Source organism: Arthrobacter sp. P4_H3 (assembly GCF_056400885.1).
Map to the genome: position 1 here is coordinate 1 of NZ_JBFUKK010000003.1, position 113,607 is coordinate 113,607.

The following is a 113,607-nucleotide window of genomic DNA, read 5'->3' on the forward strand; positions in this document are numbered from 1 at the left end:
TGGACAATGAAGCGGACCATCTGCTGGCCTGGTCCGAGGGAGGCGGCACCGGCATCACCAACCTGGGCCAGCCATGCCGGAGGCACCACAGACTCAAACACACCACGGCGTGGAGGCCGGTTGACGCCACCCGGGACCAGCCACCCGGCTGGATCTCACCCGCAGGACGCTCCTATCCCAGCGAACAACAGGATTGGGAACCACCGCACTGGCCGGACCACGCCGGCCACGCGGGTGAAGACCCGGAACGGGAACCGCCCGACTGGCCGGACGTACTTCCCCCGGACATACTTGCCGGTGCCACCGGCCCGGGAGCGACCGGGCCACCATTACCGGTGGATCCCTTGCCTGACTGGGCACTATCCATCGCGGCGTAGGATCCACTCTTGCCTCTGCTGCCCCGGTCACCCGTGCTGAGTAGTCACCGACCTGGGGGCCACCGTTGTGAACGCGCGCTGCTGTCTGCAGCCGTCGCCTGCCGGTGCCGGCGGATCCGCCATGCGACCAGGACGCCGACTGCCACCGCGGCAACCACGACGGCGGCAGCGCTTCCGGCAGTGCGTGCCGCCTCGTCGTACAGGTTGCCGGCCAGGTATCCGAGGGTCACGAAGAGGCTCCCCCACAGCACGCCGCCCGTGATGTTCCACAGCGCAAAGCGGCGGTAAGGCATGCCGCTCAGCCCGGCCAGTGCCGGCATCACAGCCCGGAAGAAGGCGGTGAACCGGCCCAGGAAGACGGCCAGGCCGCCGCGGCGCTTGAGGAACTCCTGGGCTTTCTTCAGCTGCGGGCGCTTCCGGTCGAAAATCTTCAGGGATATCAGCCGGGGGCCCAGGTGCTTGCCGATTTCGTACCCCACGGTGTCGCCCAGGACCGCGGCGGACACCACGACGGCGATCATTGTCGCGAGCGGGATGCCGCCCTTTCCGGCAATGACTCCGCCCACCACGGCTGCCGTTTCGCCCGGGATGACGAAGCCTATGAAGAGTGCGTCCTCGGCGAAGACCAGGGCGAACACAACGCACGTCACCAGCAGCGGGCTGGCGTTGAGGAGTCCGTCGAAGAATGCCTGCATCAGGAACAGTGTGGCAGGTCACGCCGGTAGGCGTCAGCTTTCCGGGAAGGTGCCTGTGGCGGCAACTGCGGGGTCTCCTATGCTGGGGCCATGGGACCCTCACTGCAGCCGGGCACTAAGCCGATTCTTACCCTCACGGTGAATCCGGCATTGGACATCAGCACCTCCACCGAACGGGTCAGCAGCGGCCATAAGCTGCGGTGCGGGGCGAGCCGGCTCGACCCCGGCGGCGGGGGCGTCAACGTGGCGAGGGTCATCCAGCGGCTCGGCGGCCAGACGCTGGCGGTATATACCGCAGGCGGGCCTACCGGGGAAGCCTACCGCCGGCTCATTGAAGCCGAGCGACTCCCGTCCCTGGCGGTTCCGATCCAGGGGAGCACGCGCGAGGATTTCACCGTGGATGAGACGTCCACCGGGAAGCAGTTCCGGTTCGTGCTCCAGGGCCCGGAGCTCAGTGAACCGGAGTGGAAGGCCTGCCTGGACCGCGTTGCCGGGTCCATGCCCGTAGGCGGCTACGTGGTGGCCAGCGGCAGCCTTCCGCCGGGAGTTCCGGAGGACTTCTACGCGAGGATCGCCCGCCTGGCGCGCCGGGCCGGTGCGCGCTGCGTGGTTGACGCCTCCGGGCCGGCTCTGGCCGAAGCGCTGGCCGAGGGCGTGTTCCTGGTCAAACCGAGCCTCCGCGAGCTGCGGCTGCTTGTCGGGGCTGCCCTCGAAGGGGAACAGAGCCAGGTGGACGCCGCTTCTGCCCTCGTGGCTGGCGGCGCCGCGGACCACGTCGCCCTCACCCTCGGCGAGTCCGGAGCCCTGCTCGCTTCGAAGTCCGGGCACATCCGCCTGAAGGTGCCGGATGTGCCCGTGGTTAGCACCGTAGGGGCCGGCGACAGTTTCCTGGGCGCTTTTGTGCTCCGGCTCGCGCAGGGCCGCCCGCTTGATGCTGCTTTCCGTGCCGCCGTGGCCGCAGGAAGTGCCACAGTCATGACGCCCGCCACCGAACTCTGCCACCGAGCCGATGTGGAACGGCTGGAGGCCGGGCTGTCGTGAGCCGTCAGCCCGCCTCGAGAAGGGACTTGAGTTTCGCAAGGTCTTTCCCGCCGGGCGGGGTTGCCGGATTTCAATTTCTGTCAGTACGTCAACCATTCCTGCTGATTCCTTTCAAGCCGCTTCGGCTCGGGTTACGGGACGCAGCCGGGATCAGCGGCCCGTGCACCAGGCTGGCACGCAAAAGGGCGGCGGCAACCTGATCGGCTTGGGTTCTAGCGGTCGCCGCCGCCCTTAGTCGGTTACGCCGCCGGTACCGCTTCCCTGACCTTCAGGGGCTCAATGTCGCCCATGACAAACAGGTAGTTGGCGGCGCCCAGGAGCGACACTGCACCGATGACCGCGAGCGGGGCCACAAAGGATCCCGTCTGGTCCACCAGCACACCGATCAGGATCGGAGTGAAGATTCCTGCGAGGTTGGAGGCGAAGTTCTGCAGCCCGCCAATGGATCCCACGTGCTTGGAGCTCGGGGCAACATCCGCGGGCAGGGACCAGATGCCGGTCGCGGCGACGGTGAGGCTTGAGTAGGCGACGGACAGGAGCGCCAGCGCCATCCATGCCTCCGGCGCGAGGGCGGCAAACATAATGACGGAACCGCCGATCAAGCCGCCGGCAATAGTGGCTTTGCGCACCTTGGTCACGGCGACGCCGCGCCGAACAGCACGGTCGGCCAGGTAGCCGCCCAGCCAGCCGCACAGCACCGCGCAGATGCCGGGGATGGCACCGAAGAAGCCCAGCTTGAGCAGGTCGAAGCCGCGTTCCTTGACGAGGTAGCTCGGGAAGAACGTGATGAAGAAGTAGATGGCGCTGTTCAGGCAGAAGAAACCGAACATCATGCTGAGGATCGTGCGGTACTTGAAGAGTGAGCGCCAGGGCAGCTTCGCGGCATTTGCGTCGTCGCTCCCCGCGCCGCGGGCACCGCCTTCCTCGATGTAGGCCACCTCGGCGGCGTTCGCCCCGGGGTGCTCCTGGGGGCTGCGGTAAACCTTCCACCAGACGGCGGCCCAGATGAGGCCGGCGACGCCGATAATAATGAACACTGCGTGCCATGACGTCAGCGCCACGATCAGGGTCACAATGGGAAGCGCGATCACGGCCCCCACGCGGGAACCCGAATCCCAGATGCTGGTGGCGAAGGCCCGTTCCCGGACGGGGAACCAGGTGGCCACCACCTTGGCCGCGGTGCTGGGAGCAGGGCTTTCGCCGACGCCCAGGAGGAACCGTGCCGCGAACAGGGACCAGAAGTTCGTCGCGGCCGCGGTCACCATGGTGAATACGGACCACCAGACCGCGGCCAGCGAAAATGATCTGCGCGGGCCGACTTTGTCCACGTACCAGCCGGCCGCCAACTGGCAGAAGTCGTAGGCCCAGAAGAATGCGGCGAAGATAAGTCCTTGCTGCGTGGCCGAGAGCTCGAAGTCCTTGCCCATGAAGGGCAGGGCAACGCTAAGGCTGGAGCGGTCAAGGTAGTTGATGCTCAACCCGACAAAGGCGAGCCAGATAATGGCCCAGCGCTTTCGGGTCATGGTGCGGGGATTTTTGGATGACGTACTGGCAACTTTACTTCCGAGCGCAGTCATGTGGTCTCCTTCGACGTAAACATGGCTTCGGGCGCCTCTGGCACCGGGGAAGACACCGAAGATATCGATGCCAAATCATATAGGAATCTGGTTAATCATATAGCTAATGTGATCGAGATCAAGCCCTCCCCGAAAAAACCTCCGCAGCGGCGCCCGCCGGGGCGGCGGAAGGTCCGGTGGAATATGATTCCCCCAACGGCTCCAACCCGAGCCGCGCATCCAACCAGCACTAAGAGGTCAGCGCGTGCCCCCACGTCAGTCTTCCGATATCTCCCGAGGCAAAGCCGCGGTTAGTGACGTGTATTCGTCGATGCGCGCCTCCATCCTCGAAGGCGAAATCGCACCCGGCACCCGGATCAACATCGACGCAGTCTCGCGGAACCTCGGCGTTTCGCAGACGCCGGTGCGCGAGGTGCTGCAGCGGCTGGAGGGCGACAACCTCGTGGTCTACAACCCCGGCAAGGGCTACAGCACCACACCCCTGCTGGATCTGGCCGAACTGCGCTCACTCTTTGAATTCCGACTGCTGGTGGAGCCCTGGGCGGCACGCTCTGCGGCCGTTGACCGCTTAGCCAACCCCTCGGCCGCTCTCGAGAAGGAAATTGCGGCGTTCCGCGGCGCCATGAAGTCCGACGGCGACCTGCGGCAGGATCTGGTGGCCCACGACACCCGGTTCCACGACACGATCCTCGCCGCCGCCGGCAACACAGTGGTCCGCCACGCGTTTGCGCAGACCCACTGCCACCTGCACACCTTCCGCCTCTACCCGGCCGACGTCGACGGCGCCATTACCGTCGCGGAGCATTCGGCGGTCCGCGAGGCCATCAAGGCCTGCCAGCCGGAACGGGCCGAAGCGGCCATGGCGGAGCACATCCGCAACTCGTTTGCCCGCTTCGCCCAAGCCTTCGAAGGCCACGCCGACCTCGCACCGCTGCAGGACAGCGGCCCGCCCAGGCGGCACATCATGGAGTGAACGCAAGCCCCGGTCCGACGGCCGGGGCTCTTTTTTGCCCCCGGCACTTGATCTGGATCACAGTTCCTATATGATTATTGAAATTCATATAGGAAATCATGCCCACCCTCCAGATCAATCCGAGAGAAGAGATCCATGCCTTCCATCATTTCCATCAACACCCAGGACGTCCGCTTTCCGACGTCACTGGAACTCGATGGGTCCGACGCGGTCAATGTTGACCCCGACTACTCCGCCGCCTACGTCGTCGTCCGCACCGATGCGGGCGAAGAAGGCCACGGCTTTGTGTTCAGCTGCGGCCGGGGCAACGAGATCCTGACTGCGGCCATCGAATCCTATGCAGCGCTCCTGCTGGGCAGGGATATCGACGAACTGATTTACGACCTGGGCAACGCTTCCAAGCGCCTCATCCACGACTCGCAGCTCCGCTGGCTCGGCCCGGAAAAGGGCGTCACCCAGATGGCGGCCGGCGCCCTGGTCAGCGCGCTCTGGGACATCCGCGCCCGCCGCGAACGCAAGCCGCTGTGGCTGCTCCTGAGCGAAATGTCTCCCGAAGAGGTCGTGGACGTCGTCGACTTCACGCACATCCGCGACGCCCTGAACCCGCAGCAGGCACTGGACATCCTCCGCGCGGGCCAGGACGGCAAGGCGGCACGCATAGCAAGCCTCAGGGCGGATGGCTACCCCGCCTACACCACCTCGCCCGGATGGCTGGGCTACAGCGACGAGAAACTGGTCCGACTCAGCAAGGAAGCGGCCGCAGACGGCTTCTCCATGATCAAGCTCAAGGTAGGCGGCGATATCGCTGACGACCGCCGCCGCATGGCCCTCGCCCGGCAGGCAGTGGGAGATCTTCCCATCGCCATCGACGCCAATCAGCGCTGGGAGGTCTCCGGGGCGATCGAATGGGTCAACCAGCTGGCCGAGTTCAATCCCTACTGGATCGAAGAGCCCACGAGCACCGACGACATCCTGGGGCATGCGGACATCCGGAAGGGTGTCGCTCCGGTCCGCGTCGCCACCGGCGAAGCAGTGGCCAGCCGCATCGTGTTCAAGCAGCTGCTCCAGGCAGGAGCCATCGACGTCCTGCAGCTCGATTCCACCAGGGTGGGCGGCGTCAACGAGAACATCGCCAACCTGCTGCTCGCCGCCAAGTTCGGCGTCCCGGTCTGCCCGCATGCCGGCGGTGTGGGCCTCTGCGAGCTGGTCCAGCACTTCTCCTTCTTCGATTACGCCGCCATCACCGGTAGCCAGGACGGCCGCATGATCGAATACGTTGACCACCTCCACGAGCACTTCGTGGAACCGGTCCGGATCATCAACGGACGCTATGCCGCGCCCGAACGACCGGGCACAGGGGCCGAAATGCTCAGCGCCTCCCGGACCCGCTGGGAATTCCCTTCCGGCGCAGGGTGGCTTGAAGTGGGCAACCGTGCCGCCGTCACCGGCGCCAGCCTTGCACCCGCGGGAGCCGGCCGATGAACACCACTGCCGTCGAACTGAACGCATCCGTCGAGGCCGCCCACGCAGCCTTCGAAAAGGCCCGCCTGGCAGGTCCCGCCACCCGCGCAGCCTGGCTCGAAGCGGTGGCCTCCTGCTTGGAAGGCGACGCCGCGGCGCTCGTCGGGATCGCGGTCGGAGAAACGCACCTCGCTGAAGCGCGACTCCAGGGCGAGCTGAAGCGCACCGTCTTCCAGCTCCGCCTCTTCTCTGACGAAATTCGACGGGGTGAGCATTTCGACGCGACGATCGACCATGAGGATGCCGCCTGGGGCATGGGGCCGCGGCCGGACCTGCGCCGCTACAACGTCCCGCTCGGCGTGGTGGGAGTCTTCGGGGCGTCCAATTTCCCCTTCGCCTTCAGTGTGATGGGCGGGGATTCCGCGTCGGCCCTGGCGGCCGGCTGCGCCGTCGTCCACAAGGCGCACGACGGCCACCGCGAACTTGCGGTCCGCACAGCGGAAACGGTGACCGCCGCGCTCGAAGCCGCCGGGGCGCCGTCGGGCCTCTTCTCCCTGGTCACCGGCCGCGAGGCCGCGGAAGCCCTCGTCGACCACCCGCTGGTGAAGGCCATCGGGTTCACGGGCTCGACGGCGGGCGGCCGGGCATTGTTCGACCGTGCGGCCGCGCGGCCGGAGCCGATCCCCTTCTTCGGGGAGCTCGGCGGCATCAACGCCGTTTTTGTCACCGGCAGCGCCTGGTCCGCGCGCCGCGAGGAAATCCTGGGCGGCTACGCCGGCTCCTTCACCCTGGGCATGGGGCAGTTCTGCACCAAGCCAGGCGTGCTGTTCGTCCCTGCCGGGCAAACTGACGAGGTCCGGGACAGCCTCCGGAAAGCCCTCGCAGGTTTCTCTCCCGCGCAACTGCTCAGTGAACGGCTGCACGAAGGGTTCCGGCACGCCGTTGCCGGGCTGCGGGACACGGCCGGCGTCCAGGTGCTGCTCGACGGCGATTTCGCCGAGGCGCCGGCGCCCACCGTCCTGTTGACGACCTCCGAAGCGGTCCGCCGGAACCCCGGGATCCTCCGCCAGGAGATGTTCGGCCCGGCCAGCCTGGTGGTGCAGTACGGCGACGAATCCGAACTCGCTGCCCTTGCCGGGCTCCTGGAAGGCCAGCTGACCACCACCCTGCAGGCCGAACCGGAGGACGACGTGGCTGAGCTTGCCGGCAGGCTCACGGACATCAGCGGACGGCTGCTCTGGAACGGCTGGCCCACCGGCGTCACCGTCAGTTACGCCCAGCACCACGGCGGGCCGTACCCGGCCACGACGTCGGGCACCACGTCCGTGGGGACAGCCGCCATCCGGCGGTTCCTCCGGCCGGTGGCATTCCAGTCCTTTCCGGAGCAGCGGCTGCCGGAGCCGCTGCAGGATGCGAACCCGTGGAACGTCCCGCAAAGGGTCGACGGCGCCTGGCAGCGGCCGTCCGCACGGCCGGACGGCCAGCCGTGAGCGCGCTGCCGGCTTCGCTCGCGGCCGTCCTTCCTGAGGACGCCGAGGATGCACTCCTCATCGGCCGTCTCTGGGACGTGGAAACGTCCGGTCCCCGGGTGGTGGCCGTGCGGGGCGCGGACGTGTTCGACCTGCAGCATCTCGCCGGGACGGTATCGGAGCTGCTGGAACGCCCGGAGCCGGCGGCTGAGGTCCGTGCAGCCATGACTGAGGCGCGCTGGAAGACGGCGGACGTCGTCGGCGCATCCCTGACACAGGACACGGCCCGTCCGCACCTGCTGGCGCCCATTGACCTCCAGGTCATCAAGGCCTGCGGGGTGACATTCGTGGACAGCATGATCGAGCGCGTCATCGAGGAGCGCTGCGGCGGGGATGCAGGCCGGGCCACCGAGATGCGTGACCTTGTGGGCAAGGCACTGGGCGGCAGCATCGGCGAGGTACGGCCGGGTTCCCCCGAGGCCGCTGAGGCCAAGCGGGTGCTGATCGCCGAAGGGCTGTGGTCGCAGTACCTGGAGGTGGGCATCGGCCCCGACCCCGAGGTCTTCACCAAGGCGCCCGTGCTGTCCTCCGTCGGCTTGGGTGCCAGCGTCGGAATTCCGTCATTTTCCTCCTGGAACAACCCGGAGCCGGAGCTGGTGCTCATCGCCACGTCCACGGGGAGGGTTGTTGGCGCCACGCTCGGCAACGACGTCAACCTCCGCGACGTTGAAGGCCGCAGCGCCCTGCTCCTGGGTAAAGCAAAAGACAACAACGCCTCCAGTGCGCTGGGGCCGCTGATCCGATTGTTCGACAACTCGTTCACACTCGAGACGCTGCGGCAGGAAGAGATCCTGCTCCGGGTGGAGGGCGCGGACGGTTACCAGCTGGAGGGCCGGAACACCGTGGCCCGGATCAGCCGTCCGTTCGAGGAACTGGTGGCGGCGACCTTCGGCAAGCACCATCAGTACCCTGACGGGTTCGCGCTCTTCACGGGCACACTGTTCGCGCCCACGCGGGACCGTGACGAACCCGGGCAGGGATTCACCCACAAGATGGGGGACGTGGTCACCATCCGCAGCCGCCATCTGGGGGCCCTGGTCAACACGGTGGGCGCCGCGGAGGAACTGCCGGAATGGCGCTTCGGACTGCGTCAGCTGTTCGGTTACCTTGCAGCGCAGGAGCACTCTCCTTCAGCTGCGGCAGCGGCGAGCGTCAGCTGAACAGACCTTCTCCAATGAAGCCGCCGGGCCTGGTGCCCGGCGGCACCGCGGCCAGGGCGGAGCCGGTGTGCTTGAGGTACTCCACAGCCAGGGTGTCCTGCTTGGCCATCGCCATCTGCATGGGCACGTAATGCGTGCGCGGGTCCTTGACGAAGGCTATGAAGAAAAGCCCGGCATCGAGGTGGCCCAGCCCGTCGGAACCGTCCGTGTAGTTGTACCCCCGCCGCAGCATCCTGACGCCGCCGTTCTGGTCGGCATGGGCCAGCCGGACATGCGAATCGATGCCCATCAGGGGTTCGCCGTCCTTGCCTTTGAGGTTGAAGTCCGGGGCGGTGAATTCCTGGCCGCCGGACAGCGGAGCGCCCTCGGCCTTCGTCCGCCCGATCAGGCCTTCCTGCTCGCCCAGTGACGTCCGGTCCCAGATCTCGATGTGCATCCGGATGCGGCGCGCCACCAGGTAGCTTCCGCCCTGCATCCAGGCTTCGCCCTTGCGGGTGCCGGCCCCCGCCCAGACATGGCTGTCCAGCAGGCCGGCGTCCTCGACTTTGAGGTTGTTGGTGCCGTCCTTGAAGCCGAAAAGGTTGCGGGGCGTCTGCTGAGCCCGGGACGTGGAGGACGTGCGCCCGAAGCCCAACTGCGACCAGCGGACACGGACCTTCCCGAACCCCAGCCGGGCCAGGTTGCGGATGGCGTGCACGGCAACCTGGGGATCGTCGGCACATGCCTGCACGATGATGTCACCGCCGCTGCGCCCCGCCTGAAGGTCATCGCCCGGGAAATGCGGCAGGTCTATCAGGGCGTCCGGACGCCGGCCCTCGAGCCCGAACCGTATCTTCCCGTCCTTTTCGAACAGGCTGGCGCCGAATCCGAAGGTGACGGTGAGTTTGCCGGCGCTGAGGCCCATCGCTTCCCCGGTATCCTGCGGCGGGGCGTCATAGGACCCGCCGGCTGCCCCGGTTTCACCGGTTTCCCGGCCCTGGGACATAGCCTCCGCGGCGGCCGTCCAGTCCTTGAGGAGCCGGATCAGGGCGTCGCGGTCCTCGGTGATGACATCGAAGGCGGCAATGTGCAGGCGGTCCTGTGCCGGCGTCGTAATTCCGGCCTGGCGGTCCCCGTAAAACGGGACCATGTCACTGGCTGGCGCCTCGGCGGGGGTCGACGCGAAAACGGCGTCGCGCCCCAGCAGTCCGGCGGCGAGGCCGGCCAGCGCGCCGGCGCCTCCGACGCCGGCGAAGGAGAGCATGCGGCGGCGGGACACACCGCGCTCCTCACCCGCAGTGGCTGTTGCCCTGCCGGGAGCGGCCCCGTCAGTGTCGGTTGCGGCGGCAGCAGACTGGGACGTATCCCGCTGGCCTCCGCCCTGGCCGCGGCCCTGCCCACCGCCGAAAGGGCAGCCGCTCACAGCACTACAGCCGCGGTGAGGTTGGACAGCGGCTCACCGAGCGAATCGACCAGGGCGGCCAGGCGCTGGACCTGCTCAGGAGTCAGTTCGTCGTAGTAGGCAAAGCCCTCACCCCGTGCATGGGTCTTCAGTTCAGCCTGGAGTTCCGCGAATTTCGCATCCAGGGTCTTGGCGAGCTCCGGATCCTTCTTCTCCAGCACGGGCTTGAGGTTTTGGAAGGCGATCCGGGCGCCGTCCACGTTGGCCTGGAAGTCCCACAGGTCGGTGTGGGACCAGATTTCCTCTTCACCGGTGACCTTGCCGGTGGCCACCTCGTCCAGCAGCTCCTTGGCGCCGTTGCCCAGCTTGTCGGCAGTGAGCTCCACCGTCCGCGTGCGCTTGGCCAGCTCCTCGGTGTCGGCCACCAGCTGGGCCGACAGCTTTTCACGCTCCGCGGCGCTCAGCGCCTGGAACCCGGCCGGCGGGTACAGGTCCTTCTCGGCACGGTGCCAGCCGGTCCACTCCTCGCCCTCGGCCAGATCCGCTTCGCGGGCGTCCAGCTTGGGGTCGAGGTCGCCGAAGGACTCGGCTACCGGTTCGATCCGCTCCCAATGCATGCGGGTTGCGGCGTAGTGCTCCTTGGCCTTGGCCGCATCGCCGGCCGCATAGGCCGCCGCGAATTCTTTGGTGCCGGCCAGCAGCTGTTCCGTCTGGTCCTTGACATAGGCGACGTACTGCGCGGTGCCCTGGTCGCTGAGTGCCTTCAGGTCGCTGTCCACGGCGGCCTGGCTGCCCGAGGCGGTCACCTCGAAGGCCGCCCGGATGCCGTCGCCTTCCATGCCCGGCTTGCAGGCGGTGGTGTACTTCCCGGCCGGGACGGTGAGCACCAGGTTCCGGGTCAGGCCGGGTCCGATGTTTTCCACTTCGCCCAGGATCCGCAGGCCGTCCTCCGCCAGCAGGTAGAACTCGGTGACCTGATCGCCGTCGTTCTTGACGGTGAAGGTGAGGTTGCCGCTCGCTGCGGTGGCGGTGGACACCTTGCAGGCATCGCTGGTGCTGGTGACCTGGATGGGTCCGGCCGCCCCCGCCGCCGGCGAAGGTGCGGCGTTGTCCGTGCACGCTGCCATCGTCAGGGGCAGGGCGACGACGGCGGCCGCTGCGGCCAGGCGGCGTGCAGCTCCAGGCCGGCGGCCCTGCCTCAGGGCTGTTGCTGAGCGGTCACAATCGGGCAGGCTGGGGCTTGGCATGAGGGTGTTCCTTTGGGGATGCGGGAGTGGTGGGTCAGGACGCCGCGAAGGCAGTCCGGACGGATGTTTCGGCCTGCGAGGAGACGCGGGCGCGGCGGTTGGCGCGAAGGTAGAAGAACAGCACGGCAGGGACGTACAGCAGCCAGGCAGCCGCCTCCAGCCAGGTGGTGGCAGGCGAGAAGTTAAGGGTGCCTTTGAGCACCGTCCCGTACCAGGACGACGGCGGGACTGCCGCCGTCACGTCGAAGGCCAGGCTGTGGAGGCCGGGAAGGATACCTGCCTCCTGGAAATCGTGGACAGCGTAGGCGAGCACACCACCTGCGATGACGACGAGGGCGGCGCCGCTCCAGGTGAAGAACACCCCGAGGTTAATCTTCAGGACTCCGCGGTGCAGCAGGAAACCGAGCAGGACGGCAGTCGCCAGGCCCAGGAGGGCGCCGAACAGCGGTGTCGCGGACTGTCCGGTGGCCTGGGCGGCCGCCCACAGGAAGAGCGCAGTTTCAAGCCCTTCCCGGCCAACGGCCAACGCGGCAACAGCGGCCAGCCCCCAGCCGGCGCCACCTGCCGCCCTGTCCACTTGCGAGCGGAGTTCCGTGCCGAGCGTACGGGCGGTGCGGGCCATCCAGAAGACCATCCAAGTCACCAGCGCCACGGCGACGACGGACAGGCTCCCGCCGATGGCTTCCTGCGCCTCGAACGTGAGTCCGCGCGGACCGAAGGTGAGCAACGCGCCGAACCCCGCCGACACGGCGACGGCCGCCCCGACGCCCGCCCAAAGCCTGGGCAACAGGTGCTGCCTCCCGGTTTTGAGGAGGTATGCCATCAGGAGCACAACGACGAGTGTCGCCTCAAGGCCTTCGCGCAGGCCGATCAAATAGTTTGCTGTCATGAACGTGGAGCCTCAAATATCGCAGCCAAGGTTAGGCTGGCCTTATAAGAGGATCACGCACGGGTGCGAATTAAGCAACTCAAACGTGCGCTAATTACCCGTTCATTACGCCCGCTCCGGCTCCCCGGCGCGGCTTTGGGGCCGCACCCGGACCTTACGGTGCCGAGTCCCGGACCTTCAGTTCGAAACCCGCCTCGATGCGGAGTCCCCCGGCGGCCGGCTCCACACCTTCGATCCGATCGATGAGCAGCTTGATGGACCGCTCGGCGATCTCCTCCATCCCGGGAGACACCGTGGTGAGGGACGGCGAGGCGAAACGTGCCTCGTCGATGTCGTCAAAGCCCGCCACTGCGACGTCATCCGGCAGCTTGATACCGCGGACCAGGAGCTCGTGCAAGGCGCCGAGCGCCATCGCGTCATTCAGGCCAAAGACGGCGTCGAACCGGACTCCGCTGTCCAGCAGGCTGCCGACGGCGGCGGCCCCGCCGTCACGGCGCCAGTCGCACTGCACCACAAGGGCCGGGTCAAACTCCACCCCCGCAGCCTCCAACGCCTTCCGGTAGCCGTTCAAGCGCAGGCCGGGGCTGTCCGTCGTGGCGCCCGCCGTCGCGCCCAGGACGGCAATCCGGCGCCGGCCCCCGGCCAGGAGATGGGCAGTGATGGCTTCCGCGGCCTCGGCGTTCTTCATGGTCACCAGGTCGAAGCGCGGATCCGCGATGTGTTCCCCGAGCATCACGATCGGCTTGCTGCCTTGGTGCGCGGCAATGGTCGCGGCATCCAGGGCCAGCGGGGTGAACAGCAGACCGTCCGTGAGCTGGCGGAACGGACCCTGAAGCGCGCTCAGCTCGTGTTCCACGACCCCGCCGGACTGTTCCACCAGGACGCGGTAGCCCCGGCTGGCCGCAACGGTCATCAGCCTGGACGCGAGCTCCCCGTAGTAGGGAATGGAGAGGTCGGACAGCACCAGGCCCAGCATCCGCGTTTTGCCTGAACGCAGGCTCCGGGCCGTCAGGTTGGCCTCGTACCCCAGCTCGGCGATGGCGTCGAGCACCTTCTGCTTGGTGGCTGGCCGAATGAATTCGTAGTCGTTGAGCACATTGGATACCGTCTTCAACGAGACGCCGGCGGCGCGCGCAACGTCGTTCATGGTCACAGCCACAGGTGATTCCCTTCCCCGTCAACACTTTCAGCTACATCGTTGCAGACCCGCCCTGGTTTTGCCCTTTCCGCACCATATACAACGTTATATAATTGGCGCGCCGCAGCATCCGAACCGACCCTGCGCCAACACGTCACAAAGGAAACCGCCATGCCATCCGCCGCCTCTCCCCTGTTCCGCTGCCCGGTGTTCGACGGCGCCGCCGACCCCACGGTCATCCACCGCCGCGGCACGGGCGAGTGGTGGATGTTCTACACGGCCCGCCGCGCCACGCTCACCACCGATGGCGTGGACTGGATCACCGGCACCAGGATCGGGATCGCGGTGTCCTCGGACGCAGGAGCCAGCTGGCAGTACCGCGGCGTGGTGGAGGGCCTCGACCCGGAGGACTCCCCCGGCCTGAACACCCATTGGGCCCCGGAGGTGGTGTGGCATAACGGCAGGTACCACATGTTCCTCACCTGGGGCGCCGGCGCTCCGCGAACCTGGGCTGAGCAGACCCGGCGGCGGCTGGTGCATTTCACCGGCCCCGACCTGGAGCAGTGGGAGTTCAGCGGACGGGTGGAGGTCGGCTCCGAGAACGTCATTGACGCCGCCTTCGCCGTGGTGGCAGACGGCCGTCCGCGCCTCTGGTTCAAGGATGAGGTGGACGGCTCCACCACCTGGTCGGCGGTCTGGGAACAGCCGGCGGCCCGGAAGGAACCGTCCGACGGCGGCAGCGGCAGCACCGCCGTCGGACGCCCCGGGCGCCGGAAAACGGACCGCCGCTGGCGCGCCGAGGGGCAGGTGATCGGGTTGCCTGCCCATGAGGGTCCCAACGTGTTCCGGCTGGGTGGCTGGTACTGGATGGTGGTGGACGAGTGGCGCGGCCAGGCCGTGCACCGCTCGGCGGACGGCCTCGCCTGGACCCGGCAGGCAGCCGACGACGGCCTCATCCTGCACGCGCCGGGCACCGGGGCGGACGACGCCACGTACGGCAGGCACGCCGATGTGGTCACCCAGGGCGATCACGCCTACATTTTCTACTTTACGCATCCCGAGTGGCAGGACACCGAGATGGCCAACGGCCTGGCGGATCCGGCCCGGGCGGTCCGGGAGCAGCGCACCAGCATCCAGGCGGCGCGGCTCCACGTGGAAGGGGACGTCCTGGTCTGCACACGCGACCTGGACGCCCCCGTTCACCTGGATCCGGCGCGCCTCTGATTTTGGAGACTCGCCTAGCTCCGGCGCCCGGTTTCCCTGCGGCCTAGTGTCCGGCTCCGTCGACCGAGAGGCGGATCATGCTCCAGGACACCGCGGGCAGCTCGGCGGTGAGCCGTCCGCCGTCGACCTTGACACTGACGTTCTCGCCGGGCAGCACCGAGGTGGAGTCATCCGCCGTCGCCTGCCAGTAGGGGTCCTTGTTTGCATAGGTGACCGCCTCAACAACCTTCGCGTTCCCCAGGCCGGCGACGGCGGCGTCCAGCGTGAGGGCGTCCGTGGCCGAACGGTTTACGGCAAACACCACCGCCTCGCCGGCGTCCGCATCGAAAGTGGCGACGGCGGACAGGGCCGCGAAGCCGGCCGTCTTGCCGCCGCTGAGCAGGGGGGATTCGACCGCGAGCTGCAGCACCGTGCCCTTGGCGTGCTGTGACGTCAGGGCGAACGGGTGGAAGGTGGTCTGCTTCCAGGCGCGGCCGCCGGGTTCGGTCATGATGGGGGCAATGACGTTCACCAGCTGTGCCAGGCTGGCGGAGTGCACGCGGTCGGTGTTGCGGAGCAGCGTGATGAGGAGGTCGCCGACCACCACGGCGTCCGCCACGGTGTAGCGGTCCTCGAGGAGCACCGGGGCCACGGGCCAGTCCTTGCCGGTGGGCGTCTTGGATTCGTCCCGGCTCATGTGCCAGACGTTCCATTCGTCGAAGGAGATGTTCACCTGCTTGGCGGACTTCCTGACCGACTTCACGTGGTCGATATGGGCCACGATGTCCTTGATGAAGGCCTCCATCCGGTGGCCGGAGGACAGGTGCTCCTGCAGGTCGCCGAAGTCCTCGAAGTACTGGTGCGCGGAGATCAGGTCCACGAGGTCGTAGGTTTCCGTCAGCACAACCCGCTCCCACTCACCGAAGCTGTCCATGGTGGGGCTGGAACTTCCGCAGGCCACCAGCTCCAGGTCCGGCTCCACCATCCGCATGGCGCGGGCAGTGTCGGCCGCCAGCCGGCCGTACTCCGTGGCGTTCTTGTGGCCGATCTGCCAGAACCCGTCCATCTCGTTGCCCAGGCACCACATCTTGATGCCGTAGCCGTTTTCGGCCCCGTTGGCCCGGCGCTGATCGGAGAAGGCCGTCCCGCCGTCGATGTTGCAGTACTCCAGCAGGTCGAGGGCTTCCTGGGTCCCGCGGGTGCCCAGGTTCACGGCCATCATCGGCTCGACGCCTGCCTTGACGGACCATTTGGCGAACTCGTCCACCCCCACATGGTTGGGGTCGGTGGAGTGCCAGGCCAGGTCCAGGCGCGCCGGACGCTCTTCCACCGGCCCCACGCCATCCTCCCAGCGGTAACCGGAGACAAAGTTCCCGCCCGGGTAGCGGACCGTGGATACGCCCAGTTCGCGGGTGAGTTCCAGGACGTCGGTCCGGAAGCCGTCAGAGTCCGCCTTGGGATGGCCCGGCTCGAAGATGCCGGTGTAGACGCAACGGCCGAGATGCTCCACGAAGGCGCCGAACGTGCGGCGGCGGACCGGCCCGACGGTGAAGGCGGGGTCCAGGGTGATCTTGGCGGTGGCGTATTCGGAAGTGCCCACGTAAACATCCTCGTTTCTAGTTTCTACAACGTTATAGAAGATAATTGTTAGCGTTCATCCGGGATCCGTCAAGGGCGGTCCGGGCATCGTCCGGCTTAAACACACAAACCCGCATCCGGTGCCGGACGCGGGTTTGTGGGCCGGGGCGGCCTCGCCGAGGGCCGCCTGAGTGGGCTGCTACAGCCCGCCGGCCAGCTTGTAGTAGGCGGCGTTCCAGTTCAGTTCCTTCTTGAACTGTTTGATGGTGGTGCCTTCGTCGATGGTCAGCAGTTCGGTCTTCGCAATCTCGGCGAAGTCCTCGAAGACGTCCATGCCGACGGCGGTGGAAAGCACCGTGTGGTGCGCGGCCCCGGCCGTCAGCCATGCGGCGGCGGACGTGGCGAAGTCGGGCTTGGGTGACCACAGCGCGCGGGCCACCGGCAGGTTGGGCAGCGGTTCGTCCAGGTCCACGACGTCGACGGCGTTGGCCACGAGGCGGAAGCGGTCCCGCATGTCGGACAGGGCCACCACGACACCCGGGCCGGCGTCGGTGTCGAACACCATGCGGACGGGGTCTTCCTTGCCGCCGATGCCCAGCGGGTGGATCTCGACGCGCGGCTTCGAAGCGGTCAGCGACGGGCAGACCTCGAGCATGTGCGCCCCCAGGATCTTCTCCTGGCCGGGCGTGAGGTGGTACGTGTAGTCCTCCATCAGGGAGGCACCGCCGGGGAGGCCGGAACCCATCACCTTGGCCGCACGGACCAGGATGGCGGTCTTCCAGTCACCCTCGGCGCCGAAGCCGTAGCCGTCGGCCATCAGCCGCTGGACTGCCATGCCGGGCAGCTGGCGCAGTTCGCCCAGGTCCTCGAACGAGGTGGTGAACGCGGCGGAGCCGTTGGCTTCGAGGAAGCTGCGCAGTCCCAGTTCGATCCGCGCGCTGTAGCGCAGCGATTCGTGCCGCGCTCCCCCGGCCTTCAGCTCCGGCACCACCTCGTAAAGGCGCTCGTACTCCGCCACCAGGGCGTCGACGTCGGACTCCCCGGCGCCGTGTACGGCGTCGGCGAGCTCGTTGACTGACCAGGTGTTGACCGAGACGCCGAAGCGCAGCTCGGCTTCGGTCTTGTCGCCTTCAGTGACGGCCACGTTGCGCATGTTGTCACCGAAGCGGGTCAGCTTGAGCGTGCGGACGGCGGCCCAGCCGGCCGAGGCGCGCTGCCACACGCCCACCTGGCGGGTGACCTCCGGGTTGGACACGTGGCCCACCACGGTCTTGCGGGGAATGCCCAGGCGGGACTGGATGTAGCCGAACTCACGGTCGCCGTGGGCTGCCTGGTTCAGGTTCATGAAGTCGAAGTCGATGTCCGCCCAGGGCAGCTCAACGTTGGCCTGGGTGTGCAGGTGCAGGAGCGGCTTGCGCAGCAGGTCCAGGCCTTGGATCCACATCTTGGCCGGGCTGAACGTGTGCATCCAGGCCGTCACGCCGATCACCGAATCGTCGGAGTTGGCTTCCAGCGCGGTCCGGCGGATGGCCTCCGCGTCGGTGAGGACGGGCTTCCAGACCACCTTGACCGGGACATCGGAGGACGCGTTCAGCGCGGCGGCAATCTCCTGCGACTGCGCTGCGACCTGCTTGAGGACGTCCTCGCCGTACAGGTGCTGGCTGCCTGTGAGGAACCAGACCTCGTACTGGCTGAGCGAAGTTCTGTTGGCGGACGTGTTGTTGGCGCTGCTCATGGGGTTCTCCTGAAAAGGCGGGTGGGCTGCGGCGCTACTGGCCGTAGACGTTCTGGTAGCGGGCGTAGAGGGAATCGATGCTGCCCTGGTCGATGGGCAGCGGTTCGCCCAGCTGGCGGGAAATATGGACGGTGCGTGCCACTTCCTCGCACATCACGGCAGCCTTCACGGCGGAGCGGGCGTCCTTGCCGATGGTGAACGGTCCGTGGTTCTGCATCAGGACCGCCGGTGAGGTGGAATTCCGGAGGGTTTCGACGATTCCCTGGCCGATCGAGTCGTCACCGATGAGTGCGAACGGGCCCACCGGGATGCTCCCGCCGAACTCGTCGCTCATCATGGTCAGCACGCACGGGATCGCCTCGCCGCGGGCAGCCCACGCCGTGGCGTAGGTGGAGTGTGTGTGCACGACGCCGCCCACTTCCGGCATATGCCGGTAGACGTATGCATGTGCCGCAGTGTCCGACGACGGCGAGAATGGAGGGTTGCCCCACTCGCCCTCCGCGGGGGTGCCGTAGAGGTCGGTGACCACCATGCTCTCGGGCGTGAGGTCCGCGTAGGAGACACCAGAGGGCTTGATGACCATCAGGTCATGGCCGGGAACACGCGCGGAGACGTTGCCGGCCGTCCACACCACCAGTTCGTAGCGGGTGAGTTCGGCGTGCAGGTCGCAGACCTCGCGACGGACCTGCGCGATGGTTTCCAGCAGGTTGCTCATGCGGACGCTTCCTCTGCGGCGGATGCGGCGTTCTGCTGCGGGGCGCCGGCGGCGGCGGCCCCGGCGGGGGCGGCAAATGACGTCCTGGCCGCGCGCTGGATCGCCTTGAGGCGGTGCATCACATTGTTGGTGCCGCGGCCGAAATAGTCGTGCAGCGTGCGGTACTCCTGGAAGAGTTTTTCGTAGGCGGCAACATTTTCCGGAATGGGAATATAGATGCTGCCGGGCTCCGATCCCATGGCAGCGGCGGCGGCCCGGATATCCGGGTAATGACCTGCGGCCACAGCGGCGTGGATGGCAGACCCCAGCGCGGGCCCCTGGGTGGAGCCGATGGTGGAGAGCGGCAGGCCGGTGACGTCGGCGTAGATCTGCATGAGCAGCTTGTTCTTCAGCAGGCCGCCGGCCACGATGAATTCCCGGACCGGCACTCCCGAGTCGCGGAAGGCGTCCACGATGGTGCGTGTGCCGAAGGCCGTTGCTTCGAGCAAGGCCCGGTAGGTGTCTTCGGGCTTGGTCGCCAGGGTCTGGCCCACCACGACGCCGGAGAGTTCGTGGTCCACCAGCACCGAACGGTTGCCGGAGTGCCAGTCCAGGGCAATGAGCCCGTGTTCGCCGATGGCCTGGCGGGAGGCAAGTTCCGTGAGGTACTCATGAATGCCCAGGCCTGCCGCTTCCGCCGCCTGGTGGTACTCGGGCGGGACGCCGTTGTTGGTGAACCAGCCGAAGATGTCCCCCACGCCGCTTTGCCCGGCTTCGTAGCCCCACAGTCCGTCGACGATCCCGCCGTCCACCACGCCGCACATGCCCGGCACTTCACGCAGTTCGGCACCGTTCATCACGTGGCAGGTGGAAGTTCCCATGATGGCCACCAGCTGCCCGGGCTCAACGGCCTTCGCAGCGGGCGCCGTGACGTGGGCGTCCACGTTGCCCACCGCGACGGCGATGCCTTCCGGCAGTCCGGTCCAGGCAGCGGCTTCGGCCGTCAGGTAGCCGGCTGCATCGCCGAGCCGGCCGATGGTGTGGGCCAGCTTGGCGCCGACAAAATCCTTGAAGTCCGGGTTCAGGGCGGACAGGAATTCCTCGGACGGGTAGCGGCCGTCCTGGTAGATGCCCTTGTACCCGGCGGTGCAGGCGTTGCGGACGTAGTTGCCGCAGAGCTGCCAGACGATCCAGTCGGCCGCCTCCACCCAGTGGTCCATGGCGGCGTAGGCTTCCGGGTCCTCCTCCAGGAGCTGCAGGCCCTTGGCGAACTCCCATTCGGAGGAGATCAGCCCGCCGTAGCGCGGCAGCCAGTTTTCGCCGAGTTCCGCAGCCAGGGCGTTGATGCGGTCCGCCTGCGGCTGGGCGGCATGGTGGCGCCACAGCTTCACGTAGGCGTGCGGGCGGTTGGCGAAGCCGGGAAGTTCATTCAGCGGTGTGCCGTCGCCCTTGACGGGGACCATGGTGCAGGCCGTGAAGTCCGTGGCAATGCCCACCACGGCAGCGGGGTCGATCCCGGCGTCGGCGATGGCCGCGGGCACTGCCCGGCGGAGCACCTCGCGGTAGTCGTTGGGCACCTGCAGGGCCCACTCGCCGGGCAGGCGGGCGGCCGCTTCATCCGCTGCGTCCACCAGACCGGCCGGAAGCGCGTCGGTGACCACGGCGTGGGGGTACTCAAACACGCCGCTGCCCAGTTCCTTGCCGTCCCGGACGCGGACCACCACGGCCCGCCCGGACAGCGTGCCGTAGTCGACGCCGATCACAAAGCTGTCTGAACCGTCTGCTGTGACGTCCATCAATTCCTCCAATAGTCTCCGCTGCTCTGCGGTTGTCCTAATTGTTAGCGCTAACAAACAACCTGTCAAGACATGGCCAGGACTGCAGGTGGTGCCAACAGCAGGAAGACGCCCGGCCAGGGGGGCCGGAGGAGGGCGTGCTCAGGCGGGCGGGGCGGTGCTCGCGCGCACTACGATGCGGGGGTCAACCACCGTGGTTCCGGCTACGGCGCCGTCTTCGAGCAGCGCCAGCATCATGTCCATGCAGCGGCGCCCGAGCTCTTCGAAATCCTGGCGGACCGTGGTGAGGGGCGGCATGAAGTATCCGGCCTCCGGCTGGTCGTCGAAGCCCACCACCGAGATATCCTGTGGCACCCGCACTCCCGCTTCGCCGAAGGCCCTCAGGACGCCCAGGGCCATCTGGTCGTTGCCTACGAACACCGCCGTGGCAGCGCGTTCGACGGCAAGCTGCTGGCCGATCCCGTAGCCGCTGCCGGCACTCCAGTCGCCTTCGACGAGGAGGTCGTCGTCCAGTCCTGCGTCGGCGAGCGCCTCGCGCCAGCCTTCGGCCCGCTCAGCGGCGTCGATCCAGTCCTGGGGTCCGGAGATGTGGCCGATCCGCTTGTGGCCCTGCTCAATCAGGTGGGTAACGGCAAGCCTGGCTCCCAGTTTCTGGTCCACCATGGCGCCGCTGAACCTGCCCTCTCCGCTGGAGCCGACCACCACCACCGGCACGTCGAGGTTGAGAACTTCCAGGGCCTGCAGGGTTCCCGCATGCGGCACCAGGGCCACGATCCCGTCCACGCCCTGGTCCATGAAATGCCGGGCAGCGTCGGTGATCGAATCCGCGCTGACCTCCCGGAGGGCGGCGATGCTCACGAAGTAGCCGGCGTCGCGTGCTGCCTGCTCCACGCCGAGCAGCGTGTTGGCTGGCCCGTATTGGGACAGCTCGCTGGCCAGGACCCCAATGGTGTGCGAACGCCGGGTCACCAGGCTGCGTGCGGCGGTGTTCCGCCGGTATCCCAGCTCGGCGACGGCAGCCTCGACGCGTTCCCTGGTCGCCTTACTGACGTTGGGGTGGTTATTGATTACGCGGGACACTGTCTGGTGGGAGACGCCGGCGCGTTCCGCCACGTCTTCAAGTCGCGGAAGGCGCCGCTCGCTGCTGTAGGCCATGAAGCTATTGTGCTCGAGCCTGCAGTGCATCCACGAACACGCTCGGAATGTCCTGCGGATTCCTCGCCACATAGCTTGTGCCACCGGTGGCCTCGGAAATCTTCCGCAGGGTCTCTGCGTCCGCGTCCTCGGTAATGCCGATGCTGACAATCACCACGGGCTTTGCCGGGTCCTTTTCCCGCTGCAGAGCCTCCAGCAGCTCCTCGAGGCTCAGGGAATCCGGGTCTTCGTTGGCGCCGTCGGTGAACAGGATCACGCTGTTGACAGCACGGGCATCGTAGTTCGCCTTGACCGTGCGGTAGGCGGCCAGGGTCGAGTCATAGAGCCCGGTGGCGCCGCCGGTCCGCTTGTCCAGGCCGGAGATGTCCGCCACCAGCCGGTCCCGCTGGGTCACGCCGCCCACCACCTGGTCCATTTTCCTGATGGGGTCGAGCTCCACGTAGTCCTGGCTTCCGCCGCCGAGGCCGATGGAAAACGCCCACATTCCCAGTGCAGCGGTGTTGGGAAACAGTTTGCTCCCCGCGATTGCCGCCTGTTGCGTGAGCTGCATGCGGGTCTGTCCACCCGCCTGAATGTTCATGGAACCCGAAACGTCCATGACCACCAGCGACCTGAAGGGAATGGCCTGGAGGGACCAGCCTTTCAGCGTCCGCTGCACGGTTTCCGCGGAAGCGGGCTTGAGGGCGGCAACGCTGCCCACGCCCTTCTGGTCCGGGGTGCGGCTGCCGTCCGGGGACCGAAGGCCGCTGTCGGCGAGCGCCCTCTTTCCGTCCTCGGATGCCATGGCGGAAGCCAGCGCCCGGGCGGCGTCAGCCGCGGCACCGCCGCGGACTTGGCCGGCGGCGGTGAGGGCCACCGGATAGTCCAGCGACACGGACCCGGTGTGCGGCATCGACGCTGAGAGCCCGGCCCCGGGAACCGTCTGCGCGAAGGCCAGCCAGGCCTGCTCGGTGACGATGGCGAATCCCCCGCCGGAAGCCACGGCCTCGAGCTGCTTGGCATCGGTCAGCTTCTCTCCCGTGCGCTGGCTTTCGCTCTGGGCGAGCTGAGCGGTGGCGGCCTGCAGCGTTTTGGCTTCCGCGCGGCCGGCTTCCACTTCGGAGAGGGCCCCCAGCAGCGCCACTTCCCCACTGCCGGTCACCAGCGGATCGCTGAACCTGACGCCGGGAGCCTGGAGCGCGCTGAGCCAGGTGGCGAATCCGGGGACTTCCCCCTGGCGGCCGACGATTACGCCGGGCGTCGAGGCGAGGGACGGCACGGTGATCTCAGGCGCTGCGGCAGCCACAACGCGCTGCACCCGGACCGACGAATCGGCCACCCACAAGTCCGGGGCATCCTTTCCCGCGGTCACCGCGGCAGCGAGCTCAGGCTGCGTCTGCGTTTCGATGGTGTACTTCACACAGGCGTCAGTGGGCACCTTCGCGGCCGCGCTTTGCAGGGCCGGGGCAATGGTGGCGTCGGCGCCGACGCGGACCTCAGCGGGGACGCCACAGCGCGCGGCCGCCAGAGGCGACTGGCTGCCGGTAATCCAGATGACGGCAGCGGCGGCGACGGCGATGGCCACCGTCACGCTGACGATCATCACTATCCGGGGCCAGAAGAACGGTGACTTGCGGGGGTATCGGCCGTGGCGCTGCGGGCCTGCTGCTCGGCGACCTGACATGGGTGCGGTACCTAACTGCTGGGGATCCTGGTGGGCGGTTGGTGTTTGCCGGCCACCACCCCTCGCGTGCGGGAAGCCCCAAGATTGGCTGCAAAACCGTCCCAGTATACGCAAGTGAGTGTCCGGCATCACATCGGAGCGCATTTCCGACCGGAACACGGCAGCCTCAGGCTTTGGCGAGCCTGTCCAGCCATTCCCCGAGGAGAATCGACTCCCCTGCCGTCAGCAGCCCGTCCGCCCCGGCGCCGCTCTCCCCCAAGGTGGCCTTCAGCGCGACGGCATGCCGTGCTGCGACCGAACCGGACACGTCGCCCGCAGCAGACCCCGGCACGGCGTCGGCCGTAATGGCGGCCAGGATGGCTTCCCGGGCTTTTGGGGCAAGTGCCAGGTCGCGGCGGTCCGCCGGCAGCGCGATCAGGCTGAGAGTGATGCCGCAGCCGGCAGCGTGGATCATTCCCACCGCAGTGTCCACATCCACCGTGAGCCTGCCGGCCCGTGCGACGCGTTCCACCAGGCCCTGCAGGATGGCGAGGGCATCAGCCGCGGCCTGCGGGGCGGGCCCCGGGCCCGGTTGCCCGTACATCAGTGCGTACACAGCGGGATGGCGCAGTCCAAAACCGATATGCAGATCCCAACCACGCCGCAGGCCATCGACGGGGTCGGGCTCCGGCGCTGCGGCGGTCTTCGCCGCGAGATATTCGCTGAATCCGAAGCTGGCCACAGCCCCCAGCAACCCCTGCATGTCGCCAAAAATCCGGTAAATAGCGGGCGGCTGGACCCCGGCGGCGGCGCTAACCGACCTGCTCGACAAGGCCTCCCGCCCCCGCGCGTCGAGGATGGCGGCGGCAGCCCGGATGATGCGGTCCCGTGTGCTGGGGCTCTCTGTCATGTATCAACGATAACAAATTCCCGCTAACAGCTTGACCATATCGCCGTTCTCGTGTTTTTGTTATCAGTGAAATGACCATAGGAGGATCCACATGACACGCCAGATCGAAAACCCGCCCGCAAGGGTCGCCGTCGTAACCGGAGGCTCGCGGGGCATTGGCCGGCAAGCTGCCGAACGCCTCGCCCTCGAAGGCTTCAGCGTGGTCATCGGCTACGCCGGCAACCACGGCGAAGCGTCCAAGGCGGTGGCCGACATCACCGCAGGCGGCGGTGCCGCCGTCGCCGTGCAGGCAGACGTGGCGGATGAGTCCGCAGTCAAGGCACTGTTCGACGCCGCCGAGCGCGAGTTCGGCGGGACCGACGTTGTGGTCAATTGCGCCGGCGTCATGTCGCTGGGGCCGGTGGCCGACTTCGACCTGGCTACCCTTGACCGCATGCACCGCACCAACGTCCGCGGCACGTTTGTGGTCAGCCAGCAGGCCTCGAGGCGCGTCCGTGACGGCGGCGCCATCATCAATCTCTCCACGTCGGTCACCAAGCTGGCACTGCCCGGCTATGCGCCGTACGCAGCGTCCAAGGCCGCGGTGGACGCCATCAGCCTGATCCTGGCCAAGGAACTGCGCGGCCGCGACGTCACCGTAAATGCGGTGGCCCCGGGACCGACGGCCACAGCCCTGTTCCTCGACGGCAAGGACGAGGAAACCATCAGCCGGCTCGCCCAGATGAACCCCCTGGAACGGCTGGGGACGCCGGACGATATCGCCGGCCTCATCGCATTCCTCGCGGGGCCGGGCCGCTGGATCAACGGCCAGACCATCTACGCCAACGGCGGCCTCGTTTAGCAGGCGCGAAATTATTGGTTGAAGATTCAAGTAATAAGTCCTAGAATGGAGTTATGACGCAGACACTTGACCGCCCGCCGGTACTCTTCCTGAGCCACGGCGCCCCTCCCCTGGCTGACGACGCCCGCTGGACCGGCGAGCTCAGCGCCTGGTCCGGCACATACGGCAAGCCCAAGGACATCCTGATGGTGTCCGCGCACTGGGAGAACGCGCCGGTGACCCTCAGTGCCACCTCGCGCAACCCCGGCCTGGTCTACGACTTCTGGGGCTTCCCCCAGAAGTACTACGACGTCACGTACAACGCGCCCCAGGCGGTGGAACTCGCCGCCGAAGTGGAAAAGCTCGTTTCCACCCACGGCCACCACGTGGAACGCGACGAGGAGCGCGGCTTGGACCACGGCGCCTACGTTCCGCTCGTGGAGATGTACCCGGGGGCCGACATTCCGGTGCTCCAGATGTCCATGCCCACCCTGGATCCGCAGGGCCTGTTCAACCTGGGCAAAACGCTGGCGCCGCTGCGGGACCGCGGCACGCTGATTGTGGGTTCCGGCTTCACCACGCACAACCTGCGCTGGTTCAACCCTGCCGGCGGACCGGACACTGCCCCGCCCTCCGCTTCGAGCGAATTTGACCACTGGGCCCAGGAAACAATGGAGGCCGGCGATGTCGATTCCATCCTCGACTTCCTGCACAAGGCGCCGGCGGCGCGTGAGGCGCATCCGCGCAGCGAGCACTGGGCGCCGCTTTACGTGGCATTGGGTGCGGCGTACGAATCCGGTGACCTGAATGCGAGGACGGCCATCGACGGCTTCTGGTTCGGCCTGTCCAAGCGCTCGTGGACGCTCACCGGCAAATAGCCCAGCCGCGAAAAACGCAGGGAAAGTGGCACGGAAACCAGTTCGGGGCAACAAAAAACCTCCGGCCTCCTGTTACCAGGAAGCCGGAGGTTTTCCACTCTTCGCTAAAAGAGTGGGCCCTGTGGGGATCGAACCCACGACCCACGGATTAAAAGTCCGATGCTCTACCAACTGAGCTAAAGGCCCCAGCTGACGGCCGTGAATACGGGCGGCAAGCGCACGCAATCGGACTGTCAGCCCAGTCCATTTCTGGACGTTAAATACTGTACCCCACGCCGGGGGCCAGCTTTTACAAAAACGGAGCGTGGCGCCGTCGTGCGTTCATGGTGGTGCAGCAGCTGCCTTCATTACTCCTTAAGCCGGCCGCCGGCAAGCTCGATAACAGAACAGCACAGGAGTAGCGTGGGGGCATGAGCGAGCAAGCAGGATCCAAGGCCTACGGCGGCGCAAACCGGCATCACAAGCCGAAACCTTTTGCGCCCATCGACTTTGAGCCGTTCGCGGGCGGCGCAGACCCTGCACGGGTGTCCGAGGCAGCGCACCTGGCCGCCCAGGCGCTGGTCCGCCACGGCCGCGACAGCGACGATCCCAAGGTCACCAAGCGACTCGTCAAGCTCGCGGACGAACAGGGCCTGGAAGCCATCGCGGAAATGTGGGCCGAAAGCCCCGCACGCTCCCTGCCCGGCGCCCTCTGGCGCCTGTACGCGCTGCGTGCGGCCACTATCCAGGACCCCGAGCGCATCTCGGTCTACTTCAAGGCTGGCAAGGACACGGCGCAGGTATCCAATGTGGTTGCCGGCGCTGCCGAACCGCCGGGGGCGGACGAAATGAAGACGATGGCGGATGCCATCCTCTCCGGTGCGTTCGACGGCGAGTTCGACGTCGCGCTGGAACGTTCGGCTGCTTTTTGCCGGGTGGTGGCCCTGGGCCAGGCCACTTTGGCTGACGGTGCCGACCACAGCAACGAGAACCACGCGAGCAAACTGACGCGCAATTCCCACCTCCTGGTGAAGACTGCCGAAGACCTGGAGCACGCGGCTAACGCATGGCGGCTGGGCGAACTCGACTGACAAGGCTCCGCGGCAGTGGCAGCTTCGCAAGTCCGCCACTGTTACGCACGGAGGGGCCCGGCTGTCAATGTTGACTTGGTTCAGCCAAAGTAGAAAACTGAAACCGGTGCCGAACCGCGAAACCCCCGGGCTTCAACATCTAGCCGCCTAGAGCGGCCTACCGCCGAGAGGCGTATCCGGTTCGGCACCACTTTTATGCCCGGATGCATCTGCCGGTAAAGTAGTGCCCATGTGCGGGTCAACGTCAAGTCACATGGCCCAAAGGCCACATTCCATGCCTTTACCTTCCCAAACCGGAATTCGCAGGTGAAGCTCCGACTTTTCCCGCAGGAGCCTGCAGGGCTGCACCTGCTCTCGCAGATGGCACGCCAGATTGTCGTCGCCACCGGAACGTTGGCTGAAATCCTCGGCGTCCCGGCCACGGAGCACAACCGCCTCGTTGAAGACATGCACGACCACGAGGCCAAGTCCGCTGAGCTGCACTTCGCGCTGCTGACCCACATGCGCACCAGCTTCGTTAATCCCCTCCCCCGCGAGGACTTGTATGCCCTGTCCAGGTACCTCAATGAGGCCATGGAGAAGCTCGACGCCGCTGCGGAGCTGGTGGCCCTGTACAAGCTCGAACGATTCCCCAAGCGTGCCGCGGACCAGTTGGAGATCATCGCCCGGCAGGCGGAACTCACAGTGGACGCCATGCGCCGGCTGAACAACCTGGACGATCTTGAGGACTACTGGATCGAGATCCTGCGGCTAGCCAAACGCGCCGAACGCACGCACCGGGTGTGGGTGGCGGACATGCTCAAGGACATGAAGGGCGCTCAGTATGCCCGGAACCGGGACATTGCCAACCAGTTGGTGGAGGTCACCAAGGACATGCGGCGCATTGCCACCCAGGTAGGCAGCATCATCGTCAAGGAATCCTGACGTGACCCTGTTCTTCTTCGTGGTGGTGGTGCTGTTTGCCGCCGCGTTCGCCTTCCTGAACGGCTTCAGGGACGCGTCAACGTCCGTGGCCCTGGCCGTGCGGACCCGGGCGCTCACACCCACCGTGGCTGTCCTGCTGGCGGCCCTTTTCAACTTCGTGGGCGCGTCGCTCAGTGCGGCCCTGGCGCTGCAGGTCAGCAGAAGCTGGATCTCGCTGCCGGATGGCGAAAACGGCCTGACCATCCTGGTCGCAGGCCTGCTCAGCGCCGTCCTGTGGGGCATCTACACGTGGTGGCGCGGTATTCCGTCCTCGTCCACGCACGCCCTGGTGGGCGGCCTGGCCGGCGCCGGGCTGGCCAGTGTGCTGGTTGGCGGAAACTACGTCGGCGGCGTCAATAACTCCCTGCTGTTCCAGGTGGCGCTGCCGCTGCTGCTGTCCCCCGTGATCGCGTTCGTGGGCGCGTACCTGCTGGTGTGGCCTGCTACCTGGGCTGCACGGTACACGCCGCCCAACGTGGTGAACAGCCGCTCGCGCCGGACCCAGGCCATCGCCGCCGGTGCGGTGGCCTTCGGCCACGGCCTACAGGACGGCCAGCGGACCAGCGCGGTGCTGCTCCTGGCCCTTCTCGCCTCGGGGCTGTCCGACGGCGCCGCCATGCCGGCGTGGGTGGCGCTGCTGACCGCCACGATGATGACCGCCGGAACCCTGGCCGGGGGCTGGCGGATTTCCTACACCATCGGCTACAAGCTCACCCGGATCGATCCGCTCCGCGGCTTCGTGGCGCAGCTGTACAGCTCTGTGATCCTGCTCCTGGGCGCGATCGGGCTGCACTGGCCCGTGTCCACCACGCACACGGTCACGGCGGCCGTGCTGGGCGCCGGCAGCAACCAGGGCTTCCCGGTGACCAACCGCAGGCTGGTGTTAAGGATCCTGGCCTTCTGGCTCTTCACGCCGGTGGTCACGGCGGCAGCGGCCTTCGTGCTGGAACTGTCGCTCTCGCCCCTCTCGGAACTTTAACGCAGCATCGGTTGCTCCGCAGGTGCCGTTTTGAGGTGTCAAAACGGCGGTTACGGAGCAACCGATGGAGGAAGGGCCCTTATCCGAAGCGGCCGGAGACGTAGTCTTCCGTGGCCTTCTGGGTGGGGTTGCTGAAGATGGTGTGGGTGTCTCCCACTTCGATCAGCTTGCCCGGCTTGCCGGTGCCGGCGATGTTGAAGAACGCGGTGCGGTCCGAGACGCGCGCTGCCTGCTGCATGTTGTGGGTGACGATGACCACCGTGTACTGGTCCTTGAGGTCGTTGATGAGGTCCTCAATGGCCAGGGTGGAGATGGGGTCCAGTGCCGAGCAGGGCTCGTCCATCAGGATGACCTGCGGCTCCACGGCGATGGCGCGCGCAATGCACAGGCGCTGCTGCTGGCCGCCGGAGAGTCCGGAGCCCGGCTTGGCGAGGCGGTCCTTCACTTCGTTCCACAGGTTGGCGCCCTGCAGGGAGCGCTCCACGAGGGCGTCGGCCTCGCCCTTGGAGATCTTCTGGTTGTTCAGCTTCACGCCGGCCAGCACGTTGTCCCGGATGGACATGGTGGGGAACGGGTTGGGGCGCTGGAACACCATGCCGATCTGCGAGCGCACGGTTACCGGATCCACCCCGGGGCCGTAGAGGTTGTCCCCGTCCAGCAGCACTTCGCCCTCCACCCGGGCGCCCGGAATCACTTCGTGCATGCGGTTCAGCGTGCGCAGGAAGGTGGACTTTCCGCAACCGGACGGGCCGATGAACGCCGTGACGGACTTGGCCTCGATGTTGATGTTGACGTCCTCAACGGCCAGGAACTTGCCGTAGTAGACGTTCAAATCCTTGACGTCGATGCGCTTTGACATGGTATTCCTTCACTTGCTGGATACGAATTGAATATTACCGGCGGACTAGCGGCCGGTCTTGGGTGCGAACATCCTGGCAATCAGCCTTGCGCCAAGGTTCAGCAGCATGACCAGGATGATCAGCACCAGCGCGGCACCCCAAGCCCGCTGCGAGGACGGATCCGGGTTGGACGGCGAGGTGGGATTCAGGATCTGCGTGTAGATGAACGTGGGCAGCGAGGCCATCCAGCCGCTGAACACATTGCTGTTGATGTTGGTGGCGAAGCCTGCGGTCACCAGGATCGGAGCGGTTTCGCCGATCACGCGGGCAATCGCCAGGGTGACGCCGGACGCGATGCCGGAGATCGCCGTCGGGATCACCACTTTGAGGATGGTCCGCCATTTGCGGACGCCGAGGGCGTACGCCGCCTCGCGCAGTTCGTTGGGGACGATCTTGAGCATTTCCTCGCTGGAGCGCACCACCACCGGGATCATCAGGACGGAAAGCGCGACGGCGGCTACGGCCCCCGTTTTGGTACCCGGCCCCACCACCGCGAAGAAGAACGCGGCGGCGAACAGGCCGGCGACGATCGACGGAATGCCCGTCATGACGTCCACAAAGAACGTGATGGCCCGGGCCAGCGGGCGGTCTTCGCCGTACTCCACCAGGTAGACCGCGGTCAGCAGGCCCACCGGAACGGAGATGACCGTGGCCAGCAGGGTGATCTGGATGGTGCCCAGGAGGGCGTGGTAGATGCCGCCAACAACGGGCGTACCCTCTTCAACACTCTTGTTGTCGAAGGCGCCGGTGACGCCGTTCATGGAGGTGGTGAGGAAGCCCGGATCCAGGAGTCCGGGAAGCCCGTTGACCAGGACGGTCCAGATCACCGAGATCAGCGGCAGCAAGGCCACCAGGAAGGAACCGACTACCAGGCACGTGGCCAGCTTGTCCTTGGCCCTGCGTCCTCCTTCAACGGCGGCGCTCCAGCCCACCAGGCCGGCTGTGAACAGGATGGCCGAGACGATGCCCCAACCGAACGCGTTGAAGCCGATCACGGCCAGGATGGCGGCGCCGACCACCAAGGCAAGGGCCAGTACGACGTACGGCGCGAACTTGGGCAGCTGGCCCTTGGTGAGCGCGGAACGCTTGCGGACCGGGGTGAGGGTGGAGGTCATTTAGTTGGCTCCCGAGAATTCTTTGTGCCGGCTGATGATCCAGCGGGCAATCATGTTGACGCCGAGCGTGATGACGAACAGGACCAGGCCTGCCGCGATCAGCGTGCTCACCTTCAAGCCGCTGGCCTCCGGGAAGTTCAGGGCGATTTCGGCGGCGATGGTCTGGTTGCCGGACTGGATCAGGCTGGCGGTGAGGGCGCCGGAGGACAGCACCAGTGCTACGGCCATGGTTTCCCCGAGTGCCCGGCCCAGGCCCAGCATCACGGCGCTGACGATACCCGGGCGGCCAAACGGAAGAACGGCCATTTTGATCATTTCCCATCGTGTGGCACCCAGGGCCAGGGCGGCTTCCTCGTGCAGCTTGGGGGTCTGCAGGAAGATTTCGCGGCTCAATGAGGTGATGATGGGAAGGACCATCACGGCCAGCACGATACCGGCGGTGAGGATGGTCTTGCCGGTGGCGGACGCGGGGCCCTGGAAGATGGGCAACCAGCCCATGTTGTTGGCCAGCCAGTCGTAGGCCGGGGAGATCTCCCTGGCCAGGAACACGGCGCCCCAGGCGCCGTAGACCACCGATGGGATGGCGGCCAGGAGGTCGATCACGTAGCCCAGGCCGGAGGCGAGGCCGCGCGGGGCGAAGTGCGAGATGAAGAGCGCAACTCCGATGGCTACGGGTGTGGCGACGACCAGGGCAATAACGGCTGCGATCACGGTGCCAATGACGATCGGCCAGATGTAGGCGAAGAAGCCTTCGCCGCCTTGGATCTTGTCCGGCGAAGCCACGAGGGCCGGGATCGCCTGGATTACCAGGAACAGGGCAACACCAAAGAGCACGGCAAGGATCAGGCACCCAGCGGCCAGGGCGGCCCCGGAAAAGACTTTGTCTCCGGCGGGCCCTGTGCCCCGGGACTGTGTCAGGGAGTTGGTGGTCACAAACGATCCTCTGGGTTCGAATAGAACCGACTGCCGTGTCCGGACCGATCCGGTAGCAGCAGCGGTGAAACTGGTTTTACTTCGGACAAACACCTAGGTTCCCTGCCCCGGACGACGGTCTGTGACCGTCCCGTCCGGGACAGGGAACCTGGCTCAGGCTCGTGTTTCCACTATGCCTTGCTGTTTTGCAAATCCCCTAGGACTTGACCTTGATGGTCTCGATGGCCTTGGCAGCCTTCTCCTGGAGGGTCTTGGAGAGCGGGGCCGACTTCGCGGCGTCCGCTGCAGCCTGCTGGCCGGCGTCCGACACAACGTAGGTCTCGAAAGCCTTCACCAGGTCAACGGTTTCCTGGGTGGCGTAGGTGGAGCAGACAACGTGGAAGGACACCAGGACAACCGGGTAGGCACCTTCGATGGTGGTCTTGCGGTCCAGCTTGATGGACAGGTCGTTGGCGGAACGGCCCTCCACCGGCTTGCCGGCGTCGACAGCCTTGGCTGCGGCCTCGGCTGAGATCTTGGTGAAGGTTTCGCCCACCTTGATCTGGGCGATGCCAAGCTTGCCGCTGACGGCCGAGTCATCGGCGTACGTGACGGCGCCCGGGGTGTCGGTGACGGTCTTGACCACTCCGGAGGTGCCCTTGGCGTTCTCGCCCTTCAGGGATGCGGGCCAAACGCCGGCAGCCTTGTCGGTCCAGGCCTCCGGAGCTGCGGCGGCCAGGTAATCGGTGAAGTTGCTGGTGGTGCCGGAGTCATCGGAACGGTTCACCGGGGTGACCTTGAGGTCCGGCAGCTTGACATCGGGGTTCATTGCCGCGATCACGGGGTCGTTCCAGTTGGCGATTTCACCGCGGAAGATCTTCGCCACGGTGGCGGCGTCAAGCTTCAGTTCCTTGACATCCGGAATGTTGAAGGCGATGGCGATCGGGGAGATGTAGACGGGGATGTTGATGGCGCCTTCGGGACCGCACTTATCCTTGGAGCTGGCGAGCTCCTCGTCCTTCAGGTAGGCGTCCGAGCCGGCGAACTGGGCCGAGCCGTCGATGATGGCCTTGCGGCCCGCCCCGGAACCGTCGGGGGAATACTGGACGTTGGCACCCTGGTTGGCGGACGCGAAGTTGGTCTTCCACACATCCATGGCTGCGCCCTGGGCGGACGAGCCAATGCCGGTCAGCGTGCCGGTGACGTTGGCCCCCGTGGCAGACGGGGCGCCGGACTGGGCTGTGCCCGTGGCGTTGTCGGAACCACAGGCGGTGAGCGCGAGAGCGCCGGCTGCGATGACAGCGATAGCCGCGTGGCGGCCGAAGCGGAGTGCCTTCACTAGATGTACCCCTTCCAGGGATTTTCTGATGCGTGCCGGACCGGAGACGTCCGTACATAAGAAGTTGCGTACTTTTTGTACCTCTACTGAAGTTATGGGCCCTAGGTAACGGGATGTGTGGACCAAGATGAACGGACGGTTAACGACGGCGGGACATCGGCTTACATGTGCAGCGTCACCATTGCGCACATCACATCTCCGGCCGTAGTGCAATGGCAGTGAATACACTGGAACGCATGGCCCCCGCGACAGGAATTTCCGCAAGCAGAAGATTCCTGCGAACCAGGATCCGCACCGGTGTGGTCCGGAGCAGGAACTCCCTGATGCCCGCCATCCAGATGACGGTCTGCGCCGTGGGCGCGTACGCGTTCGCCGACAACGTCCTGGGCCATTCAGGACCGCTCTTCGCGGCAACATCATCACTCATCGCCCTTGGTTTTTCCCGGGATCCACGCCTGCGCAGGGTCCTGGAAGTGGGCCTGGGCTGCACCATAGGCATTGCGGTGGGTGACCTGCTGCTGCACTGGCTGGGCGCCGGGATCTGGCAGGCCGCCGTCGTACTTCTGTTCTCCATCCTGCTGGCGCGCTTCCTGGACAGCGGAAACATCTTCACCACGCAGCTGGCGCTGCAGTCGCTGCTCGTGGTGCTCCTCCCGGCCCCGGCCGGCGGTCCGTTTACCCGGAGCCTTGATGCCGTGGTGGGTGGAGTCTTCGCGCTGCTGGTCACCATCCTGGTGCCGAAGGATCCCCGCCGGGAGCCCCGGAAGGATGTGCAGAAGCTGCTGCACGAGCTTGCCGAAGTGCTGCGTGAATGTGCGTCGGCGCTGACGAACAGCGATTCCACCGAGGCCTGGCATGCCCTGGTCCGCGGCCGGAACTGCCAGCCCCTGGTGGACGCGATGCGCCAGTCCCTGCGTGCCTCCGGCGAGGTGGCCACGCTGGCCCCGGCCTACCGGCGCCACCGCGACGAGCTCGACCGGCTGGAGCAATCGCTGGACTACATCGACCTGGCGCTCCGCAACAGCCGGGTTTTCGCGCGCCGCCTGACCAGCGCCATCAACCACGCCGCCCTTTCTGACGAGGCCACGGAGAACATCGCGGAGGTCCTGCAGGAAACCGCGGCCGCCATCGACGAACTGTCCCTGGGCCTGGCCGAAATGCACGAGGGCGCCCGGCGCGCGCACCTCCGGACGTCGCGGCTGGAGCTCGCCGAGATCGCCGGGCGGCTGCATCCGCGGCTGCTGGACGTGCAGCGCCTTGAAGGCGAGACGGTGGTCATGCTGTTCCGCCCGCTGATGGTGGACCTGCTCGAGGCGACCGGAATGGATTCGGAGGAAGCCCGGGACATCCTCCCGCCGCTGTAGCTGCTGCGGCCAGTGGCTGGCGCCCTGTGTCGCTGCCCCCGGATAGTGTGGAGCAATGGCAACCAAGACTTCCCGGGCGTCCAAAGCCCCGGCCTATAAATGCGCCGAATGCGGCTGGACAACCGTCAAGTGGGTGGGCCGCTGCGGTGAGTGCCAGGCCTGGGGCACCGTTGAGGAAACCGGCGCCGCCGTTGCGCGTACGACGGCGGCCACCACCGTCCTGGAGCCAGCCCGCCGGATTGCCGAGGTGGACGCCACCACGGCAGCGTTTTTGCCCACCGGGGTGGACGAGCTTGACCGCGTTTTGGGCGGCGGTCTGGTGCCGGGCGCCGTCATCCTGCTGGCCGGTGAACCCGGCGTGGGCAAGTCCACGCTCCTCCTGGATGTGGCGGCCAAGTTCGCCCGCACTGCCCAGGACGTCCTGTACATCACGGGCGAGGAGTCCGCGGCGCAGGTGAAGCTCCGCGCCGAGCGGATCGACGCCGTCGCGGAATCCCTCTACCTGTCGGCCGAAACGGACCTGGGCCAGGCCCTCGGCCAGGTGGAGAAAATCGAGCCGAGGCTGCTCATTGTTGACTCCGTCCAGACCCTCAGCAGCGCGGATGTGGACGGCAGCGCGGGCGGCGTGTCGCAGGTCCGTGAGGTGGCCGCCTCCATCATTTCCGCGGCGAAACGGCGCAACATGACCACGCTGCTGGTGGGCCACGTGACCAAGGACGGTTCCATTGCCGGTCCGCGCCTGCTGGAGCACCTGGTGGACGTCGTGTGCCAGTTCGAAGGGGAGCGGCACTCCCGGCTTCGGCTGCTGCGTGCGGTCAAGAACCGCTACGGGCCCACCGATGACGTGGGCTGCTTCGACCTGAACGAGGACGGCATCGTCGGGCTGACGGATCCCAGCGGGCTCTTTGTGAGCCGAACCAAGGAACCGGTGTCCGGCACGTGCATCACCGTGACGATGGAAGGGCGCCGGCCACTGCTGGCCGAGGTGCAGTCACTCCTCGCCGAAAGCGCCAATTCACAGCCGCGCCGGGCCACCAGCGGCCTGGACAGTTCACGCGTGTCCATGCTCCTGGCCGTGCTGCAGCAGCGCGCCGGCTGCCTGCTGCACAAGGACGATTCCTACGTGGCAACGGTGGGCGGTGTAAAGCTCAGCGAACCCGCCACCGACCTGGCCGTTGCGCTGGCAGTGGCCTCGGCCAAGGCACGGAAGCCCCTGCCCATCCGGCTGATCGCGTTCGGCGAGGTGGGCCTGGCCGGGGAAGTCCGCCCCGTCCCCGGCATCAACCAGCGCATCCAGGAAGCCCACCGCCTGGGCTTCACGCACGCGGTGGTCCCGGCCAGCCACAACGGCCCGGGCCCCATCCCGGCCGGGTTCTCCGTCCGGGAAGTGGAACACCTGACGGAGGCGCTGAGCCTGCTTATCGGCTAGGGGTGTCAGATGGTGGACCAGCTGACAGTTTTCCCGGCGAAGACGGGTACGCGGCTGGCTCCATGGCCTGTTCCTCGGCAAATGTGGCCCCCGGCAGGGGCGCGGCTATGGTTACAGGCTCCGCCCCTAAGGCAGGCCTCCACAAGCGACTTAGGACCCTAGCGGAGTTCGCGAACCGGGCGCACTGTTGGGGTAGGAAGCGCAGGCGACAAAGGGAGCAGCCATGATGTGGGGTTACGGTCCGGACATGGGCTGGATGTGGCTGTGGGGAGTGCTGATGCTGGCGGGCATAGCCCTGCTGGTACTGGTTGCCGTGCGGTTGTCCTCCGGCGGCCGCGGCGGGTTCCAGGGCAGTGGATTCAACCCTCCCGGCCAGCCGGGACCCGGCGCTCCGTGGCCGGGAGCCGGCGGCCCCGGGCAGGGGCGCAGCAGGGCCCGGCAGATCCTCGACGAACGGTTCGCGAAAGGGGAACTGACTGCCGACGAGTACCGCGAGCAGGTCAGGGTACTCGGCGATGAGCCCTAGTGCCTCAGGCTAGCCCGCAGCCCGCCGGTCAGCAGCCCGGCCCACCGCCCGGTCCCCCGCAGCCTACGGCCCGCCGTCCCCTCAGCCGTCCCATGAGCCGGCGCAGCGCGCTGCTCCTCGGTGGCCTCGGAGCGGCCAGCACGGCAGCCGGCGGAGCAGGGCTGTGGTGGTCGCTGGCTTCCCGGTCATCGTCCCGGACTGCACCGGAGACCGGTGCAGAATTGTTCCAGCCGGCCGAGCTGCGCAGCGCAGGCGGCCGGCTGGAGGTCCGGCTCGAAGCCGGCCCGGGCCAGTTCCAGCTCGCCGGGCGGCAGGCCCGGGCCCTGGGCTACAACGGCGGGATCCCCGGCCCCACCCTCCGCCTGCAGCCGGGCGATGTGCTGAACGTCCGGCTGGCTAACAGCCTGGACCAGCCAACAAACCTGCACGTGCACGGACTGCACGTCTCCCCGGAGGGCGCCGGGGACAACGTGTTCATCGTGGTGAACCCTGGAGCCGTCTTTGACTACCAGTACCGGATCCCGGCGGACCATCCTCCGGGAGTGTACTGGTACCACCCCCACCACCACGGCATGGTTGCAGACCAGATTTTCGCCGGCCTCTTTGGCGCGATCATCGTGGAGGACCCCGAACCCGTCCCGGTCAGCACCGAACGCGTCCTGGTCATTTCCGACACCACGCTGGACGGCGGCGGGGACGTTGTCCGCGTTTCGCAGATGGAACGGATGCTGGGCAGGGAAGGCGAACTCGTCCTGGTCAACGGCCAGAGCAATCCGGAATTCACTGCAAGGCCGGGCCAGCGCGAGCGGTGGCGAATCATCAACGCCTGCGTTGCCCGCTACCTCTCCCTGAGGCTTGACGGCCAGCAGGTTCAGCTGCTGGGGATGGACTCGGGCCGGTTCCGCTCGCCGTCGGCCGTGGAGGAACTGTTCCTGGCACCCGGCAACCGGGCAGATCTGCTGGTCACCACCGCGGCCGGAGCCTCCACCCTGCGTGCCGCGTACTACGACCGGGGCAACATGGCCGGCATGATGGGCCAGGGACCCGACCCCCGGCGTACTAACCAACCGGGCGCGGCGGGCGCGGCGCTGGCGACTTTGCGCGTTGCGGGAAGCACCGGGCCTTCCCCGTCGCCGCTGCCGCCGTTGCAGCTTCCGCTGCCTGGCGTCCCCGAACCGGAAGACCTGAGGACAGCAGCCGTGTCGGTGCGCCGGCAGCTCACGCTCTCCTCAGGCGCAGGCATGGGCATGGGCGGGGGAATGATGGGGTTTACCATCAACGGCAGGGAGTTCAGCGCGGCGCGGACGGACACTACGGTTGCGGCGGGGACCGTGGAGGAGTGGACCCTGACCAACCCGGGCCCAATGGACCACCCGTTCCATCTGCACGTTTGGCCGATGCAGGTCATTGAGGAAGGCGGCCGGGCCGCGGCTCGGCCGGAGTGGCGGGATGTGGTCAATGTTCCTGCACAGGGGCGGGTTAAGGTCCGGGTGGCTTTCAGGGACTTCGTCGGCCGTTCCGTTTACCACTGCCACATCCTGGACCATGAGGACCTCGGAATGATGGGCGTTGTCGAAGTACGGTAGATGCAGTTCCTACATGGTCGGAAGTCCCGGCGGGCTGGCCGCTTACTCGGGGCGGGGCAGTCCCCGCACGAAGGGAGCTTTACCCAAAGCGGTCCGCTCAACGCGTTCAACAATCTGTACGTCCACGTGGGTCGCTACAACACCGGCCGTGGTCAGCGCGCCTGCCACTGCCGCCCGAACTCCTTCGGTGGAGGCTCCGGGAGCGAGGCCGGCGAGGAGCACGCGAAGCCCGGAAGGCTCCTGGATGACCTGCCACCCGGCACTCCCTGCTTCATCGAGTACGTGGTGGAACACGATCGGATGGACGTGCACAATGCCTGCCGTACCTGGCAGCTGCAGAACGTCTTCGATCCGCCCTTCGATGTCTTCCAGAAGGGTGAAGGGGCGCCCGCAGGGGCAACCTCTACCGTCCAGCCTGACGGTGTCGGACATTTCGTAGCGGATCAGCGGTAAAGTCCGCGAAAACAGGACCGTGACGAGGAGCTTTGCCCCGGTTGTCCCCGACGGGACGGCGTTCCCGGCCTGATCCACGGGTTCGATGATCAGCAGGTCCTCGTAGACATGGCGGTTCCGGTAGATGCAGGGGGAGGCGATCCCGGCTGTTTCGGTGGCGGCGTAGACGTCGAAGGGGGCGCTACCCCAGGCCGCCTCCAGTTCGGACGCGGCGTGCGGGCTCAGCACTTCCGAGGCGGACATCACGCCCTGCGGGGAGATGTTCAGGCGTCCGGCGCGCTGCTCTGCCGCGAGAGGATTGAGTGCTGAGGCGTAGCCGACCAGGACCCTTGGCTGAAACCGGTTCAGCGCGGCCACCGTCTCACCCATGGGCGCGGTGACGTCCAGGCGGAGGGTGGGGACGATTCCAGAGCGCAGGGATGCTCCGACGACCGCGGACTGGTGTGTGGGGACGCGGGAGCTGACCAGCGCCATTTTCAGCGGCCGGGTCGGCCCGGCGGAGATACCGGCCCAGTCGTTCGCGCGGGCGTAGGAGGCCAGGACGGTCGCCCATTCCGCGCGGTTCCAGACGAAGATTCCGCGCCGGCCCGTAGTCCCGGAAGTTGCCGCGGCCCACCACCGGCCCTGCCACGGCAGCCCCGGGTCTCCACCGTCCTCCTTCAAGGACCGCAGGTGGTTTTCCAGATCCGCCAGCCTCAGGTCCGGCGTGGTGACGGCCTCGTCGAAGTGGTCCATCAGGTCCGTTTTCGTCACGGGCGGCAGTTGGTTCAGAGGGGCGCCGTGCAGGCCGGCGTGATGGCGCCGGTAGAACTCCGAGGCGGCGTAGGTTGTCCGGCGCAGCTCCCGCAGGGCGTGTTCCCGGTGGGCGGTGATCCGGGCGGCGTCCCAGTGGTCCCTTCTCCGCCACGCGGCCCGCAGGAAGAGCACGCGGGAGATGAGGCGGAGGTCCATGGCGGGGAGCCTAGCGGGTCCCTGCCGGGGCAAGCGGCCGGGAAGCACGCGCCGTGGTGGCCTCGGGCGTTTCCGGCCGCGGCAGGCGGAGTCTCTTGAGCAGGAGGGCGTTGACGGCGACCAGGAAGCTGGAACCGGACATCGACAGGGCCGCGATCTCCGGACTGAGGACGATCCCGGCGAAGGCGAAGACCCCGGCCGCGATGGGCAGCGCTATCGCGTTGTACCCCACGGCCCAGCCCAGGTTCTGGCGCATCTTCCGCAGTGTGCCTTTGCCGATCCGCAGGGCGATCGGCACGTCCAGCGGGTCCGAGCGCATCAGGACGACGTCGGCCGTTTCGATGGCCACGTCGGTGCCGGCGCCGATCGCAATGCCGAGGTCGGCCTGGGCCAGGGCCGGGGCGTCGTTGACGCCGTCTCCGACCATGGCGACCCTTCCTCGTTGCTGCAGTTCGGCGATCTTCGCTGATTTATCTCCGGGGAGCACTTCGGCGATGACGGTGTCGATGCCCAGCTGGGCGGCGATCCTTTGGGCGGTGGCTTCGTTGTCGCCGGTGAGCATGACGACTTCGATTCCGGCCTCGTGCAGGGCTGCGACGGCGGCGGCCGCGGTTTCCCTCGCGGCGTCCGCCAGAGCGATCACCGCGGCCGCCCGGCCGTCCACGGCGACCAGCACGGCCGTCCGTCCGGTGGCTGCAAGTTCGTCGCGCACCGCGGCCAGCGGGCCCAGGTCGATGCCTTCGTCGGCCATGAGTTTGCGGTTGCCGACCAGCACCCGGCGCCCGTCCACGGTAGCGCCGGCCCCGTGGCCGGGAACGTTCAGGAAATCCGAGGCCGCCAGGGCGGGTGCGCCTCGCTCTTGGGCGTGCCGGACGACGGCCGCGGCGAGCGGGTGTTCGGATTCCTGCTCCACGGCGGCGGCCAGAGCCAGGAGTTCGTTTTCGCTTATTCCCTCAACGACGACATCGGTCACTTCCGGTTCGCCCTTAGTCAGGGTGCCCGTTTTGTCCATGACGACGGTGTCGATCCGTGCGGAGACCTCCAGGGCGGTGGCGTTCTTGAACAGGACGCCGCGTTTGGCGCCGAGTCCGGTCCCCACCATGATTGCTGTCGGCGTGGCGAGACCCAGCGCGTCGGGGCAGGTGATCACGACGACGGTGATGGCGAACAGCAGGGCCGCCTGTACGCCGGCGCCGAGGGCGAGCCAGGCGGCGAACGTCACGGTCCCGCCGATCAGAGCGACCAGGACCAGCCAGAACGCGGCCCTGTCGGCCAGCCGCTGGCCCGGTGCCTTGGAGTTTTGGGCTTCCTGGACGAGAGCCACTATCTGGGCCAGGGCGGTGTCCGCGCCGACTTTGGTGGCCCGCACGCGCATAGTGCCGGTGGTGTTGATGGACGCGCCGATTACTTCGGAACCGATGGTCTTGGTCACCGGAAGGCTCTCGCCCGTGACCATGGACTCATCGACCTCCGACTGACCGTCCTCAACCTCCCCGTCAACAGGGATTTTCGAGCCCGGCCGGATCAGCAGCAGGTCCCCGGCCTGCACTTCCGAGGTGGGGATCTCGACCGTGTCGCCGCCGCGGATCACGACCGCGACCGGCGGGGCGAGCTCGAGCAGCGTGCGGATGGCCTCATTCGCCCCGCCCCGTGCGCGCATCTCGAACCAGTGGCCCAGCAGCACGAAGGAGGCAAGGACGGTAGCGGCTTCGTAGAACACCTCACCGCCGCCGGTGAAGGTGACCCAGACACTGTAAAGCCACCCGATGCCCACGGCGATCGCGACCAGGACCATCATGTCCAGGGTGCGGGCCCTGAGCGCCCGGTAGGCGCCGTCGAAGAAGATCCACGCCGAGTAGAAGACGACCGGCAGGGACAGGACCAGGGCAATGACGTCGTCACGGAGCCCGAACGGGGTCGGGGCGGTGAAGCCGAACATGCCGCGGCCCATCGGGGACCAGAGGGTCACGCCGATGGACAGGACCGCGGCCACCAGGAACCGGTTGCGCATGTCTTTGACCATGTCATCCATGGACATTCCGGCGTGGTGCCCGCCGTGGCCCATCATGTCCTGCGGGGTCCGGTGCATCTCACCGTGGGGGCCCGGGCCGTGGCCGGCATGGGCGTCCGCCGGCGGATGAGCATGCCCCGTACGGGGTTCCGCCGTTTCCGGCGCATGACCGGCGTGCATGGCCTTGTGATCGTCCTCCGTCGGATGGACGTGCTCCATACCGGAGGTGCGCACGGTTTCTTCCATCGGGTAGCAGACGTGGTCGGGGACCGATTCGCCCCGGCAGTGGTATCCGCAGTCCCGTACCCACCCGGAGATCTGCTCCACGGAGGTCACCGACGGGTCAAAGCCCACGGTCGCGGTCTGGGCGACCGGGTTCGCGTCGACGGAGGCGACTCCTGGCCGCTGAAGCAGCACATGCTCCACGATCGCCTTGGAGGTTGCCCAATGCAGGCCGCGGACCTCCACGACGGTGCGTTTCAGAGGTGTGGTCACCGCGCCTCCGGCGGCGGGCTTCGGGTCAGCAGTCATGGTGCGTCCTTTCGCAGGGGTGTCCGTAAGGGACAGCGGGGCAATTCACCCGCCGTCGGACCTTCACTGCGTACAGGCTCTCGCCCGTGACGTCGATTTCCGGTTAACCCGAAGGTATACCCCCTGGGGGTATACGTCAAGGTCCCGGATCGGGCTTGTCGGACGGGCCGGAAGGGTCATGTTCCGCGGCCGCGCAACGGGCCGGAAGGTCATGTTCCGCGGCCTCGCCGGAGCACGGCGAGGCGGGCGGTGTACTCGCTCTCGTCGATTTCACCTCGGGCAAACCGTTCGGCGAGCAGATTCTCCGCGACACCTGTGCCCGGTGCGCCGCCGTCATACCGGCGGCCCCCCGCTCCCATGGCGCGGGCGAAGAGGATGACGGCGGTGATGATGGCGCCCCAGAACAGGACAAAGCTCACCCCCATCAGGATGTAGCCCCAGACGCCCATATTGCCGTCCCAATACATCATCGCCGTTTCCTCCCTGCGAAGACATGCACCACTGCCTCTGCGATCACTATCGTCCCGCGCGGCCAGCGGCGTCAGAGTCTTTGGTCCCCCCGCCCCGGCCTGTCCCGCGGCAAGGTCGGCGCAGCACAACCTGAGGGAATGCCAGGATCAGGCTGGCCGGGATCAGGGGCCGAGCTGGCGCAGGTGGCACTGCTGGATCAGTTCGACGGCTTCATCGATGTCGTCGGTGCACCGCAGCAAACGGATGTCATCGGCGGCGATGAAACCCTGGTCCTGGAGCCGCTCCCGGATCCAGGACATGAGCCCGGCCCAGTGCCCGGTTCCGATCAGGACCACGGGGAACTCGTGGATTTTCCCGGTCTGGACGAGTGTCAGGGCTTCGAAGAGTTCATCCAGGGTGCCGAATCCGCCGGGAAGGACGACGAAGGCCGAGGCGTACCGGACGAACATGAGTTTCCGGGCGAAGAAGTACCGGAAGGTCATAGACACATCCAGGTACGGGTTCAGTGGCTGCTCGTGCCGGAGTTCGATGCCCAGACCGACCGAGGTGCCTCCGGATTCCGCTGCGCCGCGGTTGGCCGCTTCCATCAGGCCCGCCCCTCCCCCGGTGATCACCGCGAAACCGGCCTCCGCGAACCGTGACCCCAACGTCCGCGCCACCGCGTAGCGGGGATCCCCGGGCCCGGGGCGTGCCGATCCGAACACAGCGACTGCCTTGCCCGACCGACCGGAGAGCAGGCGGAATCCGGCGTCGATTTCGGTGCTGATCCGTTCCAACCGAGCCGGGTCTTCGGCCGGGTCAGCCAGGGCCGCGAGCAGTTCGTCGTCCGTCATCTTCATGCCGGCGCCGCTTCCGGGTGCATGCGGCAGTTCAGGTTGTGTTCCCCGGCTTCTTCCGCTGTGAGTTGTCCGTCCTCGATGGTGATGACCCGCTTGGCGGCCGTCCGCAGCCGCTGGTCATGGCTGACGATGATGACCGCCCGGTTTTCCCGGCAGGCCGTCCCACACAGCAGCAGGGTCACGTCCTGGCCGGTCTTCGCGTCCAGGTTGGCGGTGGGCTCGTCGGCGAGGATCAGCCGGGGGTTGTTCGCCAAGGACCGGGCGATGGCCACACGTTGCTTTTCCCCGCCGGAGAGGTCCCGGGGCAGGTTCCGCAGCCGGTGTCCGAGCTCAAGTTGTTCCAGCGCCATCCGGGCTTTGGCCCGGGCCTCTTTCCGGGACGCCCCTGCCGCAATGAGGGGCATCATGACGTTTTCCTCCGCGGTCAGTGCCGAGAGCAGATTGAAGGTCTGGAAGACGAAACCGAATTCTTTCAGCCGCAGCCGTGACAGCTGCGCGGATCCAAGAGTTGACGTGTCCTGCCCGGAGATGAGGATCCGCCCCGCAGTGGGGGACATAAGAGTGCCAATCATGGACAGCAGGGTTGTTTTTCCGGACCCGGAAGGGCCCATCACGAGCACAATGTCCCCGTCATCAACGCTGAGGGATACGTGGTCCACTGCGGTCACCGCGGTGTGCCCGGCCCCGAAGGTCTTGGACACGTCTTCGACCGAGACGGCGCTCATGCGCGGAACACTTCCGCCGGGTCGATGCGGGCCAGCCGGCGGACCGGCAGCAGCGAGGACGCCACGGCCATGGCCAGGGTGACGGCGAAAATCCAGGCCGCATCGAACCAGCGAATTTCCGTGATGAACTCCGGGACATAGTTCCCCGCAGCGGCGCTGACGGTCAGGGCCAGGACCGCCCCGACGAGGTACCCGAGCGCGGCTGCGGTGATTGCCTGTTCCACCACGACGGTGTAGAGCTGGCGGTTGCTCACCCCTATGGCCTTCAGAACGCCGTATTCGCGTGCTTTTTCGATGGTTGAGGTGAAGATGGTCAGGCCGATGACGGTCATGCCCACGGCAATTCCGATCAGCAGCAAGACCAGGATGATCGGCAGGAAAGTGTCCCGGACGATGTTCGTGTTGTTTTCCACGAACCTGTCCTTGGTGATGGCATCCACCGCCGGGTCGGCCTCGATCCGGGACGCGACTTCATTTGCGGCGGCGCTGTCCTTGACGGTGACGAGGAAGAAGTTGGTGGCTCCGGGAAGTTGGAGGATTCTTTCGGCGTCTTCCTTGGCGGCGAATGCGAAGGAGAAGCTGAGGATGTATCCGCCCTCGGAATAGCCGGAGACTTTCAGTGTCCTGCCGGCGACAGGGATGGTGTCCCCGATCCGGATGTTTTCGCTGCGTCCGACCACCCGGTCGATAATGATCTCGCCCTTGTCCGGGACAGCCTTGCCTTCGACCACCCGCGCGGGGGCCCCGACATTGTTCTCCGTGTCGTCGGCGATGACGTAGAGGTTGATGTCCTTGCCGTTGTGCGCGAAGGCGACCCGGCGGCCGCTGAACGGTTTGGCGCTGGCAACACCGGGAACACCGGTCAGGAAATCCCGGACGGTCAGGGGCAGCACGGACGGGGTGTGGAACATATCCGTCGCGCCGGTCTGTGTGATCCAGTAGTCGGCCGGAACGGTGCGGATGTATTCGCCGATCTTGTTGCTCCACCCCTGATAGAGGCCCTGGATGCTCATGATCAGCAGCACACTGAACGCGACCCCGCCCACGCTGATCATCAGCCGGGTCTTTTCCTGAACCAGGTTCTTTAGCGCCAGGAACAGCATCGCGCCACCTCAGCCGCCGTCACGGGCCCTCCTGCAGATAATGTCCGGTACCGGCGGGGCGTCGTCCGAACCGCGGGACGAACCCGGGGACCTGTCGGCGGTAGGCGGTATAGGTGTCGCCGAATTCGGCGTCCATCAGGCGTTCCTCTTTCCGGGCCAGGCGCAGGTAGACGATGACCAGGACCGGGAACATCAGCAGGGTCAGCAGCGTGGGCCACTGCAGCAGGAACCCGGCCATGATGGTCAGGAACCCCGCGTATTGGGGATGCCGCACCGTGCCATAGGGTCCGGTGGTCGCCAGGCGGTGGTCCCGCTGGGCCGCGAAGAGGACCTGCCAGGACCGGTAGAGCAGGATGAACCCTGCCGCGATCAGCACGTTGCTGAGAAGGTGCAGCGGGCTCAGGTGCGGGTCACCTTGCCACCCGGTAAGGTCCTGCCACAAATGACCGGAGTTGTGGTTCAGGAGGTCCAGGCCCGGTATGCGGTTCCCCAGCCATCCCGAGAGCAGGTAGATCGTCAGCGGGAAGCCGTACATCTCGGTGAACAGCGCCACGATGAACGCGGAAAACCCTCCCAGCGCCCGCCAGTCCAGTTTCGTCCTCGGCCGGACGAAGCTGAAGGCGAAGATGATAAACACTGCCGAATTGAGGATCACCAGCCACCACAGGTCATAGCCGTAATCAGTGGACATGTCCGGCCTCTCCACCGGGCCGGCCGGCGCCGCCGTGACCCCCGTGGCCGCCGTGCATGAACAGGTGCATGCCCATCATGAGCACCACCCACAGGTACGGCAGGGCGTCCAGGACGTGCAACCAGTGGTTGGAGATCAGGTACACCGCGGCCGCGGTGATGAGGACGGTCAGCAGACCCTGCACCCAGGGCCGGGACGGCCGCCCGGTCGGGAACTGCCGCGGTTCAGGAACACTGCTCATACTGCTGAGTGTCCCGCCCGGCAGTACCCGGAGGTAGAGCCTAACGGCCCGCAGTATGTAAAGGCGGACGAGGCCGCCCGGCGCAGTCATCTGTTGCAGAAGATACCCCTAGGGGGTATTCTTTTGAGTGTTGCCAGTGACGTGGTTTGTCCAGGCCCGGGCCGTTACAGCCGTTCAACCGCAACAGCTCTTTCTTACCCCTTTGGAAGGAAAACTGACATGTGCGGAACACCCGAAACACGAACCCAACTCCCCATGGCCTCCACCTCGCAGCAGGGCTGCAGCTGCTGCGCTCCGGCCGCCGTCAAGTCGGAGGTTCAGGCTGCCGGTGGGCAGTACACATTGGAAGGGCTAACCTGTGGACACTGCGTCAGGACCGTGGAAAGGGCCGTCTCCGGGGTATCGGGGGTCGACTCCGCAACAGTGGATCTGGTCCCGGGCGGCACGTCGCTGCTGAGCGTCACCGGCACCGCGGACCTGGACGCGCTGGCCGAAGCTGTGCGCTCCTCCGGCTACGTCCTGGCCGGCGCGAAGTAGGCCTTCACCTGCACAGGCCGCTGGCCCCGGGTGAGCAGCGGGTTCACCCGGGTGGTCAGTGGCCTCCGGTGTGGTCGCCGGTGTGGTCCACGGTGGGCGCCGGGCCAGGGGTCACGTCCCCTCCGGTACCGCTGATGGCCGGGCCGATGACATACGCGGACAGGGAGAACATAGCGGCAAAGACCAGCAACCCCAGCGCCGGTGCGACCCAGCTGTCGAACCTCCGGTAGAGGCGGACCAGCATGGGAATGGACGCCAGGAGCCCCAGCGCCCCGAACAGCGCCGTGCCGCCGGATCCTGCCACCAGTGCGGTCCCGGCGAGCAGCCCGATGTGATGCAGGATGTGCGGCAGGAGCCCCATGACAAGGCCTACAGCACCGACCACCGCGTGCCACAATGCGTGGAGCCGGCGCCGAAAGGTCTGCCTTGGAACCGCCCTTCTACGGGGACCGGCCGGCGGGTCCACGTGAGAGGCGTGGGAGGCGTGGTCACCGGTCACGGTCGCCGCTTTGGCCGCAGGGTTCGCCACGGCGGGGCGACGGCCGCCTCATTCCTCGCCCCCGGCCGAGCAGCAACCCGGTGAATCCGCCAAGACCCCGGGAAACCCACAACCAGCAAATCCGCATTCCCGGGCCACCCGCAGGAGCACGGCGGCCGCGGAACCGTCCACGCCGACCACGCTCCTGAATCGTCCATCGCCGCCCATGAGCGCCGCCTTCCGGCGGATCCCTTCACAGGTATTGCCCTCAGTGTGTTCCCGCATGGTTTTGACCGCAAGGGCCCGGAGATCCCGGCGTCTTCAGCTGCACCGGCGGAGGCTGAAACAGAATCCGGCGCAGGATCGTTGTACCGGTACGTGCCCTGCCACCAGGCCGGTAGTCTTTGAACAGAAAGCCCCCAAACGGGAGGGAGGAGGACCATCATGACCGCACCGGCTCACGCCCGAGCAATCTCCTTCCTTCGCCGTGCGGGCCTGCTCGCCACCGTTCTGGCCCTTATCGCCGGTATTTTCGGCATGCACGTCATGACGGCCACCCATGCCATGCACTCCCCGGCCACGGCGGCTGCAGCCGTCAGCGTCCATCATGAATCATCCCGTGCCGGCCACACCGGAGAACATGATCCGGGACCGTCCGCTGCCTCGGACATGCCCGGGGCGCTGGATGAGGCAGGTACCCGGACCGCGCAGTGCTCCGGGTCGGGAAACTGCGCCAGCATGCAGCCCATGACAGCGGCCTGCACCCCGTCGGCAAAGACCGGTTCCCTGGCCGCCCCGCTGCCAGGGGCCGGAATCATCGCCCGGAACGTCACCAGTGGAACCCTCGCCACGATCAGCGCGCGGTGGTCCTATCTCCCCGGCAGTCCTTCACCGGGCGAGCTCTGCATCAGCAGAACGTAAAACAGGGCCTCAGCGCTGTGACCTGACCTGCGCCCGTCCCTGCCCGGCTCTGCTCTGCTCTGCGTCGGGCGCATCACCGATGCACCGACTCCCCTGGCGCTTCCGCGCCCCCGCTAATGTGCTTGAAGGACTTGAATACCAATGATGAACAAGAAATTTCTGACCCTTTCCGCCACCGCCCTCGCCGGGGCACTTGCCCTGGCCGGATGCGCAACCGGCTCCTCCGGGTCCTCCGCCACTTCCAGCTCCGCTTCCTCGGGCAGCTCCACGCCGGGCATGGACCACGGCTCCGGGATGATGTCCAGCAGCGCACCGGCTGCCTCGGCGGAACACAACGCGGCCGACACCGTCTTCGCCCAGGGAATGATTCCGCACCACGAACAGGCTGTGGAAATGAGCGAGATGATGCTTGGGAAGAAGGACATCCCGGCATCAGTGACTGACCTGGCCACCAGGATCAAGGCGGCCCAGGCGCCGGAGATCGAAACGATGACCGGCTGGCTCAAGAGCTGGAACGAATCCGCGGCCATGGGTGCAGGCCACACCATGGACGGCATGATGGGCGAGGACGACCTGAAACAGCTTGAAGCGGCCCAGGGCACCGATGCGGCCAAGCTCTTCCTGAAGCAGATGATTGCCCACCACGAAGGCGCCGTGATGATGGCCAAGACCGAAGCTTCCCAGGGAACGAACGCCGACGCCATCGCGCTCAGCAAAAACATCGTGACCGCACAGGAAGCTGAAATCAAGGAAATGCAGGACCTGCTGGCCACCCTCTGAACCGTGTCCTCCGGCGCCGGCCCGCCTCACGGGCCGGCGCCATCCCCGCCACCCCCCATCTGGAGCCCCATGCCCAATCCCTCGCGTTCCCGGGTCCGCGCCACAACTGTCCTGGCAGCAGGCGCCGGCCTCATTTTCGCCCTGTCAGCGTGTAGCCCGTCCTCAGTCACCGCGGGGCCCGCCCCCGCAGGCAGCACCGGCAGCCCCATGCCTGATGCCCACATTCACGGCCTGAGCGTCAGCAGCCAAACCGGCCAGGTGCTCCTGGCCACCCACGACGGCCTGTTCGACATGACGAAACAGACCGCCACCAAAATCGGTGCCACCCAAGACCTGATGGGCTTCACCGCCGGCACCGACCATGACGTCCTCTACGCCTCCGGACATCCCGGGGAAGGCTCCGACCTTCCCAACCCGCTCGGGCTGATCAGATCCACCGACGTCGGGAAGACCTGGGAACAGCTCTCCCGTCAGGGTGAATCCGACTTCCACGCGCTCACCGGTACAAAATCCGGAATCGTCGGCTTTGACGGCACGCTGCGCACCAGCCCGGACGGGAAAACCTGGAATACCGTGGCCGCGGATTTCGTCCCCGCCGTGCTCGCCGGAAGCCCGACCAGCGATACCGTCCTGGCCACCACCCCGGAGGGGATCCGACGCTCCACCGACGGTGGTCAAACCTGGAAGACGGTGCAGACCGCACCCGTGATTCAGTTCGCCGCCTTTGCCAGCTCCACGGAGGCCGCCGGAGTCGAACCCGACGGGACAGTCCACTACTCCGCAGACGCCGGCGCGACCTGGACCCGGAAGGGGCGAATCGAAGGCGCAGTCCAGGCCGTGGCCGCGGTCAAGGGCGCACACCCCTCGATCTGGGCCGCCACCGCTGACGGGCTCGTCGTCTCCACCGACGGCGGGATGACTTTCCAGCCCGCCGACGCCTCCTAAGGAGGAAACACATCCAGAACACTCCACCGTTGACTTCCACGAACCTTTTCTTGATTATGGGTTGTCGGGGCCCGGGCCTTCTTCTGCCCTGTCAGCGCGATGAGCCAAGGAGGCACCGATGCCGGAAGCCAGGAACCGAAGTTCGTCCTTCGGGCAATACTTCGCCCGCGTGGGTCCGCGTATGGACGCCCGCGGGGCAGCAGCCCACCGCCGGCGCCTTGTGGAGGCGGCGCACGGCATCGTGGTCGAAATCGGTGCAGGCTATGGTGCCACCTTTCCCCATTACCCGGCTCAGGTGACCAGCGTGCTGGCGCTGGAACCGGACCCGACGCTCCGGGCCTTGGCGCTGGCCGAAGCAGCCAAAGCGCCCGTTCCCATCACGGTTCAGGACGGCGTGGCTGAATCGCTGCCGGTGGCGGACGAGTCGGTGGACGTGGTGGTCTCCAGCCTCGTCCTGTGCAGCGTGGCGGACCAGTCCGCCGTCCTGGCGGAGGCGCTGCGGGTCCTCCGGCCCGGCGGTTTGCTGCTGTTTTATGAACATGTCCGCTCGAAACACCGCTTGCTTGCCGCTCTGGAGGATCTGTTCACACCGCTGTGGAGCCGGCTGGCCGGCGGATGCCACCCGAACCGCGACACCGCTGCCGGGATCTCAGGGGCGGGACTCGCACTGCAGAACGTGGACCGCTTCGGATTCTCCGCCCTCCCCGGCAATCCCAGGGTGGCCCACATTCTGGGCACAGCAACAAAGCCCGCGGAATAGCCCTCCGGGTTCCGGGCATGGCAAAGGGCGCCTGCCGCACTGGCAGGCGCCCCAAGGTGCTTGAGCAGTTAGGCCTTCTTGGGCGGCAAGGCCAGCTTGAAGACCTTGGCCCACGTGGAGCCGACCTGCTTCCAGATCGGGCCTGTGGTGTACGGCAGGCCGTAACGCTTGCAGATCTCCTGCACCTTCGGAGCCACCTCCGCATACCGGTTGGACGGAATGTCCGGGAAAAGGTGGTGCTCGATCTGGTGCGACAGGTTACCGGTCATGAGGTGCATGAACTTGGAGCCAGAGATGTTGGCGGAACCGATCATCTGCCGGACGTACCAGTCACCACGGGTCTCCCCCTCCACCATTTCCTCGGTGAAGGTGTCAGTCCCGTCGGGGAAGTGGCCGCAGAAGATCACCGCGTGGGCCCAGACGTTGCGGACAGCGTTCGCGGTCAGGGTGCCGTAGAGCGCCTGCTTGCCGGAGCCGGTCAGCATTGCCACGGCCGGGGTTGCGGCGTAGTCCTTGGTGAACTGCTTGAGCGCCTTGACCCCGAGGGCCTTGAGGTCCTTGACGAGGGCTTCCTTGGACTTGTTGCCGTCCTTGAAGTCCTGCAGCTCGAGGTCGTAGATCGCAATGCCCCACTCGAAGACCGGGGCCAGGATGGCGTTATAGAGCGGGTTGCCCAGGTTGAACGGCTTCCACTCCTGGCTGGGGTCCATGCGCAGGAGGTTGTATCCGACGTCGTTGTCCTTGCCCACCACGTTGGTCCAGCGGTGGTGCAGGTCGTTGTGGGTGTGCTGCCAGGCACGGGCCGGCGTGACGAAGTCCCATTCCCAGGTGGTGGAGTGGATGTCCGGGTCCCGCATCCAGTCCCACTGCCCGTGCAGCACGTTGTGCCCGATCTCCATGTTTTCAAGGATCTTGGCCAGGCTCAGCAGGGTGGTGCCCGCGACCCAGGCGCCCTTGTTCCGGCTAACCAGGAGCGTCGCGCGGCCGGAGATTTCCAGTGCGCGCTGGATCTTGATCATGCGGCGGATATAGGCGGCGTCGGAGGCTCCGCGCTTGGCCAGGATGTCGTCCTTGATGGCATCAAGTTCGCGGCCCAGTTCGGCCACCTGCTCGTCCGAGAGGTGCGCTGCGGCCGGTGGACGGACCAGCGGGCTGCCGGAAGTGGCCAGCGCACCTCGCCGCGTCTTCGCGGGCACAACGGCGTCTTCCGTGGACTCGGCTTCGTGGTTAATAACTATTGCCATGCGGTGGTGCTCCTCAAATGTCGAGGTTAACGGGTCCGGCGGCTGCCGATACACACGTTTGGATTAGTTGGCCCGGCTCGCCGTGGACTTCGCCGGTGCGGAGGTCGCGGACATGCCCTGCCCGCAGGGGGGTAAGGCAACTGTGGCAGATGCCCATCCGGCAGCCGCTGGGCATCAGCACGCCGGCGTCTTCGCCGACATCCAGAAGCGGGGTGCTGCCGTCCGCTTCCACCTCACGGTCCGAGGCCTCAAAGGTGACCAGTCCGCCGTCGTGCCCGGCGCCGGCGGCCAGGCTGGTGGTGAAGCGTTCGATGATCAGGTTGATCGGGTCAGCGGCAAACGGCCCCTCGGGCTGGTGGGACTCTCCGGCGTCGAAACCTTCGTTGGCCGCGGCGACGGCGGCTTCAGCGGACCACAGCGCTTCGGCGTCGTCCAGAAAGCCTTCCGGTCCACAGGCGTAGGCTGCGCGGTGGCGCCAGTCCGGGCAGAGTTCGTCGAGCGCCGCCGGTGAGGAGAAGTCCACGCGTCCGAGTTCGCCCGTGAACCAGTGCGTGACCTTGAAGTTGGGGAACTGGTCGGCAAGCTCGGACAGTTCTTCGCGGAAGATGCTGTCTTCCGGGGTCCGGGCCGAATGGACCAGCACGACGTCCGCGTCCGGGCGGTGCGGCACCAGCGTGCGCACCATGGACATCACGGGAGTGATACCACTGCCGGCGGTGAGCATCAGCAGCGGGCGGGGGTGCTCGGGAAGGACGAAATCTCCCTGCGGCGGTGCCAGGAACAGCACGTCGCCCGGGCGGGTGTCGCGGACCAGGACACCGGAAACGGCGCCGACGTCGGTCACCGTGATGGCGGGATCCTGGCCGGCGGGGGCGCTCAGCGAGTAGGACCGCCAGTGCCGGACGCCGTCGAGTTCGACGCCGATGCGGGCCCACTGGCCGGCCTGGTGGGCCTTCCAGCCGCGCCCTGGGCGGAAGAAGATGGTGGCGGAATCGGCCGTCTCAGCGACCACCCTGGTGACCACGCCGCGCAGTTGGCGGGCGGAGAACACGGGGTTGAACAGCGACAGAATGTCTTCTGGAGCTAGCGGGGTGGTCAGTACAGATGCGGCGCGCGCCAGCTTACGGAGCCGGATCATGTTATTAACCTTATGTTGGATCGAGGCATATTTCTTCTCCCAAGGCATACGATCGAACGTTCTAAACTGTTCCCCCGAAACAACTTATGGAAGTCTCTCATGAACCCTCCGGCCTCGAAGAGTCCAGCCGCCCCCGCGTACGATCCGCCGTGGCTCGCGTTGCCGCGGGAAGTGAGTGACCTGCTCCGCCCCATGATGCCCGGCATTGTGGAGGCGATCATCGATGCCGTGCCGCAGCTGGTTCCTGCCTACGCCAGGCCCATCGAAGGGCGCTTCGGCCGCGGGCTGCGGCGCGGGGTGGCCGCCGCGCTGGAGCGTTTCCTCCAGCTGCCCGGCACCAGGCTGCCTGCGCTGTCTGAGGAGAGCAGGGAGCTCGTGGCCGGCCTGGGCAGCGGCGAATTCCGCCAGGGACGGAGCATGGATGCGCTGCTGAGCGCCTACCGGATGGGCGCGCGCGTGACGTTCCGGGAGATGTCGCGGATTTCCATGGACAAGGACCTTGGCCAGAGCGTGGTGGTGGATCTGGGCGAATCGATCCTGGCCTACATCGACGAGCTTTCCGCTGTCAGCGCAGAGGCTTACGCTTTTGAACAGTCTGAGCGCGCGGGGGCGGTTGACCGGCGCCGGACCGAACTCCTGGAGCTGCTGCTGATGGGACAGGCGGACGAGGCCGCGCTGCGGCAGGCGGCATCCATGGCCGATTGGTCCCTGCCTGCGAGGCTGGTGGTGGTCACCCTCCCGCTGGACCGGGCCGCTGGGCTCCGGCTGCAGCTGGGGCCGGGAACGCTGGTGGTTGAACGCGAAACCGATGCCGTGGCCCTCGTGCCGGCACGGGAGTCCGAGGCCGGCCGGGCGGCCTTGGAGAAAGCATTGAAGGGCAGGTCCGCCGCCGTGGGCCCGGCCGGCAGCTGGGAAAAGGTGCCCGATTCCCTGCGGCTTGCGGTGGTGGCCGCGTCCGTCCTGCCGCCGCGGGAAAGCCCCGACGACCCGCCCATCTGGGCCGATGACCACCTGGCGCAGATTATCCTCGGCTCCGAACCGTCGGCCATCGCGGAGCTGGCGGAACAGAGGCTTGCACCCTTGGAAGGGCTGCGTCCCGCACAGCGCGAAAGGCTGGCGGAGACCCTCCTCTCCTGGCTGCGGCACTGGGGCCAGCGGGCCCCGGTGGCCGCCGAACTCGGCATCCATCCGCAGACCGTGGGATACCGGGCGGCGCAGCTGCGCGAGCTCTTCGGCGATGCGCTGGAAGACCCCCGGGCCCGGTTCGAGCTGGAACTCGCACTGCACGCCGGGCGGCGCTAGGAGAGGGCTCGCGGGCGGATTCCCGCTGTAGGAGGGCAGCACAGGCCCTATTTCGCGGGGTTGTGCGTTCCGATCGGAACCAGGGTCAGGTCCGGGTGGTTCTTCTCGATCCGGCGCAGCGCCCAGACGTCGTTGAACAGGGCCAGGTATTCGCCGTCCGAGCGCAGCAGCACCTCAGCGCCCTGTACGTTGGCCAGCGCAGGCATGGCATCCGCCGTCGAAATTCGTGCGATGGAATAGGGGAGCCGCTCCAGGCGCATGGGCGCGCTGAAGTCATGGGCCATGCGGTCCTCCACCACTTCGAACTGCATGGGGCCGACGGCGGCAAGCACCGGCGCCTGGTCTCCGCGGATGTCGGAACGGAGCACCTGGATGACGCCCTCGTGCTCGAGCTGCTCGATGCCGCGGCGGAACTGCTTGAAGCGGCTGGGGTCCTTGGAGCGGGCCACCTGGAAGTGTTCCGGCGCGAACAGCGGGATCGCCGGGAATTCCACCGGATCCTCCAGGAACAGGCTGTCGCCCACCCGGAGCGATGAGGCGTTGACCAGGCCGACGACGTCGCCGGGGAAAGCTTCGTCGATGACCTCGCGCTCACGGCCGAAAACCTGCTGGGCGTACTTGGTGGCGAACGACTTTCCCGTGCGGGTCTGGGTGACCACCATGCCGCGCTCGAACATGCCGGAGCAGACACGGATGAAGGCAACGTGGTCGCGGTGGGCCTTGTTCATGCCGGCCTGGACCTTGAAGACGAAGCCGGCGAACGGGGCGTCCACCGGGCGGGGTTGACCCTCGACGTCGGGCCGCGGAGCAGCGGGCGGGGCGAAGTCCACCAGGGCGTCCAGGATTTCCTTGACACCGAAGTTGAGGGCCGCGGAGCTGAACAGGATGGGGGTTGCCTTGCCGGCATGGAAGGCGTCGATGTCGAACTCAAGGTTGGACTCGATCACGAGTCCGGCTTCGTCCACGGCGTTGGACCAGTCCTCACGCTGGTTGGCGGCTGCTTCCTCCGGGGTGAAGTACTCGGTGAGGGCGATGTTGGCGCCGGCATTGTTGCGCTGGAACCGGGCAAAACGGTCGTTGCGGAGGTCCCACACGCCGCGGAAGTCGCCTGAGATGCCCACGGCCCAGGTCAGCGGCATGGGCTGGAGGCCGGTGCGCTCGGTGATCTCGTCCATGAGCGCCAGGGCATCCAGGCCCGGCCGGTCCCACTTGTTGATCACGGTGATGATGGGCAGATTGCGCTGCTTGCAGACCTCGAAGAGCTTCATGGTCTGCGTTTCCAGGCCCTTCGCGGCGTCCACCAGCATCACGGCGCAGTCGACGGCGGCGAGGACGCGGTAGGTGTCCTCGGAGAAGTCAGCGTGGCCCGGGGTATCCAGCAGGTTGATCACGGTGTCCCGGTACGCGAACTGCAGGGCGGCGGAGCTGATGGAGATGCCGCGGTCCTTTTCCATCTGCATCCAGTCCGAGACCGTTTCCTTGCGGTTGGCCTTGCCGCTGGAGGCGCCGGCCGTGCCGATCACCTTGGCGTGCAGGGCCAGGGCCTCGGTGAGCGTGGACTTGCCGGCGTCAGGGTGGGAAATGACCGCGAAAGTCCGACGCCGGGCCGCTTGTTTGTGAATCTCCTGGACTCGGGCGGGGCTAAGGACTTCTTGAGACACGGTGCTACTTTCGTTGCGACATGGGGGCTGGTCAGGATGTGAACGTGATTTAAGCGTGTTTTGAACGTGGGGGCCGGCAGGCGGGAACTGTGCAGCCAAGGTTCCCAGTTTATCGCAGGGCGGGAGGCGCCGCCGGTGGGCGGCCAACTGCCGCCTCCCGCCGCCGTCGTTCGGGGCCTTCCAGAGCCCCGGCGGCGTCATGCCCAATGGGCCACTTTGAGGCTTGTCCGTGCGGTTAATGCACATCTTTGCCTCTAGGATGGAGCCAGTGGGAAATTGAGTACTTTTGATCCTGCCGGCGGAATCGTAAAACCGGCATACCTGCGGGCTGCAGCCTGCACCTTTGAAGGGAAAACCTATGGCTCGGAGCCCTGAAGATTCGCTTAAGGCGACTCTGGGCAGAGTGGCTCCAGGCACCGCTCTGCGCGATGGCCTGGAACGCATCCTCCGCGGGCGCACCGGCGCACTGATCGTCCTGGGCTCGGACCGCACCATTGAGTCCATCTGCTCCGGCGGATTCGATATCGGGATCGATTTCTCCCCCACACGGCTTCGCGAACTTGCCAAGATGGACGGCGCCATCATTTGCGACAAGGACGCCGGCAACATCCTCCGGGCCGCCGTGCAGCTGGTTCCGGACTCAAGCATCGAAACCCAGGAATCCGGCACCAGGCACCGCACCGCCGAACGCGTCGCCATCCAGACCGGCGTCCCGGTGATCTCGGTCAGCCAGTCCATGCAGATCATCGCCCTCTACGTGAACGGCCTGCGGCACGTCCTGGAGGGCTCCGAAAAGGTCCTGGCCCGCGCCAACCAGGCGCTGGCCACCCTCGAACGCTACCGTTCCCGCCTGGACCAGGTCACCAGCTCGCTCTCCGCGCTGGAAATCGAAGCCATGGTGACCGTCCGCGACGTCGCGGTCACCCTGCAGCGCCAGGAAATGGTGCGCCGGATCTCCGAGGAGATCTCCCAGTACGTCCTTGAACTCGGCGAGGACGGGCGCCTGCTTTCGCTGCAGCTGGACGAGCTCACGGTGGGCCGCGGTCCCGGCAGCGATGTGATCATCCGCGACTACGCCGGCCCGAACGCGTCCCCGGAGGACATCGACGGCGCCGTCAGCGCCCTGCTCAACCTGGGCCCCACCGAGCTGATCGACCTCAGCAGGATCGCCGGCATCATCGGCTTCGCCGGCGGCGTGGACACGCTCGACGCCGTGGTGCAGCCGCGCGGGTACCGCCTCCTGTCCGGCCTGAAGGCAGTGCCCAAGGCCGTGGCGGACAGGCTCGTTGACCACTTCGGCGGCCTCCAGTACCTGATGGCAGCCACCATCGATGACCTCATGACCGTGGACGGCATCGGCGACCAGCGGGCCCGCACAGTCCGGGAGGGCCTGAGCCGGATGGCCGAGGCGAGCCTCCTGGACCGGTTCCTCTAAGTCCTGGTTGCGGTTGGGCTTGCGGCCACGCTGCCGTCCGCCATGTTGAAGACGAACCTGCGCTCCAGCCGCTGCACGTGGCCGCCGTCCGTCCATTCCACTCCGTACCTGATGTCCAGCCGGCCGTTTTCCACATCCTGCGCCGTCACGGTGCAGACCGGGGTGAAATACAGTACTTCCTCGCCCGGCCGCAGGTCTGCGGCTTCGAATTCCGCAGCGCCCGGACCCGTCAGCCGCACGCCGGACGCTGCACCGGTTCCCGTATTGCGGGCCCGCCCGGTGAAGGCAAGGATGTCCCCCGCCTTGTAGCCGGGGATGACCGGCCCATAGTTCAGGTCCTGTGCCTCCCTCGTGCCGATCACCTGGGCAGATTCCCGCGAGTAGCCCTGCCCGATCTCCTTCCAGGTGTGGACGTCCCAGCCGTCCGCTGCGGCGGGCGCCATCACATGGAATTCCCCGGCGTTGCGCCACACGTCGGGACGGCCGGGCGTGATGGAACGCAGTTCCATGTCGAAAACCAGTCCGTCGCCTGCCGGCCCGCCTTGCGGGGGTTCCGCGGCGTCCGTGAGCTGGGCTGCGGGGATGGAGCAGAACACAATTTCCCGGTAGCCCTGGCGCTCATAGAGCACACCGATGTTGCCGTCCGGGAGGCGTGCCACGGTGGAATAGGCCGAACTGCCCGCGCAAATGACGAGCTTCACCGGCCAGCTTGCCCCGTTGTCCCTGGAGAGGCTAAGGACCGTATTACGGCGCAGCGCGGAATCGTGGTTGTTGCTTGCCAGCAGCCACGCGTCCGTTTCGGCCGAGGCGTGGCCTGCGGGAGACGGCAGTCCGTCAAAACGCGAGAGCGAGCCGTTGTCGCTCGGGTCCGGGAGGTCCTGGACGGGGACCAGCGGAGTCCAGCTGTGGCCGCCGTCGCCGGAGACCGCTGACAGCCGGTGCGGTGCGGCACGGCTGTGCAGCAGCAGCCTGCCGTCGCTGAGGCACACAACCTTGTTCTCGTTGGGCGACGGCGTCGCCACGCCTGCCGCCGGCGACGAGTCGCCATCCGCCGCGCCGACGAACTCCCCCAGCGTCCAGGTTTCCCCATGGTCGTCACTGTAGGCGGAGGCTGCCACGATGCTCCCGTCGACCAGGAGCACGTACTGCTGGAGGAGCCTGCCGGCGAAGGCCCCGGCATGGATCTGGATGCCCTGGCCCGCTGCGGCGAAGAGCCCGGTTATTCCGCGGTCTTCGGGGGCTCGGCCGGTTCCGGGCTTGAGCTGGGCGGTGAGGCGGCGATGCTGCCACGTCAGGCCGTCGTCGTCGGAAAAGCTGACGTCGCAATGCTGGATCCCGTCGTCGTTCCCCACTCCTGCGGCTGCTTCGAAGAAGCCTGCGCGGGTGCCCGCCGCATGGAACATAAAGACCCGGCCCGTTTCCGCGTCCACCAGGAGGCTCGGATCCCCGTAGCCCTCAAGCCCGACGCCGGTGCGCACCACCTGCTGGTCCTGCCAGGACCGCCCGCTGTCCACGCTGCGCCGTAGCAGAAGATCAATCGGACTGGGAAGATCATCAAGGTTGGGTCGTCCGTCGTAAGCGGCGAGGAGGGTGCCCCGGGGCGTCACGGCGAGCGCAGGAATCCTGTACTGGCGGTAGCCGCCCCGGCCGCGTTCGGCCAGCACGTGTTCAACGTCGGGCCGCGCAACGGGCATGCCGTCGGCGAATTCCAGAAGGTGGGATGTCATATCTTCATAGTAGAAGCCCGGAACCACAGGCCAAAGCGACCCGACTCACACTTGACGGAACGGTGTGACCACCCTTACAGTTTTTCCTACGAGCATCGGACGTCCTACATCCGATAACTATCTGAACGGTGAGGCATCTCATGGATAAGACGATCAAGAACCTGCCGCTGGTCAATTCCGCCAGCCGTAGGAACTTCCTCAAACTGACCGGCGCTGCGGGCGTCGCTGCCGCATTCGCCAGCACCCTGGCAGCCTGCGGCAGCCCGGCAGCCACCACAACGGGCGCCGCCGGAACCACGGCACCGATCAATAAGGACCTCATCATCGAGGCCGGCATCTCCTACGCCCTCTCCACCGGGTTTGATCCGCTGTCCTCCTCCGGTGCCACACCCTTGGCCGCCAACCTGCACGTCTACGAAGGCCTCATCGAACTGCACCCGGCCACCCGCGAGCCGTACAACGCCCTCGCTGCCGCAGACCCGAAGATGGTCAGCCCGACGACCTATCAGGTGTCCCTCCGCCAGGGCGCCAAGTTCCACGACGGCACCCCGGTCACGGCAGACGACGTCGTCTTCTCGTTCACCCGGGTGATGGATCCGGCCAACAAGTCCCTGTTCTCGCAGTTCATCCCCTTCATCAAGGAAGTGAAGGCCGTCGACGCGGCCACGGTCGAATTCACCCTCAAGTACGCCTTCCCCGGCTTCGGTCCGCGGATCTCCGTGGTCAAGGTGGTCCCCAAGGCACTCGCCAACTTCCCGCTGGGCTCGGAGCAGCTCAAGGCATTCGACGCCAAGCCGGTCGGCACCGGCCCGTACAAACTCATCTCCGCGGTCAAGGACGACAAGATCGTCTTCGAAGCCAACCCCGACTACAACGGCCCGATGCCGGCCCTCGCAAAGGGCATGACCTGGCTGCTGCTGTCCGATGCCGCCGCACGCGTCACCGCCATGCAGTCCGGCCGCGTGCAGGCAATCGAGGACGTCCCCTACCTGGATATGGACGGACTCAAAGCCAAGGCGACGGTGGAATCCGTCCAGTCCTTCGGCATGCTGTTCCTGATGTTCAACTGCACCAAGGGCCCGTTCGCCGACAAGCGCGTCCGGCAGGCCCTGCACTACGGCCTGGACAAGGACTCCATCATCAAGAAGGCCCTGTTCGGCAACGCCAAGGCGGCCAGCTCCTACTTCCAGGAAGGGCACCCGGACTACGTCAAGGCGAAGACCGTCTACTCCTACGACGCCAAGAAGGCCGAGGACCTGCTCAAGGAAGCCGGCGTCACCAGCCTCGAATTCGAACTGCTGACAACGGACACTGCCTGGGTCAAGGACGTCGCTCCGCTGATGCTCGAATCCTGGAACAAGATTCCCGGCGTGAAGGTCACGCTCAAGAACCTGCAGTCCGGCGCCTTGTACACGGACCGCGTCGGCAAGGGCGACTACAGCGTGGTTGCCGCGCCGGGTGATCCGTCGGTCTTCGGCAACGACGCCGACCTGCTGCTCAGCTGGTTCTACGCCGGTGACACCTGGATGAAGGGCCGCGCCTACTGGGCCTCGACTCCGGAGCGTGCGGAACTGGTGGACCTCATGGCCAAAGCCGGCCAGTCCGCCGGGGCCGAAGCCAAGAAGCTGACCGGCGAAATCGTCGACCTGGTTTCCGAGGAAGTTCCGTTGTACCCGATCTTCCACCGCCAGCTCCCCAGCGCGTGGGACACCAAGAAGCTCAGCGGCTTCAAGCCGCTGCCCACCACCGGCGTCTCCTTCGTCGGTGTCGGCCGCACGGCCTAGGCCAGAGCCACCCCCAGATCACACCGGAGAATACATTGGTCACGATATTGCGTCTGCTCGGCCGAAGGCTCGCAGCACTGCCCCTGATGATCTTGGGCATCACCTTGCTGGTGTTCCTGGTCCTGCAGGCCGCACCCGGCGACCAGGCAAGCAGCGCCCTCGGTGAGGGCGCCAGCGAGGAAGCCAAGGAACAGTACCGCCAGGACAACGGCCTCAACGACCCGTTGTTCCTGCAGTACTTTGGCTTCCTCGCAAAACTCCTCCGCTTTGACCTGGGGACCACCACTCCCCCGGCGAAGTCAGTGGCCACCATGATCGGTTCGGCCTTCCCGCTGACCCTTCAGCTGACGCTGCTGGGCGTGCTGATCGCCGTCGTCCTGTCACTGGCCTTCGGAATCATCGGAGCCCTGTACCGGGACAAGTGGCAGGACCAGCTGGTGCGTGTGTTCTCGATCGCGGCGGTTGCCACGCCGTCGTTCTGGCTGGGCATCCTGCTGATCCAGTGGTTCGCCCTCGGCTCCAGTCCGATGTTCCCCTCGGGCGGCATCGCGACGCCGGAATCCGGCTTCGGCGGCTGGCTCAACTCCATGGCCCTGCCCGCCCTGGCCCTCGGCATCCCGGTCTCCGCGTCCCTCATCCGCGTGGTCCGCACCTCGATGGTGGAGGAGCTGGACCGGGACTACGTCCGCACGGCGATCGGAAACGGCGTCCCGTACCGCGAAGTGGTGTCCCGGAACGTGCTGCGGAACGCCCTGGTTACCCCGGTGACCGTGCTGGGACTCAGGATCGGCTACCTGTTGGGCGGCGCCGTCGTGATTGAAATGATCTTTGCCCTCCCCGGCATGGGCCAGCTGATCCTCAACGGCATCACCAATCTCGACGTCAACCTGGTACAGGGCGTGGTGCTGACCATCTCCGTGACTTTCGTCCTGGTGAACATCGCCGTCGACCTTCTCTACCTGCTCATCAATCCCCGAATCAGGACGGTCTGACCCATGCGAAGCAAACTCGCTGAACGGCTCAGCGCCCCGGGGCTCCGTTTCAAGGCCCTGCCCTGGAGCTCCCGCTTTGCGCTCGTGTTCCTGGTGGCCGTCATCGCTGCTGCCATCCTGGCTCCGGTGCTCGCCCCGCATGATCCGCTCGAATCCTTCATCCCCGCCACCGCCCCCGGCGCCGAGCACCTCTTCGGCACCGACCGGCTGGGGCGCGACATCTTCTCCCGCCTGCTGTACGGCTCGCAGTCCTCGCTGCTGATCGGCCTGGGCGCCGTGGCCCTGGCCGTGGCAGCCGGAGCCCTGCTGGGGTCCCTGGCCGCGACGTCCAGCAAGGCAGTCAACGAACTGATCATGCGCCTGATGGACATCCTCATGGCGTTCCCCGGCATCGCCCTGGCTGCGGTCCTGCTGGCGGCCTTCGGCAACTCGGTACCCACCATCATCGTGGCAATTGCCGTCATCTACACTCCGCAGCTGGCCCGCGTGGTCCGCGCCAACGTGCTGTCGCAGTACGGCGAGGATTATGTCCGCGCCGAGCGGGTGATCGGGGCGGGCCGGTTCTACATCCTGCTCAAGCACATCGTCCGCAACACGGCAGCCCCCGTCCTCGTGTTCGCCACGGTCATGGTGGCCGATGCCATCATCCTCGAGGCATCGCTGTCCTTCCTGGGCGCCGGAGTGCAGGACCCCGCCCCGTCCTGGGGCAATGTGATCTCCTACGGCCGCAACCTTGTCCTCTCGGGCGGCTGGTGGGCCACCACTTTCGCGGGCCTCACCATCCTGCTGACGGTGCTGGCCCTGAACATCCTGGCCGAAGGCCTCACCGACGCCATGGTGAACCCGAAGCTGCGCAGGGCGCCCGTAGTGAAGGACGACGACGGCTCGGCCGCCGCTGCCGCCGTCGTCGCCGTTGACACGGAAATCGGCACGTCGGTGGCCCAGCCGTCCGTTGCGGAAGCGCACGAGCTCGACGGCGTGCGCGCGGCGTCCGGTGACGCCCTCACCGAAGAGGACTACACCAAATCAGCCCTGCTGACTGATGTGAGGCGCACCGATGTGAAGGTGGCCGTCGCCAACCCGCACCTCCTGCTCGACCGGGAGCTGGAACTCCTGGCAGCCATCGAAGCCAAGCGCACCGACCGCCTCCCGCAGGTGCCCCGGGACGCCCGCACGGTGCTGGAGGTCAAGAACCTGTCCATCCGCTTCCCGGGCCGCTTCGGCGACACCGCGATCGTGGACAACGTCTCCTTCACTGTCCGCGAGGGCGAGACCATGGGCCTCGTTGGCGAGTCCGGCTGCGGCAAGTCCATCACCTCGCTCGCAGTCATGGGCCTCCTGCCCAAAACAGCGCGGATCAGCGGATCCATCACGTTCGACGGCAAGGAACTGCTGGACCCGGCCACGGGGCACAGCAGCCCCAAGGCGTACGAAGGGCTGCGCGGCGAACAGATCGCCATGGTCTACCAGGACGCCCTGAGCTCCCTGAACCCCTCCATGAAGATCAAGGAGCAGATGGAGCAGCTGACCCGCCGCGGCGGCCGCAAGACCCCCGCGGAGCTCCTTGAGATGGTCAAGCTGGATCCCGTCCGGACGCTGGCCAGCTACCCGCATGAGCTCTCCGGCGGCCAGCGCCAACGGGTGCTGATAGCCATGGCCCTCTCCCGCTCGCCGAAGATCGTTGTTGCCGACGAACCCACCACGGCCCTGGACGTCACGGTCCAGAAGCAGGTTGTTGACCTGCTCAACGAACTGCGCGAACAGCTCGGCTTCGCCATGGTCTTCGTCAGCCACGACCTCGCCCTGGTCGCCTCGCTGGCCCACCGCATCACGGTCATGTACGCCGGCCAGGTGGTGGAATCCGCACAGGCCTCCGAGCTCCTGCAAAACCCGAAGCACGAATACACCCGGGGCCTGCTCGGTGCCGTTCTTTCCATTGAGGCCGACGCCGTCCGGCTGCACCAGATCCCCGGCACCGTCCCGTCCCCGCGTGACTTCGCCCCGGGCGACCGCTTCGCGGCGCGCTCCCTGCGCACCGATGCCGACCCCAACCGGAAGCTGGTCCTCACGGCTGTCCGGTCCGCCAAGGGCGAAGAAGCCGACCACTATTGGGCGAGCCACCTGAAGGAGGATGCGAAATGAGTGAATCAACCGGCAAGCCGGTCATCGAACTCAAGGACGTCAAGGTCCACCACCATGCGAGGACCGGCGGGCTGTTCCGGCCGAACATCGTCAAGGCAGTCGACGGCGTCGACTTCACCATCAGCCGCGGCGAAACCGTCGGCATCGTGGGCGAGTCCGGCTGCGGCAAGTCAACGCTGGCCTCGGTGCTGGTGGGGCTGCAGACGCCAACCTCCGGCGAGGTCCTGTTCCACGGCAAGCCCGCCATCAAGCGGAACGCCGCCATGCGCAAGGAGTTCGGCCGCTCCGTTTCCGTGGTCTTCCAGGACCCTGCAACGGCGCTGAATCCGCGCATGACCATCCAGGACATCCTGACCGACCCGCTGCAGATCCACGGCATCGGCACTGCCGCGTCGCGTGCCGCCAAGGTGGGCGAGCTGCTGGCCCTCGTGGGCCTGCCGCAGTCAGCGGCGGAGGTTACGCCGTCGCAGGTCTCCGGCGGCCAGCGCCAGCGTGTGGCGATCGCCCGCGCCCTGGCGCTGGATCCGGACATCATCGTGGCGGACGAACCGACCTCGGCCCTCGACGTCTCGGTGCGCGCGCAGGTGCTGAACCTCCTGTCGGACCTGAAAACCCAGCTGAACCTCGGCATGGTGTTCATCTCGCACGACATCCAGACCGTCCGCTACGTCTCGGACCGCATCTGCGTCATGTACTTCGGCCGGATCGTCGAACAAGGCGCCGCCGCCCAGGTCTTCGACAACCCCGGCAACGACTACACCAAGAAGCTGCTGGGCGCCGCACCGAGCCTGCTCCATATCTAGTTTTTCCCTTCATCAGTCCCAAACAACGGAGAATTCTGTGTCCAGTCAGTTCCAGGGCGTCATCCCCCCGGTCATCACCCCGCGCCACACCGACGGCAGCATCGACACCGCGTCGCTGAAGAACGTCACCAAGCACCTGATCGACGGCGGTGTGTCCGGCCTCTTCGTCCTCGGTTCCTCCGGCGAAGTCCCGTACCTGACCAACGCGGAGCGTGAACTCGTAGTCTCCACCATCGCAGAGGCCAACGCGTCTGTTGGTGCTCGCGCGGTGCCGCTGATCGTGGGCGCCAACGAGCAGACAACCAACCGCGTGATCGAAGAGGCCAAAAAGGTCATCGACCTCGGCGCCGACGCCATTGTGGTCACTTCCATGTACTACGCCATCGGCAACGCCGCGGAAACCGAAACCCACTTCCGGGCCATCCATGCCGCCGTCGACAAGCCGATCTTCGCCTACGACGTCCCGGTCCGCACGCACTTCAAACTGCCCACCGACCTCCTGGTCCGTTTGGGCCGGGAAGGCGTCATTGCCGGCGTCAAGGACTCCTCCGGGGACGACGTCTCCTTCCGCCAGCTCCTCCTCGCAGCAAAGGACATCCCGAACTTCGACATCTTCACGGGCCACGAAGTAGTGGTCGACGGCGCCCTCCTCGGCGGCGCCCAGGGCGTTGTCCCGGGCCTCGGCAACGTGGATCCCGCCGGCTACCGCCGCCTCTTCGACGCCACCCAGGCCGGCGACTGGGCCGCGGCCGTCCGCGAACAGGACCGTCTGGCCGACGTCTTCGAGATCGTCTACGCCCCCAACGGCCGCGTCTCCGGCGGAGCCGCCGGCCTGGGCGCCTTCAAGACCGCCCTGCAGCTCATGGGCGTCATCGAATCCAACACCATGAGCGCGCCCATGCTGTCCCTGAACGACGACGAAGCCAAGGCCATCAAGGTCATCCTCGAACGCAACGGGCTGGTCTAGGTGCTGCGGGTGGTGGCGACATTTTCCGGCTGCTGCGCTCGTTCCTCACGCAACAACGCAGCCTACGAAAATGCCACCACCACCACCCGCCTGTTTGGCCGTCCGGCGATCGAGCCTGCCCTGATCCCTTGTTAGGAAGAATATGATGTACGCGATTGGCGTTGACCTGGGTGGTACTAAGACTGCTGCCGGGGTTGTTTCCGGGGATGGCGAGGTGCTGTTTTCGGAGACCATTCCTACCCTTAACCGCGACGGTGGTGGGGCGATCCTTGATGCTACTGCTGCGCTGGTTTCGGGGCTGATTTCCCGGGCTGGTGCCATCGGGATCGCCGTCGATCGTGTTGGGGTTGGTTCTGCCGGGGTGATAGATGCCTCGCGCGGGGTGGTGGTTTCCGCGACGGACGCGATCCTTGGCTGGGCCGGGACCGAGCTGACTGTCGGGCTGGCCTCACGGCTGGGGTTGCCGCCGTCAGCCGTAATGGCAGTGAACGACGTCCACGCCCATGCGCTCGGCGAGGCCTGGACCGGTGCCGCGGCTGGAACGGCGAGTTCGCTCCTGGTGGCCTTCGGCACCGGCGTCGGGGGCAGTTTTGTCTTGCACGGCGAGCCTGTCCTCGGGCACCGCTTCGTGGGCGGGCACGTGGGGCACTTCGCCTCCCCGTACGCGTTCGACGGCGGCACCCCGCTCCCCTGCGTCTGCGGCGGATCCGGCCATGTGGAGGCCATCGCCGCCGGTCCGGCCGTGCGCGAATCGTACTTCCGCTTCGGCGGGCGGGCCCCGGCAGTAGACGCCCGAGCCGTCTTTGCCCTCGCCGCAACCGGCGACGCTGCGGCGGTCAGGGCGGTCGGCGTCGCAGCTGCCGCGGCCGGGCAGGCCGTGGGCGGCCTCGCCAACGTCCTCGACCCCAAGGTAGTTGTGGTCTCCGGTGGCCTATCCGACGCCGGCTCGTCGTGGTGGGAGCCGATGGAACGATCCCTGCGCGCCGAACTCCTGCCTTCACTCGCTGATTTATCTGTGCTTCCTGCCGCTCTAGGCAACGCCGCCGCCCTGGTGGGCGCCGCCAGCCTCGTCCTCACCTCCACCCCTGAGCTCCAAAGGAACTGACCGTGATCCTGACCCCCGATGCCCTCGAGTCCCTCCGCGGCCGGCTGATTGTGTCGTGCCAGGCGTACCCCGGCGAGCCCATGCGGGATCCGCGCACCACCGGTCAGGTGGCTGCGTCGGCGGTGATCGGCGGCGCAGCGGCCGTAAGGGTACAGGGGCTGGCAGACATCCAGTTCACCCGCGCGGCCGTCGAAGTTCCCGTGATCGGGCTCTGGAAAGACGGCCACGACGGCGTGTTCATCACCCCCACGCTCCGGCATGCCCTCTCAGTCGCGAACGCCGGGGCGCACGTCGTCGCGCTGGACGGGACCCGCCGCGAGCGCCCGGACGGGCTGACCCTCGCCCGGACGATCGCAGGGCTCCGCGCGGAATCCCATGCATTGGTAATGGCCGACTGCGGCTCCCTTGCGGACGCCGCAGCAGCCGTGGAGGCAGGCGCCGACCTGATCGGCACCACCCTTGCCGGCTACACCGGCGAGCGCCCCAAGACCAAGGGCCCTGACTTCTCATTGCTGGAGCAGATCGCGTCGGCGGAGCTCGGCCGGCCGCTGATCGCGGAAGGACGCATCCACACGCCCGCCCAGGCCCGCCAGGCCCTCGACGCCGGCGCCTTCGCCGTCGTCGTCGGTACCGCCATCACGCACCCCGCCACGATCACCGGCTGGTTCAACGACGCCCTGCGATCCTGACCTCGCCCTGATTCTGAACGATCCCCTGCACCGAAAGCGGAACCTTTGACACCGGCTGACCTGTCCCCCTCCATTTCCAAAGCGTTCGGAAACGGGAGCTATGTCATGGCCGGCACGGTGCTCTCGGACGGACGGGCCCTCCCCGATCACGTGGTTGCCGTTGTGGGCGACCGCATAGCGTTCACCGGCCCGCGCGCTTCCTTTGACGCCGCGGACTACCCGGCTGCCGAGGACCTGAAACTCGCGGCCGGCAGCTTCATCCTCCCGGGCCTGGTCGATCTTCATTGCCATGGGGCGGCCGGCGGGGATTTCCCCGGCGGTGACGAAACCGCCTCCCGAACTGCGGTGGACTATCTGCACCGCCACGGCACCACAACCCTGCTGGCGAGCCTGGTCACCGCGTCCCCTGAGGACCTGTTGGACGGGATCAGGTCCCTGCGGGCCCTGGCCGGCGAGGGCCTTATCGCCGGCATCCATGCGGAGGGCCCGTTCCTGTCCGCGGCCCGGTGCGGGGCACAGAACCCGCGCTGGCTCCGGCACCCCGACCTGGCCCTGCTGGGCGAGATGCTGGAGGCTGCCGGCGGTTCGTTGAAGAGCATGACCTACGCCCCGGAACTGCCGGGCGCGCGTGACCTGGTGGGCGTTCTCGCCGGGAACGGAGTGACGCCGTCCCTGGGCCACACCGACGCGGATCCCGACGCTACCGCGGCCTCCCTGGAGCACGCCGCGGAATGCCTGGCTGCCGCCTCCGGTTCATGGCCCGGCACCCGGCCAACCGTGACGCACCTGTTCAACGGCATGCCGCCGCTGCACCACAGGAGCCCGGGACCGGTATCGGCCTGCCTGCGGCTCGCGCGTGCGGGAACAGCCGCGGTGGAGCTCATCGCCGACGGCGTCCACCTTTCACCCGAGACGGTGCGGATGGTGTTCGACCTCGTCGGAGCCGAAAATATCGTGCTGGTCACTGATTCCATGGCCGCTACCGGACTCCCTGACGGAGACTACGTCCTGGGTCCGGCTGCCGTTTCGGTCCGCAACGCCGTGGCCACCCTGCAGGGCAACGGAGCCCTTGCCGGCGGCACCGCGACGATGCTGGAGGTAGTCCGCCGGACCATCGACGCCGGGGTCTCGCCCGCCGATGCCGCGGCGTCCGCAAGCTGTGTGCCGGCCCGCATCATGGGCCTCGACGGCGACGTAGGAAGCGTCCGGCGCGGCATGCGTGCCGACCTGCTCGCCGTCGATGGGGATTTCGGGCTCCTCTACGTCCTGCGGGCCGGGGAACTGCTCAGCCGGGCCGCAGCCTGAGCTAACCGACGGACACGGTCCCGACCGCCATCGTGGGGACAACCACAGCCCGGACGGACACGGCCGCCGTCCCCTGCGTAGCGGTACGTCCCATCAGGTCAGCCGCGCCCTCATCCGCTATCACTGTCACGTGCGGATGGAGCTGCAGCACGGAGGCCGGGCAGTCCTGGGTTACCGGTCCGGTAAGGGCGCGGTGCAGGATTTCCGCCTTGTCTGTTCCGTGGACCACCAGCAGTAACTGGCGGGCCTCGAGGATGGTGCCGAGGCCTTGGGTAATGCACCGCTCCGGCACGTCCGCCGGGGAGTCGAAGTAACGCGAGTTCGCCTGCCGGGTCCGTTCCGTGAGGAACTCAACCCGCGTGCGGGATTCCAGCGCGGAGCCCGGTTCGTTGAAAGCCAGGTGGCCGTTGTGGCCGATGCCCAGCAGCTGGATATCGATCCCGCCGCTGCGGGCAATGGCCGCCTCGTAGTCGGTGGCAGCACGTTCGGGATCCGATGAGCTGCCGTCCGGGACAAAAACGTTGTCCGGGTCCAGGTGCAGCCTTTCGGTCACTTCCCGGCGGACAACTTCGGCGTAGCTTTCGGGATGGCCGGCGGGCAGGCCAACGTATTCGTCTAGCGCAAAACAGCGGACCCGTGACATGTCCAGCCCGTAGCCGGCCAGGGACCGGTACACGGGCAACGGCGAACCGCCCGTGGCCACTCCCAGCACGGCTTCCGGGTTGCTGCGGATCACGGCGGCCAGGAATCCCGCGCCGACTGCGCCGGCTGCCGCGGCGTCCTGAACTGTGAAAAATTCCATGCGAACGGGGCTCTCTATCTTTACTGACGGGGTGGGTGTGGTGCGGGCTGGCGGGTCTAGCGGGCCGCGACTGTCCGGAGCTTGCCGCGGATCCCGTCGAAGTGGCGCTGCAGGCGTTCGGAGGCCAGGGCTTTGTCGCCGGCCGACACCGCATCGTAGATCTCCCAGTGGTCGCGCACCTGCTGGACCAGGTCGACAGGGGCCGGGCCAAGCTCGCGATGAATCTGGCGGTAGACCTTCCAAAAAACGTCCATCAGGTTCATCAGGAGGTCATTGCGAAGGGGCGCGAACAGCCGCCGGTGGAACTCGGCGTCGTGGTTTGCAAGGGGTTCGCCGTTTGCCGCCGCCTCCTCCATCGCATTCAGGGCACCGCGGAGATCGTCGCGCTGTGAGTCCGTCATGAGGTCCATGGCCGAGCCGATCAGCCCGGACTCAAGGGCCTGGCGCACGTCGACCAGCTCCATGGCTTCCTCGCCCCGGTGGCGCAGGGAGAGCCGGCCCCTGAAGGCGAGACCGTCCGCAAGGGCATGGAAGTTGTTGGGGGCCACGAACGTGCCGAAGCCGTGACGGATCTCGATCACGCCCAGCGCCTGCAGGACCTTCAGGGACTCCCTGACCGTATTGCGGCCCACTCCGAGGGCCGCGGAGAGTTCGCCTTCCGTGGGAAGCGCATCACCCACATCCAGGCCCTGTTCCAGGATGAGCTCCATGATCCGGGTTTGCAGGGCGTGCGACCGCAGCTGCGCGCTGAAGCGGGCGGACGACACTTCTTGCGGGGCAATGGCCACGTCATTCTCCTAGGGGTCGGACCTGCCGTGGAGGCCGGATCAATCCACATTCTACAGGAGATGGGACGTCCTTCGTCCTAGAAGATCACAATCGATTGCTCCGTAACCGCCGTTCTGGGCACCCATAAGGGCTGTTGCGGAGCAATCGATACAAAAGGGAGGCTCAGTTGAGCTGGAAGACGGCCTTCGAGCTGGACTTGGTGCCCAGCCGGGCGACGAACATGTAATAGGCTCCGCCGGCCCCGGGCTTGGCGGACACCGCTCCGCAGCCGGGAACGCTGCGGTTGCGCTGCCACGGGAAGTTGGCGGTTTCGCTCTGGCCCGGCTCGAGCGTCTTCACGAGGTCGCCGCTCTCTGCCTGGCAGTCAACGGAGGAGAAAATCCGGTCGGAGCCGCTGGTCACCGTGTACTCCATTTGGGAGGTGCCAAGGTTCACCTCGCACGCCACTTTGCCGCCGTTGGTGACCTTCAAGGTGAGCAGCGGATTCTCGCCCGCAGCATAGGTTCCCTTGTCGGTCGATGCGGAGACCGTCACCAGGCTCTGGTCGCAGGTGGGCGTCGCCGGGACACTGGGGGTTGCGGAAGCCGCAGGCGAGGCCTGGACGGCCTCCCCGTCCGGTCCGTTCCGGTCCGTGGAGGAGGCCTGTTCGGAGGCGCGCATGGCGCCGGAGACGGCAGCAAAACCGCCCAGCGCCACTGAGGCGATGAGAAGCAGCACCAGGCCAACGAACAGCCTGCGACGGCGGTACACGGCTTTCAGCGGCGGCCGCCCCGACTGCCGGCCGGCCGTGCCCTTCGGTTTCGAACCGCTCTTTCCAGAAGTGCCTTGCCTGACCATCCTTCTAGGCTAGAGAACCCCGGGCACATTGACGCACCACCACGCCGGGAAGGCGGACCCCGGGCCAGTATCCACTACAGTATTTGCATCGAAGCCTTAGCCCTGACCACTGCCCTGCCTCCGGCGAGTCGCTCCGCGCCGCCGCTGGCCGCCCTGCACGAAGTCCTTGACGACTGGTTCGCGACCACTGCCAGGGAGCTGCCGTGGCGGGAACCCGAGTGCACTGCGTGGGGAGTCCTGGTCAGCGAGATCATGCTGCAGCAGACGCCCGTGGTCCGCGTCCTTCCCGTCTGGGAAGACTGGCTCCGCCGCTGGCCCACGCCTGCGCATTTGGCCGCCGAAGCCTCCGGCGAGGCCGTCCGGCACTGGGGCAGGCTTGGCTACCCGCGCCGGGCACTGCGCCTCCACGCCGCCGCCGTAGCCATTGTGGAACGGCACGGCGGCGAGGTCCCCGGAAACCATGCCGAGCTGCTGGAACTTCCCGGCGTGGGCAGCTACACGGCGGCAGCGGTCGCGGCGTTCGCCTTCGGCCGCCGCGAGACAGTGGTGGATACCAACATCCGCCGCGTCCATGCGCGGCTCTTCTCGGGCACGGCCTTGCCGTCGCAGTCGCTGACAGCCGCGGAAATGCGGCTCGCCGCTGAACTGCTGCCGGCCGACGTCGGACTCTCCGTCCGCTGGAACGCGGCAGTCATGGAGCTCGGCGCGCTGGTGTGCACGGCAAGGGCGCCGAAGTGCGCTGACTGCCCGGTCCGCGGGGCCTGCGCGTGGCTGGCGGCCGGCGAGCCGCCGCCGTCGTACACCCCGAAAGGGCAGTCCTGGCACGGCACTGACCGGCAGGTCCGGGGAGCCGTGATGGCCGTCCTCCGCCTGGCGGACTCCCCGGTGGCGCCGGAAATGTTCCACCGGCCTCCGGCGGACCTTGGCTTCGAAGCGGACGGCATCGGCATTCCGCTGGCAGCCCTGCACCGCCTGAATTCCGCGCCCGAGCAGCTCGAGCGCGCCCTGGCCGGGCTGGTCAGCGACGGCCTGGCCGAGCTGCACCTGGGCGGCCTCCGGCTCCCCGCCTAAGGCCGTTACCCATTCGTTCCGGGACTGAAACCACACTGTGCTGGCGCTGCCCCACCCGGCGGACCTACGCTGAAGCATGCGCAGCTTGGGCGTACTTCTGGCAGTGGTCACGACGTCGTTGCTACCGTCTGCGTGCCTGCCCGAGGCAGTGCCGTGCCCGGCCATCGCGCAGGCTCCGGTGGTGTCCCTGACGGTGGCGGTCAGCTATGCACCCGCCGTCAAAGCCATCCATCTGAAGGCCTGCCAGGACGGCACGTGCCGGGAAGCCGACCTGGAGCTGATGCCGGGCAGCACCGCAGTCGACATGGGCTGCGAACCCTCGGCCGGCCCTGACGGCACATGCTCCGCGACGTCCTCGCCCGACGGCACCCTCACGGGCATGCTGATGATGGATGTCCTGACCGAATCGCGCATTGACGCGACCGCAACGGGCACCTCCACGGCAGGGGCACCGTTGCCCGAGCGGACCCTGAGCTTCACGCCAAAGGCGGAATACCCGTACGGCGAACAGTGCGGAAAGTTCGTCACAGCCAGCCTGGTGTTGGACTCCGACGGCCTCAGGGAGGCTGGCTGACCCCGTCAGGGCTCCCCGAACCCTGCTTCCACCAGGCCTCCGACATACTTGACCGCCCTGGCTGCGTCCGACCCCCAGGCCTCGACATGGAGGACCGATCCCTGGCCCGCACCCAGCGTCATCAGGCCGGTCATGGAGGCCCCGTCCACGCCGTTGACTGTCACCTCCGCGTCCAAGCCGGCAAGTCCCCCCGCGATCTTCGCTGCGGGCCGGGCATGCATCCCGGCCTGGTTGACCAGCTCAAAATCGCCCGTGGCCGTCGGCGGCCCAAGCGTCGGCTCCTCGGCAGGAGTCCCGGGCGCCTGGGGTGCCGGAGCGCGGCGGACCGCCTCGGCCGCCTGCTTCACGCCCGCTGCGTCCGCCCCCGCCTGCGCCGCTACTGCTGCTGCCACGAGCCCCTCCACCAGCGGCGCATCAGCCAACAGGACCGCGTCGGGATCCGGGAGGAATTCCACAGCAGCCTCGGCCGTCATCACGGCAGAGCCGAGGTCCGTGAGCACCACGGTTCCGTCTTCGCCGGTGGCCTGTTCCAGCGCGGCCATGACCTTTTCCAGGCTGGTGCCGATCCGGCCGTCGTCGGTGCCGCCGGCGGGGAGGATTACGACGTCGGGCGCCATTTGGGCGGCCAGCTCCACCGCGCCGTCGGCGATCTTTTCGCTATGGGACACCACCACCAGGCGGACCGTCATTCGGCCGCCCCGGCCGCGGCGCGCAGGATGAGGGCGGTGGAGACAGCCCCTGGATCGCGGTGGCCGGCGCTGCGCTCCCCCAAGTAGCTGGCGCGCCCCTTGCGGGCGATGAGCGGATCGGTGGCCACGGCGCCCGCCTCCGCAGCTTCAGCCGCGGCAAGGAGGACCTTGCGGACATCGCCGTCCCCGGCAGCGGCGGCCGCAGCCGCAGCCTCGACGGCGGGGGTCCACGCGTCGACCATGGTTTTGTCGCCGGGCTCTGCCTTGCCGCGGGCCACCACGCCGTCACGGGCAGCCTGGATGGCAGCAGCCAGGGCCGCCGGATCGATGTCCGGCGCGTCGCCCAGCGATGTGGAGGCACGCAGGAAGGCCGTGCCGTAGAGGGGGCCGGCTGCTCCGCCCACCTTGGACATCAATGCCATGGCCGTGAGCTTCAGGGCCGCTCCCGGCGTGGCCGGCGGCGCCTCGGCGAGCTTGTCCATCACGGCCCTGAAGCCGCGGTCCATGTTTTCGCCGTGATCGGAATCCCCGATGGCACGGTCCAGTTCAATCAGCTCCACCCGGTGGTCGGCCATGGCCTCCGCGGACAGGGTGAGCCAGCGGACGGCCCAGTCAACGTCAAGCCCCACGGTCAGATGCCCCATCGCAGCGCGGCGGTGTGGACCGGGGCGTCCCAGAGGCTGGTAAGTTCGTCGTCGAGGCGCAGCACGGTGATGGAGCAGCCCTGCATCTCGAGTGAGGTGATGTAGTTGCCCACCAGGGACCGCTCCACCGTGACGCCCTTGTCGGCTAGCACCTGCGCTGCACGGCGGTACACGATGTACAGCTCGCTTTGCGGCGTCCCGCCCATGCCGTTGACGAACAACAGCACTTTGTCACCGGAGGCGATGCCGAGGTCGCTCAGGATGGGCTCAAGGAGGCGGTCGGTAATGGCGTCGGCATTTTCCATCGGGATCCGGTGCCGCCCGGGCTCACCGTGGATCCCGATGCCGATCTCGATTTCGTCCTCTTCCAGGTCAAAGCTGGGCACGCCCGCATGCGGGACCGTGCAGGCCGACAATGCCACGCCCATGCTGCGGACGTTCTGGTTCACGCGGTCTCCGATGGCAGCGACAGCGTCCAGGTCATCACCACGTTCCGCCGCGGCACCGGCGATCTTCTCCACGAGGACGGTGCCGCCCACACCCCTCCTGCCGGCCGTGTAGAGGGAGTCTTCCACGGCGACGTCGTCGTTGACCAGGACGGTCCGGACCTGGACGCCTTCGGCCTCCGCCATTTCGGCGGCCGTTTCGAAGTTGAGGACGTCCCCGGTGTAGTTCTTCACGATGTGCACGACGCCGGCGCCGGAGTTCACGGCGAGCGTCGCCGGAATGATCTGGTCAGGCGTGGGTGAGGTGAAGACGGCACCGGGCACCGCGGCGTCGAGCATCCCCAGTCCCACGAAGCCGCCGTGAAGCGGTTCGTGTCCGCTGCCGCCGCCGCTGACCAGGCCGACCTTCCCGGCCACCGGGGCGTCCTTGCGGGTGATGAATTTCGGCTCGGAACTGACGGTCACGAGGTCCGCATGGGCAAGGCCGAAGCCTTCCACGGACTCGTCCACTACAGCGCGGGGATCATTGATCAGCTTCTTCATTGGAGTACTCCCTGGAGTGTCCTGGCGGCTTTGTCTTGACCCTACTACCGCCGCCCCGGCAACGGTAGCGCCCTGTCGAATCGGCCGGTAACTGTCCTGCTGGCGAGGGCAAAGAAAAGGGACAGCCCCCAATTGACTGTCCCTTTCCCTTCCCAGCTTGTATCCGCCCGCCGGCCTCAGCGCTTCCCCCAGGAGGCCGGAAGGAAATCCGGCCACGCCGCGGCGCCTATGTGGAACGCCGACGCCTCGCGGGGCCGACTTAGCGGATCGCTTCGGTTGATCACCGAAGGCAGATCCATTTGAAACGCCGAAAAATCCGGAAAAATGGCGTGCTCGCGCATTTCTGTCCTTTGATGTGGTTCGGGATTCGGGTGCCATAAGCAAGCTCTTGTAATTTTATACATCGATTCGATATATGGGAAGAGCTAGAAGTCAGACATAATCCGGACGCGTCGGAAGGCCTCTAGAGGAACTTGATCATGCGGGTATTTCCCAGGGTGTTCGGCTTGACCCGGGCGAGGTCCAGGAACTCCGCCACGCCTTCGTCATGCGAACGCAGCAGCTCGGAATAGACCACGGGGTCCACTGCGGTCTGGTCGGCCATAACGTCGAAGCCGTGCTTCTTGAAGAAGTCCACCTCGAAGGTCAGGCAGAACACACGCGAGACGCCCAGCGCCCGGGCCTCCTCGAGGAGGCTTTCCACCAGCACGTGGCCCACGCCCTTGCCGCGCCACGCGTCCGAGGCAGCCAGGGTCCGCACCTCGGCCAGGTCCTCCCACATCACGTGCAGGGCGCCGCAGCCGATCACCTGGCCGTCGGCCGCCTCGGCGATCCTGAATTCCTGCAGGCTTTCGTAGTAGGCCACCGTCTCCTTGGCCATCAGGATCCTCTTGTCCGCCAGCGGAGCCACAAGCCCCTTGATGGCAGCTACGTCGCTGGTGCGGGCAGGGCGGATGCGGAAGGTCTCAGTCACAGCCCCAATCTTACGGCCGCCCTGCCGCCTAGAGCCCCAGGTCAGCGGGCAGGGGCACGTCCTGGTCCAGCACATTCTTCGCCAGGAAGTGCTCCACGACGCCGTACCAGACCTTGGCGTGCTGCGGCTGCAGGATCCAGTGGTTCTCGTCCGGGTAATAGAGGAACCGGTGGGGCGTCTGGCCGTTGCCATCGGCTGCCAGCTGGGATTTGGACAGCAGTTCGTACCAGAGCCGCAGGCCCTCGCCGATGGGCACGCGGTAGTCCTTGTCGCCGTGGATCACGAGCATGGGCGTGCTGATCTTCTCAACGTGCAGGTGGGGCGAGTTCGCCAGGGCCATCTCGGCCGTCATTTCCTTCAGCCAGTATTGTGACGCGTCGGTGGTGGGGCCGAACTGGTCAAGGGCCCACAGGCTGGCGTGCGTGACGATCGCGTCAAAGCGGTCCGTCTGGCCGGCCACCCAGTTGGCCATGTAGCCGCCGAAGGAGCCGCCCATGGCAGCAGTCCGGGACGCATCGATGTCCGGGCGTTCCACCACGGCATCCGTGATCTCCATGAGGTCCGTGTACGGCGCGCGGCCCCAGCCGCCCCAGCCGCGCTGGATGTAGGACTGGCCGTAACCGGTGGACAGCGCCGGATCCGGCAGGAGCACGGCGTAGCCCCTGGCCACCAGCAGCCACGGGTTCCAGCGCCACGTCCAGGCGTTCCACGAGCCAAGGGGCCCGCCGTGAATCCACAACAGCAGCGGCGCCGGATTCTGTGCGGAGGCTGCCTCCGGCAGGGCAAGGTACGCGGGAACCCGGGAGCCGTCGGCAGCGGCGGTCCCGATGCGCTCCAGCGATCCTTGGACGCGGGGGCGCTCGGCCGGAGCGGGCAGCCTGGTGGTTTCTCCGCTCGCCAGGTCGATCCGGACGGCTTCCGGCGGGAATTCGTAGGAGCTCCGCAGCGCGTAGGCGCTCAGCCCGTCCGGTGAAACCACGACGTCGGTGTAGGCCGCCGCGTCGCGCGTCACCCGGGTGACGTCCACGCGGCCGGCGCCAAACCCAATCCCCGCGGGACTGATCCGGAAAACCGGGGAGGCGCCGTCGTCGTCGGCGGTCACCAGGAGGGCGGAGCCGTCCGGCAACCACGCCGCTTTGATGGCCCAGCGGTCCCAGTCGTGGGCCAGCGGCCGCAGCCCGGCTTCCGGCTCCCCTTGGGAACCGACATCGAGCAGGTGGAGCTTGACCTGCGGAGCCTGGTGGGGAGTGGAGTCGGATTCGCTCATCACCACAAGCGTGCGGTTGTCAGGGCTCACCGGGCCCGCGAAGTAGCTCATGCCTTCATGGTCCAGCAGGACCTTGTGCGTTGCGGTGGCCACGTCGATTGCCACCAGGACGGACCGCGAGTCCGCCTTGGCGAGGGGCTTGTTGAAGCTTGTGTAGATGGTCTTGCCGTCGGGGCTGACCACGGAATCGGAGTCGCGCAAAAGGCCTGCCGCGTCCGGCGTCAGGTTGCGGAGCTTGAGCGGGGCGGCGGCATCAACCGTTGCCGGCTTGCCGGGTTCCTTCTCCTCCCCCGGCTCCACCGCGAAAATTCGCGGCTGGTCCGGGCCCAGGTCCGCATCCCAGTAGCGCACGGGGTAGCCGGTGTGGAGGATGGCGGATACCTTGTGGTCCTTGCGGCTCTTGCGCCGCTCCTCGTCCGCTTCCTCATCGGGTGAACCGGCAAGGATGGACGCCGTCACGAAGGTGGCGCCGGTATCCCTGGCCGACATCACGTGGCTGATCCCGCCGGCACGCGAGAGGACCACACGGGCTTCGCCGCCGTCGGCGGGCAACTGCCAGAGCGCGTTGACGGGGTCGCCCTCCGGGCTTTCGGGATCAGGGCGGGCCGACGTGAAGTAGAGGTCCCCATTGGAGGCAAATGCCGCACCGGCCTCGCCCTTGGAACTGCGCGTGATCCGGCGGGCGTGCTTCTCCCCCGCAGGGTCCAGCTCCCACAGGGCCGTCACGTACTCGGTCCCCTTGGCGTTGAGCGTGGAGACGGTGGTCACCAGGCGCTTTCCGTCAGGGCTCAGCGCAAGGCCGCTCACCCTCGGGATGGCGAGATAGTGGTCCACGTCGTGGAAGGGGGTCGCAGGTTGTTCGCTCAGGATCGCTGAGTCTTCAAAGGCCATGAAGAGATTCAACACCGGCTGTGCGCTGGATCACAGTAAGTTCACTACGGGTGAAAGGGTGCTTTCACCCTATGGCCAGTGTCGCCGGCGCCTTGCGGGAGGCGGGAGACGGACATCGGGAGGCAACGCAAAGGCCCCGCCGTCCCTTGCGGGATGGCGGGGCCGTTGACGTGGCACTTAGACGCTCGGGGCGATCTCCGGGATGCGCGGCTTGGCGTTGCCGGCGAATGTGAACTTGGCGTCGTCGCCTTCGCCGTCCACATCCACCACCACGATGTCGCCCGCGTGGATCTCTCCGAAGAGGATCTTCTCGGACAGCTGGTCCTCGATCTCGCGCTGGATGGTGCGGCGCAACGGCCGTGCACCCATGGCGGGATCGTAGCCACGGGTGGCCAGGAGCACCTTCGCCGCGGTGGTGAGCTCGATGCCCATGTCCTTGTCCTTGAGGCGCTTCTCCAGGCGGGCCACGAACATGTCCACGATCTCGATGATCTCGTCCTGGGTCAGCTGCGGGAACACCACAACGTCATCAACACGGTTCAGGAACTCGGGGCGGAAGTGCTGCTTGAGCTCCTCAGTGACCCGGGCGCGCATCCGGTTGTAGCCGGTCTGCGTGTCCGTGCCGGACTGGAAGCCTGTGGCAACGCTCTTGGAAATGTCCCGTGTTCCAAGGTTGGTGGTCATGATGATCACGGTGTTCTTGAAGTCCACCACCCGGCCCTGGGAGTCGGTCAGGCGGCCGTCTTCCAGGATCTGCAGCAGCGAGTTGAAGAGGTCCGCATGGGCCTTCTCCACCTCGTCGAACAGGACCACGGAGAACGGACGGCGGCGGACCTTTTCGGTCAGCTGGCCGCCTTCCTCGTAACCGACGTAGCCCGGAGGGGCACCGAAGAGCCGCGATACCGTGTGCTTCTCGGAGTACTCGGACATGTCCAGCGTGATGAGGGCATCCTCTTCACCGAACAGGAACTCCGCGAGGGCCTTGGCGAGTTCGGTCTTGCCGACGCCGGTGGGGCCGGCGAAGATGAACGAGCCACCCGGACGTTTGGGGTCCTTCAGGCCTGCACGGGTGCGGCGGATGGCCTGGGACAGGGACCTGATGGCCTCGTTCTGGCCGACGACGCGCTTGTGCAGTTCGTCTTCCATCTTCAGCAGGCGCGAGGATTCTTCCTCGGTCAGCTTGAAGACCGGAATGCCGGTGGAGTTCGCCAGCACCTCGGCGATGAGATCCTCATCCACCTCGGAGATGTCGTCCATGCCGCCGGTCTTCCAGTGGCGTTCCTTCTCTGCCCGCTCGGCAATGAGCTTCTGCTCCTTGTCGCGCAGCGAGGCGGCGCCTTCGAAGTCCTGCGCATCAATCGCGGACTCCTTCTCCATCTTGAGTTCGGCGATGCGCTCGTCCATGGCCTTCAGCTCCGGCGGAGCGGTCATGCGGCGGATGCGCAGGCGTGCGCCGGCTTCGTCGATGAGGTCGATGGCCTTGTCCGGCAGGAAGCGGTCCGAGATGTAGCGTTCGGAAAGGTTGGCTGCCGAGGCGAGGGCGCCGTCGGTGATGGTGACGCGGTGGTGCGCCTCGTAGCGGTCACGCAGGCCCTTGAGGATCTCGATCGCGTGCGCAACCGAAGGCTCCTTGACCTGGATCGGCTGGAAGCGGCGCTCCAGCGCGGCGTCCTTCTCGATGTGCTTGCGGTATTCGTCCAGCGTGGTGGCACCGATGGTCTGGAGCTCACCGCGGGCCAACATGGGCTTCAGGATGGAAGCTGCATCGATGGCGCCTTCGGCTGCACCGGCACCGACGAGGGTGTGGATTTCGTCGATGAACAGGATGATGTCGCCGCGGGTGCGGATTTCCTTGAGGACCTTCTTCAGGCGCTCTTCGAAGTCACCGCGGTAGCGGGAGCCTGCCACCAGGGACCCAAGGTCCAGCGTGTAGAGCTGCTTGTCCTTGATGGTCTCCGGGACGTCCCCGCGGACGATCGCCTGGGCGAGGCCCTCGACGACGGCGGTCTTGCCGACGCCGGGTTCGCCGATGAGGACGGGGTTGTTCTTGGTGCGCCGGGAAAGGACCTGCATGACGCGTTCCATTTCCTGTTCGCGCCCGATGACCGGGTCCAGCTTGTTCTCGCGCGCAGCCTGGGTGAGGTTGCGGCCGAACTGGTCCAGGACCACGGAGCCGGCAGGGGTTCCCTCCGGCTGGCCGGGTCCGACGCCTGCGCCGGTGGTCTCCTTGCCCTGGTAGCCAGAGAGGAGCTGGATCACCTGCTGGCGGACACGGTTGAGGTCGGCCCCGAGCTTCACGAGCACCTGGGCGGCAACGCCTTCACCCTCACGGATGAGGCCCAGCAGGATGTGCTCCGTGCCGATGTAGTTGTGGCCCAGCTGCAGCGCTTCGCGGAGCGAGAGCTCCAGCACCTTCTTGGCGCGCGGGGTGAAGGGGATGTGGCCGGACGGGGCTTGCTGGCCCTGGCCGATGATCTCCTGCACTTGCTCGCGTACGCCGTCGAGCGAAATGCTCAAGGACTCCAGAGCTTTGGCGGCAACGCCTTCACCCTCATGGATAAGACCCAAGAGGATGTGTTCGGTACCGATGTAATTGTGGTTCAGCATGCGTGCCTCTTCTTGGGCAAGCACAACTACGCGACGGGCACGGTCCGTAAATCGCTCAAACATTTCGCCACACTCCTAGCTACGACGTACTTTGATGCTACGTGGCAGACCCGGACTTGTGGAGCGTGTTCGCCACAGGGGAAACCCGGGACCCGGTTCCCGGGTTGACGACACGGGCTGATACCGCCCGCCGGAACTGCCGCCGCGTGTCCGATGACCGGCAAAACGGCCCCAATACCGCCGTCCGGCGAAGGCGCAACGGCGCACCGGAAACCCGGCAAACAATGACTTTGTTGCCCATACGGAATCCGTTCACCGGCGGGACTCCATTTGCGCTGCACTCATCCGGAACCTGCTCCGGGCCGCAATAACCTTGAATAACCGGGGCTCTTTACCACAACGCCCTCCCGCGGCCTGCCGGGTATTCAAATGAGCAATGCCCCCGCCGTTTGGCAGGGGCATTGCTTTTCCACGCAAAACTGCGGCAGTGCTAGGAATTTGCCTTCTGGTAGGCTTCCTGAATTTCAGCCTGGATACGGCCGCGGCTGTTAACCGCATAGCCATTCTCCCTGGCCCACTGACGAATCTGTGCAGAGTCCTGGTTCCGACCGCTTGAGACCTTTGTGCGGGTGGCGCGGCCGGTGGACGTCTTGCGGGCGCTTGAAACAAACCGCTCCACGGAGGAGCGTAGTTCTGCAGCATTGGCAGCAGACAGGTCAATTTCGTAACTGACGCCGTCCAGGCCAAATCGGACAGTTTCGTCCGCGGTTCCCCCATCCAGATCATCGACAAGGATGATTTTTACTTTCTGTGCCATAAAAATTCTCTCTTTTGGAAAGGACGGGTATGCAGAAAAGCAGGATGTATCAGATAAAGTATCTCTCCCTTTATGGCAACGCGTCAAAGCGGCAAAAGGTTCCTGTGAATGGTGGGCAGGAATTAGCCGGGAGTATTAGTTTGTGCTGTTGCCGATGCCGTCGCCGGGATTGGTTCCCGTATTCGGGGCACCATTCGTCTCCTGCTTTGATTCGGCGTCGCGGGCTTTTGCCTCGGCCTGGGCCTGTGCCTCAGCCTGGCGCTCCGATTTGTCCGCGTTGAAGATCGACTTCATGGCAAACCAGAACAGCAGCCCGACCACAAGGGAGGGCAGAAGGACGGCAACGTACTCCACGGTCAGTGTCCTTCAGGCTTCAGGAGCGGGAAGAGGATGGTTTCGCGGATGCCGGCGCCGGTAAAGAGCATCACCAGGCGGTCAATGCCCAGCCCGATGCCGCCCATGGGCGGGGCGCCGTACTCGAGGGCGCGGAGGAAGTCCTCGTCCAGCTGCATGGCCTCCACGTCACCGGCAGCGGCGTGCCTTGACTGCTCCGTGAGGCGTTCACGCTGGATGACAGGGTCGATGAGCTCCGAGAAGGCCGTGCCGCGTTCCATGCCGCCGATGATCAGGTCCCAGGCCTCGATCAGGCGGTCGTCCTCGCGGTGCTGGCGTGCAAGGGGCTGCGCGGACGGCGGGTAGTTGTAGACGAACGTGGGGTTCAGCAGCGTTGGTTCCACGATTTCACCGAACAGTTCAACTGCCAGCTTCTCGGCATCCCATTTGGGATCGACCTTGACGTCGTGCTTGGCCGCCACGGCCCGCAGTTCCTCCACGGTGGTGTCCGGCGTGATTTCCTGGCCCACGGCGTCGGACAGTCCGGGGTACACAGCCAGCCACGCCCACTCGCCGTCAAGGTTGATCTCCCCGGCTTCAGTCTGGATCGTGCGGCCCACACCGGCGGCATCGGCGGCGTCAAGGATGATCTCCTTGATGCGGTCCGCCATGACGAACTGGTCGGCCCAGGCCTCGTAGCATTCCAGCGTGGTGAATTCCGGGCTGTGCGTGGAGTCCACGCCCTCGTTGCGGAACACGCGGCCCATGTCGTAGACCCGGTCGATGCCGCCCACCACTGCGCGCTTGAGGTACAGCTCGGTGGCGATGCGCAGGGTCATCTTCTGATCGAAGGCGTTCATGTGGGTTTCGAACGGCCGGGCCAGGGCACCGCCGTGGACCAGCTGGAGCATCGGGGTTTCCACCTCGACGTAGTTGCGGCGGTGCAGGCTTTCCCGGATTGAGCGGGTGATCGCGGCGCGGGTGTAGACCATCTCGCGGGCCTCGTCGCGGACCATCAGGTCCACGTAACGCTGGCGGACGCGGGTTTCCTCGTTCAGGCCGGCGTGCAGCACAGGCAGCGGGCGGAGCGCCTTCGAGGCCATGGACCAGGAATCGGCCATCACGGACAGCTCGCCGCGGCGGGAGGAAATGACCTCACCCTGGATGAAGACGTGGTCGCCCAGGTCCACCAGGGCCTTCCATTCGGCCAGGGACTCCTCACCGACGTTGGCCAGGCTCAGCATGGCCTGGAGGCGGGTTCCCTTGCCGTCCGTGCCGCCTTCCTGGAGGGTGGCGAAGCAGAGTTTGCCGGTGTTGCGGATGAACACGATGCGGCCGCTGACGCCAACAGTGTCGCCGGTGGTCTCGTCGGCTTCGAGGTGGGCGTACTTTTCGCGGATCTCGCTCAGGGAATGCGTGCGCTCAACACCCACCGGGTACGCCTCGCCGCGTTCAATCAGCTTGGCGCGCTTCTCCATGCGGATGCGCATCTGCTCGCTGGCGTCCGCCGGTTCGGCAGCATTGGTCGGGGTGGGGGTGTTTTGGGAAGTCACAATCCCTAAGTTTACCGGGAGTTCAGCGGCATGTTTTTTCCTGCCGGCCATGACTCCCCTCACCCGGGAGTTTTTGTCCACATAATGCCCGCAACGGGCCCTTTTGGCTGCATTATCTGGACAAAAACTCCTAGCGGAGGCTGCTGCGGCGAGGGGAATAGACTCGGGGCTGTGGAGACTCGGACGATCAGGACGGACGACGGCGACGGTCACCTTGAGGTGCACTCGTTCATGCCCGTGGCGTCCCCCGCCTTGCCGGCAACCGGCCGCCCGGACAGCACCCTGGCTGGCGGCCCGGACGGTCACGCGGACGACGCGGGGCAACCCGGCGTCGTCGTCATTCACGGAACCCTGGTGACCGACGCGCTCTACCGCCCTTTCGCCATGAAGATTGCCCGCCTCCTGGGGCGGCCGGTCCATACCTACAACCGCCGCGGCCGCGGCGGTTCCGCCGGCCAGCGCGAGGACTACTCGGCGGCGACGGAGATCAGCGACCTCGCGGCCGTCATGCGGGCCACCGGTTCCGCGGACGTGGTGGCCCACAGCTACGGCGGTTTTGTGGCCCTGCAGGCAGCCCGGACCGAGCCCATCCGGCGGCTCGTGACCTACGACGCCGCGGTTTCCCTCTCCGGCAGCCTCGAACGCCGGTGGCGTCCGGAACTGGAGCATTCCATGGCCGCCGGCCAGCTCGACCATGCCTGGGCCCATCTGGTCCAGGGGCTGGAAACGGCGGGCCCGGTCTCCAAGCTCCCGCTCGGCGCCCTGCGCATGCTGAGCATCCTGTCCGCCCGGACGCGGCTCGGGGCGGAGATGCGGCAGCTGCTGCCCACCGCCGTCGCCGAGATGCGGGCCGTGCTCGAAGCCGACGCAGAGCTCGCCGACTTCGCCGCCGTCACCACACCCACCCTGATGCTCAGCGGCGGCTGGAGCCCGGCATACTTCGCCGAAACGGGCCGCCAGCTCGCCGCGGCGGTGCCGGCCATTGACTTCGCCCTGGTCCCCGGCCAGCTCCACGAGGGACCGCTCCGGCCCGGGAACCGGCTGGCCCTCACCACCGCAAGGTTCCTGGCCAACGACGTCGGCCTGCGGCTCCAGCGGATCCGCGCCGCCAGGCACCCGCTGGGCAGCCGCTTTAGGATTGGTCAGTGAAGGAAGCCTTCAAAGACAAGGGATCAGTGGAGCAGCAGTTCATTACCACGCACGACGGCGGCCGGCTGGCCTTGTACAGCTACGGCACCGTGGACGCCCCTGGCGAGCGGCGGGTCGTAGTGATCGGCGGAGCCTTCCTGACGGCGCTGATCTACCGGCCGTTTTCCGAGGCACTGTCCAAGGGCCTCGGCGAGGGCTGGGCCGTGGACGTCTATGACCGGCGCGGCCGCGGCGACTCCACGCCGCAACCGGCAGACTATTCGATGGCCACCGAAATTGCCGACGTCCGGGCCGTTATGGACGCCACCGGCGCGCGCAACCTCTTCGGCCACAGCCTGGGCGGTTCCGTGGCGCTGAATGCGGTCCAGGAGTTCGCCGGGACCGGACACCATCCGGACAAGCTCGCTGTCTACGACGCCGCTGTGAATATCGACGGCGAGGTGGACATGTCCTGGCTGGACAGTTTCGAACGCTCAGTCAACGCCGGAAACGTCCCGCACGCCCTGGCCAAGCTCAAGAAGGGCATGCAGCCCGGCTCGCCCCTGGCCAGGATTCCGGAACCGCTCCTGGCCGGCCTGATGGCGCTGGTGTCCCGGACCAGGGTGAACCGGGTGTTCAAGGAGCTCATGCCCAGCGGCGTGGGCGAGCTCAAGGCGGTGTTCGATGAGGACGACCACGTCCGGGACTTTTCCGTCCTGCCGCCGAACACCAGGTTCATGGTGGGCGCCAAAAGCCCGAGCTACTACAAGGCGACGGCCGAACAGCTGCACCGGGCCGTACCCGGCAGCGAGCTTCAGGTCTCGCCCAAGTGCGTCCACGCCTCCATCCCCGCAGCCGTCAAAGAGCTGGTGGAGGACATCTCCGCGTACTTCAAGAGCTGACATGGTGATGCCGGTCCCAAGCTGCTGTGCGGTTCCTGCCGCCCCGGGTAGGCTCGGAACATGACGCGCGAGAACATCAAGACACCCGACGGCGGAACGCTGGAGCTCTACACCACGGGAGCCGAGCTGGCCTCGGCAGGCTCGGGCGTCGTCGTCGTGCAGGCCTCCATGGTCACCGCCGCCGACTACACGCGCTTTGCCCAGAAGCTGAGTGCCTCGCTGGGCCGGCCGGTGCACACGTTCAACCGGCGCGGACGCGGCGAATCCTCGGCGCAGCCTGACGACTACACGCTGGATGTGGACATCCGCGACCTGGATACCGTGATGAAGCACACGGCCAGCACGGACGTCTTCGGCCACAGCTTCGGCGGCGCCGTGGCGCTCCACGCGGCCCGCACCCTGCCGGTGGAACGGCTGGCGGTCTACGATCCCGCCGTGTCCGTGAACCACAGCGTCAAGGCGGACTGGATCTCCGAATACGAACGCGCGACGGCGGCCGGCGACGACGACCGCGCCCTTGCCGTGCTGGTCAGAGGGCTCGAGACGGGCGGGGCCTTGTCCTCGCGGATGCCGCTGTCGATGCTCACCCTCGCCAACAAGCTCATCGCCGGGACACCCATCGGCAAGCAGCAACGCGACCTGATGAAGACCGGCGTCCGGGAGATCAAGGCGATCATCGCCGCGGACATGCCGGCCGAGCCGTTCCTGGCACTGCCGCTCGAGACCCTCATCATTGTCGGCGAAAAGAGCCCGGCCTACTTCGGCATCGCGTGCGGCCAGATCCACGACGTGCTGTCCGGTTCCAGCTACACCATCCTGCCCGGTTCGGGCCACGACGGCGTCAACCGGGCGCCGGACAAGCTGATCAGCGAACTCAGCGATTTCTTCGCCGGCTGACCCCCGGTTGGGCGCGGGTGGGCACGGTTGGCCACGACCAGCCCCGCCCAGCCCCACCCAAGCGCGAACGGACACTTGAGCACCATCCCCCAAGCGCGAACGGACACTTGAGCACCGTCCCCCAAGCGCGAACGGACAGATAACGCCCTCAAAAGGTGGATTTGAGGGCCTTACCTGCTCGTTCGCGCTTAGTAGTTGGGACTCAAGTGTCCGTTCGCGCTTATTGGGTTGTTAGTGGGCGGCCGGCGCCGGGTGCTCCGCCCCGGCCGTCTTGCGCATCATGGCGGACAGCACGACGGCGGCGACGGCTATGACGGCTGCCGTCAGGAAAGCCGCGTGCATGCCGGCAACGATGCCCGATCCTGCAGCCACCACGGCGTAGATCGACACCAGCAGCGCCGTTCCGGCGGCACCGGCCACCTGCTGCAGCGTGCTCATAATCGCCGATCCGTGCGAGTACAGGTGCGGCGGAAGCGGGTTGAGCCCGGTGGTGAAGGCCGGGGTGAACAGGAGCGCCAGGCCGAGGCTCAGCGCCACGTGCAGGGACACGATCCACCAGACGGCTGTCCCGGCGTCCAGCATGGAGAACTGCCAGAGTGAGAGCACCATCATGACGGAACCGGTGACGGTCAGCGGCAGCGGACCCACCTTGTCGAACCAGCGGCCGATGACCGGACCCAGCAGACCCATCGCCAGGCCGCCCGGGAGGAGCGCCAGGCCGGTTTCGAGGGACTTCAGGCCGCGGATTTCCTGCAGGTAGAGCGGCAGCAGGATGACGGCGCCGAACAGGGCGATCATGGCCACCACCATCAGGAGCACGGACACCGTGAACATGCGGAAGTTGAACGCCCGCAGGTCCAGCAGCGGCATTTCCTTTTTCTGCAGTTTCAGTTGGCGGAACACGAAGGCCAGCATGGCCACCACCCCCACGGCCAGCGCCGCGATGGCGGTGGCGCCGGGTCCGCTCTGGCCGCCATGGCCGCCGCCGATCTGGCTGAGGCCATAGACAACTCCGCCAAATGCCGGAACGGTCAGCAGCACAGACAGGAAGTCCAGTCTGGTCTTCTCGGACTCGCCGACATTGGTGAGGAAGCGGGCTCCGATGGCGAAGGCCGCGAGGGCAACCGGCAGGACAAACACGAACATGAACCGCCAGGTGAAGTGCTCGAGGATCAGCCCGGAGACAGTGGGACCCATGGCCGGCGCCACGGATATGGCAATGCTCACGTTGCCCATGACGGCGCCGCGCCGTTCGATCGGGACCAGGGTGAGGATCGTGGTCATCAGGAGCGGAAGCATGATGGCTGTACCGCCGGCCTGGACAATGCGGGCCAGCAGCAGCACTTCGAATCCGGGAGCCAGCGCGGCCAGCAGTGTCCCGCCGGAGAACAGGCCCATGGCCAGCATGAACACGGCCCGGGTGGACAGGGTCTGCAGGATGAACCCCGTGGTGGGGATGACGACGGCCATGGTGAGCATAAAGCCCGTGGAGAGCCACTGCACCGTGGGTGCGTCAACCCCGAGGTCCACCATGAGCCTCTGCAGCGCCACGTTCATGATGGTTTCGTTGAGGATGACCACGAAGGTGGCAACCAGCAAGGTGACGATGATGGTGACGGACTCACGGGACATCTTCACCGGGCCCGCGGCCTGCGCTGCCGCAGCGGCAGGGGTCACGGGATCGCCGTGGGCATTGGAAGAGACGTCTGTAGACATGGGGATTCCCTCAGGGAGATGCGAAGTGGTTTCCGGCGAGCGTCGTCGCTGCAGATTCCAACAGTGTAGCCCCCGGGGTAATTCCCGTCATTAGAGAAAATCGGATCAGGACCGGGAAATTCTGCGCGTCAGGAGTTCAGCGGCACGTTGTCGATCAGCCGGACCGGCCCCACCTTGGCCGCAATGATTGCCAGGCCTTCGCCACGGAACGGCGTCTCCTTGCAGTTCTCGGCCAGGGGATCCAAGGTGTCCGGGTCCACCACGTCGAAGTAGTCCAGTCCCACCAGCGGCTGGGATTCCACCATGGCCTGGGCGGACTCAAGGTCGAGCGGTTCATGGGCATTGGCCCGCTCTTCGAGGAGCCGCAGGGCCCGGGACAGCACCAGGGCGGCCTCGCGCTCCTCCCCGGAAAGGAACCTGTTCCGGCTGCTCAGGGCCAGGCCGTCCGCGGACCGCACCGTGGGAACTGCAACGATCTCCACCGGGAAATTCAGGTCGGCCACCATCCGGCGCACCAGCGTCAGCTGCTGGGCGTCCTTCTGGCCGAAGTAGGCGCGGTAGGCGGGCAGGCCCGCACCGGCGCCGGTCACGAAGGCGCCGCCGCCTGACAGCCCGGCACCCGGAAACCCGTAATGCAGAAGCTTGGCCACCACGGTCAGGGCTCCGTCGAAGTGGCCGGGGCGGGAGGCGCCTTCCCATTTCTCGGCCAGGCGGCCCGCCGTGACACGGACCAGGGGTTCGCCGCCCGGATAGACCTCCTCTACCGACGGCGCGAACACCAGGTCCACGCCCTCGGCGTGGAGGAGTTCCATGTCCGCCTCGAGGGTCCGCGGGTACCGGTCCAGGTCCACAGCCTCGCCGAACTGCAGCGGATTGACGAAGATACTGGCCACCACTATGTCATTTTCTTCGACGGCGGTGCGCGCCAGGCTGGCGTGGCCTTCGTGCAGGGCGCCCATGGTGGGAACGAGGCCTTGCGACGAACCCTGTTTTTCCGTCAGCAGCCGTGCGCTTTCGGCCCGCAGCTGCGCCGCGGTGGTCACGAGTTTGATCGTCAAGTCAGTTTCCTCCAGGGGCCTGCGGCCCGTCGTTGTCCGTGCCGTCCAGGGCCGCGCGGATCGCGTCCAGCTGATCCGGCTTCAACAGCCCCCGGTTTCCGGCGCGGCGCGCAGTGGCCCGCGCCATGGCCAGGTAGGCCTCCAGAATATCGCCGCCGGCACCGGCGTCGTGTTCCCGCAATGCCTCGGCGTGCGCGGCAACCGTGCCAACATCGCCGCGGGCCACGGGCCCGGTCAGGGCGGTCTCACCGGAGGCAAGCGCGTTCTCCAGCGTGGCCCGGAGGAGCGGCCCCAGCATACGCTCCGGGGCTTCGACGCCCACTTCGCGGAGCAGCTGCGAGGCCTGGGCGACGAGGGTGACCAAATGGTTCGAGCTGTGGGCCAGTGCCGCGTGGTACTGGGTGCGGTCGCCTTCGGCGATGGCCACCGGTTCGGCGCCCATCTCCACCACCAGGGCCTGGGCGATCGGCAGCATGGCGGCGTCCGCCGTGACGCCGAACGTGCAGTCCAGCAGGCGCGTGAGGTCCAGGCTCATGCCGGTGAAGGTCATCGCCGGGTGCAGGGCGAGCGGGACCGCGCCTGCGGCCCGCACCGGGTGCAGGATCCCCACGCCGAAGCGGCCCGAGGTGTGGGCCACGAGCTGCCCGGGCTGCCAGGCCCCTAGCTTTGCCAGGCCCTGCACGAGTCCGCCGAGGGCGTCGTCCGGCACGGCCAGCAGCACCAGTTCGGACCGTTCCACGATGTCCTGCACGTCGAGCACCGGAACGCCGGGCAACAGGGTTTCGGCGCGTTCCCGGCTCGCGTCCGAGACCGCAGAAACGCCGACGACGGCGTGCTCGGCAGCGCGGAGCGCCGCACCGAGGACTGCTCCCACCTTGCCGGCGCCGATGATTCCGACGCCGAGGCGTCCTGGCTTAGCCATGCTGCGGGCCCTCCTGGTGGTTCTGTGGGTGATCAGGATCAACAACCGCCGCCGGGGCGACCTGCGCCAGCCATTGCTCGCTGGTCTGCCGCCTGCGGGCTTCCCTGGCGCGGGCGGCCTGCGCGTCGAACAGCGCCCGGGCTTCGTCCAGTCCGGCCTGGATGACCCGGGGTGACACCGGGCCGGCTGTGGTGTGCAGGACGAGGTCCGCCACACGGAAGCGGCGGGCCAGCGGACCCTGGTGCAGGGCCATCGACTGCGTGCGCTGATGGGGAACCACCACCAGCTCGCGCCACAGGCGGCCGGAACGGATCAGCAGTGCCGTGTCAGTGGCAGTGAAGCCGTTGCGGCGCCAGCCCAGCGGAGCCAGCAGCCGCACGCGGCGCGGACTGGTGACGAACCCGCTGTCCGGTTCCCCCGCTCCGGCTGCCTCCGCGGCGGCCGGCTGCCCTTCGGGAGCGGGCCGGTCGGCCGGAGCAATGCCGGTCAGGCCGGCCGCAAAGACGCGAGCCGGGTCCGGCGTTCCCGGATCCGGGAGCACCAGCGACAGCATCCTCATCACATCGGCCAGGACGCCCACCGGAAGAAGCGTGGTGCGTGAGGCGCCCTCGCCGTTGCTGCCAGGACCGCCGTAGCCGGCCACGTTCACCTGCATCCGGTACCAGCCGAAGATCCGCCACAGCGGCGGCTGCGTCACCTTCAGGGCCTGGATCCGGCCGGGCGGCAGGGTCTGCGCCTGCGTGTCCAGCAGCCCGTAGCGGAGCCGGATGCCGTCCGGCGAGATGGCGGCGGTGAAGTTGTAACCCTTGTTGAACGATCCCCAGTAGGCGGCGGCCAGGCCAAGGGCAGCGGGGATCAGGTAGAAGTAGAACCCGCGGTTGTCCGTGACGGTTGACAGCACCACGGACGCCACCGCGCCGACCAGCACGAAGAAACTCTGCTCGCTCAGCAGCAACGAGCCGATAAGGCGCGACGGCGGGACGGACAGGACGGGAAATTCCGGAGCCTCGGGCAGGGCTTCTTCGGGACGCTCCGGGTCGGGTTCCAGCCCGGCCGCCCGGGCCAGGATGGTGGCCCGCAGCTGGCGGGCGTCGTCGATCCGGAGGTAGGCCAGGCGCACGGCTGATTCGCCGGCGTCGGCCACCTCGAACTTGAGTTCGGCAAGGCCGAAGATCCTGGCCAGCAGCGGCTGCACGATGTCGATGGCCTGAACGCGGTCAAGCCGCGCCTGGCGCTGCTGCTTGAACAGGAAGCCGGTGTTCACCCGGACATAGCCCTCGGCAACCTGGTAGCGGGTGAAGTACCACGTCAGGATGAACCCCAGCACGGACAGGACGAGGACCAGCCCGCCGCCGGCGATCAGGAACGGCACCCGCCCGGAATACATCTCGTCCATGAGGGGGCGGCCCTGCAGCATGCGTTCGAAGGTGTCGCGGCCGAAGAAGAAGCCGATGGCGGCCAGCGCCACCCAGCCCCTAATGAACGGTGACGCGGGATGTACGCGCAGCCACTCGCCGTCGGGCCTAATGGCAGCCTGCCCGGCGGGACCATCGCCGGCGGGAGCATCCCCTCCCGCGGGCCTGCCGGCCGTTCCGGCTCCGTCAGAGGTCACAGCGCGGTCAGAGGTCACAGCCCGGCCAGCCGTGCCGCGCCCCGGGCGGAAAGCTGCTCGCGGAGCCGTGCCCCCTCGTCAGACGGCAGGCCGGGAATCTCCGCGTTGGTGCCGGCCGAGGCGGTGTGCAGCTTCAGCGTGCACAGGCCGAGGCCGCGTTCCACCGGCCCGACGCCGATGTCCACGTACTGCATCCGGCCGTAGGGAACCACCAGCGTGCGCTGGAAGAAGATGCCGCTGCGGATCAGGAGGTCGTCGTCGCGCTCGGCATAGCCGATGGCCCGCACCTGCCGCGGAATAAGGAGCAGCCGCCAGACAGCCAAAAGCAGCATGAACGCGGGGACGGTGGTGGCCAGCCAGAGCGGAACCCAGTCCCACCAGCCCACCAGCCTGAACACCAGCGGCAGCGAGAGCAGCGCCACGGCGATCAGGTTCCCGATGGCCCACTCCACCAGCCGGACCGTCACGTATTTGGGCGACACCCGCAGCCAGGAAATCCCGGGGGGATCAATCGCCTCTGTAGGCATATTCGCCTTCCCCCTTGGGTTTGCGGGCGCCCCTGCCGGGCATGCCCGGGGCACCGTCGGCGTCGCCGTCTTCCGGCGGAATCCGGCAGAAGCGTTCCACGACCAGCCCCACGATGATCATGGCCAGTCCCCCGCCGGCCATGGACAGGGCCAGCCAGGTGATTCCCTGGTCGCTGCGCAGGTTCCAGAGCCGCAGCAGGTCCAGGAAGATCCCTGCGTGCCAGCCCAGCAGCACACTTCCGGTGTAGGCGCAGGCCTGGGCGAGGACGAGGGTCCATGCGGCCAGGATGGGGTTCAGCATCTTCTTTTTCTTGCCGTTCCGCCAGCGCAGCACGCGGATCCCCAGGATCAGCGTGAGGGCCACGATCACTCCCATGGTCACCAGGCCGGTCTGGGGCAGCACCGGGGTGGCCAGACCGTAGCGGGTGGTCATGACCGCCGCGAACCACCCGGCAATGGCCAGGATCAGTCCCACAACGATCAGCAGGAAGGGATTGACTGGTTTCACGGGCTACTCCACCGCTCCCGCAGTGGGCAGGCCGTCGAAGTCCCCGAAGCCGTCAAAGGGCGCCAGGTCCGGGAAATCGGCGGCCTTGGCCGCCAGCTCGGCCACCCGAACACCGTTGAGCTCGGCGGCGGGGTCGATGAGCGACCAGGGGTACAGCACGAAGGCCCGCTCCGCCGCGCGCGGATGCGGCAGGGTCAGGGTGGGATCGGAGCTCTCCACATCGGCGTAGGTGATGATGTCCACGTCCAGGGTCCGCGGTCCCCAGCGGACCTCGCGCACCCTGTGGTGCTTGTTTTCGACGGCCTGGCAATGGCGCAGCAGTTCCATCGGCGGCAGCGAGGTCTCCACTGTGATCACCATGTTCAGGAAGTCGGGCTGGCCCTCGGGGCCGCCCACGGCCTTGGTCTGGATCACCGGGGACACCGCGGTCAGCCGCACTTCCGGCCGGTCCACGAGGTCGGCGACGGCGGTGGACAGGGTGTCGTTCCGCTCCCCAAGGTTACTGCCGAGCGCCAGGACGGCACGGACATACGGGTTGTTCGAATACGGGGGGTTCATGACCGCCGCCGATGCACGCTGACGGAGACGTCGCCGAACTCAACCTCGATGGGCGCCTTGGGTTTGTGCACCGTGATGTCCACAGCGGCCAGCGGGAACTCCTGCAGGAGATCGTCGGCGATGCGCACGGCAAGGGCCTCGATCAGGTTCAGGGGATCGCCGGTGATCCAGTGCTTGATGCGTTCGGCCACCTCGCCATAATGCGCGGTGTCCAGGACGTCATCCGACGCGGCGGCCTTGGTGAAATCCAGGTGCAGCACGGCATCAACGATGAACGGCTGGCCGTTGCGGCGCTCGAAATCGAACACCCCGTGATGGCCGACGGCGGTAACACCGCTCAGCGTGATTGTGTCCATCGTGGCTGCCTGCCTAGTTGGTGGGGCTGGTGTCGCCGAGCGGTCGGGGAGACATCCGTGCGGCAACCTTGACGGCGTCAAGGCTGGGTCCGACGTCGTGCACCCGGACGGCCCATGCGCCGCGTGCGGCGCTGATGGACGTGATGGCGGCAGTCGCGTGGTCCCGTTCCTCCGGGGCCGCAGCTTTGCCTGCAACGGACAGGAGCGTGCCGAGGAAGCGCTTGCGGGACGCCCCCACCAGGATCCTGTGGCCAAGGGCCTCCAGCGGTCCCATGTTCCGCAGGAGTTCCCAGTTCTGCCCGTCGTTCTTGGAGAAGCCCAGGCCCGGGTCCAAAATAATCTGTTCCGGTGCTACCCCGGCCGCGTACAGCTTGTCCCGCACGCCCACCAGTTCGGCGGCGACTTCCTCCGCCACGTCGGCGTAGTCAGTGAGCGAGTTCATGGTCTTTGCGTCGCCGCGGCGGTGGGTCAGGACGTACGGCGCACCGGAGCGCGCCACCAGTTCGGCCATCTCGGGCTCAACCGTCAGCCCGGAGACGTCGTTGATGATGGTTGCGCCGGCCTTGAGGGCAGCGGCCGCGGTTGCAGCGTGGGTGGTGTCGATGCTGACCAGGGCGCCGGCCTTGACCATGGCCTCGACCACCGGCAGCACGCGCCGCTGTTCCTCTTCGGGGCTGACTTCCTCCGCGCCGGGGCGCGTGGATTCACCGCCGACGTCGATGATGTCCGCGCCGGCGTAGAACATCCGGAGGCCGGCCGCGATGGCGGTGTCCGGCGTCGGGTGCTTGCCGCCGTCGCTGAAGGAATCGGGGGTGACGTTCAGGATGCCCATTACCAGCGTGCGGTCCGTGGGGAGATCTTCAAACTTGGCTGCCGGCCGCGGTTTACGCAGGACTGGCAAGGGGTTTGTTGCGGGTCCGGTTCCAGGAGCTGCAGCGAGGGAGTCCATAGTCTGTTTTATTACCTTCCGAGTATGAGGCTCATGGCTTCGGCGCGGGTGGCCGGGTCATGCAGTTGACCGCGCACGGCACTGGTGACGGTCTTGGCACCGGGCTTGCGAATACCGCGCATGGACATGCACAGGTGTTCGCATTCGATGACCACGATCGCGCCGCGCGGCTTGAGGTGCGTTACGAGTGCTTCGACGATCTGGGTGGTGAGACGCTCCTGCACCTGCGGCCGCTTGGCGAACATGTCCACCAGCCTGGCCAGTTTGCTCAGCCCGGTGACCTTGCCGTCATGGGACGGGATGTAGCCAACGTGCGCCACTCCGTGGAACGGCACCAGGTGATGCTCGCAGGTGGAGTAGAACGGAATGTCCTTGACCAGGACCAGTTCCTCGTGGTCCAGGTCAAAGGTGGTGGACAGGATTTCCGCGGGGTCGTGGTGCAGGCCCGCGAAGACCTCCACGTAGGCCTTGGCCACCCTTTTGGGGGTGTCCACGAGCCCGCCGCGGTCCGGGTCCTCACCGATGGCCAACAGGATTTCCCGCACGGCCGCCTCGATCCGCCGGCGGTCAACCTTGTTGTCCGAACGCCGCGAGGAGCTGCGGGAAGAACTGCCGGTTGAGGGATCGGCGGTGGCGGAAACGTCGTCGTCGTCGAAATGATTCACAGCAGAAGCTTATCCGTGATGCGGTCCGTCGGCGCCGACGTCCGTAACACCGCCCCCGAAGCTCTCCTGACTTGCGACGCCCTGCGGGTGCGGCGGCTGCGCGTCCAGCGGTTCCTCCAGCCGGGCTTCCTTGGCCTCTTCCTGGGCTTCGCGTTCGGCCTTTTCGAGGCGGGATTCCACGGGACCTGCGGTCTGCACCGGACGGGTTTCCTTGGAGAGCCATACTTCACGGAAGTCGCGCTTGCGGATGTCCCGGAAGACGTGCGCGATCTCGGCCTGGTTCAGGGTTTCACGCTCCAGGAGCTCGAGGGCCAGCGAATCCAGGATGTCGCGGTTTTCGGTGAGGATCGCGTACGCCTCGTCATGGGCCTGGTCGATCAGGCGGCGCACTTCCTCGTCCACGATGTAGGCGATCTGGTCCGAGTAGTTGCGCTCGTGGCCGGCGTCGCGGCCCAGGAACGGCTCGCCGCCGCCCTGGCCGAGGCGGACGGCACCGACGCGTTCGCTCATGCCGAATTCCGTGACCATCTTGCGGGCCGTTCCGGTGGCCTTCTCGATGTCGTTGGAGGCGCCGGTGGACGGATCATGGAAGACGATTTCCTCGGCCACACGGCCACCCATGGCGTACGCCATCTGGTCCAGCAGTTCGTTGCGGGTGATGGAGTACTTGTCGTTTTCCGGAACCACCATGGTGTAGCCCAGGGCACGGCCGCGGGGCAGGATGGTGATCTTGGTGACCGGGGCGGAATTCCGCAGGGCGGCCGCCACCAGGGCGTGTCCGCCTTCGTGGTAGGCCGTGATCTTGCGCTCGTGTTCCTTCATGACCCGGCTGCGCTTCTGCGGGCCGGCCATCACGCGGTCGATCGCTTCATCGAGGGCGCGGTCGTCAATCAGGTTGGCGTTGGACCGCGCCGTCAGCAGCGCGGCTTCGTTGAGGACGTTCGCCAGGTCCGCACCCGTGTAGCCGGGAGTCTTCTTGGCAACGGCCTTGAGGTCTACGCCGGGAGCCATCGGCTTGCCCTTGGCGTGGACCTGCAGGATCTGGTCGCGGCCCACGAGGTCCGGGGCTTCAACGGTGATCTGGCGGTCGAAGCGGCCCGGACGCAGGAGGGCCGGGTCCAGGACGTCGGGACGGTTGGTGGCGGCGATCAGGATGACGTTGGTCTTGACGTCGAAGCCGTCCATCTCAACCAGCAGTTGGTTGAGGGTCTGCTCGCGTTCGTCGTTGCCGCCGCCGATGCCGGCACCGCGGTGACGGCCGACGGCGTCGATCTCGTCCACGAAGATGATGGCCGGTGAGCTGGCCTTGGCCTGCTCGAAGAGGTCGCGGACACGGGACGCACCCACGCCGACGAACATTTCGACGAAGTCGGAACCGGAGATGGAGAAGAAAGGCACTCCCGCTTCACCGGCGACGGCGCGGGCCAGCAGGGTCTTGCCGGTGCCGGGAGGACCGTAGAGCAGCACGCCCTTGGGGATCTTGGCGCCCACGGCCTGGAATTTGGCGGGTTCCTGGAGGAATTCCTTGATCTCCTGGAGTTCTTCCACGGCCTCGTCCGCGCCGGCGACGTCGTTGAACGTCACCTGGGGCATGTCCTTGTTGACCAGCTTTGCCTTGGACTTGCCGAACTGCATGATCTTGGATCCGCCGCCCTGCATGCGGGAGAGCAGGAACCAGAAAAGTACGCCCAGCAGGAGCACGGGGACCAGCAGGGAGAACAGCCCGGAGAACCAGTTGTTTTCGATCGGCTGGTCGGTGAAGCCGCTGGAGGGGTTGGCGTCTGTGACTGCCTTGACCACATCTGCGGCGCGGGCATTGACGAAGAAGAACTGGACGTTCTTGCCCTTGTCCTGCCCGTCGATGACCAGGTTGTCCTTGAGGATCAGGTCAACGCGGTTCTCCGCGTCGAAGATCTTGGCCTGTTCCACCTTGCCGTTGTCCGCGAGGAGCTCGAGGCCCGGTTTCGTGTCAATCCGGGTTGACCCGCCGGGAGCAAGCGTGGCAAAGGCCAGCAGGAGCATTCCGACCACAACTACGATCCAGATGCCCGGGCCCTTGAAGAAACTCTTAGCTTTCATCTGATCGGGGGCTGGCCCCGTCCCTCCTGGTAGTGCTGCACGGCGACTGGTCTGCGCGCGTGTGGTGCTGCGTCAGCTTCTAGCTATACACCGTTCGGAGTGATTCACGCACGATGCAGTGCAAAAGTTCCCTCTAGGCGTAGCGGGGCGGGGCCGCGGCCCGTTGCGGGGCCCGGCCGGGCCGGGAGGGAGCCCGGTAATGCGCCTATTCGTAGACGTGGGGTGCCAGCGTGCCCACGAAGTCCAGGTTGCGGTATTTCTCGGCGTAGTCCAGGCCGTAGCCGACGACGAATTCGTTCGGGATGTCGTAGCCGACGTATTTGACGTCGATCTGGACCTTGGCGGCCGTGGGCTTGCGGAAGGCGGTGCAGATTTCCACCGAGGCGGTGCCGCGGGATTCCAGGTTGGTCTTGAGCCAGGACAGCGTCAGGCCGGAGTCGATGATGTCCTCGACGATCAGCACGTCCTTGCCCATGAGGTCCGTGTCGAGGTCCTTGAGGATGCGCACAACGCCGGAGGACTGGGTCCCGGAACCGTAGGAGGACACTGCCATCCAGTCCATGGAAACGTGGCTGTGAAGTGCCCGTGCCAGGTCTGCCATGACCATGACTGCGCCCTTCAAAACGCCGACGATGAGGAGCTCCCGGCCCTCGTAGTCCTTGTCGATCTGTGCAGCGAGCTCGGTAATCCGCTGCTGGATCTGATCCTTGGTGTAGAGAACGTGCTTGAGGTCTGCCTGGACGTCGTTTGAATCCACCAATGGCTCCTGTGTAGATGCGGGTGCGACTATTTTTGGGGCGGCTGTTGAGGCCGGAATACCAGCTTCCCACAGCGGGCGGCTCCGCGGGGACCGCCGGTGGCTGCGTCCCGCGCAGGGTCCGGCTGATTCTGCCCTTCGCCGGCGAGGATCTGCGCCAGCGAAAGCCGGTAGGCGTTCACTCCGCCGGGAAGTTCAACGGGGCCGGCGGAACCCTGCCGGCGCAGGAGCGCCTCCGCGGCGAGCAGCCGCTGATAGCTGGGTTGCTGGCCTCCGACGGCGGCGGCCGCCTTGGCGATGACCCGGAACCGGATGGCGGGGGCCAGTTCGCCGAGCGCTGTCTCGGGCAGGCTGATTTCGGTGCCTGATTTCTCCGCCAGCTGCTCATACGTGCTGTTCGCCACGTCGTCGAGGTAGTCGGCGTCCAGCTGCAGGATGGCCGCGGTCCTGGCGAGGGATTCAGCGACGCCGGGACCGAGCTTTTCCTCCAGCATGGGCAGGACCTCCACCCGCGTGCGGGAGCGGGCGAAGGAGGGGTCGGAGTTGCTGGGGTCGTGCCACGGATCCAGCCCCTCGACGTCGCAGATCTCGAGCGTGTCGGCCCGGCGGAGGCCCAGGAACGGCCGCAGCAGGAGCCCGCGGACCGGCCGCATTCCTGCCAGCGAGCGTGTCCCGGAGCCGCGGGCGAGCCCGAGCAGCACTTGTTCCGCCTGGTCGTCCAGGGTGTGGCCGAGGAGGATCACGCCGGCCCCGGCGTGGGCGGCAGCCTGCTCCAGGGCAGCGTGCCGGGCATCCCGTGCCGCGGCTTCGGGGCCGATCCCGGTGGATGCGACGTCAACCCGCCGCACTTCCACCGGAGAGAGCCCCAGGTCCCGGAGGACGGCTGCGGTTTGGGCGGCGACGCCGGCGGAGCCGGGCTGCAGCTGGTGGTCGACGACGACGGCCCCCACCGACACAGGGTGGCCGTCCACGTGGCCGCGGCGGCCGAAGTACGACGCGATGGCCGCGAGGGCAAGGGAGTCCGGGCCGCCGCTGCAGGCGACCAGCACCCGTTCGGGATAGCCGGCGTCGGCCAGGGCGTTCTGCAGCATTTTGCGCGCTTTGCCGACGACGGGCGACAGCCGGCCGGGCCGTCGTCGTCCGGTTGCAGGCTGGGACAACTAGAGCCCCATCCGCTCGAGCCAGAGCTTGGCATCATGGATTTCCGGCTCGGTGGGGAGGTTCCCGGCGGATTCCCAGACCCGGTTGAAGCCTTCCATGCCGGCCACGTCCACCACGGCCCGGACAAACTTGGCGCCGTCGGTGTACTGGCGCATCTTGGCGTCGAGGCCCAGCAGGCTGCGGATGAATTTCTCCACGACGCCGCGGTCCTTGCCGCGCGCGTTGAAGCGCTGCCGGATGGTCTTGACCGACGGAACAATGCTGGCGTCCACCGCGTCCATGACCACGTTGGCGTGGCCTTCGAGCAGGCTCATCACGGCCGTCAGGTGCGAGAGCGAGGCCTTTTCCTCCGGGTCCTGGAGCAGGTCCAGGATGGCGCCGCGTCCCGGAGCTGTTCCGGCGGCGGTGCGGTCCTTGAGCGAACGCGCGGCGGCGGATGCCCGCTCGAGGAGGGAGTCGACGTTGCCCAGCAGGTGTTCGCTGAGGTTGTCGATTTCGTTCAGCATGTGGTGGCGCAGCCAGGGTGCGGCGGCGAACTGCACCCGGTGGGTCTGTTCGTGCAGGCAGACCCACAGCCGGAAGTCCTCGGGGGCAACGTTGAGTTCGCGTTCCACGTGGACGATGTTCGGTGCCACCAGCAGGAGGCGTCCGGCAGCGGGGGTGGTGGATTCTTCGGCGAGCGCTGAGAAGGGGTCGTACTGGCCCAGGACCTTGCTGGACAGGAAGGCGAGCACGGCGCCCAACTGGCTTCCGGTGATGGCTCCGCTGACTGCCAGCGCGCCGGGACTCATGGCCCCGCGCCGGCTTTCCAGCATCTTTTCCATGGCCGGTTTCAGCATGACGGCGAAGCTTTGGGTGTTGGCCCTGGCCCAGGAGGCGCGGTCCACCACCAGCACCGAGGAATCGCGGAGGTCGCGCGCTGCCTCGAGCCCGGTGATGTCGTGGACGTGCGGCACGGAAATGTCCGCCATGAGGCGCAGGTTCTCCACGGCCGTCCCGATTTCGGAGGACCCCAGCGAGGGGCCCGCCGGAGCCAGGCGGGCGGCTGTTGACGCTGCGAGCTCCCAGTTGATCAGTGCCTGGGCCTGTGCTGATGAATCGCCAGTTGACTCCATAGCGTCCATCAGATCACAGCACCCTGCGGTTGCGCCTTAAGTTCGCTGTCCGGCGAACCGGCGGCAGCCCGGACGCAACGCACAGGCACGGCACAGGACCGGAACAGAAGAACGCAAATGTTCCGGGCCAGAGTTGGTACCGAAGTCCACGCCACCGAGGAGAGTCCGATGATTGCGTACCGCCCGCTCGGGTGATTCCGCGAGCGCCGGCGACGCAGCGGCTCGCGGCTAGCGGCAGCCGCAGGAAGCCAGGACCGTCGCCGTGCGGTCCAGCGCCGCTTTGTTCCCCGCGGCGCCCGGCGCCAGACCGTTCCCTATAAAGGAGAACACCAGGAGGCGGCCGTCGGCGTCCACAACATAGCCGCTCAGGGCAATCACGGAGTTCAGCGTCCCGGTCTTGGCCCGCACCAGTCCCGCGCCCCCCTCTGTGGACGGGTCCGTGTACCTGCTGCCGAGCGTGCCGGTGAGTCCTGCCACCGGAAAGCCGCCGATTGCGGCCCGCAGGCTGGGCTCGGAGCCGGAGGCAATGTCCCGGACAATTTCGGACAGCTGCCCGGCCGAGACCTGGTTGCCCAGGGACAGGCCCGAGACGTCCGCCAAGCGGAGGCCGTCCGTGGGGATTCCCAGGTCCTTGACCTGCTGGTACACGGTGGCGGTGGCGCCGTCGTTACTGCCGGGCTGTCCCGCGGCGACGGCGGCCATCCGGCCCAGGACTTCGGCCAGATAGTTGTCCGAGGTCTGCAGCATCAGGTCCACCTGCTGGCGCAGTGTGGCGGACTGGACTTCGGCCAGCACCTGGCCCGGGCTGGTTACCCCGGCACGGCCGCCTGCTGCTGCGCCGCCGTCGGCAGCATCACCGTCAGCAGCACCGCCGTCGGCCGCTTCTGCCGCATCCGGTGCCGCGGCATCCGGTTCCGCGGCATCCGGCGCCTTGCCGCGCACGACGCCGGGAGTGACGGTCAGTCCGGCGGCAGCGGCGGCCGCTGTGAGCTGCGCGGAGAACGCCTCGGCGGCGGTCATCGCGGCGTCCTGCGGGCGCGGCCCGGTGGTGACGGCGGGATCGTACCGGGCCGAATTGAGGGCCAGCGGGAACAGCGGGGCCGTCTCGCCGGCAGCCACGTCTTCCGGGCTCCAGGTCGGGTTGAGGGCCGGTCCGGTGAACAGGGAGTCGTCCAGCCGCACCTGCACCGGACCCTTGATGCCTTTGTCCTGCAGGGACTTAACCGTGAGCCGGGCAAGGGTTGCGAGCCCGGCGTGGCCCATCACATCGTCCTGGGATGACTCCCCCGCGCCGAGCAGCACGTCGCCGCCGCCGGTCAGGACCACTGATCCGGTTTCGGCGCCGGCTACCACCCTGGTACTGAAGCGATGGTCGGGTCCGAGGGCGCGGACAGCGGCGGCGGCGGTCAGGAGCTTCATGTTGGAGGCAGGGACCCTGCTCTCGGCCCCGCCACGGTCAAAGAGCACCTGGCCGGTGGCGGCGTCCTGCACCACGCCGGTGAACGTTCCGCCGCCGTCGGTTTTCAACGTGGCATTGAGCTGGGCGGCGAGGGTGTCCGGCCAAGGGACCGGCGCCGAGTCTTTGAGGGGCGAGATGCCCTGGGGAAGGGAGAGGTCGCGCGGGACCTGCTGCCAGGCGGGAACAGCGGACTCCGTGGTTTCCGGTTCCGTGCCCCGGCCGGTGAAGGCGGGCACGACGAGCATGGCTGCCGGAACGGCGAGCGCGACGATCAGGACGGTCAGAAGTGCCAGGGGCAGGTGCCGCCTGATGATGGCGAGCCAGGGATGGCTGGCCGCGCGGCTCATCATGCGTTTCATGCTGCTGTTGGTCCTTTAGTCCTGAAATGTCCCCACTAGTTCATGAAACCTGGGCCTATCGCTATATCCTCAATAGTAGTCGGCGGCACCGACACTCCTTCAGTTGATGGTCCTGTGTGCCGCGAACACCCTGAAGTCGAGGAGCATTCCATGAAGCATGACGTGACAATCGAGATCCCCAAGGGGTCGCGCGTCAAGTACGAAGTCGACCACGAGACCGGCCGCGTCCGCCTGGACCGCGTCCTGTTCACCTCCATGCAGTACCCCACCCACTACGGTTTCTTCGAGAACACCCTCGGCGAAGACGGCGACCCGCTGGACGCACTGGTGCTCCTGCAGGACTTCGATCTGCACCCGGGCGTCATCGTTGAAGCGCGTCCCATCGGCGTATTCAACATGACGGACGACGGCGGCGGGGACGCCAAGGTCCTCTGCGTGCCCACCGACGCCCGCTTCGACCACATCAAAGAGGTCAGCGACGTCAGCGAATACCTGATCAAGGAAATCGAGCACTTCTTCACCCGCTACAAGGACCTGGAGCCGGGCAAGTGGGTCAAGGCCGAAGGCTGGGGCGACCGCGCCGCTGCCGAAGCCGAGCTGGAGGCATCCATCAAGCGCTACGTTCCGGCAGCGCACTAGTCCCCACCGCCTCGCCAAGCGCGAACGGACACTTGAGGCCCTGTAATCTGCGCTTGCGGATTGCGGGGCCTCAAGTGTCCGTTCGCGCTATGGACGCACTCACGGGAACCCGGCACCCGCCGTCGTCGTTTCCAGGGGTGTGTCAGGAATCTGTGAAATTGTTGGGCCCGTGACTTGTGAGCCTTCCTTCAATCCTCCGTGCGGTCCCGTCACCGGCTGGCGCGACGGCGAGGTGCTGCGCGCCACCGGAATCCCCTACGCCACGGCCGGCCGCTTCCAGCCGCCGGCAAGTGCGCCCGACCGGACCGCGGCTTTTGAAGCGACGTCGCCTGCCCCGGCCTGCCCGCAGGGTCCGGTGCCGTTCCTGGACGACATCCTGGGCACCCGTTACGGCGAGCTTCCCGGCAGCGAAGACTGCCAGCGCCTCTCGATCACTATTCCGGCCGACCTCGCCGACGGTGAGCGGGTCCCCGTTATGGTCTGGCTCCACGGCGGGTCCTACACCTCCGGTTCCGGGGACCTGGCGATCTTCGACCCCACGGCCCTGGTGGCCGAGAACCGGGTCATCGTCGTCTCCGTAACGTACCGGTTGGGACTGTTCGGGTATTTGGCAACCGGAACAGGCCGGCCCGCGAATTTGGGCCTGTTGGACCAGCTTGAAGCGTTCCGGTGGGTGCAGCGCAATATCGGCGCCTTCGGCGGCGATCCGGACCGCGTCACCGCCTTCGGCCAGTCAGCGGGGGGCGACGCCGTCGCCCACCTCATGGCTACGCCGGAGGCGCCGTCGCTGTTCCAGCGCGCCATCATCCAAAGCGCGCCCCTGGGAATCGCCCGGGGCCGGGCGAAAATGAACGCCGCCATGGGCGTCGCAGCTGAAGCCGTCACAGAGGACACCCCTGCCATGGATGTCGTCGCCGTCGAGGACCATGTCTCCCAAGTGGCCCGAAAGTACGGGCTGATGGCCGCCATGCCCTTCGGCACCCAGTACGGGCACGCCCCGCTGCCGCCGGAACACGGCATCGAGGCAGCATGGAACAGCACCGCGCCGCACATCGAGGTGCTGATCGGCCACACCTCAGACGAGGCGCGCCTGTTCCTACCGAGCAGTCCCCTGGCCAGCCGGCTGGCGAAGATCCCGGTCCTGGGCAACGGGGTGGTTAACGGCATCAGCCGCGCCGTGACCGAAGCGGTCTATGGCCGGCCGGCCCGGAGGTTCGCCCGCCGGCATGCCCGGGCAGGCGGCAAGGCGTACAGCTACGTGTTGTCCTGGTCGGCCCCGGGGAACTTCTACGGCGCCGCCCACACCGTTGATCTGCCCCTGCTGTTCGGAAACCAGCGGACCTGGGAGGCTGCGGGGTTGCTCGACGGTGCAACGTGGGACGAAATCAATGCCCAGGGCCGGGCCCTCCGCGCCACCTGGGCCCGGTTCGCCTACGGGAAAGGCCTCGAAAGCCGGGGAGAGCTTCCCGGTGCGCTCCGGTTCCGCGCGGTCTGAGCCGGTGTTCCAATGCCCGGCGTCCAATAGATTGTTCGCATGCAGCTGAGCCAGCGGACCTCCGCCCCGGCACGCCCATGAGGACGCTGGGCGTGGACCTTGCCGCCGCCACGAGGAAAACGGCGGCGGCGGTGATCGACTGGACCGGCGGCGGTGCGCAGCTGGTCCACCTCTCCCTGGATGTCACCGACGAGGAGATCGTGGACCTGTTCGGCAGCACAGACATGACCGGCATCGACTGCCCGGTGGGCTGGCCGGACGCCTTCCTTCCCTTCCTTGCCGGGCACCTGAAATTCGACGCGCATCCGGTGCTGGACCACGACGGGATCGAAGGCCGCCGGCTCCTGGCCTACCGGGACACGGACCGGTTCATTACCGGCAAAACCGGGCTGATCCCGCTCAGCGTCTCCGCGGACCGCCTGGCACACCCCGCGATGCGCTGCGCGGTGATCCAAGCCAAGATCGCCCGGGACCACGGGCCACAGCCCAGGGACGGCTCGGGCAGTCTGGCGGAGGTCTACCCGGCAGCATCCCTGAAGCTCTGGGGGATCAACGCCCGCGGGTACAAAGGGCGGGGCGCCCCGGAGTCGGAACGGCTGCGCCTTATCCTGGACAGCCTGGAGACTGTGGCGCCCTGGCTGGACCTTGCCGGGCACCGGGATGACCTCGCGGCCTCGGACGACATGTTCGACGCCGTCATCGCCTCCCTCACGGCCCGGGCCGTCAGCCTCGGCCAAACGCTGCGGCCCACCGCGGATCACGGCGCTGCGGCCCTCAGCGAGGGGTGGATCCACGTCCCGTCCGGCCCGCTCGCCGGCCTCACGGGGTCGCCGGATTAGCCGGGGTCGCCGGGGTCGCCGGGGCAGCCGGGGTCGCCGGATTAGCCGCCAAGCGTCCAGTCGCGGATCTCCTCCGTGTCTTCGCCCTGGCTGCGCGTGTGGTTGTGCGCCCGGATACGGCTGTCCTGCAGCGCCTGCCGCAGCAGGGAGTGCCGCTCCGCCAGTCCCGGAACCCGGTCGATGGCATCGATGGCCAGCTGGAATCGGTCGATCCCGTTAAGCATGGCCATGTCGAACGGCGTGGTGGTGGTCCCCTCTTCCTTGTAGCCGCGGACGTGCAGGCCCTCCTGGTTGGTGCGCCGGTAGGCCAGGCGGTGAATCAGCGACGGGTACCCGTGGTAGGCGAAAATGATCGGCTTGTCCGCCGTGAAAATGCCGTCGAAGTCCTGTGACGTCAGCCCGTGGGGGTGCTCGCTGGCGTCCTGGAGCCGCATCAGGTCCACCACGTTGACCACGCGGATCTTCAGCCCTGGCACGCCTTCCTTGAGCAGTTCGGCGGCTGCGACCGTCTCCACGGTGGGAACGTCGCCGGCGCAGGCCAGCACCACATCCGGTTCCTCACCGGGCACCTCGGATCCCGCGAATTCCCAGATCCCCAGCCCACGCTGGCAGTGGTGGGCGGCATCGGCCGGACCCAGCCATGTGGGCGAGGGCTGCTTGCCGCTGACCACGATGTTGACGTAATCCCGGGACTCCAGGCAGTGCTCCATCACGGACAGCAGCGTGTTGGCATCCGGCGGCAGGTACACGCGGATGACCTCCGCCTTCTTGTTCACCGCGTGGTCGATGAAGCCCGGATCCTGGTGCGAGAAGCCGTTGTGGTCCTGCTGCCAGACATGCGAGGACAGCACGTAGTTCAGCGACGCCACGGGCTGGCGCCAGGCGAGCCCGCGGTGGACCTTGAGCCACTTGGCGTGCTGGTTGAACATGGAGTCGACAATGTGGATGAAGGCCTCGTAGCAGCTGAACACGCCGTGCCGCCCGGTCAGCAGGTAGCCTTCCAGCCAGCCCTGGCACAGGTGCTCGCTGAGCACCTCCATCACCCGGCCTGCCCGCGCGAGGTGCTCGTCGGCGTCGTCGATCCGGTATTGCCACACCTTGTCGGTCACGTCATAGACGTCCTGCAGGCGGTTGGAGGCAGTCTCATCGGGGCCGAAAAGCCGGAAAGTCTCGGGATTTTGGGAAATAACGTCCCGCATCCAGGCGCCGAGGGTGATCATGGCGCTGACCCGGTCCACACCCGGCCTGGGCACCTCGACGGCGTGCTTGCGGTAGTCCGGCAGTTTCAGGTCGCGCAGCAGGATGCCGCCGTTGGCATGGGGCGTGGCGCTCATCCTCAGCTCCCCTGCCGGAGCGTTTTCGGCGACGTCGGGCCGGAGGCGGCCGTGGTCGTCGAAGAGTTCGCCGGGCCGGTAGGTCTGGAGCCACTGTTCCAGCTGGGCCAGGTGCTCCGGGTTGGTACGGACCTCGGACAGCGGCACCTGGTGGCTCCGCCAGGTGCCCTCGACCTGCTTGCCGTCCACCCGTTTGGGGCCGGTCCAGCCCTTAGGTGAACGCAGCACAATCATGGGCCACTGGGCGGCACCGGCGTCATCAGCCGACGGGGTGCCGGCGCCGCGGCGCTCCGCCTGGATGGCGCGGATCTCGGCTAGGCAGGCCTCCAGGACAGCGGCGAAGTCACGGTGCGCGGCCGCCGTGTCGTCAGGATCGGCCACGGTGACGAAGTGTGGCGTGTGGCCGTACCCGCGGAGCAACTGTTCCAGCTGGGCTTCCGGCATCCGGGCCAGGACAGTGGGGTTGGCGATCTTGTAGCCGTTCAGGTGCAGGATGGGCAGCACCGCGCCGTCGGCCACCGGGTCCAGGAAGTTGTGGGAATGCCAACTGGCTGCCAGCGGCCCGGTTTCCGCTTCGCCGTCGCCGATCACGACGGCGGTGATCAGCTTCGGATTGTCGAAGACGGATCCGTAGGCGTGGGCCAGCGAATACCCGAGTTCGCCGCCCTCGCTGATGGATCCGGGAGTTTCGGGGGCTGCGTGGCTGGGGATACCGCCCGGATAGGAGAACTGGCGGAAGAGTTCTGCCAGCCCGGGCTCGTCGTCGCCCACGTTGCTGTAGATCTCCGAGTAAGTGCCTTCGAGCCACGCGTTCGCCACCACTGCGGGGCCGCCGTGGCCGGGGCCGGCAATGAACAGCATCTGCTGCCGGTCCCTGCGAATGACCCGGTTCAGGTGGGCGTAGACGAAGTTCAGCCCGGGCGTGGTGCCCCAGTGGCCCAGGAGCCGGGACTTGGTGTCTTCAGCGCGGAGCGGTGCACGCAGCAACGGGTTGGAGCGCAGGTAGATCTGTCCCACGGAGAGGTAGTTGGCCGCCCGCCACCAGCGGTCCACGAGTTCCAGTTCGGAGTCTTCCGTTCCCGCGCCGGTTCCGCCGCTTCCCGCTGCGCTGACTCTTTTCGTACTGGGGGCGTTCGCCATGGCCCGTCCTCCGCTTCCGTCAGTGCCGCCGTCGGCAGCGTCCTCCCCCATCGCAACATCTTCGCGGCAGGTTCACAACCACCCAACCGGCCGTGTGGATGACCTCGCCGGATGTCTTTGACTTGCACGACGGCGGCGGGTGCGGTTTGATTCAAGGCGCCCCGCGCCGCTGCAGTTTCGGTCTCCCGCAGCGCACCGATGGGGCGGCATGGGCTGTTCTGCCCATCGCAGGGCCAACCGCTGCGGTGTAAGTTCATGCTGTTTTGATTCGACGCTGGAAAAAGGGGAACACTGTGGCAGGACTCTACGGCGCGGACATCGCGCAACTGCGTTCGCTGGCCAAAGACTTCCAGCGGGCCTCTCAGGTACTGCAGCTTCAGGGCAAGACCCTGAGCAACCTCATCGGCTCGTCCACGGCATGGACGGGAAACGATGCCAACTCTTTCAAGGAGGAATGGAACTCCTCCCATCGCAAAACGCTGGTGGCCGCCTCCCAGCTCCTGGAGAAGGGTTCCAAGGAACTGCGCGCCAACGCAGACGACCAGGAACGCGCCAGCACCAGCGGTGCCGGCGGCACAGGTAGCGGCGGCGGCCCTGGCGGGGCCAGCAACGGCGACGACGGAAACTGGCTCCAGGACGCGTTCGACTGGGGCGCCGCCGGAGTAGGCATGTTCTTCAAAATCAAGGACGCTGCCGGAATGCTCAATGACTGGCGGGGACTCTTGTCCAACAAGAAGATTCTTGACTCGACGGGGACGCTCCTGAGGCCCGCCTTCAAGCTGTCCGACGACTTCCTCGGCGCCACCAAAATGGTTTCCAAATGGGGACGGTTCGCCGGCCCCGCCCTCGCCCCGTTCGCAATCGGCGGCGGCATTTATGACATGTTCAACCCGGAACACGACGGCTGGCGCGGAACTGGCGACCGCATCGGCGGCGGCCTCAGTGTGATAGCGGGCGGCGGGTCCCTCCTCATGGCAGCCGGACTCCTGACCAACCCGGTGGGCATTGGTATCGTGGTGGGCGCAGGTCTAGTGGCCGGGGGCTGGGCATTGGGCAACATGATTGCCGACAGTGAGTGGGGCCAGGCCGCCGGGAAGTGGATCGGGAACACGGCCAGCGACGCTTGGAACGGTGCTAAGGATGTCGCGGGCGACGCCTGGAACGGCGCCAAGGATGCGGTCAGCGACACCTGGGACGGCGCCAAGGAAGTCTTTAGCAATCCCGTTAAGAGCCTAGGAGGGCTTTTCTCATGACCGAAAGCATCATCTCAAGACTGACCCAGCATGATGTGGAGTGCGCCAAGACCGTACTCAGCCGTGGTCAGGAGGAAGACTTCACCCTCCCGGTGCTGACCGACGAGGAAATTGTGGCCCTCGACGGCATTGACCAGCACCAGGCTGTGGAGCTGCCCTGGCTGTCCCAGCATCCGGACCAGAAGGAGCTTCTGTGCAACGTGGCGCTGCGCAGCCTCCTGTCGAAAGGGTTCGCCATCCCCCTCGTCGCCGATGGGGACACCGTGCCTTCCAACCTGGGTGCAACCGAAGAGATCACCGGAATCATGGCACTCCGCCGGCTCGGCGAACGTGTTGTCACTGCCGAACTGACCAAAGAGTCTGACAAGGTGTGGCTTTACGGCTACGTGCATGACGACAAAGTGCTGGAGGAACTCGTGGACTCCAGCGGATCGCACACCTTCACTGTGGTGGACCGTGCCGAGTTCCCCGCGAGGATCATGGAACTGGCGAATGCGGCCAAGGTTCAGTCCGCCGATGAGGCCACTCGAAAGCTCACGGGCCCGGAGTTTGAAAAGCTCGCGCCACAGGTTCTGGGCAGCACACTCGGAGTGACCATGATCAGGGCAATCAGCCTGTCCGTCAGCACGTTCAGTGCCCTGACCATCTACACGTCCGCAACGGAACTCCACGGGCTGACGGCGCACGATGAAGACGGTGAGGCGCAGTTGGAACTGACCAAGATCTCCAACCGGACCGCCGAGGACAAGGTCCGCGCCCTCGTGGATTTGGGCGTATAACGTGGATGCCAAGCTGATGGAAAGCGTCCGCAAAAGAACCACGAATCTCGGCAACGGCCAGCCCGTGGTCAAAGCCAGCGCCTGGCAGCAGCTCGGGGCCTGGTGCGTGGATTTCGGCATTGTCGCCTTAGTGGCAGCCATAGCGTATGTCTCGGTTGCCGGGTCCGACTCGGGCACCACAGGCAAAGCCGTAGTTGCTGCCATCGCCGCCTGGCTGGTCACACCCTGGCTGTACGGTTTCTGTTTTCCCCGGGGCCGCTCCTTGGGCGGGCTGGCGGCGGGCACGCGCATTGTGCGGTCCTCCTCAGGCGGAAAGCCGGGGTTCTGGCGGTCCGGTTGGGTCACATTCTCGCGCACTGTGCTGTTTCCGATAGTCGCCCTGTTCCTGCTTCTCGCCGCGGCAGGGGGATCCAGCCCCACGATGAACGGTCCCAAGGCCCGCCATCTCACCGTTGACCAGCGGTACCCCGCGGTACCTGCCCCCATCCGCTGAGTCCGTGGCCAAACCTGAGAATGGGTCCGGCGGCACCGGACTGATCGACCCTGCCAACGGGCGCCCCGTCCGCCGTCACACAGCCTCGGGTACCTGGTACGTACGAATGGCCGGCTGGCCGCACTTCTGGGGCCGGTGCCTCGATGCCCTCGTCGTGATCCTGGTTGCCTGCGCGCTTATGGCCGTCCTGAACGCCCTGGTGCGGAACCTGGCGTTGGGCCCGCTCTCGCTGGCCCTGTTTTCCAACGACGGGTTGTTCGTCGCCGCCCTGACCGCAATCTGGTTCATGGTCCTCTTTGCCTACGGCATGATCACGGGCACCGCAGGCAGCCTGGGCGACGTCGCCGCCGGGATGCGTTCCGTCAGAATCGCGGACGGTACGACGTCGGGGGCCTGGCTCGGTGGCTGGCGCGCCGTCTGCTGGTCCTTCGCGCCCGTCTACCTCCTGGTCGCCTTCGCCTCCGCCCTTGGCGGAGGCAGCGGGGACACGTTCGACGAAAAGTTCACCGCAGTAGACCTCCGGTCCGGCGTCGCCCAAGGAGCTGAACCCGTGGGCCCTGCCACCGGGTAGTCTGTCATCCAGAATGTTCACGCTGACCATCAACCAAACGGACAGCCGGCGCGACGGTGACCGGGTACCGCAGTTGCTCAAGGACCTGCGGCACATCCCCGCGCGCCTCGATTTCGACCGATCCGTGGAAGACGAGGTCCAGGGCATCGTGGACTGTCCGCACCAGGCCGTGGACGCCGCCCTGGTGGCCCTGCGCTCAGGGAGCTGGTTTGTCGGGATCGGTGTGGGGCCGATAAACGAGCCGCTGCCCAACCAGATTAAGGACGCCACCGGACACGGCCTGATCTACGCGCGCCGGGCTGTGGACCGCCTGCGCAACGGCAAGGAACGCGTCCCCGTCGCGGTTGACGGTCCGATTGCCGACCTCGCCGCGGAATCAGAGTCCGTGCTGAAGCTGCTCGGCCACATTGTGCACGGGCGAAGCGCGGCCGAGTGGCGTGTCCTGGATCTGCTGACACCCGGTGTCCGCGGCCAGCAAAAAGCTGTCGCCCAGGAGCTTGGCATCACCACCCAGGCAGTCAGCAAGGCCGTGGCCAGGGCGCAATGGAACGAGGAGCACGCGGCCCGTCCGGCTGCGGCCCGGCTTCTGCGGCTGATCCTCGAGGTCCGCTAGGCAGTTGACCCGCCCCCTGTGGATGCGGACCCCAAGCAGTCCCGCCTTAGAGCAGGCTGCGGAGAACGTGCGCGGCGCCGTCGTCGTGAACTGACAAGGTGACTTCATTCGCAGCGGCCACCACTTCGTCAGGAGCCTGGCCCATGGCAACGCCCCGGCGGGCCCAGGTGAGCATCTCGATGTCGTTGCGCCCGTCACCGATGGCCACCGTGAGGTGCGACCCGATGCTCAGGTGGCCGCGGAGGTGTTCCAGGGCGCTGGCTTTGGTGACCCCTTCGGCGGCGATGTCCAGCCAGGCAGTCCAGCCCACTGAATACGTGACGCCAGCGAGGCCGATGTGCTTGATGGCCTCGTTGAACTCCTCGGACGTATTTTCGGAGCTGAACACCACCACGCGCACGGCTGTGGCCTCTAGCATGGTCTGGAAGTCCACGCCGATTGCTTCCACGCCGAAGCTGGCGTCCTGGAAGCGTTCGGTGGACAGGAAATTGCCGTCCTCGTCCTCCAGCGCGTACTTGGCCAGTGGAAGCCGCTTGCGGAGGGCACGGAGCGCGGGGCCGGGATCGAACGTGGCCTTGCGGATGACTTCGTAGCCGTCGGGGTGCGCAGGATCGAGCCGGAGCGTCACGCCGCCGTTGCAGCAGACCGCGTAGCCGGTTTCGATTCCGATCTGCTCAATGATGGGCAGGGTGGCGTTGAGGGACCGGCCGGTGGCGATCATGACCTCGTGGCCCGCTGCGACCACAGCCTGGGCGGCCTCACGGACGGGAGCCGACATGTGGCCGTCATGGTTGACCAGGGTGCCGTCGACATCCAGTGCAACCATGAGCTTCTGAGTGGAGTTGTTCTTACCGTTGTTTCGCTGGTCATCGTTGCCAGCGACTGAGGTTTCAGTCAATGTTGTCATTCACCTAGTACAGCAGACACCCCCGACAGCCGCTAGGACGCACGCCACAGCCCGTTGTGAACTTCCGGTAAACACCCACAGGGTTGTCCACACTGTGAGTGTTTACCCTCGCGTCACGTTGGCGCCCGGGCGCCGGCGGCACCTCCCGGTCCGGGCCGGCCCTGGCGCTCATATCCCCGCCAAGTGGTCAACTCCCCGCCGCGTTCTCGGGGGACGGGTCCGTTCCGAGGGGAGGTTTCAGGACTTATCCACATTTGGCGGGATGCGTCTGGCTGCGCCGGGATGACCACCCCAGCATGGAAACCATGGAAACCGCACGCTCCGCCCTCATCCTGGCCAGCTGCAGGCGCGCCCTCACCGGAAGTAGCCGTGGCCTGAGCCGCGCTTACAACAAAGGCGACTTGGTCCGGATCAGATTTGGCGTCTACTACAGCAAGCCCGAATGGCTCGCGCTCAGAGCCTGGGAGCGGTATTCCGCTACAGTGGCGGCCGTGGCGTGCAGTGATCCGTCGGTGATCTTCTGCTATCTGACCGCTCTTCGGATCTGGCGGCTGCCCCTGCCCCGGGTACCGGAACATGTTCACGTCATCACGCAGTCGTCCCACAAGGCCGGCAGGCTCCCGTCGACCACCCGGGCCGCAAGAGACCCTAAGACCGGCCTCAGCGGGTTGGAACGGGCGCGGGGCTACGGAGTCTCCCGGCATCACTGGGCGGCGGCTGACATCGTGGAGCGCCAAGGGGTCAATGTCACGTCGCTCGTACAAACTGTCATCGACTGCATTGTCCGGCTGGAGCTTCCGGAGGCGGTAGCCATTGTGGATGCAGTGCTGGGTGGCCGGCGCGCTCAGGGCGAGGGCCTCACCCGGCTCGAGCTGGAGGAGGCATCGTCCCTTCTACCGTCGGCCGCCAAGAACCGCCGGGTCCTGGAGGTACTCGCGCTGGCCGACGAGGAATCAGAATCCGTCGGGGAATCCAGGAGCAGGGCACTCATCCATGTTTTGGGGCTCCCCGCACCCGTCTTGCAGCACACGTTCTACGACAACGAGGGCTTCATTGCGCGGACGGATTTCTTCTGGCCCGAACACGGGGTCATCGGGGAATTCGACGGCGACGCAAAGTATCTCGACGACGCGCTTCTCGGCGGAAGGAGCACGCGCGAAGCCATTCTGGCCGAGAAGAAACGTGAGG

The 113,607-nt window shown here is 66.9% G+C and carries 105 protein-coding genes and 1 tRNA gene (1 of these 106 only partly in view); 45 read left to right on the forward strand and 61 right to left on the reverse strand.

Annotated elements, in window-relative coordinates; all coding sequences use genetic code 11:
• Positions 1-377 (forward strand): HNH endonuclease signature motif containing protein (locus tag AC1DRE_RS05165; RefSeq protein ID WP_476983625.1); only part of this gene is annotated, 377 nt, incomplete at its 5' end.
• A gap of 44 nt (positions 378-421) precedes the next feature.
• Here AC1DRE_RS05165 and AC1DRE_RS05170 read toward each other — a convergent pair.
• A complete protein-coding gene (locus tag AC1DRE_RS05170; protein WP_476983626.1) occupies positions 422-1,072 on the reverse strand; it encodes a DedA family protein in 651 nt (216 codons plus the stop codon).
• A 90-nt stretch (positions 1,073-1,162) separates the two neighbouring features.
• On the opposite strand from AC1DRE_RS05170, the gene AC1DRE_RS05175 reads away from it, so the two are divergent.
• Positions 1,163-2,113, forward strand: a complete 951-nt coding sequence (locus AC1DRE_RS05175) for a 1-phosphofructokinase family hexose kinase (protein WP_476983627.1) — start codon at positions 1,163-1,165, stop codon at positions 2,111-2,113.
• Between the two features lie 239 nt (positions 2,114-2,352).
• Here AC1DRE_RS05175 and AC1DRE_RS05180 read toward each other — a convergent pair whose 3' ends face one another.
• Positions 2,353-3,690, reverse strand: a complete 1,338-nt coding sequence (locus AC1DRE_RS05180) for an MFS transporter (RefSeq protein ID WP_476983628.1) — start codon at positions 3,688-3,690, stop codon at positions 2,353-2,355.
• 268 nt (positions 3,691-3,958) lie between these two features.
• Between AC1DRE_RS05180 and AC1DRE_RS05185 the strand changes: the two genes are divergently transcribed.
• The 4 genes from AC1DRE_RS05185 to AC1DRE_RS05200 all read left to right on the forward strand — a co-directional run bounded on the left by AC1DRE_RS05185 (position 3,959) and on the right by AC1DRE_RS05200 (position 8,813).
• Positions 3,959-4,663 carry a GntR family transcriptional regulator gene (locus AC1DRE_RS05185; RefSeq protein ID WP_476983880.1) on the forward strand — a complete coding sequence of 235 codons (705 nt, stop codon included), beginning with the start codon at positions 3,959-3,961 and terminating at the stop codon, positions 4,661-4,663.
• A 135-nt stretch (positions 4,664-4,798) separates the two neighbouring features.
• Entirely contained in the window at positions 4,799-6,145 is a 1,347-nt protein-coding gene (locus AC1DRE_RS05190; protein ID WP_476983629.1) for an L-fuconate dehydratase, read from the forward strand.
• Positions 6,142-7,614, forward strand: a complete 1,473-nt coding sequence (locus AC1DRE_RS05195) for an aldehyde dehydrogenase (NADP(+)) (RefSeq protein WP_476983630.1) — start codon at positions 6,142-6,144, stop codon at positions 7,612-7,614. The genes AC1DRE_RS05190 and AC1DRE_RS05195 overlap by 4 nt, the downstream gene beginning before the upstream one ends.
• Before the next feature lie 5 nt (positions 7,615-7,619).
• Positions 7,620-8,813: a fumarylacetoacetate hydrolase family protein gene (locus AC1DRE_RS05200; RefSeq protein ID WP_476983881.1), complete on the forward strand. Its 1,194-nt coding sequence runs from the start codon at positions 7,620-7,622 to the stop codon at positions 8,811-8,813.
• Here AC1DRE_RS05200 and efeB read toward each other — a convergent pair.
• The 4 genes from efeB to AC1DRE_RS05220 all read right to left on the reverse strand — a co-directional run bounded on the left by efeB (position 8,806) and on the right by AC1DRE_RS05220 (position 13,489).
• The gene (efeB, locus tag AC1DRE_RS05205) at positions 8,806-10,215 is read right to left on the reverse strand and encodes an iron uptake transporter deferrochelatase/peroxidase subunit (protein ID WP_476983631.1); all 1,410 of its coding nucleotides are present in this window, start codon (positions 10,213-10,215) and stop codon (positions 8,806-8,808) included. The genes AC1DRE_RS05200 and efeB overlap by 8 nt on opposite strands.
• On the reverse strand, positions 10,212-11,441 hold the full coding sequence (gene efeO, locus AC1DRE_RS05210) for an iron uptake system protein EfeO (RefSeq protein WP_476983632.1): 1,230 nt from the start codon (positions 11,439-11,441) through the stop codon (positions 10,212-10,214). Before efeO ends, efeB begins: the two co-directional genes overlap by 4 nt.
• A 34-nt stretch (positions 11,442-11,475) precedes the next feature.
• A complete protein-coding gene (efeU, locus tag AC1DRE_RS05215) occupies positions 11,476-12,330 on the reverse strand; it encodes an iron uptake transporter permease EfeU (RefSeq protein ID WP_476983633.1) in 855 nt (284 codons plus the stop codon).
• A 154-nt stretch (positions 12,331-12,484) separates the two neighbouring features.
• Positions 12,485-13,489, reverse strand: coding sequence for a LacI family DNA-binding transcriptional regulator (locus AC1DRE_RS05220; protein WP_476983634.1), 1,005 nt, complete (start codon positions 13,487-13,489; stop codon positions 12,485-12,487).
• A gap of 150 nt (positions 13,490-13,639) precedes the next feature.
• Here AC1DRE_RS05220 and AC1DRE_RS05225 point away from each other — a divergent pair, with 150 nt between their 5' ends.
• On the forward strand, positions 13,640-14,692 hold the full coding sequence (locus AC1DRE_RS05225; RefSeq protein ID WP_476983635.1) for a family 43 glycosylhydrolase: 1,053 nt from the start codon (positions 13,640-13,642) through the stop codon (positions 14,690-14,692).
• 43 nt (positions 14,693-14,735) lie between these two features.
• On the opposite strand, the gene arfA is transcribed toward AC1DRE_RS05225, so the two are convergent.
• The 7 genes from arfA to AC1DRE_RS05260 form a co-directional block, all read right to left on the reverse strand.
• Positions 14,736-16,271 carry an arabinosylfuranosidase ArfA gene (gene arfA / locus AC1DRE_RS05230; RefSeq protein ID WP_476983636.1) on the reverse strand — a complete coding sequence of 512 codons (1,536 nt, stop codon included), beginning with the start codon at positions 16,269-16,271 and terminating at the stop codon, positions 14,736-14,738.
• Between the two features lie 177 nt (positions 16,272-16,448).
• A complete protein-coding gene (gene araA / locus AC1DRE_RS05235; protein WP_476983637.1) occupies positions 16,449-17,984 on the reverse strand; it encodes an L-arabinose isomerase in 1,536 nt (511 codons plus the stop codon).
• 34 nt (positions 17,985-18,018) lie between these two features.
• The gene (locus AC1DRE_RS05240) at positions 18,019-18,699 is read right to left on the reverse strand and encodes an L-ribulose-5-phosphate 4-epimerase (protein ID WP_476983638.1); all 681 of its coding nucleotides are present in this window, start codon (positions 18,697-18,699) and stop codon (positions 18,019-18,021) included.
• Positions 18,696-20,474 carry a ribulokinase gene (araB, locus tag AC1DRE_RS05245; RefSeq protein ID WP_476983639.1) on the reverse strand — a complete coding sequence of 593 codons (1,779 nt, stop codon included), beginning with the start codon at positions 20,472-20,474 and terminating at the stop codon, positions 18,696-18,698. Before araB ends, AC1DRE_RS05240 begins: the two co-directional genes overlap by 4 nt.
• Positions 20,475-20,615: 141 nt before the next feature.
• Positions 20,616-21,629 carry a LacI family DNA-binding transcriptional regulator gene (locus tag AC1DRE_RS05250; protein WP_476983640.1) on the reverse strand — a complete coding sequence of 338 codons (1,014 nt, stop codon included), beginning with the start codon at positions 21,627-21,629 and terminating at the stop codon, positions 20,616-20,618.
• Positions 21,630-21,633: 4 nt separating this feature from the next.
• Positions 21,634-23,292 (reverse strand): substrate-binding domain-containing protein, encoded by a 1,659-nt coding sequence (locus AC1DRE_RS05255; protein WP_476983641.1) that lies wholly within the window; start codon positions 23,290-23,292, stop codon positions 21,634-21,636.
• Positions 23,293-23,458: 166 nt separating this feature from the next.
• Positions 23,459-24,181 (reverse strand): TetR/AcrR family transcriptional regulator, encoded by a 723-nt coding sequence (locus tag AC1DRE_RS05260; RefSeq protein ID WP_476983642.1) that lies wholly within the window; start codon positions 24,179-24,181, stop codon positions 23,459-23,461.
• 91 nt (positions 24,182-24,272) lie between these two features.
• Here AC1DRE_RS05260 and AC1DRE_RS05265 point away from each other — a divergent pair, with 91 nt between their 5' ends.
• Positions 24,273-25,022 carry an SDR family oxidoreductase gene (locus tag AC1DRE_RS05265; protein WP_476983643.1) on the forward strand — a complete coding sequence of 250 codons (750 nt, stop codon included), beginning with the start codon at positions 24,273-24,275 and terminating at the stop codon, positions 25,020-25,022.
• 53 nt (positions 25,023-25,075) lie between these two features.
• Complete coding sequence (locus AC1DRE_RS05270; RefSeq protein WP_476983644.1) at positions 25,076-25,879, forward strand: dioxygenase family protein; 804 nt, start codon at positions 25,076-25,078, stop codon at positions 25,877-25,879.
• A gap of 113 nt (positions 25,880-25,992) precedes the next feature.
• On the opposite strand, the gene AC1DRE_RS05275 is transcribed toward AC1DRE_RS05270, so the two are convergent.
• A tRNA-Lys gene (locus tag AC1DRE_RS05275) sits at positions 25,993-26,065 on the reverse strand.
• Positions 26,066-26,289: 224 nt separating this feature from the next.
• Between AC1DRE_RS05275 and AC1DRE_RS05280 the strand changes: the two genes are divergently transcribed.
• The 3 genes from AC1DRE_RS05280 (at position 26,290) to AC1DRE_RS05290 (ending at position 28,891) form a co-directional block, all read left to right on the forward strand.
• On the forward strand, positions 26,290-26,949 hold the full coding sequence (locus tag AC1DRE_RS05280; protein WP_104176160.1) for a hypothetical protein: 660 nt from the start codon (positions 26,290-26,292) through the stop codon (positions 26,947-26,949).
• A gap of 306 nt (positions 26,950-27,255) precedes the next feature.
• Positions 27,256-27,873, forward strand: coding sequence for a DUF47 domain-containing protein (locus AC1DRE_RS05285; protein WP_476983645.1), 618 nt, complete (start codon positions 27,256-27,258; stop codon positions 27,871-27,873).
• A 1-nt stretch (position 27,874) separates the two neighbouring features.
• A complete protein-coding gene (locus tag AC1DRE_RS05290) occupies positions 27,875-28,891 on the forward strand; it encodes an inorganic phosphate transporter (protein ID WP_476983646.1) in 1,017 nt (338 codons plus the stop codon).
• A 79-nt stretch (positions 28,892-28,970) separates the two neighbouring features.
• Here AC1DRE_RS05290 and pstB read toward each other — a convergent pair whose 3' ends face one another.
• The 4 genes from pstB to pstS all read right to left on the reverse strand — a co-directional run bounded on the left by pstB (position 28,971) and on the right by pstS (position 33,156).
• Complete coding sequence (gene pstB, locus AC1DRE_RS05295; RefSeq protein WP_011690076.1) at positions 28,971-29,750, reverse strand: phosphate ABC transporter ATP-binding protein PstB; 780 nt, start codon at positions 29,748-29,750, stop codon at positions 28,971-28,973.
• A gap of 45 nt (positions 29,751-29,795) precedes the next feature.
• Positions 29,796-30,905, reverse strand: coding sequence for a phosphate ABC transporter permease PstA (gene pstA / locus AC1DRE_RS05300; RefSeq protein ID WP_476983647.1), 1,110 nt, complete (start codon positions 30,903-30,905; stop codon positions 29,796-29,798).
• Positions 30,906-31,838, reverse strand: coding sequence for a phosphate ABC transporter permease subunit PstC (pstC, locus tag AC1DRE_RS05305; protein ID WP_476983648.1), 933 nt, complete (start codon positions 31,836-31,838; stop codon positions 30,906-30,908).
• Positions 31,839-32,034: 196 nt separating this feature from the next.
• Entirely contained in the window at positions 32,035-33,156 is a 1,122-nt protein-coding gene (gene pstS / locus AC1DRE_RS05310; protein ID WP_476983649.1) for a phosphate ABC transporter substrate-binding protein PstS, read from the reverse strand.
• A gap of 236 nt (positions 33,157-33,392) precedes the next feature.
• On the opposite strand from pstS, the gene AC1DRE_RS05315 reads away from it, so the two are divergent.
• The 4 genes from AC1DRE_RS05315 (at position 33,393) to AC1DRE_RS05330 (ending at position 38,061) form a co-directional block, all read left to right on the forward strand.
• The gene (locus AC1DRE_RS05315; RefSeq protein WP_476983650.1) at positions 33,393-34,520 is read left to right on the forward strand and encodes an FUSC family protein; all 1,128 of its coding nucleotides are present in this window, start codon (positions 33,393-33,395) and stop codon (positions 34,518-34,520) included.
• A 55-nt stretch (positions 34,521-34,575) separates the two neighbouring features.
• Positions 34,576-35,949 carry a DNA repair protein RadA gene (gene radA / locus AC1DRE_RS05320; RefSeq protein ID WP_476983651.1) on the forward strand — a complete coding sequence of 458 codons (1,374 nt, stop codon included), beginning with the start codon at positions 34,576-34,578 and terminating at the stop codon, positions 35,947-35,949.
• Between the two features lie 223 nt (positions 35,950-36,172).
• Complete coding sequence (locus tag AC1DRE_RS05325; RefSeq protein ID WP_476983652.1) at positions 36,173-36,475, forward strand: SHOCT domain-containing protein; 303 nt, start codon at positions 36,173-36,175, stop codon at positions 36,473-36,475.
• 92 nt (positions 36,476-36,567) lie between these two features.
• Complete coding sequence (locus AC1DRE_RS05330; RefSeq protein ID WP_476983653.1) at positions 36,568-38,061, forward strand: multicopper oxidase family protein; 1,494 nt, start codon at positions 36,568-36,570, stop codon at positions 38,059-38,061.
• Between the two features lie 42 nt (positions 38,062-38,103).
• On the opposite strand, the gene AC1DRE_RS05335 is transcribed toward AC1DRE_RS05330, so the two are convergent.
• The 8 genes from AC1DRE_RS05335 to AC1DRE_RS05370 all read right to left on the reverse strand — a co-directional run bounded on the left by AC1DRE_RS05335 (position 38,104) and on the right by AC1DRE_RS05370 (position 46,077).
• Positions 38,104-39,465 carry a phenylacetate--CoA ligase family protein gene (locus tag AC1DRE_RS05335; protein WP_476983654.1) on the reverse strand — a complete coding sequence of 454 codons (1,362 nt, stop codon included), beginning with the start codon at positions 39,463-39,465 and terminating at the stop codon, positions 38,104-38,106.
• Between the two features lie 10 nt (positions 39,466-39,475).
• Entirely contained in the window at positions 39,476-42,007 is a 2,532-nt protein-coding gene (locus tag AC1DRE_RS05340) for a heavy metal translocating P-type ATPase (RefSeq protein ID WP_476983655.1), read from the reverse strand.
• A 209-nt stretch (positions 42,008-42,216) separates the two neighbouring features.
• Positions 42,217-42,477 carry an SHOCT domain-containing protein gene (locus AC1DRE_RS05345; protein WP_476983656.1) on the reverse strand — a complete coding sequence of 87 codons (261 nt, stop codon included), beginning with the start codon at positions 42,475-42,477 and terminating at the stop codon, positions 42,217-42,219.
• Positions 42,478-42,639: 162 nt separating this feature from the next.
• Entirely contained in the window at positions 42,640-43,317 is a 678-nt protein-coding gene (locus AC1DRE_RS05350) for an LOG family protein (RefSeq protein ID WP_476983657.1), read from the reverse strand.
• The gene (locus tag AC1DRE_RS05355) at positions 43,314-44,042 is read right to left on the reverse strand and encodes an ABC transporter ATP-binding protein (RefSeq protein WP_476983658.1); all 729 of its coding nucleotides are present in this window, start codon (positions 44,040-44,042) and stop codon (positions 43,314-43,316) included. The genes AC1DRE_RS05350 and AC1DRE_RS05355 overlap by 4 nt, the downstream gene beginning before the upstream one ends.
• A complete protein-coding gene (locus AC1DRE_RS05360) occupies positions 44,039-45,145 on the reverse strand; it encodes an ABC transporter permease (RefSeq protein ID WP_476983659.1) in 1,107 nt (368 codons plus the stop codon). Before AC1DRE_RS05360 ends, AC1DRE_RS05355 begins: the two co-directional genes overlap by 4 nt.
• A 19-nt stretch (positions 45,146-45,164) precedes the next feature.
• Positions 45,165-45,836 (reverse strand): methyltransferase family protein, encoded by a 672-nt coding sequence (locus tag AC1DRE_RS05365; RefSeq protein ID WP_476983660.1) that lies wholly within the window; start codon positions 45,834-45,836, stop codon positions 45,165-45,167.
• Complete coding sequence (locus AC1DRE_RS05370) at positions 45,826-46,077, reverse strand: DUF2933 domain-containing protein (RefSeq protein WP_476983661.1); 252 nt, start codon at positions 46,075-46,077, stop codon at positions 45,826-45,828. Before AC1DRE_RS05370 ends, AC1DRE_RS05365 begins: the two co-directional genes overlap by 11 nt.
• Before the next feature lie 255 nt (positions 46,078-46,332).
• On the opposite strand from AC1DRE_RS05370, the gene AC1DRE_RS05375 reads away from it, so the two are divergent.
• Entirely contained in the window at positions 46,333-46,614 is a 282-nt protein-coding gene (locus AC1DRE_RS05375) for a heavy-metal-associated domain-containing protein (RefSeq protein ID WP_476983882.1), read from the forward strand.
• A gap of 55 nt (positions 46,615-46,669) precedes the next feature.
• On the opposite strand, the gene AC1DRE_RS05380 is transcribed toward AC1DRE_RS05375, so the two are convergent.
• On the reverse strand, positions 46,670-46,975 hold the full coding sequence (locus AC1DRE_RS05380; protein ID WP_476983662.1) for a hypothetical protein: 306 nt from the start codon (positions 46,973-46,975) through the stop codon (positions 46,670-46,672).
• A 561-nt stretch (positions 46,976-47,536) separates the two neighbouring features.
• On the opposite strand from AC1DRE_RS05380, the gene AC1DRE_RS05385 reads away from it, so the two are divergent.
• The 4 genes from AC1DRE_RS05385 (at position 47,537) to AC1DRE_RS05400 (ending at position 50,498) form a co-directional block, all read left to right on the forward strand.
• Positions 47,537-48,013, forward strand: a complete 477-nt coding sequence (locus tag AC1DRE_RS05385; protein ID WP_476983663.1) for a hypothetical protein — start codon at positions 47,537-47,539, stop codon at positions 48,011-48,013.
• 141 nt (positions 48,014-48,154) lie between these two features.
• Positions 48,155-48,793 carry a DUF305 domain-containing protein gene (locus AC1DRE_RS05390; protein WP_476983664.1) on the forward strand — a complete coding sequence of 213 codons (639 nt, stop codon included), beginning with the start codon at positions 48,155-48,157 and terminating at the stop codon, positions 48,791-48,793.
• 69 nt (positions 48,794-48,862) lie between these two features.
• Entirely contained in the window at positions 48,863-49,738 is an 876-nt protein-coding gene (locus AC1DRE_RS05395) for a F510_1955 family glycosylhydrolase (RefSeq protein ID WP_476983665.1), read from the forward strand.
• Positions 49,739-49,856: 118 nt separating this feature from the next.
• A complete protein-coding gene (locus AC1DRE_RS05400; protein ID WP_476983666.1) occupies positions 49,857-50,498 on the forward strand; it encodes a class I SAM-dependent methyltransferase in 642 nt (213 codons plus the stop codon).
• 68 nt (positions 50,499-50,566) lie between these two features.
• Here AC1DRE_RS05400 and AC1DRE_RS05405 read toward each other — a convergent pair whose 3' ends face one another.
• Positions 50,567-51,742: a fatty acid desaturase family protein gene (locus AC1DRE_RS05405; protein WP_476983667.1), complete on the reverse strand. Its 1,176-nt coding sequence runs from the start codon at positions 51,740-51,742 to the stop codon at positions 50,567-50,569.
• A gap of 13 nt (positions 51,743-51,755) precedes the next feature.
• The gene (locus tag AC1DRE_RS05410) at positions 51,756-52,880 is read right to left on the reverse strand and encodes a ferredoxin reductase (protein ID WP_476983668.1); all 1,125 of its coding nucleotides are present in this window, start codon (positions 52,878-52,880) and stop codon (positions 51,756-51,758) included.
• Between the two features lie 99 nt (positions 52,881-52,979).
• Here AC1DRE_RS05410 and AC1DRE_RS05415 point away from each other — a divergent pair, with 99 nt between their 5' ends.
• On the forward strand, positions 52,980-54,182 hold the full coding sequence (locus AC1DRE_RS05415; RefSeq protein ID WP_476983669.1) for a PucR family transcriptional regulator: 1,203 nt from the start codon (positions 52,980-52,982) through the stop codon (positions 54,180-54,182).
• Between the two features lie 47 nt (positions 54,183-54,229).
• Here AC1DRE_RS05415 and AC1DRE_RS05420 read toward each other — a convergent pair whose 3' ends face one another.
• Positions 54,230-55,843 (reverse strand): peptide chain release factor 3, encoded by a 1,614-nt coding sequence (locus tag AC1DRE_RS05420; protein ID WP_476983670.1) that lies wholly within the window; start codon positions 55,841-55,843, stop codon positions 54,230-54,232.
• Between the two features lie 358 nt (positions 55,844-56,201).
• On the opposite strand from AC1DRE_RS05420, the gene disA reads away from it, so the two are divergent.
• On the forward strand, positions 56,202-57,278 hold the full coding sequence (gene disA / locus AC1DRE_RS05425) for a DNA integrity scanning diadenylate cyclase DisA (protein ID WP_214951760.1): 1,077 nt from the start codon (positions 56,202-56,204) through the stop codon (positions 57,276-57,278).
• Here the strand turns inward: disA and AC1DRE_RS05430 are convergent.
• A complete protein-coding gene (locus tag AC1DRE_RS05430; protein WP_476983671.1) occupies positions 57,275-59,005 on the reverse strand; it encodes a sialidase family protein in 1,731 nt (576 codons plus the stop codon). The genes disA and AC1DRE_RS05430 overlap by 4 nt on opposite strands.
• Positions 59,006-59,145: 140 nt before the next feature.
• On the opposite strand from AC1DRE_RS05430, the gene AC1DRE_RS05435 reads away from it, so the two are divergent.
• The 8 genes from AC1DRE_RS05435 to nagA all read left to right on the forward strand — a co-directional run bounded on the left by AC1DRE_RS05435 (position 59,146) and on the right by nagA (position 68,792).
• Positions 59,146-60,789, forward strand: a complete 1,644-nt coding sequence (locus AC1DRE_RS05435) for an ABC transporter substrate-binding protein (RefSeq protein WP_476983672.1) — start codon at positions 59,146-59,148, stop codon at positions 60,787-60,789.
• A gap of 35 nt (positions 60,790-60,824) precedes the next feature.
• A complete protein-coding gene (locus AC1DRE_RS05440; RefSeq protein ID WP_476983673.1) occupies positions 60,825-61,781 on the forward strand; it encodes an ABC transporter permease in 957 nt (318 codons plus the stop codon).
• A gap of 3 nt (positions 61,782-61,784) precedes the next feature.
• A complete protein-coding gene (locus AC1DRE_RS05445) occupies positions 61,785-63,923 on the forward strand; it encodes a dipeptide/oligopeptide/nickel ABC transporter permease/ATP-binding protein (protein ID WP_476983674.1) in 2,139 nt (712 codons plus the stop codon).
• The gene (locus AC1DRE_RS05450; RefSeq protein WP_476983675.1) at positions 63,920-64,726 is read left to right on the forward strand and encodes an ATP-binding cassette domain-containing protein; all 807 of its coding nucleotides are present in this window, start codon (positions 63,920-63,922) and stop codon (positions 64,724-64,726) included. Before AC1DRE_RS05445 ends, AC1DRE_RS05450 begins: the two co-directional genes overlap by 4 nt.
• Before the next feature lie 37 nt (positions 64,727-64,763).
• Positions 64,764-65,693, forward strand: coding sequence for a dihydrodipicolinate synthase family protein (locus AC1DRE_RS05455; RefSeq protein ID WP_476983676.1), 930 nt, complete (start codon positions 64,764-64,766; stop codon positions 65,691-65,693).
• A gap of 142 nt (positions 65,694-65,835) precedes the next feature.
• Positions 65,836-66,798 (forward strand): ROK family protein, encoded by a 963-nt coding sequence (locus tag AC1DRE_RS05460; protein ID WP_476983677.1) that lies wholly within the window; start codon positions 65,836-65,838, stop codon positions 66,796-66,798.
• Positions 66,799-66,800: 2 nt separating this feature from the next.
• A complete protein-coding gene (locus AC1DRE_RS05465; protein WP_476983678.1) occupies positions 66,801-67,487 on the forward strand; it encodes an N-acetylmannosamine-6-phosphate 2-epimerase in 687 nt (228 codons plus the stop codon).
• Between the two features lie 45 nt (positions 67,488-67,532).
• Positions 67,533-68,792: an N-acetylglucosamine-6-phosphate deacetylase gene (gene nagA, locus AC1DRE_RS05470; RefSeq protein ID WP_476983679.1), complete on the forward strand. Its 1,260-nt coding sequence runs from the start codon at positions 67,533-67,535 to the stop codon at positions 68,790-68,792.
• Position 68,793: 1 nt separating this feature from the next.
• Here the strand turns inward: nagA and AC1DRE_RS05475 are convergent, their stop codons facing one another.
• The 3 genes from AC1DRE_RS05475 to AC1DRE_RS05485 form a co-directional block, all read right to left on the reverse strand.
• Positions 68,794-69,594, reverse strand: a complete 801-nt coding sequence (locus AC1DRE_RS05475) for a glucosamine-6-phosphate deaminase (protein ID WP_476983680.1) — start codon at positions 69,592-69,594, stop codon at positions 68,794-68,796.
• A gap of 56 nt (positions 69,595-69,650) precedes the next feature.
• On the reverse strand, positions 69,651-70,376 hold the full coding sequence (locus tag AC1DRE_RS05480) for a FadR/GntR family transcriptional regulator (RefSeq protein ID WP_476983883.1): 726 nt from the start codon (positions 70,374-70,376) through the stop codon (positions 69,651-69,653).
• Positions 70,377-70,545: 169 nt separating this feature from the next.
• Complete coding sequence (locus AC1DRE_RS05485) at positions 70,546-71,220, reverse strand: hypothetical protein (protein WP_476983681.1); 675 nt, start codon at positions 71,218-71,220, stop codon at positions 70,546-70,548.
• A gap of 252 nt (positions 71,221-71,472) precedes the next feature.
• Between AC1DRE_RS05485 and AC1DRE_RS05490 the strand changes: the two genes are divergently transcribed.
• Positions 71,473-72,291 (forward strand): HhH-GPD family protein, encoded by an 819-nt coding sequence (locus AC1DRE_RS05490; RefSeq protein ID WP_476983884.1) that lies wholly within the window; start codon positions 71,473-71,475, stop codon positions 72,289-72,291.
• Positions 72,292-72,367: 76 nt separating this feature from the next.
• The gene (locus AC1DRE_RS05495; protein WP_476983682.1) at positions 72,368-72,865 is read left to right on the forward strand and encodes a hypothetical protein; all 498 of its coding nucleotides are present in this window, start codon (positions 72,368-72,370) and stop codon (positions 72,863-72,865) included.
• A gap of 5 nt (positions 72,866-72,870) precedes the next feature.
• Here AC1DRE_RS05495 and dhaM read toward each other — a convergent pair whose 3' ends face one another.
• The 10 genes from dhaM to lysS form a co-directional block, all read right to left on the reverse strand.
• Positions 72,871-73,554: a dihydroxyacetone kinase phosphoryl donor subunit DhaM gene (gene dhaM, locus AC1DRE_RS05500; protein WP_476983683.1), complete on the reverse strand. Its 684-nt coding sequence runs from the start codon at positions 73,552-73,554 to the stop codon at positions 72,871-72,873.
• A complete protein-coding gene (gene dhaL, locus AC1DRE_RS05505; RefSeq protein ID WP_476983684.1) occupies positions 73,551-74,183 on the reverse strand; it encodes a dihydroxyacetone kinase subunit DhaL in 633 nt (210 codons plus the stop codon). Before dhaL ends, dhaM begins: the two co-directional genes overlap by 4 nt.
• Before the next feature lie 2 nt (positions 74,184-74,185).
• Entirely contained in the window at positions 74,186-75,187 is a 1,002-nt protein-coding gene (gene dhaK, locus AC1DRE_RS05510) for a dihydroxyacetone kinase subunit DhaK (RefSeq protein WP_476983685.1), read from the reverse strand.
• Positions 75,188-75,363: 176 nt separating this feature from the next.
• Complete coding sequence (locus AC1DRE_RS05515) at positions 75,364-75,528, reverse strand: hypothetical protein (RefSeq protein WP_476983686.1); 165 nt, start codon at positions 75,526-75,528, stop codon at positions 75,364-75,366.
• Between the two features lie 122 nt (positions 75,529-75,650).
• Positions 75,651-76,160 (reverse strand): amino-acid N-acetyltransferase, encoded by a 510-nt coding sequence (locus tag AC1DRE_RS05520; protein WP_476983687.1) that lies wholly within the window; start codon positions 76,158-76,160, stop codon positions 75,651-75,653.
• 28 nt (positions 76,161-76,188) lie between these two features.
• Positions 76,189-78,318 (reverse strand): S9 family peptidase, encoded by a 2,130-nt coding sequence (locus tag AC1DRE_RS05525; RefSeq protein ID WP_476983688.1) that lies wholly within the window; start codon positions 78,316-78,318, stop codon positions 76,189-76,191.
• Between the two features lie 177 nt (positions 78,319-78,495).
• A complete protein-coding gene (locus AC1DRE_RS05530; protein WP_214951776.1) occupies positions 78,496-80,988 on the reverse strand; it encodes an ATP-dependent Clp protease ATP-binding subunit in 2,493 nt (830 codons plus the stop codon).
• 427 nt (positions 80,989-81,415) lie between these two features.
• On the reverse strand, positions 81,416-81,742 hold the full coding sequence (locus tag AC1DRE_RS05535; protein WP_104175619.1) for a histone-like nucleoid-structuring protein Lsr2: 327 nt from the start codon (positions 81,740-81,742) through the stop codon (positions 81,416-81,418).
• Between the two features lie 135 nt (positions 81,743-81,877).
• Positions 81,878-82,096, reverse strand: a complete 219-nt coding sequence (locus AC1DRE_RS05540) for a hypothetical protein (protein ID WP_476983689.1) — start codon at positions 82,094-82,096, stop codon at positions 81,878-81,880.
• Positions 82,097-82,098: 2 nt separating this feature from the next.
• Positions 82,099-83,628: a lysine--tRNA ligase gene (gene lysS / locus AC1DRE_RS05545; RefSeq protein WP_476983690.1), complete on the reverse strand. Its 1,530-nt coding sequence runs from the start codon at positions 83,626-83,628 to the stop codon at positions 82,099-82,101.
• 171 nt (positions 83,629-83,799) lie between these two features.
• On the opposite strand from lysS, the gene AC1DRE_RS05550 reads away from it, so the two are divergent.
• From AC1DRE_RS05550 to AC1DRE_RS05560, 3 genes are read left to right on the forward strand one after another with little or no spacing between them, the layout of a single operon-like run.
• On the forward strand, positions 83,800-84,777 hold the full coding sequence (locus AC1DRE_RS05550; protein ID WP_476983691.1) for an alpha/beta fold hydrolase: 978 nt from the start codon (positions 83,800-83,802) through the stop codon (positions 84,775-84,777).
• Positions 84,778-84,803: 26 nt separating this feature from the next.
• Complete coding sequence (locus tag AC1DRE_RS05555) at positions 84,804-85,658, forward strand: alpha/beta fold hydrolase (RefSeq protein WP_476983885.1); 855 nt, start codon at positions 84,804-84,806, stop codon at positions 85,656-85,658.
• A 60-nt stretch (positions 85,659-85,718) separates the two neighbouring features.
• On the forward strand, positions 85,719-86,555 hold the full coding sequence (locus AC1DRE_RS05560) for an alpha/beta fold hydrolase (protein ID WP_476983692.1): 837 nt from the start codon (positions 85,719-85,721) through the stop codon (positions 86,553-86,555).
• Between the two features lie 231 nt (positions 86,556-86,786).
• Here the strand turns inward: AC1DRE_RS05560 and AC1DRE_RS05565 are convergent, their stop codons facing one another.
• The 15 genes from AC1DRE_RS05565 to dacB form a co-directional block, all read right to left on the reverse strand.
• On the reverse strand, positions 86,787-88,271 hold the full coding sequence (locus tag AC1DRE_RS05565) for a DHA2 family efflux MFS transporter permease subunit (protein ID WP_476983693.1): 1,485 nt from the start codon (positions 88,269-88,271) through the stop codon (positions 86,787-86,789).
• Between the two features lie 128 nt (positions 88,272-88,399).
• Positions 88,400-89,329 carry a 4-phosphopantoate--beta-alanine ligase gene (locus AC1DRE_RS05570; protein WP_476983694.1) on the reverse strand — a complete coding sequence of 310 codons (930 nt, stop codon included), beginning with the start codon at positions 89,327-89,329 and terminating at the stop codon, positions 88,400-88,402.
• A gap of 1 nt (position 89,330) precedes the next feature.
• Positions 89,331-90,251, reverse strand: a complete 921-nt coding sequence (locus AC1DRE_RS05575; protein WP_476983695.1) for a Rossmann-like and DUF2520 domain-containing protein — start codon at positions 90,249-90,251, stop codon at positions 89,331-89,333.
• Entirely contained in the window at positions 90,244-91,863 is a 1,620-nt protein-coding gene (locus AC1DRE_RS05580; protein WP_476983696.1) for a PH domain-containing protein, read from the reverse strand. The genes AC1DRE_RS05575 and AC1DRE_RS05580 overlap by 8 nt, the downstream gene beginning before the upstream one ends.
• A 14-nt stretch (positions 91,864-91,877) precedes the next feature.
• Positions 91,878-92,390 (reverse strand): PH domain-containing protein, encoded by a 513-nt coding sequence (locus AC1DRE_RS05585; RefSeq protein WP_476983697.1) that lies wholly within the window; start codon positions 92,388-92,390, stop codon positions 91,878-91,880.
• Positions 92,371-92,898: a DUF3180 domain-containing protein gene (locus AC1DRE_RS05590; RefSeq protein ID WP_104175610.1), complete on the reverse strand. Its 528-nt coding sequence runs from the start codon at positions 92,896-92,898 to the stop codon at positions 92,371-92,373. Before AC1DRE_RS05590 ends, AC1DRE_RS05585 begins: the two co-directional genes overlap by 20 nt.
• A 3-nt stretch (positions 92,899-92,901) precedes the next feature.
• The gene (gene folK / locus AC1DRE_RS05595) at positions 92,902-93,456 is read right to left on the reverse strand and encodes a 2-amino-4-hydroxy-6-hydroxymethyldihydropteridine diphosphokinase (RefSeq protein ID WP_476983698.1); all 555 of its coding nucleotides are present in this window, start codon (positions 93,454-93,456) and stop codon (positions 92,902-92,904) included.
• Positions 93,453-93,812 (reverse strand): dihydroneopterin aldolase, encoded by a 360-nt coding sequence (gene folB / locus AC1DRE_RS05600; protein ID WP_476983699.1) that lies wholly within the window; start codon positions 93,810-93,812, stop codon positions 93,453-93,455. The genes folK and folB overlap by 4 nt, the downstream gene beginning before the upstream one ends.
• 13 nt (positions 93,813-93,825) lie before the next feature.
• Positions 93,826-94,761, reverse strand: coding sequence for a dihydropteroate synthase (gene folP / locus AC1DRE_RS05605; protein ID WP_476983700.1), 936 nt, complete (start codon positions 94,759-94,761; stop codon positions 93,826-93,828).
• Between the two features lie 11 nt (positions 94,762-94,772).
• On the reverse strand, positions 94,773-95,426 hold the full coding sequence (folE, locus tag AC1DRE_RS05610) for a GTP cyclohydrolase I FolE (protein WP_476983701.1): 654 nt from the start codon (positions 95,424-95,426) through the stop codon (positions 94,773-94,775).
• A gap of 9 nt (positions 95,427-95,435) precedes the next feature.
• Complete coding sequence (ftsH, locus tag AC1DRE_RS05615) at positions 95,436-97,505, reverse strand: ATP-dependent zinc metalloprotease FtsH (RefSeq protein WP_476983702.1); 2,070 nt, start codon at positions 97,503-97,505, stop codon at positions 95,436-95,438.
• A 205-nt stretch (positions 97,506-97,710) separates the two neighbouring features.
• Positions 97,711-98,262 carry a hypoxanthine phosphoribosyltransferase gene (hpt, locus tag AC1DRE_RS05620; RefSeq protein WP_011690021.1) on the reverse strand — a complete coding sequence of 184 codons (552 nt, stop codon included), beginning with the start codon at positions 98,260-98,262 and terminating at the stop codon, positions 97,711-97,713.
• Positions 98,263-98,291: 29 nt separating this feature from the next.
• A complete protein-coding gene (gene tilS, locus AC1DRE_RS05625; protein ID WP_476983886.1) occupies positions 98,292-99,353 on the reverse strand; it encodes a tRNA lysidine(34) synthetase TilS in 1,062 nt (353 codons plus the stop codon).
• 69 nt (positions 99,354-99,422) lie between these two features.
• Entirely contained in the window at positions 99,423-100,538 is a 1,116-nt protein-coding gene (locus tag AC1DRE_RS05630; RefSeq protein WP_476983887.1) for a zinc-dependent metalloprotease, read from the reverse strand.
• 228 nt (positions 100,539-100,766) lie between these two features.
• Positions 100,767-102,356: a D-alanyl-D-alanine carboxypeptidase/D-alanyl-D-alanine endopeptidase gene (dacB, locus tag AC1DRE_RS05635; RefSeq protein ID WP_476983703.1), complete on the reverse strand. Its 1,590-nt coding sequence runs from the start codon at positions 102,354-102,356 to the stop codon at positions 100,767-100,769.
• A gap of 150 nt (positions 102,357-102,506) precedes the next feature.
• Here dacB and AC1DRE_RS05640 point away from each other — a divergent pair, with 150 nt between their 5' ends.
• The 3 genes from AC1DRE_RS05640 to AC1DRE_RS05650 all read left to right on the forward strand — a co-directional run bounded on the left by AC1DRE_RS05640 (position 102,507) and on the right by AC1DRE_RS05650 (position 105,329).
• A complete protein-coding gene (locus AC1DRE_RS05640; protein WP_028270315.1) occupies positions 102,507-102,995 on the forward strand; it encodes an inorganic diphosphatase in 489 nt (162 codons plus the stop codon).
• 169 nt (positions 102,996-103,164) lie between these two features.
• Positions 103,165-104,490: a carboxylesterase family protein gene (locus tag AC1DRE_RS05645; protein WP_476983704.1), complete on the forward strand. Its 1,326-nt coding sequence runs from the start codon at positions 103,165-103,167 to the stop codon at positions 104,488-104,490.
• Between the two features lie 77 nt (positions 104,491-104,567).
• Positions 104,568-105,329 carry a DUF429 domain-containing protein gene (locus AC1DRE_RS05650; protein WP_476983705.1) on the forward strand — a complete coding sequence of 254 codons (762 nt, stop codon included), beginning with the start codon at positions 104,568-104,570 and terminating at the stop codon, positions 105,327-105,329.
• Between the two features lie 41 nt (positions 105,330-105,370).
• On the opposite strand, the gene AC1DRE_RS05655 is transcribed toward AC1DRE_RS05650, so the two are convergent.
• Complete coding sequence (locus AC1DRE_RS05655) at positions 105,371-107,854, reverse strand: phosphoketolase family protein (RefSeq protein WP_476983706.1); 2,484 nt, start codon at positions 107,852-107,854, stop codon at positions 105,371-105,373.
• Positions 107,855-108,096: 242 nt separating this feature from the next.
• On the opposite strand from AC1DRE_RS05655, the gene AC1DRE_RS05660 reads away from it, so the two are divergent.
• From AC1DRE_RS05660 to AC1DRE_RS05680, 5 genes are read left to right on the forward strand one after another with little or no spacing between them, the layout of a single operon-like run.
• Positions 108,097-109,056, forward strand: coding sequence for a WXG100 family type VII secretion target (locus AC1DRE_RS05660; protein WP_476983707.1), 960 nt, complete (start codon positions 108,097-108,099; stop codon positions 109,054-109,056).
• Entirely contained in the window at positions 109,053-109,835 is a 783-nt protein-coding gene (locus AC1DRE_RS05665; protein ID WP_476983708.1) for a hypothetical protein, read from the forward strand. The genes AC1DRE_RS05660 and AC1DRE_RS05665 overlap by 4 nt, the downstream gene beginning before the upstream one ends.
• A gap of 1 nt (position 109,836) precedes the next feature.
• Complete coding sequence (locus AC1DRE_RS05670; protein ID WP_476983709.1) at positions 109,837-110,328, forward strand: RDD family protein; 492 nt, start codon at positions 109,837-109,839, stop codon at positions 110,326-110,328.
• Between the two features lie 4 nt (positions 110,329-110,332).
• A complete protein-coding gene (locus AC1DRE_RS05675) occupies positions 110,333-110,899 on the forward strand; it encodes a hypothetical protein (RefSeq protein WP_476983710.1) in 567 nt (188 codons plus the stop codon).
• Between the two features lie 13 nt (positions 110,900-110,912).
• Entirely contained in the window at positions 110,913-111,512 is a 600-nt protein-coding gene (locus tag AC1DRE_RS05680; RefSeq protein WP_476983711.1) for a MarR family transcriptional regulator, read from the forward strand.
• Between the two features lie 46 nt (positions 111,513-111,558).
• Here AC1DRE_RS05680 and AC1DRE_RS05685 read toward each other — a convergent pair whose 3' ends face one another.
• Positions 111,559-112,419 (reverse strand): HAD family hydrolase, encoded by an 861-nt coding sequence (locus AC1DRE_RS05685; RefSeq protein ID WP_364124299.1) that lies wholly within the window; start codon positions 112,417-112,419, stop codon positions 111,559-111,561.
• A 305-nt stretch (positions 112,420-112,724) separates the two neighbouring features.
• Between AC1DRE_RS05685 and AC1DRE_RS05690 the strand changes: the two genes are divergently transcribed.
• A protein-coding gene (locus AC1DRE_RS05690) for a hypothetical protein (RefSeq protein ID WP_476983712.1) crosses the window boundary here: on the forward strand, positions 112,725-113,607 show its 5' portion. 164 nt of this gene lie beyond the right edge of the window; the window shows 883 of its 1,047 coding nt (coding positions 1-883); its start codon is at positions 112,725-112,727; its stop codon lies off the right edge, out of view.

Bases quoted from the DNA above. Each gene is read 5' to 3' on its own strand.
- AC1DRE_RS05335 (WP_476983654.1), bottom strand. From the start codon at position 39,465: ATGGACCTCCGCCTCATCTCCCGCGTGCTCTTCCTGCGGGCCGCGTGG.
- AC1DRE_RS05575 (WP_476983695.1), bottom strand. From the start codon at position 90,251: ATGGCTAAGCCAGGACGCCTCGGCGTCGGAATCATCGGCGCCGGCAAG.
- AC1DRE_RS05255 (WP_476983641.1), bottom strand. From the start codon at position 23,292: ATGTCAGGTCGCCGAGCAGCAGGCCCGCAGCGCCACGGCCGATACCCC.
- AC1DRE_RS05175 (WP_476983627.1), top strand. From the start codon at position 1,163: ATGGGACCCTCACTGCAGCCGGGCACTAAGCCGATTCTTACCCTCACG.
- AC1DRE_RS05490 (WP_476983884.1), top strand. From the start codon at position 71,473: ATGCTGCAGCAGACGCCCGTGGTCCGCGTCCTTCCCGTCTGGGAAGAC.
- AC1DRE_RS05400 (WP_476983666.1), top strand. From the start codon at position 49,857: ATGCCGGAAGCCAGGAACCGAAGTTCGTCCTTCGGGCAATACTTCGCC.
- AC1DRE_RS05190 (WP_476983629.1), top strand. From the start codon at position 4,799: ATGCCTTCCATCATTTCCATCAACACCCAGGACGTCCGCTTTCCGACG.
- efeO (WP_476983632.1), bottom strand. From the start codon at position 11,441: ATGCCAAGCCCCAGCCTGCCCGATTGTGACCGCTCAGCAACAGCCCTG.
- AC1DRE_RS05360 (WP_476983659.1), bottom strand. From the start codon at position 45,145: ATGCTGTTCCTGGCGCTAAAGAACCTGGTTCAGGAAAAGACCCGGCTG.
- AC1DRE_RS05585 (WP_476983697.1), bottom strand. From the start codon at position 92,390: ATGCCTACAGAGGCGATTGATCCCCCCGGGATTTCCTGGCTGCGGGTG.
- AC1DRE_RS05340 (WP_476983655.1), bottom strand. From the start codon at position 42,007: ATGACTGCTGACCCGAAGCCCGCCGCCGGAGGCGCGGTGACCACACCT.
- AC1DRE_RS05260 (WP_476983642.1), bottom strand. From the start codon at position 24,181: ATGACAGAGAGCCCCAGCACACGGGACCGCATCATCCGGGCTGCCGCC.
- AC1DRE_RS05485 (WP_476983681.1), bottom strand. From the start codon at position 71,220: ATGGTCAGGCAAGGCACTTCTGGAAAGAGCGGTTCGAAACCGAAGGGC.
- AC1DRE_RS05240 (WP_476983638.1), bottom strand. From the start codon at position 18,699: ATGAGCAACCTGCTGGAAACCATCGCGCAGGTCCGTCGCGAGGTCTGC.
- AC1DRE_RS05655 (WP_476983706.1), bottom strand. From the start codon at position 107,854: ATGGGGGAGGACGCTGCCGACGGCGGCACTGACGGAAGCGGAGGACGG.
- tilS (WP_476983886.1), bottom strand. From the start codon at position 99,353: ATGCTGCAGAACGCCCTGGCCGACGCCGGCTATCCCGAACGGGTGCTG.
- pstB (WP_011690076.1), bottom strand. From the start codon at position 29,750: ATGTCAAAGCGCATCGACGTCAAGGATTTGAACGTCTACTACGGCAAG.
- AC1DRE_RS05345 (WP_476983656.1), bottom strand. From the start codon at position 42,477: ATGATGTATTGGGACGGCAATATGGGCGTCTGGGGCTACATCCTGATG.
- AC1DRE_RS05475 (WP_476983680.1), bottom strand. From the start codon at position 69,594: ATGGAATTTTTCACAGTTCAGGACGCCGCGGCAGCCGGCGCAGTCGGC.
- AC1DRE_RS05365 (WP_476983660.1), bottom strand. From the start codon at position 45,836: ATGTCCACTGATTACGGCTATGACCTGTGGTGGCTGGTGATCCTCAAT.
- AC1DRE_RS05395 (WP_476983665.1), top strand. From the start codon at position 48,863: ATGCCCAATCCCTCGCGTTCCCGGGTCCGCGCCACAACTGTCCTGGCA.
- AC1DRE_RS05410 (WP_476983668.1), bottom strand. From the start codon at position 52,880: ATGATCCGGCTCCGTAAGCTGGCGCGCGCCGCATCTGTACTGACCACC.
- AC1DRE_RS05560 (WP_476983692.1), top strand. From the start codon at position 85,719: ATGACGCGCGAGAACATCAAGACACCCGACGGCGGAACGCTGGAGCTC.
- AC1DRE_RS05355 (WP_476983658.1), bottom strand. From the start codon at position 44,042: ATGAGCGCCGTCTCGGTCGAAGACGTGTCCAAGACCTTCGGGGCCGGG.
- AC1DRE_RS05525 (WP_476983688.1), bottom strand. From the start codon at position 78,318: ATGGCCTTTGAAGACTCAGCGATCCTGAGCGAACAACCTGCGACCCCC.
- folB (WP_476983699.1), bottom strand. From the start codon at position 93,812: ATGGACACAATCACGCTGAGCGGTGTTACCGCCGTCGGCCATCACGGG.
- AC1DRE_RS05665 (WP_476983708.1), top strand. From the start codon at position 109,053: ATGACCGAAAGCATCATCTCAAGACTGACCCAGCATGATGTGGAGTGC.
- AC1DRE_RS05685 (WP_364124299.1), bottom strand. From the start codon at position 112,419: ATGACAACATTGACTGAAACCTCAGTCGCTGGCAACGATGACCAGCGA.
- AC1DRE_RS05270 (WP_476983644.1), top strand. From the start codon at position 25,076: ATGACGCAGACACTTGACCGCCCGCCGGTACTCTTCCTGAGCCACGGC.
- AC1DRE_RS05330 (WP_476983653.1), top strand. From the start codon at position 36,568: ATGAGCCGGCGCAGCGCGCTGCTCCTCGGTGGCCTCGGAGCGGCCAGC.
- AC1DRE_RS05415 (WP_476983669.1), top strand. From the start codon at position 52,980: ATGAACCCTCCGGCCTCGAAGAGTCCAGCCGCCCCCGCGTACGATCCG.
- AC1DRE_RS05370 (WP_476983661.1), bottom strand. From the start codon at position 46,077: ATGAGCAGTGTTCCTGAACCGCGGCAGTTCCCGACCGGGCGGCCGTCC.
- AC1DRE_RS05250 (WP_476983640.1), bottom strand. From the start codon at position 21,629: ATGGCCTACAGCAGCGAGCGGCGCCTTCCGCGACTTGAAGACGTGGCG.
- AC1DRE_RS05325 (WP_476983652.1), top strand. From the start codon at position 36,173: ATGATGTGGGGTTACGGTCCGGACATGGGCTGGATGTGGCTGTGGGGA.
- radA (WP_476983651.1), top strand. From the start codon at position 34,576: ATGGCAACCAAGACTTCCCGGGCGTCCAAAGCCCCGGCCTATAAATGC.
- AC1DRE_RS05680 (WP_476983711.1), top strand. From the start codon at position 110,913: ATGTTCACGCTGACCATCAACCAAACGGACAGCCGGCGCGACGGTGAC.
- AC1DRE_RS05565 (WP_476983693.1), bottom strand. From the start codon at position 88,271: ATGTCTACAGACGTCTCTTCCAATGCCCACGGCGATCCCGTGACCCCT.
- AC1DRE_RS05170 (WP_476983626.1), bottom strand. From the start codon at position 1,072: ATGCAGGCATTCTTCGACGGACTCCTCAACGCCAGCCCGCTGCTGGTG.
- AC1DRE_RS05445 (WP_476983674.1), top strand. From the start codon at position 61,785: ATGCGAAGCAAACTCGCTGAACGGCTCAGCGCCCCGGGGCTCCGTTTC.
- AC1DRE_RS05195 (WP_476983630.1), top strand. From the start codon at position 6,142: ATGAACACCACTGCCGTCGAACTGAACGCATCCGTCGAGGCCGCCCAC.
- dacB (WP_476983703.1), bottom strand. From the start codon at position 102,356: ATGAAACGCATGATGAGCCGCGCGGCCAGCCATCCCTGGCTCGCCATC.
- AC1DRE_RS05380 (WP_476983662.1), bottom strand. From the start codon at position 46,975: ATGGGGCTCCTGCCGCACATCCTGCATCACATCGGGCTGCTCGCCGGG.
- araB (WP_476983639.1), bottom strand. From the start codon at position 20,474: ATGGACGTCACAGCAGACGGTTCAGACAGCTTTGTGATCGGCGTCGAC.
- AC1DRE_RS05405 (WP_476983667.1), bottom strand. From the start codon at position 51,742: ATGGCAATAGTTATTAACCACGAAGCCGAGTCCACGGAAGACGCCGTT.
- AC1DRE_RS05225 (WP_476983635.1), top strand. From the start codon at position 13,640: ATGCCATCCGCCGCCTCTCCCCTGTTCCGCTGCCCGGTGTTCGACGGC.
- araA (WP_476983637.1), bottom strand. From the start codon at position 17,984: ATGAGCAGCGCCAACAACACGTCCGCCAACAGAACTTCGCTCAGCCAG.
- AC1DRE_RS05435 (WP_476983672.1), top strand. From the start codon at position 59,146: ATGGATAAGACGATCAAGAACCTGCCGCTGGTCAATTCCGCCAGCCGT.
- AC1DRE_RS05515 (WP_476983686.1), bottom strand. From the start codon at position 75,528: ATGCGCGAGCACGCCATTTTTCCGGATTTTTCGGCGTTTCAAATGGAT.
- AC1DRE_RS05265 (WP_476983643.1), top strand. From the start codon at position 24,273: ATGACACGCCAGATCGAAAACCCGCCCGCAAGGGTCGCCGTCGTAACC.
- AC1DRE_RS05350 (WP_476983657.1), bottom strand. From the start codon at position 43,317: ATGAAGATGACGGACGACGAACTGCTCGCGGCCCTGGCTGACCCGGCC.
- AC1DRE_RS05450 (WP_476983675.1), top strand. From the start codon at position 63,920: ATGAGTGAATCAACCGGCAAGCCGGTCATCGAACTCAAGGACGTCAAG.
- AC1DRE_RS05495 (WP_476983682.1), top strand. From the start codon at position 72,368: ATGCGCAGCTTGGGCGTACTTCTGGCAGTGGTCACGACGTCGTTGCTA.
- AC1DRE_RS05650 (WP_476983705.1), top strand. From the start codon at position 104,568: ATGAGGACGCTGGGCGTGGACCTTGCCGCCGCCACGAGGAAAACGGCG.
- AC1DRE_RS05180 (WP_476983628.1), bottom strand. From the start codon at position 3,690: ATGACTGCGCTCGGAAGTAAAGTTGCCAGTACGTCATCCAAAAATCCC.
- folK (WP_476983698.1), bottom strand. From the start codon at position 93,456: ATGAACCCCCCGTATTCGAACAACCCGTATGTCCGTGCCGTCCTGGCG.
- folP (WP_476983700.1), bottom strand. From the start codon at position 94,761: ATGGACTCCCTCGCTGCAGCTCCTGGAACCGGACCCGCAACAAACCCC.
- AC1DRE_RS05535 (WP_104175619.1), bottom strand. From the start codon at position 81,742: ATGGCACAGAAAGTAAAAATCATCCTTGTCGATGATCTGGATGGGGGA.
- AC1DRE_RS05385 (WP_476983663.1), top strand. From the start codon at position 47,537: ATGACCGCACCGGCTCACGCCCGAGCAATCTCCTTCCTTCGCCGTGCG.
- AC1DRE_RS05640 (WP_028270315.1), top strand. From the start codon at position 102,507: ATGAAGCATGACGTGACAATCGAGATCCCCAAGGGGTCGCGCGTCAAG.
- AC1DRE_RS05280 (WP_104176160.1), top strand. From the start codon at position 26,290: ATGAGCGAGCAAGCAGGATCCAAGGCCTACGGCGGCGCAAACCGGCAT.
- AC1DRE_RS05430 (WP_476983671.1), bottom strand. From the start codon at position 59,005: ATGACATCCCACCTTCTGGAATTCGCCGACGGCATGCCCGTTGCGCGG.
- AC1DRE_RS05530 (WP_214951776.1), bottom strand. From the start codon at position 80,988: ATGTTTGAGCGATTTACGGACCGTGCCCGTCGCGTAGTTGTGCTTGCC.
- AC1DRE_RS05460 (WP_476983677.1), top strand. From the start codon at position 65,836: ATGATGTACGCGATTGGCGTTGACCTGGGTGGTACTAAGACTGCTGCC.
- dhaM (WP_476983683.1), bottom strand. From the start codon at position 73,554: ATGACGGTCCGCCTGGTGGTGGTGTCCCATAGCGAAAAGATCGCCGAC.
- AC1DRE_RS05375 (WP_476983882.1), top strand. From the start codon at position 46,333: ATGGCCTCCACCTCGCAGCAGGGCTGCAGCTGCTGCGCTCCGGCCGCC.
- disA (WP_214951760.1), top strand. From the start codon at position 56,202: ATGGCTCGGAGCCCTGAAGATTCGCTTAAGGCGACTCTGGGCAGAGTG.
- AC1DRE_RS05630 (WP_476983887.1), bottom strand. From the start codon at position 100,538: ATGGAGTCAACTGGCGATTCATCAGCACAGGCCCAGGCACTGATCAAC.
- efeU (WP_476983633.1), bottom strand. From the start codon at position 12,330: ATGACAGCAAACTATTTGATCGGCCTGCGCGAAGGCCTTGAGGCGACA.
- pstA (WP_476983647.1), bottom strand. From the start codon at position 30,905: ATGACCTCCACCCTCACCCCGGTCCGCAAGCGTTCCGCGCTCACCAAG.
- dhaK (WP_476983685.1), bottom strand. From the start codon at position 75,187: ATGAAGAAGCTGATCAATGATCCCCGCGCTGTAGTGGACGAGTCCGTG.
- AC1DRE_RS05315 (WP_476983650.1), top strand. From the start codon at position 33,393: ATGGCCCCCGCGACAGGAATTTCCGCAAGCAGAAGATTCCTGCGAACC.
- ftsH (WP_476983702.1), bottom strand. From the start codon at position 97,505: ATGAAAGCTAAGAGTTTCTTCAAGGGCCCGGGCATCTGGATCGTAGTT.
- AC1DRE_RS05390 (WP_476983664.1), top strand. From the start codon at position 48,155: ATGATGAACAAGAAATTTCTGACCCTTTCCGCCACCGCCCTCGCCGGG.